This is a genomic window from Mesorhizobium sp. CA6 (genome assembly GCF_020165035.1).
Lineage (GTDB): Bacteria > Pseudomonadota > Alphaproteobacteria > Rhizobiales > Rhizobiaceae > Mesorhizobium.
This window is the reverse complement of record NZ_JAIUHI010000006.1, coordinates 212,563-306,575: the sequence shown is the minus strand read 5'-3', so window position 1 is coordinate 306,575 and position 94,013 is coordinate 212,563. Positions and strand designations below refer to the sequence as shown.

111 protein-coding genes, 1 pseudogene and 1 riboswitch are annotated in these 94,013 nt (G+C 63.8%); of the genes and pseudogenes, 54 read left to right on the top strand and 58 right to left on the bottom strand.

The genetic code is table 11. The annotated features are described in order from the left end of the window. Positions 1-328 precede the first annotated feature (328 nt). Both LB526_RS12000 and LB526_RS11995 read right to left on the bottom strand, forming a co-directional pair. A complete protein-coding gene (locus LB526_RS12000) occupies positions 329-2,464 on the bottom strand; it encodes an ABC transporter ATP-binding protein/permease (RefSeq protein WP_224627772.1) in 2,136 nt (711 codons plus the stop codon). A gap of 108 nt (positions 2,465-2,572) precedes the next feature. Next, a complete protein-coding gene (locus tag LB526_RS11995; RefSeq protein ID WP_224627770.1) occupies positions 2,573-4,555 on the bottom strand; it encodes a putative bifunctional diguanylate cyclase/phosphodiesterase in 1,983 nt (660 codons plus the stop codon). 355 nt (positions 4,556-4,910) lie between these two features. On the opposite strand from LB526_RS11995, the gene LB526_RS11990 reads away from it, so the two are divergent. The 4 genes from LB526_RS11990 (at position 4,911) to LB526_RS11975 (ending at position 7,229) form a co-directional block, all read left to right on the top strand. Beyond that, entirely contained in the window at positions 4,911-6,059 is a 1,149-nt protein-coding gene (locus LB526_RS11990; RefSeq protein ID WP_224627768.1) for an amidohydrolase, read from the top strand. Between the two features lie 41 nt (positions 6,060-6,100). Beyond that, positions 6,101-6,658 (top strand): DNA-3-methyladenine glycosylase, encoded by a 558-nt coding sequence (locus LB526_RS11985; protein ID WP_224627766.1) that lies wholly within the window; start codon positions 6,101-6,103, stop codon positions 6,656-6,658. An 84-nt stretch (positions 6,659-6,742) separates the two neighbouring features. Next, entirely contained in the window at positions 6,743-7,042 is a 300-nt protein-coding gene (locus LB526_RS11980; protein ID WP_224627764.1) for a DUF2934 domain-containing protein, read from the top strand. A 7-nt stretch (positions 7,043-7,049) separates the two neighbouring features. After that, positions 7,050-7,229, top strand: coding sequence for a hypothetical protein (locus tag LB526_RS11975; RefSeq protein WP_140847661.1), 180 nt, complete (start codon positions 7,050-7,052; stop codon positions 7,227-7,229). Positions 7,230-7,283: 54 nt separating this feature from the next. Here LB526_RS11975 and LB526_RS11970 read toward each other — a convergent pair whose 3' ends face one another. Continuing rightward, positions 7,284-7,598, bottom strand: a complete 315-nt coding sequence (locus tag LB526_RS11970) for an EthD family reductase (protein ID WP_224627762.1) — start codon at positions 7,596-7,598, stop codon at positions 7,284-7,286. A gap of 213 nt (positions 7,599-7,811) precedes the next feature. On the opposite strand from LB526_RS11970, the gene LB526_RS11965 reads away from it, so the two are divergent. After that, entirely contained in the window at positions 7,812-8,171 is a 360-nt protein-coding gene (locus tag LB526_RS11965) for a hypothetical protein (RefSeq protein WP_224627760.1), read from the top strand. Positions 8,172-8,192: 21 nt separating this feature from the next. On the opposite strand, the gene LB526_RS11960 is transcribed toward LB526_RS11965, so the two are convergent. Together LB526_RS11960 and LB526_RS11955 are read right to left on the bottom strand one after the other, a co-directional pair. After that, the gene (locus LB526_RS11960) at positions 8,193-8,804 is read right to left on the bottom strand and encodes a dihydrofolate reductase family protein (RefSeq protein ID WP_224627758.1); all 612 of its coding nucleotides are present in this window, start codon (positions 8,802-8,804) and stop codon (positions 8,193-8,195) included. Position 8,805: 1 nt separating this feature from the next. Then, entirely contained in the window at positions 8,806-9,336 is a 531-nt protein-coding gene (locus tag LB526_RS11955; RefSeq protein WP_224627755.1) for a cupin, read from the bottom strand. A gap of 80 nt (positions 9,337-9,416) precedes the next feature. Between LB526_RS11955 and LB526_RS29595 the strand changes: the two genes are divergently transcribed. The 8 genes from LB526_RS29595 (at position 9,417) to LB526_RS11920 (ending at position 16,906) form a co-directional block, all read left to right on the top strand. Next, positions 9,417-9,545 (top strand): hypothetical protein, encoded by a 129-nt coding sequence (locus LB526_RS29595; RefSeq protein WP_263483225.1) that lies wholly within the window; start codon positions 9,417-9,419, stop codon positions 9,543-9,545. 124 nt (positions 9,546-9,669) lie between these two features. Continuing rightward, positions 9,670-10,248, top strand: coding sequence for a TetR/AcrR family transcriptional regulator (locus tag LB526_RS11950; protein WP_224543914.1), 579 nt, complete (start codon positions 9,670-9,672; stop codon positions 10,246-10,248). A 38-nt stretch (positions 10,249-10,286) separates the two neighbouring features. Continuing rightward, positions 10,287-11,585: a beta-ketoacyl-ACP synthase II gene (fabF, locus tag LB526_RS11945; protein WP_224543917.1), complete on the top strand. Its 1,299-nt coding sequence runs from the start codon at positions 10,287-10,289 to the stop codon at positions 11,583-11,585. A gap of 57 nt (positions 11,586-11,642) precedes the next feature. Continuing rightward, entirely contained in the window at positions 11,643-12,458 is an 816-nt protein-coding gene (locus tag LB526_RS11940; protein WP_224543919.1) for an oxidoreductase, read from the top strand. Positions 12,459-12,604: 146 nt separating this feature from the next. After that, positions 12,605-13,333, top strand: coding sequence for a sulfotransferase (locus LB526_RS11935; protein ID WP_318013261.1), 729 nt, complete (start codon positions 12,605-12,607; stop codon positions 13,331-13,333). Positions 13,334-13,756: 423 nt separating this feature from the next. Next, the gene (locus LB526_RS11930; RefSeq protein ID WP_224543921.1) at positions 13,757-14,584 is read left to right on the top strand and encodes a transporter substrate-binding domain-containing protein; all 828 of its coding nucleotides are present in this window, start codon (positions 13,757-13,759) and stop codon (positions 14,582-14,584) included. A 50-nt stretch (positions 14,585-14,634) separates the two neighbouring features. Continuing rightward, positions 14,635-15,915 carry an NAD(P)/FAD-dependent oxidoreductase gene (locus tag LB526_RS11925; protein ID WP_224543922.1) on the top strand — a complete coding sequence of 427 codons (1,281 nt, stop codon included), beginning with the start codon at positions 14,635-14,637 and terminating at the stop codon, positions 15,913-15,915. Between the two features lie 19 nt (positions 15,916-15,934). Then, a complete protein-coding gene (locus tag LB526_RS11920) occupies positions 15,935-16,906 on the top strand; it encodes an amino acid ABC transporter permease (protein ID WP_224543923.1) in 972 nt (323 codons plus the stop codon). A 3-nt stretch (positions 16,907-16,909) separates the two neighbouring features. On the opposite strand, the gene LB526_RS11915 is transcribed toward LB526_RS11920, so the two are convergent. Both LB526_RS11915 and LB526_RS11910 read right to left on the bottom strand, forming a co-directional pair. Then, positions 16,910-17,722: a PfkB family carbohydrate kinase gene (locus LB526_RS11915; protein ID WP_224543924.1), complete on the bottom strand. Its 813-nt coding sequence runs from the start codon at positions 17,720-17,722 to the stop codon at positions 16,910-16,912. 40 nt (positions 17,723-17,762) lie between these two features. After that, positions 17,763-18,776 (bottom strand): SIS domain-containing protein, encoded by a 1,014-nt coding sequence (locus tag LB526_RS11910; RefSeq protein WP_224543925.1) that lies wholly within the window; start codon positions 18,774-18,776, stop codon positions 17,763-17,765. Positions 18,777-18,961: 185 nt separating this feature from the next. On the opposite strand from LB526_RS11910, the gene LB526_RS11905 reads away from it, so the two are divergent. Then, entirely contained in the window at positions 18,962-19,693 is a 732-nt protein-coding gene (locus LB526_RS11905; protein ID WP_224524681.1) for a GntR family transcriptional regulator, read from the top strand. Between the two features lie 58 nt (positions 19,694-19,751). Here the strand turns inward: LB526_RS11905 and LB526_RS11900 are convergent, their stop codons facing one another. From LB526_RS11900 to LB526_RS11890, 3 genes are all read right to left on the bottom strand, one after another. After that, the gene (locus LB526_RS11900; protein ID WP_224627752.1) at positions 19,752-20,117 is read right to left on the bottom strand and encodes a hypothetical protein; all 366 of its coding nucleotides are present in this window, start codon (positions 20,115-20,117) and stop codon (positions 19,752-19,754) included. Positions 20,118-20,247: 130 nt separating this feature from the next. Next, a complete protein-coding gene (locus tag LB526_RS11895; RefSeq protein ID WP_224524684.1) occupies positions 20,248-20,994 on the bottom strand; it encodes an SDR family oxidoreductase in 747 nt (248 codons plus the stop codon). Positions 20,995-21,024: 30 nt separating this feature from the next. Further along, positions 21,025-21,486, bottom strand: coding sequence for a VOC family protein (locus tag LB526_RS11890; protein ID WP_224524686.1), 462 nt, complete (start codon positions 21,484-21,486; stop codon positions 21,025-21,027). Between the two features lie 135 nt (positions 21,487-21,621). On the opposite strand from LB526_RS11890, the gene LB526_RS11885 reads away from it, so the two are divergent. The 10 genes from LB526_RS11885 to LB526_RS11840 all read left to right on the top strand — a co-directional run bounded on the left by LB526_RS11885 (position 21,622) and on the right by LB526_RS11840 (position 31,093). Beyond that, positions 21,622-22,509 (top strand): transcriptional regulator GcvA, encoded by an 888-nt coding sequence (locus tag LB526_RS11885; RefSeq protein WP_224607449.1) that lies wholly within the window; start codon positions 21,622-21,624, stop codon positions 22,507-22,509. 511 nt (positions 22,510-23,020) lie between these two features. Further along, the gene (locus LB526_RS11880; RefSeq protein ID WP_095768463.1) at positions 23,021-23,248 is read left to right on the top strand and encodes a hypothetical protein; all 228 of its coding nucleotides are present in this window, start codon (positions 23,021-23,023) and stop codon (positions 23,246-23,248) included. A gap of 312 nt (positions 23,249-23,560) precedes the next feature. Then, the gene (locus LB526_RS11875) at positions 23,561-24,559 is read left to right on the top strand and encodes a L,D-transpeptidase (protein WP_224627751.1); all 999 of its coding nucleotides are present in this window, start codon (positions 23,561-23,563) and stop codon (positions 24,557-24,559) included. 144 nt (positions 24,560-24,703) lie between these two features. Continuing rightward, complete coding sequence (locus LB526_RS11870; RefSeq protein WP_224627750.1) at positions 24,704-27,142, top strand: FAD-dependent oxidoreductase; 2,439 nt, start codon at positions 24,704-24,706, stop codon at positions 27,140-27,142. Positions 27,143-27,195: 53 nt separating this feature from the next. Next, entirely contained in the window at positions 27,196-28,305 is a 1,110-nt protein-coding gene (locus LB526_RS11865) for a mandelate racemase/muconate lactonizing enzyme family protein (RefSeq protein ID WP_224627749.1), read from the top strand. Positions 28,306-28,697: 392 nt separating this feature from the next. Beyond that, positions 28,698-29,027, top strand: coding sequence for a DUF2934 domain-containing protein (locus LB526_RS11860; RefSeq protein WP_224627785.1), 330 nt, complete (start codon positions 28,698-28,700; stop codon positions 29,025-29,027). Positions 29,028-29,457: 430 nt separating this feature from the next. Further along, the gene (locus tag LB526_RS11855) at positions 29,458-29,775 is read left to right on the top strand and encodes an ArsR/SmtB family transcription factor (protein ID WP_181175242.1); all 318 of its coding nucleotides are present in this window, start codon (positions 29,458-29,460) and stop codon (positions 29,773-29,775) included. Next, positions 29,772-30,257, top strand: a complete 486-nt coding sequence (locus tag LB526_RS11850; protein WP_224627748.1) for an SRPBCC family protein — start codon at positions 29,772-29,774, stop codon at positions 30,255-30,257. The genes LB526_RS11855 and LB526_RS11850 overlap by 4 nt, the downstream gene beginning before the upstream one ends. A 71-nt stretch (positions 30,258-30,328) precedes the next feature. After that, positions 30,329-30,727 (top strand): MAPEG family protein, encoded by a 399-nt coding sequence (locus LB526_RS11845; protein ID WP_224627747.1) that lies wholly within the window; start codon positions 30,329-30,331, stop codon positions 30,725-30,727. Positions 30,728-30,808: 81 nt separating this feature from the next. Further along, positions 30,809-31,093: a hypothetical protein gene (locus tag LB526_RS11840; protein ID WP_040980340.1), complete on the top strand. Its 285-nt coding sequence runs from the start codon at positions 30,809-30,811 to the stop codon at positions 31,091-31,093. Positions 31,094-31,305: 212 nt separating this feature from the next. Here LB526_RS11840 and LB526_RS11835 read toward each other — a convergent pair whose 3' ends face one another. From LB526_RS11835 to LB526_RS11820, 4 genes are read right to left on the bottom strand one after another with little or no spacing between them, the layout of a single operon-like run. Beyond that, on the bottom strand, positions 31,306-32,493 hold the full coding sequence (locus tag LB526_RS11835) for an MFS transporter (RefSeq protein WP_224627746.1): 1,188 nt from the start codon (positions 32,491-32,493) through the stop codon (positions 31,306-31,308). Then, on the bottom strand, positions 32,494-32,907 hold the full coding sequence (gene arsC / locus LB526_RS11830) for an arsenate reductase (glutaredoxin) (RefSeq protein ID WP_140544977.1): 414 nt from the start codon (positions 32,905-32,907) through the stop codon (positions 32,494-32,496). After that, positions 32,904-33,596 (bottom strand): aquaporin, encoded by a 693-nt coding sequence (locus tag LB526_RS11825; protein ID WP_224627744.1) that lies wholly within the window; start codon positions 33,594-33,596, stop codon positions 32,904-32,906. The genes arsC and LB526_RS11825 overlap by 4 nt, the downstream gene beginning before the upstream one ends. Before the next feature lie 48 nt (positions 33,597-33,644). After that, the gene (locus tag LB526_RS11820; RefSeq protein WP_095770080.1) at positions 33,645-33,995 is read right to left on the bottom strand and encodes an ArsR/SmtB family transcription factor; all 351 of its coding nucleotides are present in this window, start codon (positions 33,993-33,995) and stop codon (positions 33,645-33,647) included. Between the two features lie 42 nt (positions 33,996-34,037). Here LB526_RS11820 and LB526_RS11815 point away from each other — a divergent pair, with 42 nt between their 5' ends. Together LB526_RS11815 and LB526_RS11810 are read left to right on the top strand one after the other, a co-directional pair. Next, a complete protein-coding gene (locus LB526_RS11815; RefSeq protein WP_224627742.1) occupies positions 34,038-34,553 on the top strand; it encodes a DUF6428 family protein in 516 nt (171 codons plus the stop codon). Between the two features lie 280 nt (positions 34,554-34,833). Continuing rightward, positions 34,834-35,301 (top strand): methyltransferase family protein, encoded by a 468-nt coding sequence (locus tag LB526_RS11810; protein ID WP_224627740.1) that lies wholly within the window; start codon positions 34,834-34,836, stop codon positions 35,299-35,301. A gap of 3 nt (positions 35,302-35,304) precedes the next feature. Here LB526_RS11810 and LB526_RS11805 read toward each other — a convergent pair whose 3' ends face one another. Then, complete coding sequence (locus tag LB526_RS11805) at positions 35,305-35,577, bottom strand: PilZ domain-containing protein (RefSeq protein ID WP_140846743.1); 273 nt, start codon at positions 35,575-35,577, stop codon at positions 35,305-35,307. A 151-nt stretch (positions 35,578-35,728) separates the two neighbouring features. Continuing rightward, the gene (locus LB526_RS11800; protein WP_224627739.1) at positions 35,729-36,301 is read right to left on the bottom strand and encodes a histidine phosphatase family protein; all 573 of its coding nucleotides are present in this window, start codon (positions 36,299-36,301) and stop codon (positions 35,729-35,731) included. 81 nt (positions 36,302-36,382) lie between these two features. Then, a riboswitch (adenosylcobalamin (AdoCbl) riboswitch) is annotated at positions 36,383-36,534 on the top strand. On the opposite strand from LB526_RS11800, the gene LB526_RS11795 reads away from it, so the two are divergent. The 3 genes from LB526_RS11795 to LB526_RS11785 all read left to right on the top strand — a co-directional run bounded on the left by LB526_RS11795 (position 36,526) and on the right by LB526_RS11785 (position 38,370). Beyond that, on the top strand, positions 36,526-36,735 hold the full coding sequence (locus LB526_RS11795; protein WP_095770085.1) for a CbtB domain-containing protein: 210 nt from the start codon (positions 36,526-36,528) through the stop codon (positions 36,733-36,735). (Overlaps the previous riboswitch by 9 nt.) Before the next feature lie 162 nt (positions 36,736-36,897). Next, the gene (locus LB526_RS11790; RefSeq protein ID WP_224627736.1) at positions 36,898-37,638 is read left to right on the top strand and encodes a CbtA family protein; all 741 of its coding nucleotides are present in this window, start codon (positions 36,898-36,900) and stop codon (positions 37,636-37,638) included. A gap of 252 nt (positions 37,639-37,890) precedes the next feature. Then, the gene (locus LB526_RS11785; protein WP_224627734.1) at positions 37,891-38,370 is read left to right on the top strand and encodes a hypothetical protein; all 480 of its coding nucleotides are present in this window, start codon (positions 37,891-37,893) and stop codon (positions 38,368-38,370) included. 14 nt (positions 38,371-38,384) lie between these two features. Here the strand turns inward: LB526_RS11785 and LB526_RS11780 are convergent, their stop codons facing one another. The 3 genes and pseudogenes from LB526_RS11780 to LB526_RS11770 all read right to left on the bottom strand — a co-directional run bounded on the left by LB526_RS11780 (position 38,385) and on the right by LB526_RS11770 (position 40,695). Then, on the bottom strand, positions 38,385-39,032 hold the full coding sequence (locus LB526_RS11780) for a dienelactone hydrolase family protein (protein ID WP_224627733.1): 648 nt from the start codon (positions 39,030-39,032) through the stop codon (positions 38,385-38,387). Between the two features lie 71 nt (positions 39,033-39,103). Next, a pseudogene (locus LB526_RS11775) lies at positions 39,104-40,430 on the bottom strand (cation diffusion facilitator family transporter). Between the two features lie 7 nt (positions 40,431-40,437). Beyond that, entirely contained in the window at positions 40,438-40,695 is a 258-nt protein-coding gene (locus tag LB526_RS11770) for a metal-sensing transcriptional repressor (RefSeq protein WP_224627731.1), read from the bottom strand. Positions 40,696-41,009: 314 nt separating this feature from the next. On the opposite strand from LB526_RS11770, the gene LB526_RS11765 reads away from it, so the two are divergent. After that, on the top strand, positions 41,010-41,354 hold the full coding sequence (locus LB526_RS11765; RefSeq protein WP_224627729.1) for a hypothetical protein: 345 nt from the start codon (positions 41,010-41,012) through the stop codon (positions 41,352-41,354). A gap of 40 nt (positions 41,355-41,394) precedes the next feature. Here the strand turns inward: LB526_RS11765 and LB526_RS11760 are convergent, their stop codons facing one another. Then, positions 41,395-41,544, bottom strand: a complete 150-nt coding sequence (locus tag LB526_RS11760) for a hypothetical protein (RefSeq protein WP_095770090.1) — start codon at positions 41,542-41,544, stop codon at positions 41,395-41,397. 248 nt (positions 41,545-41,792) lie between these two features. Between LB526_RS11760 and LB526_RS11755 the strand changes: the two genes are divergently transcribed. Together LB526_RS11755 and LB526_RS11750 are read left to right on the top strand one after the other, a co-directional pair. Then, a complete protein-coding gene (locus LB526_RS11755; protein WP_036258067.1) occupies positions 41,793-41,975 on the top strand; it encodes a hypothetical protein in 183 nt (60 codons plus the stop codon). A 59-nt stretch (positions 41,976-42,034) separates the two neighbouring features. Beyond that, positions 42,035-42,415, top strand: coding sequence for a YkvA family protein (locus LB526_RS11750; protein ID WP_224543956.1), 381 nt, complete (start codon positions 42,035-42,037; stop codon positions 42,413-42,415). Between the two features lie 331 nt (positions 42,416-42,746). Here the strand turns inward: LB526_RS11750 and LB526_RS11745 are convergent, their stop codons facing one another. Next, positions 42,747-42,962, bottom strand: coding sequence for a hypothetical protein (locus LB526_RS11745; RefSeq protein WP_140846827.1), 216 nt, complete (start codon positions 42,960-42,962; stop codon positions 42,747-42,749). Positions 42,963-43,265: 303 nt separating this feature from the next. Here LB526_RS11745 and LB526_RS11740 point away from each other — a divergent pair, with 303 nt between their 5' ends. The 3 genes from LB526_RS11740 to LB526_RS11730 all read left to right on the top strand — a co-directional run bounded on the left by LB526_RS11740 (position 43,266) and on the right by LB526_RS11730 (position 46,135). Beyond that, positions 43,266-43,562 (top strand): hypothetical protein, encoded by a 297-nt coding sequence (locus LB526_RS11740; protein WP_140846839.1) that lies wholly within the window; start codon positions 43,266-43,268, stop codon positions 43,560-43,562. 534 nt (positions 43,563-44,096) lie between these two features. Then, positions 44,097-45,494 carry a sensor histidine kinase gene (locus LB526_RS11735; protein WP_224607395.1) on the top strand — a complete coding sequence of 466 codons (1,398 nt, stop codon included), beginning with the start codon at positions 44,097-44,099 and terminating at the stop codon, positions 45,492-45,494. Beyond that, positions 45,491-46,135 carry a response regulator gene (locus LB526_RS11730; protein ID WP_224524745.1) on the top strand — a complete coding sequence of 215 codons (645 nt, stop codon included), beginning with the start codon at positions 45,491-45,493 and terminating at the stop codon, positions 46,133-46,135. The genes LB526_RS11735 and LB526_RS11730 overlap by 4 nt, the downstream gene beginning before the upstream one ends. 110 nt (positions 46,136-46,245) lie before the next feature. Here LB526_RS11730 and LB526_RS11725 read toward each other — a convergent pair whose 3' ends face one another. The 6 genes from LB526_RS11725 to minC form a co-directional block, all read right to left on the bottom strand. Continuing rightward, positions 46,246-46,779: a hypothetical protein gene (locus LB526_RS11725; RefSeq protein ID WP_224627727.1), complete on the bottom strand. Its 534-nt coding sequence runs from the start codon at positions 46,777-46,779 to the stop codon at positions 46,246-46,248. Between the two features lie 372 nt (positions 46,780-47,151). Then, a complete protein-coding gene (locus LB526_RS11720) occupies positions 47,152-47,658 on the bottom strand; it encodes a hypothetical protein (RefSeq protein WP_095770097.1) in 507 nt (168 codons plus the stop codon). 387 nt (positions 47,659-48,045) lie between these two features. After that, positions 48,046-48,933, bottom strand: coding sequence for an EamA family transporter (locus LB526_RS11715; RefSeq protein ID WP_224627725.1), 888 nt, complete (start codon positions 48,931-48,933; stop codon positions 48,046-48,048). 340 nt (positions 48,934-49,273) lie between these two features. Continuing rightward, a complete protein-coding gene (gene minE, locus LB526_RS11710; protein ID WP_042638296.1) occupies positions 49,274-49,546 on the bottom strand; it encodes a cell division topological specificity factor MinE in 273 nt (90 codons plus the stop codon). Then, positions 49,543-50,358 carry a septum site-determining protein MinD gene (gene minD, locus LB526_RS11705; RefSeq protein WP_095770099.1) on the bottom strand — a complete coding sequence of 272 codons (816 nt, stop codon included), beginning with the start codon at positions 50,356-50,358 and terminating at the stop codon, positions 49,543-49,545. Before minD ends, minE begins: the two co-directional genes overlap by 4 nt. 162 nt (positions 50,359-50,520) lie before the next feature. After that, positions 50,521-51,411, bottom strand: a complete 891-nt coding sequence (minC, locus tag LB526_RS11700) for a septum site-determining protein MinC (protein ID WP_224627724.1) — start codon at positions 51,409-51,411, stop codon at positions 50,521-50,523. A gap of 261 nt (positions 51,412-51,672) precedes the next feature. Here minC and LB526_RS11695 point away from each other — a divergent pair, with 261 nt between their 5' ends. Both LB526_RS11695 and LB526_RS11690 read left to right on the top strand, forming a co-directional pair. Further along, a complete protein-coding gene (locus LB526_RS11695; RefSeq protein ID WP_224607389.1) occupies positions 51,673-52,113 on the top strand; it encodes a hypothetical protein in 441 nt (146 codons plus the stop codon). A 337-nt stretch (positions 52,114-52,450) separates the two neighbouring features. Further along, positions 52,451-52,699: a DUF982 domain-containing protein gene (locus LB526_RS11690; protein ID WP_095770102.1), complete on the top strand. Its 249-nt coding sequence runs from the start codon at positions 52,451-52,453 to the stop codon at positions 52,697-52,699. A gap of 201 nt (positions 52,700-52,900) precedes the next feature. Here LB526_RS11690 and LB526_RS11685 read toward each other — a convergent pair whose 3' ends face one another. The 8 genes from LB526_RS11685 to LB526_RS11650 all read right to left on the bottom strand — a co-directional run bounded on the left by LB526_RS11685 (position 52,901) and on the right by LB526_RS11650 (position 58,036). After that, positions 52,901-53,050 carry a hypothetical protein gene (locus LB526_RS11685; RefSeq protein ID WP_181181241.1) on the bottom strand — a complete coding sequence of 50 codons (150 nt, stop codon included), beginning with the start codon at positions 53,048-53,050 and terminating at the stop codon, positions 52,901-52,903. 119 nt (positions 53,051-53,169) lie between these two features. After that, positions 53,170-53,358 carry a hypothetical protein gene (locus LB526_RS11680; protein WP_224627723.1) on the bottom strand — a complete coding sequence of 63 codons (189 nt, stop codon included), beginning with the start codon at positions 53,356-53,358 and terminating at the stop codon, positions 53,170-53,172. Between the two features lie 74 nt (positions 53,359-53,432). Further along, positions 53,433-53,705, bottom strand: coding sequence for a DUF1488 domain-containing protein (locus tag LB526_RS11675; RefSeq protein WP_224627720.1), 273 nt, complete (start codon positions 53,703-53,705; stop codon positions 53,433-53,435). After that, on the bottom strand, positions 53,702-54,019 hold the full coding sequence (locus tag LB526_RS11670) for a hypothetical protein (protein WP_224627718.1): 318 nt from the start codon (positions 54,017-54,019) through the stop codon (positions 53,702-53,704). Before LB526_RS11670 ends, LB526_RS11675 begins: the two co-directional genes overlap by 4 nt. A gap of 8 nt (positions 54,020-54,027) precedes the next feature. Beyond that, positions 54,028-54,264 (bottom strand): hypothetical protein, encoded by a 237-nt coding sequence (locus LB526_RS11665; RefSeq protein WP_140545023.1) that lies wholly within the window; start codon positions 54,262-54,264, stop codon positions 54,028-54,030. Positions 54,265-54,330: 66 nt separating this feature from the next. After that, entirely contained in the window at positions 54,331-54,687 is a 357-nt protein-coding gene (locus tag LB526_RS11660) for a hypothetical protein (RefSeq protein WP_224543968.1), read from the bottom strand. 813 nt (positions 54,688-55,500) lie between these two features. After that, positions 55,501-57,072 carry an FAD-dependent oxidoreductase gene (locus tag LB526_RS11655; RefSeq protein WP_224627716.1) on the bottom strand — a complete coding sequence of 524 codons (1,572 nt, stop codon included), beginning with the start codon at positions 57,070-57,072 and terminating at the stop codon, positions 55,501-55,503. A gap of 91 nt (positions 57,073-57,163) precedes the next feature. Continuing rightward, a complete protein-coding gene (locus LB526_RS11650; RefSeq protein WP_224627715.1) occupies positions 57,164-58,036 on the bottom strand; it encodes a ferritin-like domain-containing protein in 873 nt (290 codons plus the stop codon). Between the two features lie 199 nt (positions 58,037-58,235). Between LB526_RS11650 and LB526_RS11645 the strand changes: the two genes are divergently transcribed. Then, positions 58,236-59,615 carry an FAD-binding oxidoreductase gene (locus tag LB526_RS11645; protein ID WP_224627712.1) on the top strand — a complete coding sequence of 460 codons (1,380 nt, stop codon included), beginning with the start codon at positions 58,236-58,238 and terminating at the stop codon, positions 59,613-59,615. A gap of 107 nt (positions 59,616-59,722) precedes the next feature. Here LB526_RS11645 and LB526_RS11640 read toward each other — a convergent pair whose 3' ends face one another. The 3 genes from LB526_RS11640 to LB526_RS11630 all read right to left on the bottom strand — a co-directional run bounded on the left by LB526_RS11640 (position 59,723) and on the right by LB526_RS11630 (position 62,692). After that, positions 59,723-60,580, bottom strand: a complete 858-nt coding sequence (locus tag LB526_RS11640; RefSeq protein WP_224627710.1) for a BA14K family protein — start codon at positions 60,578-60,580, stop codon at positions 59,723-59,725. A 375-nt stretch (positions 60,581-60,955) separates the two neighbouring features. Further along, on the bottom strand, positions 60,956-62,059 hold the full coding sequence (locus LB526_RS11635) for a KamA family radical SAM protein (protein ID WP_224627709.1): 1,104 nt from the start codon (positions 62,057-62,059) through the stop codon (positions 60,956-60,958). Between the two features lie 243 nt (positions 62,060-62,302). Continuing rightward, positions 62,303-62,692 (bottom strand): VOC family protein, encoded by a 390-nt coding sequence (locus tag LB526_RS11630; RefSeq protein WP_095767204.1) that lies wholly within the window; start codon positions 62,690-62,692, stop codon positions 62,303-62,305. Positions 62,693-62,828: 136 nt separating this feature from the next. Here LB526_RS11630 and LB526_RS11625 point away from each other — a divergent pair, with 136 nt between their 5' ends. The 3 genes from LB526_RS11625 (at position 62,829) to LB526_RS11615 (ending at position 66,403) form a co-directional block, all read left to right on the top strand. Next, positions 62,829-63,635, top strand: coding sequence for a helix-turn-helix transcriptional regulator (locus tag LB526_RS11625; RefSeq protein ID WP_224524776.1), 807 nt, complete (start codon positions 62,829-62,831; stop codon positions 63,633-63,635). 120 nt (positions 63,636-63,755) lie between these two features. Continuing rightward, positions 63,756-65,417, top strand: a complete 1,662-nt coding sequence (locus tag LB526_RS11620; RefSeq protein ID WP_224627707.1) for an acyl-CoA synthetase — start codon at positions 63,756-63,758, stop codon at positions 65,415-65,417. Between the two features lie 92 nt (positions 65,418-65,509). Next, complete coding sequence (locus LB526_RS11615) at positions 65,510-66,403, top strand: hypothetical protein (protein WP_224524782.1); 894 nt, start codon at positions 65,510-65,512, stop codon at positions 66,401-66,403. Positions 66,404-66,510: 107 nt separating this feature from the next. On the opposite strand, the gene LB526_RS11610 is transcribed toward LB526_RS11615, so the two are convergent. The 5 genes from LB526_RS11610 to LB526_RS11590 form a co-directional block, all read right to left on the bottom strand. After that, entirely contained in the window at positions 66,511-67,935 is a 1,425-nt protein-coding gene (locus LB526_RS11610; RefSeq protein WP_224627706.1) for a hypothetical protein, read from the bottom strand. 442 nt (positions 67,936-68,377) lie between these two features. Next, a complete protein-coding gene (locus LB526_RS11605) occupies positions 68,378-68,887 on the bottom strand; it encodes an Hsp20/alpha crystallin family protein (protein WP_224627705.1) in 510 nt (169 codons plus the stop codon). 88 nt (positions 68,888-68,975) lie between these two features. Then, positions 68,976-69,452 (bottom strand): Hsp20 family protein, encoded by a 477-nt coding sequence (locus LB526_RS11600; protein ID WP_140635669.1) that lies wholly within the window; start codon positions 69,450-69,452, stop codon positions 68,976-68,978. A 242-nt stretch (positions 69,453-69,694) separates the two neighbouring features. Beyond that, on the bottom strand, positions 69,695-69,967 hold the full coding sequence (locus LB526_RS11595) for an usg protein (protein ID WP_224627704.1): 273 nt from the start codon (positions 69,965-69,967) through the stop codon (positions 69,695-69,697). A 12-nt stretch (positions 69,968-69,979) separates the two neighbouring features. Then, complete coding sequence (locus LB526_RS11590) at positions 69,980-70,327, bottom strand: hypothetical protein (RefSeq protein ID WP_224524793.1); 348 nt, start codon at positions 70,325-70,327, stop codon at positions 69,980-69,982. 330 nt (positions 70,328-70,657) lie between these two features. Between LB526_RS11590 and groES the strand changes: the two genes are divergently transcribed. From groES to htpG, 6 genes are all read left to right on the top strand, one after another. Then, on the top strand, positions 70,658-70,972 hold the full coding sequence (groES, locus tag LB526_RS11585; protein ID WP_224627703.1) for a co-chaperone GroES: 315 nt from the start codon (positions 70,658-70,660) through the stop codon (positions 70,970-70,972). 61 nt (positions 70,973-71,033) lie between these two features. After that, the gene (gene groL, locus LB526_RS11580; protein WP_224627702.1) at positions 71,034-72,662 is read left to right on the top strand and encodes a chaperonin GroEL; all 1,629 of its coding nucleotides are present in this window, start codon (positions 71,034-71,036) and stop codon (positions 72,660-72,662) included. Positions 72,663-72,735: 73 nt separating this feature from the next. After that, positions 72,736-72,951, top strand: a complete 216-nt coding sequence (locus LB526_RS11575) for a hypothetical protein (RefSeq protein WP_224627701.1) — start codon at positions 72,736-72,738, stop codon at positions 72,949-72,951. A gap of 61 nt (positions 72,952-73,012) precedes the next feature. Further along, a complete protein-coding gene (locus tag LB526_RS11570) occupies positions 73,013-73,411 on the top strand; it encodes a helix-turn-helix domain-containing protein (protein WP_224627700.1) in 399 nt (132 codons plus the stop codon). Continuing rightward, positions 73,392-73,694, top strand: a complete 303-nt coding sequence (locus LB526_RS11565) for a DUF982 domain-containing protein (RefSeq protein WP_224627699.1) — start codon at positions 73,392-73,394, stop codon at positions 73,692-73,694. The genes LB526_RS11570 and LB526_RS11565 overlap by 20 nt, the downstream gene beginning before the upstream one ends. 61 nt (positions 73,695-73,755) lie before the next feature. Then, positions 73,756-75,648, top strand: coding sequence for a molecular chaperone HtpG (gene htpG / locus LB526_RS11560; RefSeq protein WP_224627697.1), 1,893 nt, complete (start codon positions 73,756-73,758; stop codon positions 75,646-75,648). A gap of 59 nt (positions 75,649-75,707) precedes the next feature. Here htpG and LB526_RS11555 read toward each other — a convergent pair whose 3' ends face one another. Then, positions 75,708-77,330, bottom strand: a complete 1,623-nt coding sequence (locus LB526_RS11555) for an ABC-F family ATP-binding cassette domain-containing protein (protein ID WP_224524806.1) — start codon at positions 77,328-77,330, stop codon at positions 75,708-75,710. 219 nt (positions 77,331-77,549) lie between these two features. Between LB526_RS11555 and LB526_RS11550 the strand changes: the two genes are divergently transcribed. Continuing rightward, positions 77,550-77,876 carry a GYD domain-containing protein gene (locus LB526_RS11550; RefSeq protein WP_176477003.1) on the top strand — a complete coding sequence of 109 codons (327 nt, stop codon included), beginning with the start codon at positions 77,550-77,552 and terminating at the stop codon, positions 77,874-77,876. A gap of 24 nt (positions 77,877-77,900) precedes the next feature. Here the strand turns inward: LB526_RS11550 and LB526_RS11545 are convergent, their stop codons facing one another. From LB526_RS11545 to LB526_RS11525, 5 genes are all read right to left on the bottom strand, one after another. Beyond that, positions 77,901-78,644, bottom strand: coding sequence for a 2OG-Fe(II) oxygenase (locus LB526_RS11545; RefSeq protein WP_224627696.1), 744 nt, complete (start codon positions 78,642-78,644; stop codon positions 77,901-77,903). 261 nt (positions 78,645-78,905) lie between these two features. Further along, the gene (locus LB526_RS11540) at positions 78,906-79,430 is read right to left on the bottom strand and encodes a hypothetical protein (RefSeq protein ID WP_224627695.1); all 525 of its coding nucleotides are present in this window, start codon (positions 79,428-79,430) and stop codon (positions 78,906-78,908) included. Positions 79,431-79,435: 5 nt separating this feature from the next. After that, complete coding sequence (locus LB526_RS11535; protein WP_224627694.1) at positions 79,436-79,858, bottom strand: OsmC family protein; 423 nt, start codon at positions 79,856-79,858, stop codon at positions 79,436-79,438. A gap of 54 nt (positions 79,859-79,912) precedes the next feature. Beyond that, on the bottom strand, positions 79,913-80,362 hold the full coding sequence (locus tag LB526_RS11530) for a hypothetical protein (protein ID WP_224627693.1): 450 nt from the start codon (positions 80,360-80,362) through the stop codon (positions 79,913-79,915). Between the two features lie 104 nt (positions 80,363-80,466). After that, complete coding sequence (locus tag LB526_RS11525; RefSeq protein ID WP_224627692.1) at positions 80,467-81,999, bottom strand: acid phosphatase; 1,533 nt, start codon at positions 81,997-81,999, stop codon at positions 80,467-80,469. Between the two features lie 260 nt (positions 82,000-82,259). Between LB526_RS11525 and LB526_RS11520 the strand changes: the two genes are divergently transcribed. Together LB526_RS11520 and LB526_RS11515 are read left to right on the top strand one after the other, a co-directional pair. Continuing rightward, on the top strand, positions 82,260-83,471 hold the full coding sequence (locus LB526_RS11520; RefSeq protein WP_224627784.1) for a cytochrome-c peroxidase: 1,212 nt from the start codon (positions 82,260-82,262) through the stop codon (positions 83,469-83,471). Between the two features lie 138 nt (positions 83,472-83,609). Further along, on the top strand, positions 83,610-83,861 hold the full coding sequence (locus tag LB526_RS11515; RefSeq protein WP_224627691.1) for a hypothetical protein: 252 nt from the start codon (positions 83,610-83,612) through the stop codon (positions 83,859-83,861). 54 nt (positions 83,862-83,915) lie between these two features. On the opposite strand, the gene LB526_RS11510 is transcribed toward LB526_RS11515, so the two are convergent. Together LB526_RS11510 and LB526_RS11505 are read right to left on the bottom strand one after the other, a co-directional pair. Beyond that, positions 83,916-84,503 carry a dihydrofolate reductase family protein gene (locus tag LB526_RS11510; RefSeq protein ID WP_224627690.1) on the bottom strand — a complete coding sequence of 196 codons (588 nt, stop codon included), beginning with the start codon at positions 84,501-84,503 and terminating at the stop codon, positions 83,916-83,918. A gap of 15 nt (positions 84,504-84,518) precedes the next feature. Further along, on the bottom strand, positions 84,519-85,406 hold the full coding sequence (locus tag LB526_RS11505; protein WP_224627689.1) for an NmrA family NAD(P)-binding protein: 888 nt from the start codon (positions 85,404-85,406) through the stop codon (positions 84,519-84,521). Positions 85,407-85,504: 98 nt separating this feature from the next. Between LB526_RS11505 and LB526_RS11500 the strand changes: the two genes are divergently transcribed. Continuing rightward, entirely contained in the window at positions 85,505-85,921 is a 417-nt protein-coding gene (locus tag LB526_RS11500) for a winged helix-turn-helix transcriptional regulator (protein WP_224627687.1), read from the top strand. Positions 85,922-85,967: 46 nt separating this feature from the next. Here LB526_RS11500 and LB526_RS11495 read toward each other — a convergent pair whose 3' ends face one another. The 4 genes from LB526_RS11495 to LB526_RS11480 all read right to left on the bottom strand — a co-directional run bounded on the left by LB526_RS11495 (position 85,968) and on the right by LB526_RS11480 (position 88,088). Further along, positions 85,968-86,183, bottom strand: coding sequence for a hypothetical protein (locus tag LB526_RS11495; protein WP_140846115.1), 216 nt, complete (start codon positions 86,181-86,183; stop codon positions 85,968-85,970). Positions 86,184-86,725: 542 nt separating this feature from the next. Beyond that, positions 86,726-86,872: a hypothetical protein gene (locus tag LB526_RS11490; RefSeq protein ID WP_095767122.1), complete on the bottom strand. Its 147-nt coding sequence runs from the start codon at positions 86,870-86,872 to the stop codon at positions 86,726-86,728. 150 nt (positions 86,873-87,022) lie between these two features. Beyond that, positions 87,023-87,256, bottom strand: a complete 234-nt coding sequence (locus tag LB526_RS11485; RefSeq protein WP_095767121.1) for a hypothetical protein — start codon at positions 87,254-87,256, stop codon at positions 87,023-87,025. 409 nt (positions 87,257-87,665) lie between these two features. Beyond that, complete coding sequence (locus LB526_RS11480) at positions 87,666-88,088, bottom strand: hypothetical protein (RefSeq protein ID WP_095767120.1); 423 nt, start codon at positions 88,086-88,088, stop codon at positions 87,666-87,668. A gap of 224 nt (positions 88,089-88,312) precedes the next feature. Between LB526_RS11480 and LB526_RS11475 the strand changes: the two genes are divergently transcribed. After that, the gene (locus LB526_RS11475) at positions 88,313-88,474 is read left to right on the top strand and encodes a hypothetical protein (protein ID WP_224524829.1); all 162 of its coding nucleotides are present in this window, start codon (positions 88,313-88,315) and stop codon (positions 88,472-88,474) included. Between the two features lie 151 nt (positions 88,475-88,625). On the opposite strand, the gene LB526_RS11470 is transcribed toward LB526_RS11475, so the two are convergent. The 3 genes from LB526_RS11470 to LB526_RS11460 all read right to left on the bottom strand — a co-directional run bounded on the left by LB526_RS11470 (position 88,626) and on the right by LB526_RS11460 (position 90,693). Continuing rightward, entirely contained in the window at positions 88,626-89,159 is a 534-nt protein-coding gene (locus LB526_RS11470) for a cytochrome c (RefSeq protein WP_224627685.1), read from the bottom strand. A 26-nt stretch (positions 89,160-89,185) separates the two neighbouring features. Next, a complete protein-coding gene (locus LB526_RS11465) occupies positions 89,186-90,394 on the bottom strand; it encodes a multicopper oxidase family protein (protein ID WP_318013264.1) in 1,209 nt (402 codons plus the stop codon). Between the two features lie 65 nt (positions 90,395-90,459). Further along, complete coding sequence (locus LB526_RS11460) at positions 90,460-90,693, bottom strand: hypothetical protein (RefSeq protein ID WP_224627684.1); 234 nt, start codon at positions 90,691-90,693, stop codon at positions 90,460-90,462. 190 nt (positions 90,694-90,883) lie between these two features. Here LB526_RS11460 and LB526_RS11455 point away from each other — a divergent pair, with 190 nt between their 5' ends. After that, positions 90,884-92,740, top strand: coding sequence for a DUF4396 domain-containing protein (locus tag LB526_RS11455; RefSeq protein ID WP_224627682.1), 1,857 nt, complete (start codon positions 90,884-90,886; stop codon positions 92,738-92,740). A 232-nt stretch (positions 92,741-92,972) separates the two neighbouring features. Further along, positions 92,973-93,437, top strand: coding sequence for a DUF2231 domain-containing protein (locus LB526_RS11450; protein ID WP_224627681.1), 465 nt, complete (start codon positions 92,973-92,975; stop codon positions 93,435-93,437). Positions 93,438-94,013: the final 576 nt, after the last annotated feature.

Genomic DNA, 94,013 nt, shown 5'->3' with positions numbered 1-94,013 from the left:
TCGACCCCCACTCCGTCTCGGCTTCGCCGAGCCACCTCTCCCCCGATCGACGGGGGAGAGGAAAGGCGCCAAGCTTTGCCGTCAATGCTCGTCCAGCAAGGCTCCCTTCCTTTCCCTCCGGAGGGGGGAAAGGTGGCGCTGCGAAGCAGCGACGGATTGGGGGAAACACCTGGCAGTCAAGCCTCAGGCCTGATCAGTCGCGCCAGTCACAGAAGATGTGTGCAGAGCATAGCCCGCTTTGTGGGGCGAGGAACCCAGGCTTGCGAAGGCCGCGCGCTTGGCGATTGGGGAAGCGCCGCCGGCGATTACGCACGACGTCAGAGTGCCGCTACCCCTTATCGCCGCCGCTGCCCCACAGCGCGCGTTGCAGCAGGCCCCGCGCGCGCTTCTTCGGCGCGAGCTCGACATCGCTCACCAGCCGCGCCCCGCCCTCGCGCCTCTCCAGAGTGATCTTTCGCGTGTGGAAGGCTTCCAGTTCGGCGCGGTGCGCGACGCTGATGATGGTGACCTGGGGCAGCACCTTGATCACCGTGCGCATCATCTTGTCCTGGCTCTTCTCGTCCAGCGCCGAGGTCGCCTCGTCGAGCACCACGATGTCCGGCGCGTGCAGCAGCAGGCGGGCAAAGGCGAGACGCTGCTTCTCGCCGCCCGACAGCGTCTGGTCCCAGGGCGCCTCTTCCTCCAGCCGGCTCTTCAGATAGCCGAGGCCGACCTTGTCGAGGGCCGCATTGATCTCTTTCGTCTTCCAATTCTCGGCGGGGGCGGGATAGGCGGTGGCGCGGCGCAGCGTGCCGGACGGGATATAGGGGCGCTGCGGCAGCATGAAGAGGCGCTTGCCCGGGTGGAAATCGACGCTGCCGCTGCCCCAGGGCCAGAGGCCTGCGATAGCGCGCACCAGCGTCGACTTGCCCGAACCGGATTCGCCCGAGACCAGCACGCGCTCGCCAGGCGCAATCTCCACCTCGGTTTCCTTGACCACGGCGGTGCCGTCGTCGAGCGTCACGGAAACATTGTTGAGGCTTAGCATCGCGCCGTCTGCGGTCTCGCCGCGCTGGATGCGGCCGAGCTTGTCGTTCTCCTCGGCGCGCTCCAGCCCGTCCAGCGACATCATCAGCGAGGCGATGCGGTGGGCCGAGGCGTTCCAGTCGGCCAAGCGCGGATAATTGTCGACCAGCCAGCCGAAGGCGCCCTGCACGATGGCGAAGGCGGAGGCCGCCTGCATCACCTGGCCCAGCGTCATCGAGCCGTCGAGGAATTTCGGCGCGCACAGAAGCACCGGCACCACCGGCGCGAACAGGCTGGAGCCTTGCGAGACCAGTGCCGTGCGCATGTGCTGGCCGGTGAGCCGCGCCCAGCGGCCGAGCACGCCGGCGAAGGTGCGGTCGATGCCGGCGTTCTCCTCCTCCTCGCCGCCCAGCAGCGCGATGCTTTCACCATTCTCGCGCACGCGCGTCAGCACGTAGCGGAACTCGGCCTCGGCCTGGTTCTTGTCCTCGGAAAGCTGGACGAAGCGGCGGCCGATGGCGAACATCGAGGTCGAGGTGATCGCCGCGTAGATGACCGCGGTGACGACGAGGAAGCCGGGCACGGTGATGGTGGAACCGCCCAGCGAAAAGCTCAGCGCGCCGCCGATCGTCCACAGCACGACAATGAAGGTCGAGGCCGACAGGAAGGCGTTGAGGACGCCGGCGATGAAGTCGACCGGCGATTCGGTGGCGATGCGCAGATCCTCGGTCAGGCGGGCCTCGGGGTTGGCATGGTCGCCCTTGACGAGATTGAGCTGGTAGTAGCGGCCGCTGGCCAGCCAGCGCTGGACGACGGCCGTGGTCAGCCAGGAGCGCCAGCGGCGCTGCATGGTCATGCGCAGGTACACTTGCGCGACCACCAGGCTGATGCTGCCGGCGACCAGCGGCAGGAAGACGGCGCTCAACCAGTAGACGGTGTGCGCGTCGCGCAGCTCGATGGCGTCGAAGATCGCGCGGTTCCAGCGGTTGATGCCGTATTGGAAGCCGACATTGACGCAGATCAGCGTGAGCAGCCCGATCGTCAGCGGCCAGGCAAGCCTGTCGCCGCGCAAACCCCAATAGCCGCGCCCGCTGATCCAGAAGCGCCGCAGCAGATATCTCTTGCGCGCCCGCACGGCCTCTTCGGGGGAAAGCTCGGGATCCGGCTCGATCGCCTCGGGCGGCGGCGACCCGGCATGGCCGATGGCTTCCGGCGCGGCGTCGGCGGATGCCTTTTCTTCGGCCTCGCCGGCCTGCGGCTTGCGTTGCTGTGCCTTGTCGTCTTTCAGCCGGTCTTCGTGCCGTGTGTCTTCCCGCGCCCTCTCCACGCGCGGCTTCGGGGCGCCGCGCGGTTCCGACTGGCGCGGCTTGTCCTGGCGCGGCGGCGCCGAACGCGGCTTGCTTGCACCGCGCTGCGTGGCGCTGTCGGCCGGTTTCGGTTTGTGCTTGGCCGGGGACATCGCGCCACAACGGCCCAAAAATCAAAAGGTTTCACGCTGGCCGCGGCTACCCCGTCCTTCCGACGCCGGTTGCCCGCCAAGTCAATGAATGCCCTTGGCGGTGGCCAATCAGGCAGCGCTGCCGCTCTTGGGCGTGCGCCGCGGCTCGGAAAGGGCCTCGGTGGCGGAACTACCGGTCGCGTCGAAGGCGAGCGCATCGCCCAGGGGGAGCGCGGCCGAGAAAAGATAGCCTTGCCCAATCACGCAGCCCAGCGAGCGCAGGATCATACGGTCGGCGTCGGTCTCGACCCCCTCGGCCATCACCTCGATGCCCAGCGTCCGGCCGAGGCCGATCACCGCCTCGACCACGGCCTGGTCCTCGAGGGATTTCGCCAGGTCGCGCACGAAATCCTTGTCGATCTTGATCTTGCGGATGCGGCTGTCCTTGAGTGAAACCAGGGTCGAGAAGCCGGTGCCGAAATCGTCGAGCACGATCGATATGCCCGCATCCGCCAGGCGCCCGACCTTTTCGTCGACCCGGTCGCGGTCGACCGGCGCCTCCTCGGTGATCTCGATCTCGAGCATCGCGGCAGGCACGTCCTTGGCCTTCAGGCCGTCGAGGATCATGTCATCGACATTGCCGGCCTCGAGCTCGCGCGGCGAGAGGTTCATCGCGACGCGAACATCGCGGCGCCCATGCTTCACGAGCTCTGCGATGATAGCGCAGCAATTGAAGAACACCGTCTCGGTCAGAAGCGAAAGCAGCCCGGTTTCGCGCGCGGCAGTGACGATCTCGGGTGGCGAGATGGCGCCATGGACATCATGGTGCCAGCGCAGCAGCGCCTCGAAACCGACCACCGCGTTGGTATCGAGCCGCACCAAAGGCTGGAACCAGGAGCAGAGCGTGCCGGTTTCGATGGCGCCGCGCAGGTCGCGCTCGATGCAATTCTTGCGTTCCAGCGCGGCGTCCAGCCCGGCGTCGAAGAGACAATATTCGTTCCTACCGCCGCGCTTGGCGGCATAGAGCGCGAAATCCGCCTTGAGCAGCATCTCGGTCAGTCGCGGCTTTTCCGATTGGTAGATGCCGATCGAGGCGCCGACGCGCACCGAATTCAACTCCGGATCCGGGTTGGCGATGGCTGTGATGATGGCGGATGCAAGCTCGCCGGCCGCTTGCTGCGACCTGCCGGCGGAGAAAAGCAGCACGAACTCGTCGCCGCCGATGCGCGCGATCGTGGCACCTTGCGGAGCGTGGTCCTCGATCCGGCGCGCCACCCTGACCAAAAGGTCGTCGCCGATGTTGTGGCCATAGGTGTCGTTGACGGATTTGAAGCCGTCGAGGTCGATCAGCATGGCCACGAACGGGCCGTCGGAGAGCCCGAGCTTGGCAATCGCCTGCTCCAGCCCATAGCGGTTGAGCAGATTCGTCAGCGGGTCGCGCCTGGAGTTGCGCTCCATCTCGGCGGCGAACTCGCGCGCCTCGTATTTGAGCCGGCTTGTCTCGCGGAAGCGGAATTGCCCGAGCAGCGCGCTCCTGACCATGCCGCCAAGGAAAAGCAGCACGGTGAAGGCGAGCACGTAATTTTCAACGCCGCCCTTGGCAAGCACGCAGCCGGCGGCGGTGAGGAGCGGCAGGATAATGAAATTGATCGAAGCCGGCGCGTAGGAGGTGCCGTAGGTGACCGAACCGGCCGAAGTGCCGGCGAGCACGATCAGATAGAGCGGCGCCTGGCTGGTCGTGTATCCGTCGCTCAGCAGCGCCAGAAAAGACCAGGCGACGCCCGAGGCAAGCGCCATCAGGCCATAAAGCGAAAGCCGCGCGCCCACCGCCCTCGGGTTGTCGCCGGCGGCTTCCGATTGGGTGACGGCAAGCGCCACGCGCGCGCCGTTGATCAAGGCGATCGCCACGAACCACAGCACCGCGGCAAGGCCGCCCCCCGACAAGAGCTGCACCGCCAGGATCAAGGCCGAAAGCACCGTGCCGATCGGCATCGAGATGAAGACGCCCTTGCTCAGATCCGCAAGCTGGTCGCGCAGGATGCCGGCTTCCACGGCTTCGCTCCTTCCCTCGGAAGAGGGACCCGACACCAGCCGCTCGTCATGCCTTTTCATGTCTCTAATGGGTAGGCGAGCGGAATGAAAATCGTGTTAAGGATTTCAGCGGTTTACGTGGCATTTCTTGATTGAGTCTGGCCGATGCCGGAAGCTAAAAGAAAGCCGCGCGACGGCTCCCTATCAAGACGGGACCATCGGGCGACGGTTCTGGACTTTTGCGGAGCGTTGCGGGTGGACAGGACGAGCGTCGCCTTCGTCCGATCAGCCGCGACCTGCCGCAGGTGAAGGCGGGGAGATAGCGGCATTGATTTCGCGTAGGCCGATGGCCTATCCGAATTGATCGGCATGGCACGGCGCGAGAAAAAACCTATCGTGTTTGTGTGACCTGAAAAACCAATCGGAGCCCCAACCCATGACCCTGACCAATCGAGACATCGTCGAGCTTACCGAATGGCGGCGCAAGCTGCACCGGCAGCCGGAAATCTCGAATGAGGAGGAAAGGACCGCGAAGGAGGTGGTGAATTTCCTCGCCGATACCGGGCCGGACAAGGTGCTGACCGGGCTCGGCGGCCACGGCGTCGCGGCGGTCTATGACAGCGGGCAGGCCGGCCCGACGGTGCTGTTCCGCTCGGAGCTCGACGCGCTTCCGATCGCGGAGCTTTCGGGCGTCGCCCATGCCTCCGAGGTGCCGGGCAAGTCGCATATGTGCGGCCATGACGGGCACACCGCGATCCTGGCGGCGCTCGGCCGCCAGTTCGGACGCGAAAGACCGGCGCGCGGCCGCGTCGTCTTGATGTTCCAGCCGGCCGAGGAAACCGGCAATGGCGCGGCCGGGGTCGTCGCCGACCCGCGCTTTTCCGAGATCGCGCCGGACTTCGCGTTTTCGCTGCACAACCTGCCGGGCGTGCCGTTCGGCGAGGTGCGGCTGAAGGCCGGCACCGTCAACTGCGCCTCGCGCGGCATGCGCATCGTGCTCGAGGGCAAGACGGCGCATTCCTCGATGCCGGAAACCGGCACCTCGCCGATGCCGGCGGTGAGCGAGCTGATGCCGGCGCTGCCCGCGCTCGGGCGCGGGACCTTCACTGACGAGGATTTCGGCATGGTGACCGTCACCCATTGCGCGATGGGCGAAGCCGTGTTCGGCATCGCGCCCGGCTATGCCGAAGTGTGGGCGACGCTGCGCACCCGCCGCGACGAGCGCATGGCCGAGCAGGTCGCCGCCGCGGAGGCGCTTGCCAGGAAGATCGCCGCGAAGCACGGCCTTTCGGTGCGTTTCGACTATCACGAAATCTTCCTCGCCAGCGTCAATGCGCCGGACGCGGTCGAGCATCTCAACCGCGCGCTCGACGAGGAAGGCATCGCGCGCAGCGAAGCGGCGCTGCCGATGCGCGCCTCGGAGGATTTCGGTATTTTCGGCCACAATGCGAGGTCGGCGATGTTCTTCCTCGGCGCCGGCGAAAGGCATCCTTCCCTGCACAACCCCGACTATGATTTCCCGGATGATCTTATCCCGATCGGCTCGCGGATCTTCATGCGCGCGGCGCGCAATCTTTTGGGCTGAGCGGACGCCGATGATGAGCTGTCCGAACGACGCCGATCGCCATGCCGCCTAGTGTCGGGCCAGATTTCTTTGCCCGCGACGCGGTTATCGTCGCGCGCGCCCTGATCGGCGCCAGGCTTGGGCTCGCCGGCGTCGGCGGGATCATCGTCGAGACCGAGGCTTACCGGCCCGACGACCCCGCATCGCACAGCTTTCGCGGCCGCACGCCGCGCAACGCGCCGATGTATGGCGTGCCTGGCACGGCCTATGTGTATCGTTCCTACGGGCTGCATTGGTGCCTGAACGCGGTGTGCCTGCCGGGCAGCGCCGTGCTGATCCGCGCCATCCAGCCGCAATCCGGCATCGCCGCGATGCGCGAGCGGCGCGGAACGGATGACGACCGGCTGCTCTGCTCCGGTCCCGGCAAGCTCTGCCGGGCGCTCGGCGTCGACGCCTCGCAGAATGGGCTCTCGCTTACCGCGCCGCCGTTCGAGTTCGCCCGTTCCGAGGCCGACCCGGCCGCGATCCTCGCCGGTCGCCGGATCGGCCTCACCAAGGGCGTGGAAGCCGAGTGGCGCTTTGGCCTCGGCGGATCGGCCTATCTCAGCCGCAGGTTCTGAGCCGCGACCTATCCGTTCCCTGTCCCTGTCACGGATCATTCGCGGCCAGCGCGCGTTTGAAGACAGATGACGGAGGATCGGACAATGGCGACCGACAAATACGAACGCATCAAGCGCCGCGCCTACGAGATCTGGCAACGCAGCGGCGAAGCGAATGGCCAGGATGAGGAGCACTGGCATCAGGCCTGCGAGGAAATCGAGCGCGAGGACAACGGCTTGGGCGAACAGCCGGGTGCTGCGATGCCCGGCGCGGTCACGATACCGGCCGGCAATCCGGACCGGTCGGCGGCCGAGGCGCTGGCGCGCAAGGCCCTGGCAAATCGTCCGGACAAGCCGGCCGCCGACGATCCGGCGCCGAAGAAGCGCAGCCGGCGCAAAGGCTGACCCGGCCATGGTCAAAAACGTCGAACAGGCATTGGACGACGCGTTGCTGGCCATGCGCATGCTGCGCAAGTCGATCGTCGATCACGGCCATCTGGAAGCGATGGCCGATCTGGATGCCGTGATGGAAACCGCGATCGCCGCGGCGGAGCAAAAACGCATCGACATCGAGCGGAAAAAGTCGACGTGAGCAGCGATGCGGCCGCGATTCTCGGCGGCCGATCGTCCTGTCTCGGCCGCGGGCTCAAACTTCCCTGCTGTCGAAGAGGAACATCTGGACCCCCGATTCGTCGGGTGCGTAAAGCCGGCGGTCCGCCCCGGCCGCCTTTCCCTCCGGGCTTGCGAAAGCCCTCTTCATCGCTTCGAGATCGTCAAAATAAATTGTCCCGATCAGGTAGACATCGGATGGTCCGGCCACCGCCGTGATCGGCCCCTGGCTGACCTGGTATTTCCTCAGACCCGGGATCTTCTTGGCCAGCGGTATGTGCGTCTCGAAATAATGCTTGTCGAACGCCTCCGCGTCAGCGGGCTGCTTGTAGATGACGACCATTCCAGCCATTGCGGTTCTCCTTTTTCGTTGGGACGGAAGCAAGGACGAAATGGTGGGCGGAAACGGAACGGGACGTTGAAAAAATCTCGAGAGCGCCGAAGGACGACGATGGCGGCTATCCCGCCCTGCCCGTTGCTTTTCGCAGCTATCTCGGCAGCTATCTCGCTTGTGCGAAAGAGCGTTCTGTGTTCTCTCCGCCTTGAATTAGCAGGGACTCAAACGATGAGAATTGCGGTGGTCGTGGCGCTCTGCGCAGCAGTGGCTGGATGCGTGTCCTCTGCCGCGGATAATGGCGCTTCGCTGTCGCAGCAGGATCCGAAATGGTCCTCGCCGGAATGCCAGCAGGCCCGCGCCGCGGCATCGGACTACGCCCAGCGCGAGAAGGAGCATCCCGGCTGGGGGTTCGGCGTGCTGCTTGGCCCTTACAGCATGGGGATGGTAGCGGCGGTCAAGGAGCATGAGCACCAGCAGCGACGGCTTCTTGCCCGCCAGATGCACCTGCAATGCTCGAGCCAGCCGCTGCCGAAGGAGCTCGATTTCGATCCGGCAAGCTACGCGCCGAAGAAAACGCATTATCCATAGAGGAAGGACCGCGGGTTCCGCTTATTCTGGCAGCTCCGCCGCGGCCTTGCCATCGAATGCATAAGTGAGGATCGCCACACCCGTCGCGGTCGCGATCTGGCCGGACAGCTTCAGCATCGAGGGCGCCTGCCCTGGCTCGAAAAGACGCGAGCCAGCGCCCAGCACCAGAGGGTGGACCATCAGCACCATCTCATCGACAAGCCCGTGCCGCATCAGCGCGCGCAGCAGCTTGCCGCTGCCGAACACAATCAGCGCCTCGTCGTGACCTTGCTTCAGCGCGCGCACCGTCTCCCCGGCATCGCCGGCAAGCAGCGCCGAATTCTCCCAGCGCGGCTGATAGCCGGCGTCATGCGAAGTGACGAACTTCCGTGCGCCGGTCAGCGCCCTGGTCATCGGACTGGCCGGCTGACGAACAGCCCAGGCTTCGTGAAGATCCTCATAAGTCGTGCGACCGACGAGCAACGACCAACCGCCGGCCATGGCGCGTCCGATGGCCTCCTGCATCTTCGGGTCGCTGCCTGGATTACCCCAACCGCCGTGCGCAAAACCATTGCGTGTGTCTTCGTCGGCGCGCCCCGGCGCCTGGAAGACACCGTCCAGCGTCACATGCTCGATGGCGACGATGCTTGCCATTTCATCCTTCGCTCCAGGCTTTTAGTAACGGGCCGTCGCCGCCGAAGAGCGGATCCTTGTCGGGCCGGCCGACCTTCGGGATCGTGCGCAGCGCCTCGGCGTGCTGCTTGGGGTCGCGGCACAAATCATAGGTGCCGAAGGGCGGATAGGCGCCGACGACGAGAAGATCGGCCGAGCCGGACAGGCGCTGATGGCCGGTGCCGGCCGGCAGCACCGCAACGTCGCCCGCCTTGACCTCCAGCACTTTGCCCTTGTCGCCGCCGAAGCGGACCTCGGCGGCACCGCGCGCGATGCCCAGCACCTCGTGAATGCGCGAGTGATAGTGGACGAAGTCGTAGATGCCGTTGCGCCAGCTGTCGCCCCAGCCATTGGCGCCGAAAATATCCTCGAAAACGGCAGCCGGATCGCCTTCGTCCGGCAGCTGCACGGCGCCGGGATAGAAGAGCATCGGCCAGCGCGGATGGTTGGGCACCAGCCTGTCATCTGCGAAGCGGAAGGCGAGCGGTTCCTGTTTGTCGACAGATTGTGCCATCCTTGCGGTTTCCTGCATGGTCTTAATGGGACCTAACGGTTTCCCGCGGGTTTTGCTCCGGCCAGTCTGAGGAGGTCACAATGGCTGCATTTCGTCTTTCGGCAATCGGCCTTTTTGCATCGGCATTTGCCTTTGCCGCCGTCGCCGCCGGCAACGCCGAGACGAATGGCGGTGATCGTCGCAGCGCTTCGGCATCGAAACTGATCTAGGCCTGCCGCAGGCACATTCAGTCCGTAGCAAACCGCCGCGTGGGGCGCCACCGATTGATAGATTGCGTTCGGCTTCTAACTGAATTATAGATGTCGTACGTAATCTAAAATATGGAGGTCGACGATGCGCGTGAGCCGCATTCAGGCTGAGCAGAACCGGCAAACCGTGATCGATGTCGCAAGCCGGCTTTTTCGAGAGCACGGCTTTGACGGTATCGGCCTTAAGGATTTGATGAAGGGCGCCGGGCTGACCCAAGGCGCTTTCTATAAGCAGTTCGCATCAAAGGAGGACCTTGCGGCGCAAGCTTCCAGGCGCGCGATGGAGAGCGCTGCCGACAGATGGACGGCGGCGACCGCAGCGAATCCCAGCGATCCGCTTGGGGCGGTGATCGAGTTCTATCTCAGCATGGGCCATCGCGAGGAAAGGATGGACGGCTGCCCGGTTGCGGCGCTCGGGTCGGATGTGGCCAGACAGGGGACCGAGGTAAAAGCGTCATTCGAAGTCGGCATCAAAGCATATCTTGAAGTGCTCGGCAGGATGATTGCCAGGACTGAGAACGAGGAAACCGGTGAAAAAGCCATGGCCGTCCTCTCGACGATGGTCGGTGCGGTGGTTCTCTCGCGCGTCGTCAATGATCCCGATCTCGCCCAAGCCTTTCTGGATGCAGCGGCCGAACAGGTTCGCGACACCGTCAGCGTCTGACCGGCGCGGGCTGGCCACTCAGATCGATAGGAGAATAGATGCGACGGATTGTTGTCACGGGGATGGGCGCGGTCACGCCCCTTGCCGCAAATATCGAGGCGTCGTGGTCACGTCTCCTGGCCGGCCGCTCGGGCATTCGAAGGCTTCCTGAGGACATGGTGGAAACCCTGCCGACAAAGATCGGCGGAACGGTTCTTTCCCTGGAGGAGGATCCCGAAGCCGGTCTCGATGCGAATGCCTTCCTGGCGCCAAAGGATCAGCGCAAGATCGATCGCTTCATCCTATTCGCGCTGGCGGCGGCGGAAGAGGCGCTTGCCCAGGCGGGATGGAAGCCGGAGTCGGAAAAGGATCGGCTTCGCACCGCGACGATCATTGCTTCAGGTATCGGAGGGTTCCCCGCCATAACCGAGGCGGTGCGGACCGTCGACCAGCGCGGCGTTCGGCGTCTTTCGCCGTTCACAGTGCCGTCTTTCCTGGTGAACCTCGCCGCCGGCCACATCACGATCCGTTACGGCTTCAAGGGCCACATCGGCGCGCCGGTAACGGCATGCGCCGCCGGCATCCAGGCGATCGGCGATGCGGCGCGCATCATCCGCGCCGATGAAGCCGACATCGCCGTGTGCGGCGGCACGGAAGCGTGCATGAACGTCGTCAGCCTGGGCGGCTTCGCCGCGGCGCGCTCGCTTTCAACCTCCTTCAATCACCGTCCCGATCAGGCCTCGCGTCCGTTCGACATGACGCGGGATGGTTTCGTCATGGGCGAAGGCGCCGGCATCCTAGTCATCGAGGAATTGGGCCATGCGCTGGCGCGCGGCGCGAAACCGCTCGCCGAGGTCGTCGGCTACGGCACGACGGCGGATGCCCATCACGTCACGTCCGGTCCTGAGGATGGGGATGGCGCGCGCCGCGCGATGGAGATCGCGATTGCCCAGGCCGGCATTTCACCGCGCGAGGTCCGCCATCTCAACGCGCACGCGACCTCCACGCCGGTGGGCGATCTGGGAGAAATCGAAGCGATCAAAACCGTCTTCGGCACGGATTTCTCCATAGCCGTCAGCGGAACGAAGTCGGCGACCGGACACCTGCTCGGAGCCGCCGGCGGAATTGGCGCGATCTTCACCATCCTGGCGCTGAGGGACCAGGTGGCGCCGCCGACCCTCAATTTGAGCGTCCCCGATCCGGCCGGCGACGGAATAGACTTCGTCGCAAACCGGGCCCGGCCGATGGAGATGGACTACGCGATCGCCAACGGCTTCGGCTTCGGCGGCGTCAATGCCAGCGTGCTGTTCCGGCGCTGGGACGGGCACGGCGTAAACGGTCGAGCCGCTCGTGATTGACGCTCTTTGCTCCAGCGTTTCCTGCTTTTCCAGTCCAACCCAAAGAAAGTGATCTCCATGAACAGGACCAATCCTGGCGTCGCCATTGTCACAGGGGCATCCAGCGGAATCGGGCACGCAACGGCCAAGGCCCTGCAGAGCGCCGGCTTTCGCGTGTTCGGAACCAGCCGTCGCGCGGTCTCCAAGAAAACCGACGGTATTACCATGCTGACCTGCGACGTGACCGATGACGCGTCCGTTGCGAAGCTGGTCGATGAGGTGCTGGCCGATGCCGGGCGCATCGACGTGCTGGTCAACAATGCCGGCATCGGCCTGCTCGGCGGCGCGGAGGAATCCTCGACTGCACAGGCCCAGGCTCTGTTCGACGTGAACGTCTTCGGTGTCATCCGGATGATCAACGCGGTGCTGCCGGTCATGCGACGTCAAGGAAAGGGCAGGATCGTCAACTTGAGCTCAGTGCAGGGGTTCATCCCCGCCCCCTATTTCGCGCTTTATTCGTCGACCAAACATGCCGTTGAAGGCTATTCCGAATCGCTTGATCACGAAGTGCGGCCGTTTGGAATTCGCGTCGCATTGGTCGAGCCGGCCTATACCCGGACTTTGTTCGAAGACAATCTGGCCAGGCCGGACCAGGTGCTCGATGTCTATGATGCCGCGCGCGCCGGCATGACCACAGCCGTGCGTAAGGCGATGGAAAAAGGCGATACACCCGAAGTGGTGGCCAACACCGTTGTGGCGGCTGCGATCGATCCCGCTCCGAAGCGGCGCTATGCGGCGGGAAAGACAGCGCGCCAAGTCAGTTTCCTGCGCCGTTTCGTCCCCGCATCGGCATTCGACAAGAGCCTGCGAAAGCAGCTCGGGCTGCCGGCCTGACAACGGAGCCTTTCACTCCAGCCGCCCTGCCTCCAGGTCAAAACGCCGGCAGCAATTAGCTGTTCGTCACTGACCGCATATAAGCATTCCCTATTGCAATCCCCGGAAGAAAAAGGTTGTTTAGAATCTCCGGGGGAAACGAAATCGTGAATAGAGGCGTGGTGCGGCTTCTTCCGAAGCCCAAGGTTTCAATATTCATTTGCGGATGCGGGCATACGGGGTCAACTTTGCTCGCCCGGATACTGGCTGCGCATCCGGAAATTTTCTCTATCCGCCGCGAGACAAGCGCGTTTGTCTCAAGCGATGGGGCGCGATGGACCAAGCTAAGCGCGGTTTTGCTGCAGGCAGCCATTTCACGCCGCAGCGTCTGGGTCGAAAAGACCCCGAACCATATCCACTATACGAGGCAGATCATCGAGACGATCCCGGGCGCGCGCTTCATCGTCGTCACGCGCGACGGCAGGGACATCGTGGCCTCGCTCGGGCAGCGTTACGAGGGCGATTTCGACAAGGCTTTCCAAAGATGGATCGCCGACAGCAAGGCCTCGATGGAGCGTATCGAAAAGGGCGAAAGCATCCTGTGGCGTTATGAGGACTTCGTCGAATCGCCTGCGCTTTCCATCGAACGGCTATGCCGCTTCATCGGCGTGGCCTTCGATCCAGGCATTCTGAACTATCACCAGCAGCCCGTCATATGGGGGCGCGAAAAGGCGGTGCGCACGCCGCATTCCGCTCGCCGGCACGCCCAGGTGAACCAGCCGATCACCGACTATCGGGGCAGCTGGCGATCCAGCCTGCCTATGGAAGTGGCTTGCCGTTTCGATGCCGGCGAAGCGCGGGAAATCATGGGCTATTTCGGATACGCGCAAGCCTAGCGTCCGGCGGGTGTCGATCACCAGACCTAAGCGTAGTCGAGAAGCGACCTTTTGTGCTGCGACAGATCGGAAGCAACTGTCCGAGAAGCAGCAGCCTGCGCCGACGTATTGGCGAGCGCCCGCGCCTGCCATGAAATGAGCAACGTCTTCAGCATGGATTTGGGCGCGCCCAACGGGCCGGTAATCAGCAGCGAGCCTCGAGAACTGGTGGCGGCCCGACTGATCCGCGAATTCGCACAATGGCCGGCTGCCGCGGCCGATCGCATAAAAGTCCAGGAAATTCGACCAATGCCGATCCGGCCAACCCCGGGAACGCTTATCGCAGGCCAAACTCGACGATGCGCCGATAAAGACGCTTGACTCACCCTCCCCCTTACGGACAAGTTGCGTTGTCAGACATCTTACATACGAGAGGGAGGTTTCGTGAGGAGATTTATCGCTTGTTTCGCGCTGGCTGCCGGCGCGCTCGCATTTGCGTCGGCAGCGCGGGCGGGAGAAACCCTGGATCGCGTCACAACCAAGAAGGCCATGGTGGTCGCGACCAACAGCGGTTGGCCACCGCAGAGCTTTCTCGACGAGAGCAACCAGTTGGTCGGTTTCGATATCGACGTCTCGAAAGAGATCGCCAAACGGCTCGGCGTCGAGGTCAGCTTCGAGACGCCCGATTGGGCGACCATGACCGGCGGCCACTGGCAGGGCCGCTATGATCTCGGCGTCGGCTCGGTGACGCCGACCAAGGCCCGGGCGAGGGTGATCGATTTCGCCGGCATCTATTACTACAGCCCTTATGTCTATGTGGTCCACAAGGACAGCAAGGCGAAATCCGTGGACGATCTGAACGGCAAGGTGATCGGCGTCGAGACCGCCACCACGTCGGAAGATTTCATCCGCCGCCAATTGGAGATCGACGCTCCCGGCCTTCCGCCTGTCGAATACAAGCTCCAGCCTGGCGAGATCCGGACTTTCGCGGATTCCATGCTGCCCTTCGACGATTTGAGACTGGGGGACGGCGTGCGGCTCGACGCGGTCATCGCGCCCGAGCAGACCGCTCAAAACGCCATCAAGAACGGTTACCCGCTGCGCATTCTCGAGGGCGACTACGCCTTCCGCGAGCCGCTGGTGGTGATCGCCGACAAAGGCGATGCCGAGTGGACCACCAAGATCGGCGGCATCATCGACCAGATGAAGAAAGACGGCACGCTCGCCACGCTGACCACCAAGTGGTACGGCAAGAACTACAGCGCCGATTGACGCTCATCGCGGGCGGCCCCTCAAGGCCGCCTGCTCCATCAGAACCCATCATGACCTATCCCGACACCTACTATCGACGCACACTTGCCGACGAGAAGGTCAGACCACCGCTCGCGGGTCCGGCCGAATGCGACACGGTCATTGTCGGCGGCGGACTGGCCGGTCTGACGACGGCGCTGCAGCTGGCGCGCGCCGGGCAACAGGTCGTGCTGCTCGAAGCCGAGAGCATCGGCTTCGGCGCCTCGGGCCGCAACGGCGGCTTCGTCAGCCCCGGCTTCGCGACCGGCAGCGACAAGATCGCCGCGATGGCCGGCGCGGCGGCGGCACGAGAGCTGCATCGGCTGTCGATCGAAGGCGTCGATTTCGTGCGGCAGACGATCAAGGATCTCGACATCACGGCAGCGAAGCCTCGCCCCGGAATCATGGGCGTGCTGCGCCACGACGGCGGCGCCGAACTGAAGGCTCATGCAGAGAAACTGGCGCGGGATTTTGAGTATCCGCTCGAATATCTCGAGCGCGACCAGGTGCGCGCTGTGCTGCGTTCCGAGCGCTACTACCAAGGCCTGCGCGATGGCAACGCCTTCCACATGCATCCGCTGAACTATCTGCGCGCCATCGGGGCGGAGATCGAGCGGCTGGGCGGCAGGATTTACGAGGGCTCCAGCGCGATCGAGGCTAAACTCGATGGCCCGCACAAGACGCTACGCACCGCAAGCGGCGAAGTACGCGCGCGGCAAGCGGTGTTTGCCACCGGCGGCTATACAGGACCGCTGGTCGGCCGGCTGAAGCGGGCCATGTTGCCGATCGCGACCTATGTGATGCTGAGCGAGGAAGCCCCCGATCTCATCGCCGGCGCCATCGCGACGACGGATGCCGTCGGCGACAACCGCCGGGCCGGCGACTACTACCGTGTGGTGGAGGATGGAAAGCGGCTGCTCTGGGGCGGGCGCATCACCACGCGGGCCGCTTCGCCGGCGGCGCTGGCCAGGGAATTGCGCCGGGAGATGGTTGGAACCTACCCCCAGCTCGCTGCGCTCAAGACCGAACTCGCCTGGTCGGGGCTGATGGCCTACGCCCGCCACCTGATGCCCCAGATCGGGCAACTGCAGCCAGGCGCCTGGTATCTCACCGCGTTTGGCGGGCACGGCATCAACACGACGGCCATAGCCGGCAAGGTGGTCGCCGAGGCGGTACTCGGCCAATCGGACCGCCACCTTCTGTTCGCGCCGTTCGGACTGGCCTGGGCGGGCGGGCCGGTAGGGCTTGCCGCGGCGCAACTCGCCTATTGGAAGCTGCAGGCGCAAGATTGGTGGCGCGAACGAGCCCGCTAACCAGAAGGGAGATCGACAGGTGATCGGCAGACTGCTGCTCAACTATCCGGACGCCGCGCGCCGCATCGGCCTGTGCCTGGCGCTCGCCGCTTTCGCCGCGGGCCTCTACGGTCTCGGCATCAAGGCAGACTGGATCGGCAAGCTGATCCCGAGCTCGATCGAATGGCTTGCGGCCAATCCCGTGGTGGCGCGAGCCGTCTCAGCGGTGCTGATCGCGCTGATCGTGGCCGCCAACTGGAAGGCGCTGCAGCAACTCGGGCGCAAGCAGCAGATCGTGGCGGTATGGATCGAGCTGTTCGTGCTGCTGATGCTGTTCTTCTATTCCTTTGATCTGTCCTTTTCTTTCATCGCCCGGAAGATCGGTTTCCTCATCTCGCAGGGCGTGGTGACCACGCTCTACATCTCCGCCATTTCGATCGCCATCGCGACAGTCATCGCCTTCATCGGCGCCATAGCCAAGCTCTCCAAGAACGGCATCGTCTATGGCCTGGCAACGTTCTACACTTCGCTGTTCCGCGGGCTGCCGCTGCTGATGCAGATCTACATCATCTATCTCGGCCTGCCGCAGGTCGGTTATGTGATCGGGGCCGTGCCTGCCGGGATCATGGCGCTGTCGCTTTGCTACGGCGCCTATATGACCGAGATTTTCCGTGCCGGCATCGAAAGCATCCCGCGCGGCCAGACGGAAGGCGCCACCGCACTTGGCCTCAGCCCCAACCAGACGATGTTCCTGGTGATCCTGCCGCAGGCGATGCGCGTCATCGTGCCGCCGACGGGCAATCAGTTCATCGCGATGCTGAAGGATTCCTCCCTGGTCTCGGTGGTCGGGGTCTGGGAGATCATGTATCTGGCGCGCACGCAGGGCCAGACCGAGTTCCGGCATATCGAGATGCTGATCACCGCCTCGATGATCTATTGGCTGTTGTCCATCGGGCTTGAATTCCTGCAGTCCCGCATCGAGGAACGGTTCGGGCGCTCGCTCAAACGCTGAGCTTCAATGGGGCATCCCCTCCTGGGGAAAGCCGCCGAGATGGCAGCAGGCCAGAGCGGCATGATCGCGGCCGTTTTCGAGGCATTGCACCAGCGGCTTCCTCGCCAGCCAGGCATGCAGGAAACCGGCGATGAAACTGTCGCCGGCGCCGGTCGTGTCGACGACCTCGACCGGGCGGATGCCGGTCTCGGCGCGCTCGCGGGCCGTCAGCGCCATCGACCCCTCGGCACCGCGCATGACGACGGCGCAGCCTGCGCCGCGCGACAGGAGATCCGCGGCCATCGCTTCGGCCGCGTCGCGATTTTGGCCGGTCGAGCAGAAAACTATGCTCAAACGCTCCACACCGAGATCGGCGGGATCGGCGTTGACCGAGATGTCCTGCGAGACGCTGACGCCGGCCCGCGACAGGCGCCTGCGCAAGGCGCCGCCATCGTCCAGCCAGCCGATATGGACGTGATCCATCGTCCCCAGGATCGCCAGTTCGGCCTCGTCCGGCGCATAGCCGGCGCAGGCGCCGAAATCCTCGGCGGCAATCAAACGCTCGCCGGACGGCAAGACTTTGATGTCGGTCCAGGCGGTGTTGCGCTGGTCTACGCGCAGGTGCTTGACCGCCACCCGATTGGCTTCGAGCTCAGCGCGGGTGCGTTCGCCCTCGGCGTCGCGGCCGACCGCGCCGAAATAGAAGCTGTTATGGCCAAGCCGCGCGAGCTGGACGGCAACGTTGAGTGCGTTGCCGCCGACCAGCGAGCGGCCGATCGGCGCTCCGAGGCGATCGATGCAGTTGTCGCCGACGGCGGCAAATCGAAGGCTGCTCATATCCTGCGCTGCACGATCAAGCTGACGCCGAGGGCTAGGCTCAATAGGCAACGCGCTTATAGTAGCGGCGCGTCGTCAGCGGGTGGTTACGGATCACCTCGAGATGCGCGCTGACCCGTTCGAGCGCTGTCGCGAGCACGATCGGCGAAACCAGCGCGCGCACATCCGGCGAAATGCCGGGCAGTTCAAAATCGGCCGTGTCGAGCACCGTCAACTTGTCCGTATAGGCAGGCGCGAATTTCTCGACGCGATCGGCCAGCGGCCGGGCGCTGTCCTCGCCCTTGAAGAGCACGACGCTGACGTCCTTGTCTACCAGCTCCAGCGTGCCGTGGAAAAAGTCGGAGGCATGCACGGGGCGGGTCCGGATCCACTGCATCTCCTCCAGGATGCACATGCCGTAATACCAGGCCTGCGGCCAGACATTCCCGGCGCCGGTTATGATGTGATAGTCGGAGGCGGCCAGTTTTTGCGCGAAGCCGGCGGCTTCCTGTTCATAGCTCCGCTTCACCTCCAACAATAGTCGCGGCAACTGCTCCAGTTCGGCGAAAATCCGTTCGGATTCGGCGAGCTCGCCGCGATGCTTCAGCACTGCAAGCGCGATGAAGAGCGACTGGAGATAGAAGGACTCGCAGGACGTGTCGTCCTCGGCGAAGTTGACGAAGACATGGTCCCCGCCCTTGCCGAGCGGCGTCTCCCCATGTCCGACCAGTGTGATCACCGTCGCCCCGACGTCCTTGATCCGGGACAGCAATGCCACGCTCTCCTTCGTGGTGCCGGAGAGCGAGGGCAACACGACGATCGATTTGTCGGTCAGGTGCACGGATTGGACCAGCTGCAGTTCGGCGGTGATGTCGACGAAGGCCGGAAAGCCAGATCGGCGCTGCAGCAGTTGCGCCGCCGGATGCATCAGGATCGCTGCACCGCCGGTGCCGAGAAAGAAGATGTTTTGCGCCTCGGCGGCGAGGCACTGCGCCACAACGGCTTCAATGCGCTCGCGCAAGGCCACCGCCCCCGATTGGATGCGCACAAACCGGGCTTCATCGAAATTGAGCATCGTTCCCTCGATCAGTTAAGTTGTAAGACAACTGACATCTGCGGGAGCACATTTCAAGAGAAATTTTGCGGATAGGCTCGCCTGCGTTGCCTACACGACGTGCGGTCGCCACGGCATGCCTCCGCTTGACCCGGGCGCGATTGTCCGACAACAAAGGGAGAGTTGGCACAATGGGGAAGAGGGACGTGGACGAGCCGCTTCGGGATGCGCGCACATTGGCGGTTCAGCTGCGCGACCGCATGGCCGACCTCATCAGGACCGAAGGGCTCAAGCCCGGCGACCGGCTGCCAACGGAATCCCAGCTGACGCAGCGCTTCCGCATCTCGCGCCCTGCCCTGCGCGAAGCGCTGAAGCTTCTCGAACAGGACGGCATCATCTCCGTCACTCATGGTCTCGGCCGCTTCGTGACCGCGAACTCCGCCGTCCAGGTCGACCGTCCAATCACGGTGTTCGAAAGCGTGACCGACATGTCGCGCCACTATGGCTACAACACCGTCAACAAGGTTCTTTCCATCGCCGAGGAAACGCCCGATCCATTGATCCAGCAGCAATTGCGGTTAGCGGACGGAGAGCGCGTCATCCGGCTTGAACGGCTGCGGCTGCACAACGATCTGCCCCTCATCTATTCACTCGACTACGTACCGCGCAGCCTTTTGCCGGGGCGCCTTTTCGACATCGAATGGAGCGGCTCGCTGCTCGCCCTGCTGGAAAAGCACCGCCATCAGCCGCGTATGTCGGCCGCCTCCGTTGCAGCCGTAACGCTGCCCGACGAAATCGTGCAGCGCAACGACTTGCGCGACTTCGGGCCAGCCCTGCTCATTACGGAAACCTGTTTCGATGGGAGCGGAACCCCGGTCGTCCATGCCGCCGTCTATCACCGCGGCAGCCATTTCACCTTCAGCTTCGCACGAAAGTGAAAGCTCAAAGGGTGGCGATGACCAGTGTCAGGTGCCATGCAGATATCGAAGGCCGTGACTAGCGCGGGAGCAGCCGAGAGACCTTGAGCCGCGGCGCGAAGAAACAGCGCAGATAGGGCTGGTTGGTTATGACGTAATGGTTCTCGCAGATATGGTATCGGCCGTCCGGCGATTCCTGCACGCGGTCTGGCGGGATGTTGAAGCCATCGGGAAGATAGACATAGCCGCCGTCGGCCCCGGATTGCACGGCAGACTCGGGGATGGGGCGGCAATCCGTGCCGCCGCAGCATTTGAAGTTGGTTACCGGGTCGACCTTGTTTTCGTACCAGTCATGAGCATCGGCGCATGTCGCGGCGACAATCCACATGGCTGTGACGATGACCCTTCGCATGGCGTTCCTCGACGGTGCGGAGGCGCTGCTCATTCGAGCATCATCTATATTAGCGTTCCGCCGAAAACGCCATTGCTCGGCGAAGGTCTGGAAGGCGGCGCCCAGCCTTGCAGACGGCAATAGGTGAAGCCGGAACCTTCAAACCAAGGTCCGGCTCTGCCGCTCACACCAGCCTTTGCCCGCCGTCGATGTGGACGGTCTCGCCGGTCATGAACTCGTTCTGCATCAGGTAGAGATAGGCCGGCGCGATATCGGCGGGACTGGCGATCTTTCCGACCGGCAGTCGGGCACCCATCTGCTCGAAATAGCCTGATTTGGCGGCGCCGACGATCTCGTCCCACATTTCGGTATCCACCCAACCGGGCGAGACGATGTTGACGCGGGTTGGCGCAAGTTCCAGCGCCAGCGCCCGGGCGAAATAGGTGAAGGAGCCGGCGACGGCCGCGACGACAGAGCCGCCGGGGACCGGCGGACGGTCCTTGTTGATGCCGGAGGTGAAGATCATCGAGCCAGCCTTGTTCAGCGTGCGCACAGCGTGCTTGGCCAGCATCACTGCGCCGATCAGCTTGCCGTCGACAAATTGGCGCACGAAATCCATGTCGGTCTCGCCGATCGGATAATTGGGCGGCGGCGTGCCGGCCGTCGCCACCAAATGATCGAAAGCGCCGGCTTGCTCGAACAAGCCGGACACCTCGGCCTCATTGGCCATGTCGGCGGCGATGCCTGTCACGCGCCCTGCCCCGCCGAGCCGCTTTTCGGCGGCCTTCAGCTTTTCGGCCGAACGGCCGGCGATCACCACCTCCGCGCCGCTTTCAAGCGCCGCTGCCGCGACGCCGAAGCCGATGCCGGAGCTGCCGCCGACGACAATGATCTTCTTTCCGTTGAGCGATGTCATGGGGAGATTGGTCATGGGTCTTCTCCGTCCGCGATGGGTTCAAAATCAGGCGCGGCCGGCGTGGGCTGCTTCGATATCGGCGAGGATGATCTTCTTCATCGAATACATCGCCTGACGCGCCCGGTCGGCCTTGGCGCGGTCGGGGTCGTTCATCAGGCGCAGCGCCGGTTCGGGAATGACCTGCCAATAGACGCCGAACTTGTCCTTCAGCCAGCCGCAGGGCTGCTCCGAGCCGCCGCCGGCGGTCAGCGCGTTCCAAAAATAATCGGTTTCGGCCTGGTCCTTGGTTTCGATGTAGAGCGAAATCCGCTCGTTGAAGGGCGGCACGCCGCCGGCGTTGAGTGCGGTAAAGCACTGGCCTTCGAGCTCGAAATCGAAGATCGCATGCGGCTTGTCGGTGAACTCGATGGTCCGCAGCGCGCGGCTGTTCTTGAAAACCGAGAGATAGAAATCTCGCGCGGCTTCGGCATCGAGGTTGAACCAGAGGAAGGGATGAACGGTGGCCATGATGTCCTCGCAGATTTGATCTTAAGTGAGTATTGATCACAAATTCTGTGAGGATTTTTGATTGGAAGAGGCTCGACGGACAAACCAAAATTTGGCAAGTATTTGTTACCATAACTCACAAATGGCTTTGTCGTCATGGCCCGGAGACTGCCGCCGCTCAACGCCTTGCCGGCCTTCGAGGCCGCTGCACGGCATTTGAATTTTTCGCGGGCCGCCGACGAGCTCAACCTCACCCATGGCGCGATCAGCCGGGCGATAAAACATCTGGAGGATCAGCTCGGCGTGCAGCTCTTTGAGCGCGCGACGCGTTCGGTGCGACTCACCCCAGTCGGCGAGCCTTATGCGGTTGCCGTGCGCGAGGCGCTCGACCAGCTCGCGCTGGCGACGCAAACCGCAACCTCGCGCCATTCCGGCTCGACGCTCAACGTCAGCACCTCGGACGGCTTCGCCGGAAAATGGCTGGTGCCGAGGCTCTACCGCTTTCATCGCGCGCATGGCGATATCGACGTGCGCGTCTCGACCACCGGGCGATTGACCAATTTCCGCGGCGACGGCATCGACGTCGCCATCCGCTACGGCGCCGGCCACTATCACGGGCTGACGTCGGAGTTTCTCACCGGCGAGGAAGTCTTTCCGGTCTGCAGCCCGAAGCTTCTGGAAGGGCCGCATCCACTCAAGCAGCCGCAGGACCTCAAGCACCACACGCTAATCCGCGATGGCTACCGCATCGACTGGGCCGCGTGGCTGGCCAGCGCCGGCGTCGAAGGCGTCGACCCGAATAGCGGGCTCACTTTCGATTCAGCCACTTTCGCGGTGGAGTCGGCCGTGCAGGGCGAAGGCGTGGTGCTCGGCCGGACCATGCTCGTCTCGGCCGACCTCGCCACCGGCAGGCTAGTGCGGCCCTTCGACCATGCGCTGAAGGCGGTCTCCAGCTTCTATCTGGTCTACCCGCCGGAGGCGATCCGCCAGCGCAAGGTGAAGGCGTTTCGCGATTGGCTGTTTTCGGAGATCGAGCCGCTTTAACGGGCGAGCTCCGGGCTCGACAGCCAAAAGCCGGACGGCTTTCCGCCAGCTCGATTCGCCTTGCGAGGACCGCTGGGCGGATAATGCCGCCGCGGAGCGCCTAGCCAGTCAAAACCGAGTTGAAACTTTCGGCGGCCCTTCTAGTTCGGTTGGAAGGAGGATCTTTGATATGACTGAACCCGGTGAAGGGAGTTCCCACGGTCGAATTGACGACAAGCAGCTCGTCATTCTGCTGAAAGAGAAAACCGGCATCTCGGAGGCTCAAGCCAGAAGGCTGATAAAGGCCGTTGGGCGCGACCGACCATCGCTTCTGCGAGAAGCACGCATCATAAGGGCGCGTGTTCAGACGTCCACCTCAAGCCGCGTGTGACCGGCTGAATGCGGCGGATGCCCGCCGGACCTGGCGGCGGCATTTCGCGACCGGCTGCTTCGAAGATCGACCCGGCTGAAGCAAAGCTCGCCGGAAATTCCCTGCTTGCGAAGACGTGCTTGTTGCGCGATGCTCCGCAAAATGGCTGGCGAATATCTGGACCACAAACTGGAATGCCCGTTTTGCGGCACCATTCGTCTGCAGATCCCGGCCGATGCCCAGCCAGCAACACCGATCCATTGCGCCGAGTGCGGCGCATATCTCGGCACGTGGGACGAGCTTCAAACCGACTTCGAGCAGCAAGGCGGTACCGACGGCGTGTTCCGGCTGGATAAGGGACGTATCCAGAAGCTTAATTCCAGCCGATGATTAGCCGCAGCTGACGCAGCCGTCCGGGCTCAGAAAAGCGCCCAACAGGGCAACCGACGGCATGGGCGGGGGGGTGTTGGGGAGCCGCCGGTTACCAGGACAAGGGGCCATGGAATAAGAAAATGCGCAGGCCCTGAGACCATAATGCCAGTTCTCTGCATTCATGGGAACTGGTTTCCAGCTTAAAATTCAAACATATATGGAGAAAGCGCACACTCGTGATGATCTTCGTGCGGCTCCTCGCGACAGGAACCACATCGGCCGTGCCGCGTCATAGAGACAGGCTCTTGCCGCGATCCTGGAGTGACGTCGATGATCAGGCTGCTTGTTATCGCTGGATTGGCGCTGGTGCTCGCGTGCGGCGGGACGCTGGCAGCCAAGCTCGACCTCGCCGCTGTCAACCAGGCGCAATTCAGCGAGGGCGAGCCGAAGGGCGTCGATCCGATGGTGCTCAGAGCGCAGATCCTTCTCGATCGCGCCCGCTTCTCCCCCGGCCTGATCGACGGCCGCCTTTCCGACAATTTCTCCAAGGGCGTCGCAGCCTTCCAGGCGGCCAACGGACTGCCCTCCGACGGCAAGCTCACCCGCGAGACTTGGGACAAGCTCGCGGCGACTTTCGCCGGGCCGGTGCTGACAAACTACGAGGTCACGGCCAAGGATGTGCGCGGGCCGTTCACCAGGCGCATTCCCGCCCGCATGGAGCGGATGGCGCATCTGAAGCGGCTCGGCTATCGCAATGCGGGGGAAAAACTGGCGGAGCGCTTCCATGTCAGCGAACAGTTGCTGAGGCTGCTCAATCCCAAAGCCGGTTTCAGGAAGGCCGACACCACGTTGGTGGTGCCCGATGTCGGTCGTGGCGATCCTCCCGCGGCCGTCGCCAGCGTCGAGGTCGACAAAGGCGCCCGCCAGGTGCGCGCGCTCGATGCGTCGGGCAAAGCGCTCGCGGTCTATCCCGCCTCGATCGGCAGCGAGGAAAAGCCGGCGCCGAGCGGCACGGCCGAGGTCAAGCGCGTGGTGCACAATCCGACCTATCGTTACAATCCGAAATTCGCCTTCAAGGGCGTCAAGAGCAAGCGGCCCTTCACCATCGCCAAGGGGCCCAACAATCCCGTCGGATCGGTATGGATCGATCTCTCCATCGAGAGCTACGGCATCCACGGCACGCCTGACCCGGGCAAGATCGGCACCACCTTCTCGCATGGCTGCATCCGGCTGACCAACTGGGACGCCGAGGACCTCGCCGCCATGGTCAAGCCGGGCACCAAAGTCGACTTCAAGGACGAGACGGCGCAGGACGGGCAAGTGCAGTGAGATGCCGGGTCGCGATCCGCCAATCGCGATCGCTGCATAAGCTCAATTTATCGTCATCCTCAGTTTTTCAGAACGTTACACCGCCTTGCCTCGCCTGTAGCTTCGACGGCGCGGTTTGGAGAATGGTCCGGATTTGGTGGTTCGATGCAAGCACATGCGCGGGTGGTGATCGTCGGCGGCGGATGCGTTGGCGCGGGTATTCTTTATGGCCTGGCCAAGCGCGGCTGGACCGATGTCGCGCTCCTCGAGCGCACGCAGCTCACCGCCGGCTCGACCTGGCATGCAGCGGGGCTGATTCCGTCCTATTCCCGCAACATCAATGTTGGGCGGATGATCAAAAAGACGATCGAAATCTATGAGGGTCTCGAAGCAGTGACCGGGCAGCCGGTCGGATGGCACAAATGCGGACAGCTACGCATCGCCAATTCGAGAGACCGACTCGACGAGTTCAAGAGCTATATGAGCGTCGCCGAGGTGCAGGGCATGCGGGCGCAATTGCTCACGCCCGACGAGGCGCGCAAGCTCTGGCCGCTGCTCGACAACAAACAGATGCTGGGCGTGCTCTACCACCCCGATGACGGGCATATCGCGCCGGCCGACGTCACGCATGCCATGGCCAAGGGCGCGCGGGATCTCGGCGCCAAGGTCTATCTCAACACCGAGGTCACCGGGTTCAAGCGGACGCCCGGCGGCGAGTGGCTCGTCCAGACCAACAACGGTGATATCACCTGCGAGCATGTCGTCTGCGCCACCGGCAATTACGCGCGCCAGACCGGGGCGCTGCTCGGCCTCGATATCCCGGCGATCCCGATCCTGCACCAGTACTGGATCACCGAAGCGGTGCCGGAAGTCGTAGAGCGCAAGCGCGCCGGCCGGCCCGAAATGCCGATCCTGCGCGACGAGGGTTTTGAAGGATATCTGCGCGAAGAAGGCGATGGGCTGATGTTCGGGCCTTACGAACGCACCGAAAACCTGAAGCTGTTCGCCGAGGACGGCGTGCCTGCCTGGTTCGGCGCCGATCTGCTGGAAGAGGATTTCGAGGCGGTTTCATGGAACTGGGAACAGGCGCTGCATCTGGTCCCGGCGCTCGGGCGCGTCGGCATCAAGGCCAATGTGCGTGGCCCGTTCCAGATGACGGCAGACGAGCTGCCCTTGATGGGGCAGGCTTGGGGCCTGCCCAATGTCTGGCTGGCCGAAGGCGTGCCGGGCGGCATCCTGTGGGGCGGAGCGATCGGCTACTATTTGTCGGAGCGGATCGTCGAAGGCGGCAACAGTATCGATACATCCGATCTCGACCCGCGCCGCTTCGGCGACTACGCCAACAAGGAATGGACGCGCGAGAAGGTGCGCGAAGCCTGGGGCACGCATGCCGAGCAGAAATACCCGGGACAGGACATGCCCGCTGCTCGGCCGCAGAAGACCGCGCCTTCCTATGACAGGCTGACGGAACTGGGAGCGGTCTGGGGCGTGCTCAATGGCTGGGAGATGCCCAACTGGTTCGCGCGCGACGGCGTCGAGGCCAAGGACCAATATAGCTGGCGCTGGACGCCCAAGGGAAACCTCGTCGGCGAGGAAGTACAGGCGGTACGCAACGCCGTCGGCCTGGTCGAGATGACGCCGATGACCAAGTTCGAGGTATCAGGTCCCAGCGTGGCCGCCTGGCTGGACCGGATCATCGCCAACCGCCTGCCGGCCGTCGGCAAGGTGACGCTGGCGCATCACCTCACCACCAGCGGTGGCGTGCAGGCGGAATATATGGTGGCGCGGCTTGGCGAGGACCTGTTCTACCTGATCTCGACGCCGCGTGCCGAACGCTGGAACTTCGACGACCTTTCCAGACTGCTTCCCGCCGACGGCAGCGTATCCTTGAAGAACGTCACCAACGACCGCGGCTGCTTTACCGTTGTCGGACCCAAGGCGCGCGAGGTGCTTCAGCCCCTCACGGAGATCGACCTTTCCAACGAAAATTTTCCGTGGTTCGGCGTCAAGACCGGCAGCGTCGCCTTGGCAAGCGACGTGCGGCTGCTGCGGGTGAACTATGAAGGCGAGCTCGGCTGGGAGCTGTATCACCCCCTGCCCTACCAGCGGCAATTGCTCGACGCGATCCTCAAGGAAGGCGAGAAGCACGGCATGCGGCTGGTCGGGCTGCATGCGCTGGAGTCGCTCAGGCTCGAGAAATCCTATCGCGCCATGTATCGCGACATGAACCCGGAGCTCAACGCGCTGGAGAGCGGGCTGGAGCGCTTCATCCGGCTCGACAAGGGCGACTTCGTCGGGCGCGACGCGGTTCTAAAATACAAGGAGCGTAACGACCAGCGGCGATCCGTGACGCTCAGGATCGAGACCGACGGCGCCAGCACGCTTGCCAATGAAGGGCTCTATAGCGACGGCGCGCTGGTTGGGCGCATCACGTCGGGCGGCTACGGCTACGCGCTCGGACATGACGTGGCGCTGGCGCTGCTGCCTGAACCGTTTTCGAAACCCGGCACCAAGCTCGACGTCGCGATCCTGGGCGACTGGAAGGCCGCCGAGGTGATCGCGGATTCGCCTTACGATCCGACCTCGGCCAGGGCGCGGATGTAATAGGCGGGGCCTACAAAGGCCCGTTGCCGACGTGTCCTTCGGAGGGAAGCCGTATGCGTATCGATCGGATCAACGTCTATTCGGCGCAATTGCCGGTCAAAGGCGGCGTCTACCGGATGGCCAGCGCCGATGTGGAGGCGCTGGATTCGACGCTGGTCGAGATCGTTACCGATTACGGTTTTGCCGGCTGGGGCGAGACCTGCCCGATCGGCCCGGTCTACCAACCGCATCATGCGCTGGGCGCCCGCGCGGCGATCGCCGAAATCGCGCCGGGGCTGATCGGTTCGGAGATCGCCTCGATCCGGCTTCTGGCCAAGCAGATGGACGAGCGGCTCAACGGCCACGGTTATGCCAAGGCCGCCTTCGACATGGCGTTCCTCGACCTGCTCGGCCAAAAACTCGGCGTGCCGGTCTCGACGCTGCTGGGCGGCGCGCTGACCGACCGCGTACCGGCCTATTATTCGCTGATCGTCGGCGCCCCGGACGAGACGGCGAGGATCGCCGCCGACAAGGTGAAAGCCGGCTACCCCCGTCTGCAGGTGAAGATCGGCGGGCGCAATCTCGAAGAAGACGTCGCCGTCGTCCACAAGGTCTGGGAAGCGGTCGGCTACAAGGCTCGGCTAGCGGTCGACGGCAACCGGGGCCTGACGGTGGCCGCAGCGATCCATCTTGACCGGCTCTGCCAGCAAATTCCCTTCGTCTTCGAGCAGCCCTGCAACACGATGGACGAGATCGCGACGCTGAAAGGCCGCATGACGCATCCGGTCTATCTCGACGAGAGCACCGAGGATCAGAACGCGGTGCTGCGGGCGATCTCGCTGGGCATCGCCGACGGCTTCGGCTTCAAGGTGACGCGTCTGGGCGGCCTGACGAAGATGACCACGGTGCGCGACCTTTGTGCCATCCGCTCGCTACCGCACAGTTGCGACGACGCCTGGGGCGGCGACATCATCGCGGCGGCCTGCGTGCATCTGGCCGCCACCGTCGAGCCGCGCCGCATGGAGGGCGCCTGGATCGCCCAGGAATACATCAAGGGCCATTTCGACCAGAAGCAGCCGGTCGTCATCAAGCAAGGTCATATCGCCGTGCCGCAGGGGCCGGGGCTCGGCGTAAAGCCGGAGCCTGGCATGTTCGGCAAAGCGGTGGCGATATACGGGCCGTAAGGGGCAAGCGGCGGGCAGCCAGGCTTACTATTCGGATCGGAATGGCCGCGGACGTGGCCGATAATTTTCAGCGCCGTCCCCCACTCCGTCTCGGCTTCGCCGAGCAACCTCTCCCCCCTCCGGAGGGAGAGGAAATGCTGACCGGCAACGTCGCGACCTCGGCATTGCTATTTCCTCTCTACTTGGCGATTGCCATTGCTCGCCTCCGGCGATTGGCGTTTCCTCTCCCTCCGGAGGGGGGAGAGGTGGCTCGGCGCGCAGCGCCGAGACGGAGTGGGGGAACCACCTGCGCGATTGTCGCCACGCCCGGCATGTTGACCGGCAGCACAGCACCCGATCACGGATCGTTCTGCCCTGTCCTGCGTTCTTGTGACATGCAAGGAGGAACGGCGATGGACGACGATCGGACCGAAAAGATCAAGCAGCGTGCCTATGAGATCTTTCAGCGCGAGGGCGGCATCCTTGGCAATCACGAACGGCACTGGCATCAGGCGGAGTTGGAGATCGACCGCGAGGCCGCCCTGCCGATGACGGCAGACGATGCGCTGCCAGAAACGCGCGAGATCGACAGCGCGGATGTGCTGACGGTGGAGGCGCTTGCCATGCGCACCGGCATTTCGGGCGACGAGGCACAAGAGCTGCTCGACAGGCTGGGCAACGACCGCGCTGCGATCGAGCAAGCGGCGCGCGATCTGCAAGCACGCAAGCGCGGTGTCGATTAGAGGCACTGCTGAGATTTTGACCGGTCGGCTCTGTTTGTGTTGGCAGGTGGCACGCGTTGGAGATTGGCCGAAACGCCCATCGCGATCGTTTTCAGGGCAGAGCAGGAGCGAAGCTCCGTCGCGAAGACCCTGGAATCCAGCCGTTGCCTTCACCCAGGAATGCAACAGAGCAAAATTCTGCACCGTGGCGTCGCTTCCAAGTCACGGAATGGATTTCTATGGTCTGCGCCGCGTCGCTTCGCTCCTTGCTCCGCCATAGAATGACGAGGTTGGGGCGGCCTCCACCAATCCCCGGCGTTTGCGCTGATTTCACGGAAATGAACGGAAAATCTTGCACCAAGAGGCGGTTGGCCAGCCAATCGGACCGGCCACAGGTGGCACTCTCCATCCGGGTTGACAGGTCAGACGCACCGTCCTAATTTTCGCGTTAGTGGCTACTAACGCGAAATACTGGACTGCGCTCGGCGATCAGACGCGACGCACGATCTTCGAACTGCTGGTCGACCGACCCAGTTCGGTCAGCGGGCTCGCCAATGCGCTGCCCGTGACGCGGCCGGCCGTCTCGCAGCATCTGAAGGTGCTCAAGGATGCCGGGCTGGTGGCCGATACGCGCTCCGGCAAGGAGCGCATTTACCGGATCGATCCGGACGGGCTCGCGGCGTTTCGCGCGGAGATCGACCAGTTCTGGGTGAAGACGCTTGCGGCCTACAAGCTGGCCGTCGAGCAACCGACAAAGGACGAGACATGATCAAGCAACCGGCACCTGCTCCCGTTGGGCATTCCGTCGTCGTCGAGGCTCCGATCGCGCGCGCCTTCAAAGTGTTCACCGAGGATTTCGGCAACTTCAAGCCACGCGAGCACAATCTGCTTGCCGTCCCGATCGCGGAAACGATCTTCGAGCCGCGCGTCGGCGGCCACGTCTACGACCGCGGCGTCGATGGCTCAGAGTGCCGCTTCGCCCGCGTGCTGGCCTACGATCCGCCGAACCGACTGCTTCTGAGCTGGGACATCAGCCCGCGCTGGCAGATCGAAACCGACCTCGCCAGGACGAGCGAGTGGGAGGTCCGCTTCACGGCCGAGGCGGAAAACCGGACCCGGGTCGAGATCGAGCACCGCCATATCGAACGGCATGGCCAAGGCTGGGAAGGCGTACGCAGCGGGGTCGACGGCGATCAGGGTTGGCCGCTCTACCTGCAGCGGTTCCAGGCGCTTTTTTCCCGGGCGGCCTGACAGCACCTCCTTGGGGCATGGCCCCCACGGTGGCGATCGGAGGAGCACTGGAAACAATGGAAGCCTATTGGTTGAGCACCCTCGGCGTGCTTGCGCTCTGCCTCCTCTCGGTCGCGCTGGCGATCTACTCAGGCTCGTCCAAGGGTTTTGCAGGCAAGCTTTCAGGGCCGGTGATCCCGGCGGACGACGACAACTGTCTTTACCGCATCGATCGCGTCCACATGAACTCGGTCGAGGCGCTCGGGCCCTTCGTCGTGCCCGTGTTGCTGGCGATGATGGTTGGCGTCGAGCCGGTGACGCTCGCCGTGCTCGTCTGGGTTCACTTGGCGATACGTTTCGTCCACATGATCATCTACCTGCGCGGCGGCAACGCCGCCAAGGGCGGCAGCGTCAGGACGATCCTCTATGTCTCCGGAGCGGTGGTCACGCTTGTCCTCGTCCTCGTGACGGGCTGGGCAGCGCTTCGCTGAGCAGCGCTCGCTTTTCGCTCCGTCGGCGGAACCCTCGCCCCGATCAGAGGTTCATCCCTGTACAACCACAGGAGATGCGCCATGGACCACACCAGCCACGTAAGACTGACCAACGCCGAGCTGACGCCCGACATCCTCGAAGGCGCCACCATCTACGGCCCGGATGACGAGAAGATCGGCTCGGTCGACCACCTGCACGGCAGCCAAGTCGTCATCGATGTCGGCGGCTTTCTCGGCATCGGCGCCAAGCCGGTGGCCGTCACAGCCAGCCAGCTCGATTTCATGCGCGACGAGGACGGCGACGTGCATGCAGTCACCAGCTGGACGAAGGATCAGCTCAAGGCGATGCCGGAGCATCGCGACTGAACAGGGACGCTTCGCGACTGTGAATCAATCAAGAGAATCCGGCCCGGCAATTGCCGGGTCGGGTTTTTTGCGCGGCGCGGTACTCGTTTGTCGCCTGACGAGCGTCACGCGGATTGCCGTCGCGTCAAAAATGTGTGGCGGGTTCCCTCTGGAGCGGCGAGAAAGCCCGGGACAGGTCGGCGATTTCGTGGGGCGATGAACCGCTTCAAGGATCAGCGGCGCATGCTCGCAAGCAGGCAAATACACAGCCCCGCGTTGAGCGTTGCCGCGAGCGCCAGCGTGGCCAGGACAAGATTGGCGCCGCCCGTGCCAAGAAGCAGCGCTCCAACGGACGGAGCCGCCGCCTGGACGATGAGGCTGGGCGTCGCGAGCTTGCCCATCAGCACCGCGTATTGCTGCGGGTCGAACAGCACCAGCGGCAGCGCGCCGCGCGCGATCGTATGGATGCCGTTACCCGCGCCATAAAGGATCAAGGCGAGAGCAACAAAAGTCTGGCTCGTCAGCAGCAGCCAGATTCCGGCGGCAAGCAGCGTTACGGATGTCAGCATCGTCCAGATCGGATGGTGCCGGTTGCGGCCGATCAGCAGCTCCGCCACCCTAGCGCCGACTTGTGAAGGGCCGACCAGCGCGCCAAGTCCGACAGCGGCTGCCAGGCTCGCGCCGCGCAATTGCAGCAGCGTCAGCAGATGCACGGAGAGCATGGACGCGACCAGTGCGGCCAAGGTCTGAATGGAGGCCAGCAGAATGAAGCGCGCCCGCGCTCTGCCGGTGGCCGATGCCTCTTTCGACCTGTCTTTGACCGGCGCAGGCGCGGCGGCCGGAGGCGACGGTATTTTCCACAGATGGAGCGGCAAGCAGATTGCCAAATGGATCGCGGCATAGGCAAGGCAGGCGGTGCGCCAGCCGCCATGCTCGACAAGGAAGGCGCTGATCGGCCAGCAGACGGTGCTGGCAAAGCCGCCGAAAAGCGTCAGGTTGGTGATGGCGCCGCGCGCGCCCTGTCCATAGAGGCGGCCGAGTGTGGCGAAGCCGGCATCGTAGAGGCCGCTCGACATGCCCAAGCCCATGAGCAGCCATGCAGCCAGATAAAGAGGATAGTCGGTCGCCGTCGCCAACAGCGAATGCGCGGCCGCCAGCAGCAACGAGCTGGCGGCAAGCACCGGCCGCCCACCGTGGCGCTGGATCAGCCGCCCGGTGACGGGGGACACCAGCCCGGCAAGCAGGAGCCCGCAGGATAGCCCGGCAACGACCGAGGCGAACGACCAACCGGTATCTCTAGCAATCGGCGCGGCAAGCACCGCGGGCAGGTAGTAGGATGATCCCCAGGCGAGAATCTGCGTGATGCCAAGAGCCGTAACGAGGACGCGGCGGTTGTGTGCGATGGGCGCGGTGGCTTCCAATCAGGCTTGCCCTGGCGGATAGGCGACCTTCTCGCCATCCTCCTTGACGAACTCCCGCACCGGATTGTCGAGCAGCGGCAGCACAGCTTCCGACGGCCGGCACAGTTTTGTCCCTTTCGGCGTCTCGACGATCGGCCGGTTGATGAGGATCGGATGGGCGAGCATGAAATCGATCAGCTCATCGTCGCTCCATTTTGGATCGGCGAGGCCGAGTTCGGCGTAAGGCGTGCCCTTCTCCCGCAACAACTCGCGCGCAGAAATCCCCATCGCGGCGATCAGTTCGAGCAGCCTTTCGCGGCCCGGCGGCGTCTTGAGGTATTCGATCACGACAGGGTCTTCGCCGCTGGCGCGGATCATGGCGAGCGTGTTGCGGGAGGTGCCGCAGTCGGGGTTGTGATAGATCGTGACCGTCATGGCTCTGCTTTCAAGGGTTGCGGAATGGCCGCGGGCCGCAGCAGCCAGCCCATCAACGCGAGCGCGATCAGGGCGCCGAGCAATTCGGCGACGACGAAGCCGGGCAGATCGAGCGGCCTGATGCCGGAAAAAGTGTTGGTGAGTGAGCGCGCCACGGCGACGGCGGGATTGGCGAAGGAAGTGGATGCCGTGAACCAATAGGCCGCTGTGATATAGAGCCCGACCAGCCACGGCACGGCCCGCCGCTCGAAGCGGAGGCCAGCGAGAATGACGGCGACAAGGCCGAATGTCGCGACCACTTCCGAGAACCATTGCGCCGGCCCGGCACGCAGTTTCGTCGCGACCTCCAGCGCCGGTAGGGCGAACATGAGATGCGCGGCGATCGTGCCGGCGATTCCACCGACGACCTGCGCGAACAGATAGGCAGGGAGATCGCGAGCAGGCAGCGACCGGTTGAGACAAAACACCAGCGAAACGGCCGGATTGAGATGCGCGCCGGAGATCGGCCCGAGCACGGTGACCAACACCACCAGCATGGCGCCGGTTGCTAGCGTGTTGCCAAGCAGCGCCAGCGCGGTGTCATGCGTCAGCGTCTCGGCCATGATGCCGGAGCCAACGACGGTCGCCACCAGCAGACCGGTGCCGAGGGCTTCAGCCGCGAACCGGCGCGGCAGATCGAAAGTGTTCATCGGTCGACCCTGGATTGGACAATGGGAGTTGGGTAGCGGGCGTGACGGTCATTGCCGGCTCTCCTCGCCCGGCTGGCAGCAAGATGCCGCAAGCGCCGGCGCGCAGATTTCCGGCCGGCCCGAGCAGCAATCCTCCATCAGGAAGCGGATCAATCCGGACAGCGCGTCGAACTCGGCGCTGTAGACGATCGAGCGGGCATCACGCCGCGCGGTCACGAGACCGGCGCGCTCAAGTTCTTTGAGGTGGAAGCTGACATTGGACGGCGAGACCTCGACCTGCTCGGCGAGCGAGCCGGCGGCAATGCCTTCCGGGCCGGCAACGACCAGCAGCCGCAGCAGGCGCAGCCGTGTTTCCTGCGACAGCGCGCCAAAGGCGGTCAGGGCTTGACGTTCATCCACGTTTCAACAATCCTTGAAATATTGAAATGAGGAATAGTCGACATGCTCTCTTCTGACAATCTGAAAAACATCGCTCCTATGGACCCCTCCGACCTGACCATCGGCGAACTGCTGGTGGCGCTGGCCGATTACAAGGACAAGCCGCTGGTTTTCCGCTACGGCGGGCGGCCGGTAAAGCCAGGGTACCATGTCACCGAGGTGAAGGCTGGACAGTTCGCAGCGCTGGATTGCGAAGCAAATCCGGAATCATGGTCGGAGATATTCGTCCAGCTGTGGGACGTGGACGAAGGCGGACGGGTCCATATGCCAGCCGGCAAATTCGCCGCGATCATCCGCAAGGTTTCGGACTATGTCGCTCTCGATCAGGCGGCGAAGCTGACCTTCGAGGTCAGCGACGGCGTTCGCCCGATGGAATTGCACCGGGCAGCCCAGCCGAGCCTTGTTGGCGGGACGGTTGAGGTCGAGCTGTCGCCACGGCCGTCAAGCTGCAAGCCGCGCGACCGCTGGCTGGAAGAACAGAAGGCAGCGAGCGGGTGCGGAGGGAGTCGCTGCTATTGAGCCCGCTAATGGCGACGCGCCGTCCTGATCAGAACCGGATCATGCCATTGGCCTGCAACAAATAGAGGCCCACGAGAACGATGGCGATCAGCGCCACCCAAACGGCTGTCTTGCTCATCCGCGCAATCCCTGTCGATCGGCGATAGTGAACGCGCGCGCCACGGTTGTGTTCCCGATATGTCGGGCTGCACATCGCCTAGGCAGGATCAAGTCACGAATTGCTGGACGATGCGCGTCCGTGCATAGTGGCGGCAATGGCGCCTGGTCGATGAAGATGGCTATGGATGACAAAGCGGACAATCCGGGCGTGGCGGTGTTTCCGCCGCTGCTCTTTCTCGTGGCGCTGATCGCGATGCTGGCGCTGCGCTATGTCTGGCCGCTGGCGATCGGCGGCCGCCCGCTGACCATCGTGCTCGGCGTAGTGCTGGCAGCACTGGCGGTTGCGATCATCGCCTGGGGACGCTCGACGATGTTGCGCGGCGGCACCAATGTGAACCCAACGCTGCCGACCACCGCGATCATCACCGGCGGCCCGTTCGGCTTCACCCGCAACCCGCTCTATGTCGGCTTGATGGGACTGCTTCTCGGAATCGGGCTGCTCTTTGACAGCTGGTGGGCCGTCATCGCGACCATCGCGAGCTTCCCCATCCTGCATTACGGCGTGGTGCTGCGCGAGGAGGCCTATCTGGAACGCAAGTTCGGCGAACCCTACCGCGCCTATAGGGCGAGCGTGCGCCGCTATTTTTGAGCATCAGTCCTTTGGCGCGTTGCTGTAGAGCGCCACGCCGACGCGGTCGTTGCGCCGCCACCGCACCAAAGCGCGATAGGCCGTATCGTCGGCCGGGACTTCGAGCAGAAAGCGGTCCGGAATCTCCACATTGGCACCGACGCGCAATTCCGCGCCCTGCTCGTGCTGATTTCTGACCGAGCAGCCGATCCTGACGCCGGCGGCGATGATCGTGGCTTCCTTGAGCACGAATTCGCGCGCATGAAGACGGCGTTCGATCTCGGGAAAATTGGCCATATCCGGCGGGCTCCTCAGGCAAGGTCCTCCTTGCCATGGGGCAGCACGATAGCAGCGAGGCGTTTCCGTTCCGTTAGCGATCACTGAAACAGTGGTGTGCCGGCTTGATATGCCGGCCGGGTTCACGGATGGAGCGTTCACGCCTGGGCGTTCAGCCGGCGACAGTGACGCCGCTCGCGCGCAGCACCCAGCGGCGGCCATCACAGCGGAACTCGGTGAGCGACAGCGGCTCGATGTCGATCTTCCAGACCGAGGAAAGCGGTGCGCCGAGCACATGCGCCATGGCGGCGCGGACCGGCACGGCATGCGTCACCGCGACGGTGTGACCGCTTTCGCCGGCCAGCCGCTCCATCAGCGCAGCACCCCGCCGGGCGACAGCGGCGAGCGATTCGCCACCGTGGGGCGCGGCGCCGGGATCGGAAATCCAGGCCGCCATGCCTTCCGGATCCTCGGCCTGCACCTCCTCGAAACTTTTGCCGGCCCAGCGTGCGAAATCCTGCTCGGCAAGTAGCGGCTCGATCGCCGCGTCAAGGCCGAGCGCCTCGGCCGTCCGCCGCGCGGCCAGCGCCGGACTTATCAAGATACGGTCGGCGCGACGCAGCGAAGCGGCCAGCGCGCCGGCGCGATCGAGGGCGCGCGGCTCCGGCGGCTCATCGTTCGGAAAGCGGCCCTTGCGCATGCCGGCCGTCGCTCCGCTTGCGATCATCGTCAGGCGGACAAGCATGAAAAACTCCGTGGCCCAGCGAAAAACAGGCCTCACGAAGCCGTGCCGCCATTACATGTCGTTGACAGGCGAACGAAGTGCTGACAAGTGTCTTAGTGCTATACGGGATTGGAAGCCGGTGCGAGTCCGGCACGGTCGCGCCACTGTGATCGGCACCAGCCGAAAGTCAGGCCTTATTCCGCAGCACTCGATCAACGGGACGCAGTATCCCAAGGGAGGTCAATATGTCCGACACCACCTTCGCCCCCAGCTACGGCCCGGTTGCGATTCCGGTCCGCGAGCTTCTGCCCTGGGCCATCCTCGGCGGGCTGCTTTTGATGCTGGCGATCTATTTCGTCGGCGCGGAAGAAGGCGCCACCTCGCTGATCCGCGGCACCTATGTGCACGAATTCGTGCATGACGGCCGCCACCTGCTCGGCTTCCCCTGCCACTAAAGCGGTTCAGCATCGCTGAACCCGCTTTCGATTCTGATCCAACGCAATTCCGGACGGAAGACCGCTGCGCACTTTTCCTGGAATTGCTTGGTTGGCTTAACGCAATTCCGGACGGAAAACCGCTACGCACTTTTCCTGGAATTGCTTGGAGGGATTGGTGACATGGTTGGAAAACTTTTGCTGCGCGGCATGCTTGTCGGGCTGGTCGCCGGGATCCTGGCGTTCGCCCTCGCCCGCGTCTATGGCGAGCCGCAGGTCGACAAGGCGATCGCCTTCGAGGAACAGCAGGTCCAGGCCGCCGGCGAGGCGCCGGAGCCCGAGATGGTCAGCCGCGCCACGCAGGCCGGCATCGGCCTGGCGACCGGCGTGCTGATCTATGGCGCCGCGCTTGGCGGGCTGTTCTCGCTGGTCTTCGCCTACGCCTATGGCCGGCTAGGCTCGCTCGGACCGCGCGGCACCTCGGCGCTGCTGGCGTTGCTCGGCTTCCTGGCCGTGATCGTCGTCCCCGGCCTCAAATACCCGGCCAGCCCGCCGGCGGTGGGCAACGCCGAGACCATCGGCTACCGCACCGAGTTGTTCTTCATCATGATCGTCGTCTCGATCGCGGCTATGATAGCGGCGGTCGGCCTGGCGCAGCGGCTGTGGAACCGGCTCGGCGCCTGGAACGCCTCGATCGTCGCGGGCCTCGCCTTCCTCGTCGTCTTCGCGCTGGTGAAGGCGGCGCTGCCCGACATCAACGAAGTGCCGGAGAACTTCTCGGCGACCGTGCTGTGGCAATTCCGCGTCGCCTCGCTCGGCATCCAGCTGGTGCTGTGGACCGTCGTCGGGCTCGGCTTCGGCGCGGTTGCCGAACGCGTGGTCGCGGTGCGCGACCAGCGCAGCCCGGCACGCCGCTACGCCTGAAATCCGATGCGTTGGCCGCCACGGTTCTGCGCCCTGGCGGCCAAAGCGGCTCAACGGTCGGTACGACCGCAGAGCCACTTTGGTCTTTCGTTTTCTCGCAATTCCGGACGGAAAACCGCCGCACACTTTTCCTGGAATTGCTCGGTTGCGGCGCTGCTCGTATTTCTGGCCGCCACATCCGCGCAGGCGCATGGCGGATCCTCGGCCCCGCCTCCTCCCGGCATCCAGATCCCCAGCCTGACCCACGGCCAGATGGCCGTCATCGCGCGCTATCGCGGCGAGATCCTCGACCTCGCCCAGCGCCAGACCGCGACCGACCCGACCTTCCGGCGGCTCTACAATCACGGCAATCTGCAATTCACTTATTGCCTCTGGGGCCTGATGCCGGGCAGCCTCGGCGACGAGGAAAGCCCGTTCAACGAATGCAGCCACGCCTATCTCGCCGCCGCCAAGGCGCTGCTCGCCCATATGGCGATGATGCCCGCGGCCGGGCGCGAGGCGAAGGCGCTAATCTCGGACATCGATGCCGAGATGGTGCGTAGCGGCGCGTCGTGGATCCTGTGCCAGTATAGCGGCGAGGCCTTCAGCACCGGCGCGATCGTCGAGCCCAGATGGCGCGACATCTTCTTCCACTTGCCGAGCCTTGCGGTGATCCTCGCCACGGTGGCGGCGCTCGGCGCCGCTGCATGGTCGATTTTCCGTTCACCCGCTCCGCGAGCCGGCGCTGCTTAGAACGGTTCAGCGTTTCACGGAATCACCGAACCGCTCCCGGTCTTGCGTGCGATCGTTTTCAGGAAAGCCTGAACGCGCAACCATGTCAGCTCGGCTGCGGACGCATCGTAATCCGGCAGCGCTTGATCGGTGTAGAAATGGCCGATCCCCGGATAGGTGAAAATTTCTGCCCTGACGTGGCAGCGCTTCGCCGACGCCGACCAGTCGGCAACTTGTTCTGGCTGAGCAAATGCATCTGGGTCGGCGACGTGGACCGCGACCGGGATGTGTCGGCGAACATTGCTGGGAATATCAGCAAGGCCATGCAGCAGCACAATGCCGGCGGCAGCGACTCGTTCTGACCAAACGGCACTGATCACGCCAGCTCCCATTGAATGGCCAGCGAGCACCGCGTCTGGAGAAGTCTGGAGGAGCGCCACCCTGGCGCGGTCGCAGATGGTTTCCCACCCAACATTGCTCATCAAGTCAAGCCCGTCGTCGACCGATGCCGCAGTCAGCCCTGCGTAGAGGTCCGGCATCACAACATCGTACCCCGCGCTTCGCATGCGCTCAGCAGCTTGATGCTCCACCGCCCGAAGGCCCAGCGCCGAGTGAAAGAGTACAATAGCAGCCATCCGCTTTCCCTCCGGCGTCGCCTGGCCGATCGCGTTGAGCTCGGGCAATGATCGTCTTTTATCCGGCTTATCGAATCCCCACCACCAGCCATGCCCTTTCCGAAGCCTTCGCCGTCACATCATCCATGCGCGCGCTCATGATGGTGACCTTTCGGTTCGGCCATGGCGAAGGGCAAATCCTCGGTGTCGGGACCGGCCGCCAATTGCAGCCTGGCGCTGAATTCGTGCGGTTCGGCAGGTCCGATCAGGCTCTGCAGATAATGATGGTCGCCGCCGACCGGAGACAGCGGCAGGCTTTCGACCGCACCGTCCGCCCTTTCAATGGCGACGTTCGCCCGCAGGCCCTCGGCGTGACGCGACAGGCGCAGCCGCATGCGCTCGCCCTGCGGCGTGTCGACGATTTCGAGCAGCCCGCTGGCTAGCTTGCCGTCGACAAGGAACGGATCCGGCGCATGATGGTGGCCGGCTTCCGTCTCCAGCTCGGCAAAGCGCACCGTGGCGACGTCGAGTGCCGGGATGTGCGCGAAGAGCTCGGCTTTGAGCGATGCGGCGATGTTGTTCGCGGCGGCAAGCAACAGGCCGTCATTGACCGCGATCGTAAACATCGACATGCAGCTTGTGGCCGAGCCAACGGGCCTTGACGTCGGCCACCTTTTCGATCCCGGCGACATGATCGGCGGCGTGGTGAATCTCGTCAACGAGGCCGGGCTCGACGCCGTCCAGCATGCGGGTCAGCACCGAGCGCGCCGATTGCCAGACGATACCGAAGATGGCGACGGTGATGAGCAGGCCGATGATTGGATCGGCGAGCGGAAGACCGAGCCAGACGCCGGCCGCGCCTGCGACCACGGCAAGGCTGGTGAGGCCGTCGGTGCGGGCGTGATAGCCGTCGGCAACCAGCGCCGCGCTGTTGATCTGGCGACCGACGCGGATGCGAAAAACCGCCACCGCTTCATTGCCGAGGAAACCGATGATGCCGGCGACGGCCAACCAGCCAAGGAAATGCACCGGCTGCGGGTTGAACAGGCGATTGATCGCCTCGTATCCGGCCACCAGCGCGCTGGCCAGGATGATGAGCACGATGATGATGCCAGCGAGATCCTCGACCCGGCCGAGGCCGTAGGTGAAGGTCCTGGTCGGTTTGCGGCGCACGAGCACAAAAGCGATCCAAAGCGGGATGGCGGTGGTCGCGTCGGCGACGTTGTGGATGGTGTCGGCAAGCAGGGCCACGCTGCCCGAGAGCATCACGACGACGATCTGCAGCGCGGCCGTGACCGCGAGAATCACGAACGACCACTTGATCGCCCAGATGCCGCGGTCTGTGGTGGCGATGGTCGCGTCGATCACGCCATGAGTATGGCCATGCGGCCCATGATGGTCGTGGCCGTGGCCGCCATGATGTCCGTGCGCACCGAAGCCGAACCAGTCGAGCGCTTTTTCCCACATCGCCGCCTCACAGATATTTGGTGAGCTGCTTCAGCTCTTTGAGCGTGTCCCTGGTCGGTTCGCCGCCTTCGACAAGGCAATGCTCCATATGGTCGTGGATCAGCTCGCGCTTGGCATTGCCGACCGCGCTTTCGACGGCGTGGAGCTGTTGCGCGAGGTCAAGGCAGGACCGACCCTGCTCGAACATGGTGAGCACGGCGGCGAGATGGCCATGCGCTCGCTTGAGCCGGGCGATGATATTGGGATGGGAGCTGTGTATCGTCATGGCAATATCCTATCCCCCAGGGTGGGATATTGCCATGACGATACGCCTCGAACTCTCGAGGCTAGCCCGCGGCAGGGCTGGACTCGCCGCCCAGCCGAGCGTGCCCGCTGGCAGATGCTCGCCGACGCAGCAGGTCCTTGGCCCGCGGAGCAGTCTCTGCCGCGAAATCCCGATTTCATGTGATCAACCGGCTGCGGCGAGCGGCAGCCCGCGGCAACCAAATGCTTGGTTTGCCGTTTATTTTAGCGGCTGCCGCCACCTATCGTGGGGCCAGGCGGCTCCGGCGGCGAGAGACCGCGCGAAAGGAGGCCGCAATGACACGGCCCGCAGTGGAGATAGGCGACCGGGTGGCTGTCATCGCCACCGTAATCGAGCGCATCAAGGACCGCGTGATGCTGAAGCTCGACGGCGATGGTCATAATTATTCGATGGCCGAGCCCAATGCGAAGCCAGGCGACAAGCTCAGACTCGAAGGCGACGTCGTGCATGTCGATGAGGATCTCGGACGCACGACCGTGCAGGTGCTGGGACGCGTGACGGTCGACACCAACTCGGTCGAAATGGTGACGAGGCGTTGCGACCTCGACCATATCGGCTCGAACGTGCCCGGCCACCCTCGCCCGCGCACCCCGCCGAGACCACACGGGTCAAACCGGTAGCAGAGGCGCGATCCTCCTCGCCGTGAAGCGGTGGCCTGCCTTAGTGACGCTTGAAATACTGCACCTCGCGTTCGTGCTTTTCTGCCGCTTCGCGGGACTTGAAGGTGCCCAGGTTGCGGCGCTTGCCGGTTCTGGGATCGACTTTGCGCGAATAGAGCCGGTATTCACCGGATTTCAGCTTGCGGATCATGGCGGTCTCCTTGTGAACCAGGACTCTAATCCGCCTGGGGCCCTCGCGGTTCCGAGCAGGGCCTTGCCGCCCAGTCACGGCCCGCCGGCAAAAAAAGCGCTGCTGTCGGTGAACCATTTCACGGACGCAAACGACCCAATGTCGGAAGCGACACCGTAACGACACGATTGAGTCGGATTATTTGTATTCAAATGACTTTCGCGACGTTATGCCGATGTCGCTGAAGTGCCGGATCTGAGGAGGGTGAGATGGTTACGGCGAAGCTTCACGGCGTTGAACTCGTCAGGGGCCAGAAGTGGACGGTGCGCGTCACCGCCTACGGCACAACGCTCATCTTTCCATTCGAAGCCGAGCAATATGCGCGCTCCTATGCCGATGGCCAGGCCTTCCGCCTCGGCGTCGAGGTTGTCGAACTGAAGGATTGCGCCTGAGGGGCCGAGCCGGCCATCGCTGAATGGCCTCAAGACCCGCACAGCTATAGAATAGGCGCATGTCGGCTTTCGACTCGGCAAAGCAATGGGCGCGAGGGATCAAGCGCGATGTGATGGCGCTGTGGATTGCGGCCCGCGATCCGCGTGTCCCCTGGTATGCAAAAGCCACAGCGGGTGCGGTCGCGGCCTATGCGCTGAGCCCCGTCGATCTTATCCCGGACTTCATCCCCATAATCGGCTACCTGGACGACTTGGTGATCGTGCCTGTCGGCATCATGCTGGCGGTCAAGCTGGTCCCGGCCGATCTGATGCAGGAATTCCGCGAAGAGGCGGTGAGACGCGAGAAGCCGGTGAGCAAGGCCGGGCTCGCCTTCATGATCGCGCTCTGGGTGCTGGCGGCGCTGGCGCTCACTTGGCTGTTCTGGCCAAAGCCAGCCTGAATGCTTCGGGGCCCGACCAGACGGCGTCGATTGCATTGGCCTGGCGCGGCCATCTTTAGATTAGCGACATCTTGTATTTGTTGTAAATCAGGGTCATGCTTTTGGCGCGCGCGAAACCACATGCGCAGTGTGTAGGCTCAAAAGGTCAAGCGTGATGCAATTCGCAGTTTGCTACGACCACAGCGGGTTCGATTTGGCGCGGTCGATCCTCTTCGATGTCACGGCGTTCTTTGCGCTGATGGCGCCATTGGCGATCGCGCGACTGATCGAGATATCCCGACAGGACGCCGTCCGGCTACAGCCCGCCTGAAGCCTGAAAGGCACGGAATTCCTAATCGTCGAGGGCGACCTTTCGGGTCGGCAAGTCGCCGAGCAATGCCGAACAGTCGATCACCTCCTGGAAGTGAGCCTGCGGATCGAGCACGAGCCATGAAGCGTGGGTGCGAAGATCCTTCAGCCTGGCATTCTTTTGCGCACGCGCCAGGCGCTCCGCCTCGGAAGCCTGAAAAGGGCTTTCGGCCTTGTGATGGTGAGGAGTCCTCGACATCGCGGCGGAAAACGCGCCGACTCCCCTTTTCGTTCCGCGAAAGCGGATGACCCTCTGCGCATTGCAATGACCCGTGGGGCCAAGGCTGCCAGTTGCTCCCGATGCGACAAACGAGCGGAAAGTGCCGGACCGGCGGTTGGGGTAGCCCGGCTTGCCTTGGCGGTAAAAGAGTACGGCTCTTTGACTGGCAAGCCGGGCTGAAGCGCCGACCTTTGGGTTTCCTTGGGGGGAGCCGGCGCAGGGATAGAGTGTCGGTTTCCCGCTGCGCCCGCAATTGTTGCTGAGGTCCTACGCGCCGGCGCAATGGTCCGACCGGTTGGAAGCCGCGGTGCCGCAATTCCAAGGCTGAAAACCGCGCAGACCTTCCTGGAATTGCTTCAGGCGCCCGAGCGCTCAAACTCGTGTAAGACGGCCGTCTTCTTGAAGCGCTCTTTTGACGAAAAGCTCGGCGTGTTGCGCCCATTCCGCTTCCGCGACGTCATTCTCGCGAACGGACTGCCTGAAAGCTTCCCGCAGCGCCTCGAGCTCAAAAATCGACAACCGCTGGTTTCTTTTTTGCTTTTTTTCGCCGACGTCCATACTGCGTTGCCAACAGCGTGATGAAGCCCATTGTATATGCGGCGGTTGTTCGACCCATCAACAGCTTGATCCTGACTTCTTTTGGGGGCAAATTTTTGCCGCGACGTCCGCAGTTCATGTCGGGAAAGAGGGCCAGCCCGCCGATATGGACGGTTGCAAGCCGGGCCGCCCGCGAGAGGTCGCCGCTATATGTCTACATCCACAACGATCGATGAAGAAACCGCACCAGGCCAAGGCATCAGCGGTGTGGCGCTTTATCCCGCGGGGCATATGCCGTTGGTCCGGAGCCGGGGCTTGATTGGTGGTTGCGGCATTGCAAAAGAACCCGCGATTTCAGGTGGCAGCCGGCCCGCGTCTCCTCCGTCAACAGGAATGGCGCTGGCTTTGCCGCCCGGCGGAGCAAGCAGCCTCCTTGCTTGCGAATCAAAGCCCACCCGTCGGCGTGCGCCCAAACCTGCTCTGCCATTAACCTTCCCCACGGGCACGGACCAAGGTCGGTGTCGCAATTGCCTCCCCTCACCTATACTGTCGCGGACGGGTGGGTGAATGGTGCCGATGTTTGGGAGGTATTTAACACGACCTGCACGAATCTGGAGCGGGCTCTCTCTGGCCTGGCAGTTCGTGATCGCGGGCGGTATCGGCCTTCTGGCGGTGATGCTCGTGGTTGGGCTGTGGGTGACATCGCAGATCCGTGACGGGGTCCTGCACAATTCCGCCGCCACCACCGCGCTCTATGTCGACAGCGTGATCGCACCCTTGCTGCCCGATATGCGCAAGAGCCAGGAACTCGACGACACCGTCAAGCGCGCGCTGGACGAGACGCTGGGCCAGGGCGCGCTCGGGAAAAGGCTGGTCTCGTTCAAGCTGTGGCGGCGCGACGGAACGATTCTCTACTCCAAGGATGCCAGCCTGATCGGCAAGCAGATCAGGCCCAACGCCAACCTCATCGCCGCTTTCGCCGGCAACGTCATGGTCAAATACAACAGGCTCGAGGACGAGGAAGACGACAAGGAGCGGTCGATGGGCGTTCCGCTGCTCGAAATCTACAACCCGGTGCGCGAGCCGTGGTCCGGCGAGGTCGTGGCGGTCAGCGAATTCTACGAATTATCCGGCGACTTCGAGGAATCGCTCCACTCAGCTCTGCTGTGGACATGGCTGGTGGTGGCGGCCGCCACCGCCGCGGCGCTTGCCCTGCTCTCCGGCATCGTTTTCCGCGGCAGCCGCACCATCGTCACGCAGCAGGCTGCGCTCGAGGCCAAGGTTTCCGAATTGCAGACGGCCCTGGCGCAGAACTCGTCGCTGCGCCAGCGCGTTCAACGCGCCTCGCGCCGCGCCACAGCGATCAACGAGCGGTATCTAAGGCGCATCGGCGCCGACCTGCATGACGGACCGGCGCAACTGGTGGCGCTTGCCGCGCTGAGGATGGACAGCCCGGCGCTGGTCGACCCGGCCACGTCCAGCCAGCTGCGCGAAGCCGAGATCGCCGGCATACACAAGACGCTCGGCGAAGCGATGCGCGAGATACGCGGCATCTGCAACGGGCTGGTGCTGCCGCAGATCGAGGCGCAGGCCATCGCAGACATTTTGCGGCTGGCGGTAGCCGAGCATGAGCGCCGCACCAGCACCAAGGTGTTGCTAACCCTGCCTGAGCGCTTGCCGGAACTCGGCACCTCGGAAAAGATAAGCGTCTATCGCTTCGTGCAGGAAGGCCTGAACAACGCCTTCCGGCATGGCAAGGGCAAGGGCCAGCAGGTCAGAGCCACGACGAAAGGCGGCAAGCTTTTGGTCGAGGTGATGGATTCGGGTCCCGGCTTCGACCCGGCCCGAAGCGAGGGCCTTGGGCTTGCGGGCCTCAGGGAACGCATCGAAAGCATAGGCGGGCAGTTCGAGACGCTGTCCGGCCCGGAAGGAACAAGACTGGTGATTGCCTTGTCTGTCGAGGAGCAACCGTGAGCACATCCATCCGCATCGCAATAGTGGACGACCACCCCCTGTTTCGCGAGGGCGTGGCGCGCAGCCTCGGCGAAATCGGCGGCTTCGAGCTTGTCGGCGAAGGCGCCAGCGCCGAGGACGCCGAAAGGCTGGCGCGCGCCAGCGCGCCCGATATTCTCCTGCTCGACATCAGCATGCCCGGCGGCGGTCTCAACGCGCTCGCCAGTATCCTTTCAGCGATGCCCGAACAGAAGATCGTCATGCTCACGGTATCGGAGACCAATGCCGATGTCGCCCAGGCGCTGAAGGCCGGCGCGCGCGGCTATGTACTGAAAGGCGTGGGCTCCAAGGCGCTGGCCGAGATCCTGCGCGATGTCGCCAACGGCCAGAGCTACGTATCGCCGAGCCTTTCGGCCAGGCTGCTCTCCGACCTTTTGCAACCCACCGGCAGCAAGCCCGATCCGCTCAGTCAGCTCACCGGCCGCGAGGCCGAGATCCTGAAACTGGTCGCCGAAGGGCTGAGCAACAAGGAGGTAGCCGCCCGGCTGTCGCTGCAGGAGAAGACGGTCAAGCATCACATGACCAGGGTGCTCGCCAAGCTCAACGTGCGCAACCGCACCGAGGCGGCGCTGCTGATGCATGAGGCGAGGGAAAGGCACTAAGGTACTGGGGAATTTAAGAATTGAGGAATTGAGGAATTGAGGAATCGGGGGAACTGGATAAGAGAGGACTCTTCAGTTCTTCAATTCCCCAGTTCTTCAACTCTCAACGCTCACAAGTTCAGCAGGCGCGACAGGTCCTCCTCCGTCGCCTGCCGTTCGATGATGGTGCGGCCTTGCGCATCCGTCATCTCGAAACGGCCGTTCTGGACCTGCTCCTTCATACCGTTGCGATGAATGACGGTGACCTTATCGCCGTCGATCGAAAGCGTGTCGCCGGTCGCGGCATTGGTGTAGCTATTCTTGCCGCCGGGATTGGTATTGCCCTTGCCGCTGTTGTTGCCCGGCCCGGCATTGGGGTTGCTCGCGCCGGCATTGCTATTGCCGTTGTCGCCCTGGCCATTGCTGTTGCCGTTGTCGCCACTATTGCCGGAATTCGAGCCGCCGGCCGAGCCGGAATTACCGCTGCCGCCGCCTCCACCACCGCCGTTCCCCCCGTTGCCGCCATTGCCGTTACCGGCGGCGGTGGCTGCGGCAATCCTCGGCGCGCCGTCAAAGGTGATGTGCCAGGGCGCAAAGATCAGCACCAGCGCGCTAAACACACGCAGCGCGAGCCAGGCGAGCCTGCTGAAGGGGCGGTTTCGCATATCTTCTCTTCGTTCCGGTCCCACTTCCGCATGGCTGAAGCTCCGCTCACGGCACAGACGAGGCGGAACCGGTGTGTTGATCCGGGCGAGAATTCACATTCCGGCGGGGCGACGAAAGCGGCCCACGACCCTTGCCCCCACCCGTCGGACCATTTCCGGCGCCATAGCTGACCAATGTCGCAACGGACAGGCTTTCCCGGCGCAAAAAATTACCCCCGCACGAAGGCGGGGGCAAGGTGAGTAGCCAAGTTCCATCGCAAGACGATCAGGACCGCAGAGACGAAGCAAAAGGTGGCAACCTGATTTTGCAGCGCTGACCTTCGGTCCCTTAAGATCTAATCCGGATAAAACCTCACTCCCACAAACTCTGTCTCACAAGTTCTTCAGGCGATTGAGATCGGCCATGGTAGCCCTGCGGTCGACGATGGTGCGTCCGTACTTGTCTTCCATCCTGAACCGGCCGTTCTCGATCGTCTCCTTCATTCCATTGCGGTGCGTGACCTGGATGCTGCTGCTAGTGGCCTCGACCTTGTCGCCGGTAACGGCGTTCACATGACTATCGACATCCGCGGTGCCTGCCGCGCTGCTGCTCGCGCCGTTATTGCTCTTGCCGTTGTTGCTGCCGCTATTGCTGTTTCCGTTGTTGCCGCCGCTATTGCCGTTTCCACTGTTGCCGCCGCTATTTCCGCCACCGTTCCCGCTGTTGCCGCCGCCGCTTCCGTTTCCACCACCGCTGCCGCCATGACCACCGCCGCCTTTGTCGGCATAGGCCTTGGTCACGACGAGACCATCGACGGAGAGACTGACAGGCGCGACGACAAGCGCCAACGCAGCCAGCGCTGGCAAGACTAGCCTGCAGCCCCCGCGCGATGTGCGCATTCGGTTCTCCCCATGCCAGCCCTTCAGCCCGTCGGCCGAACTACCCCACCGGCAATATCGCAGCATAAGCATCCCCAATCAGCAGTGCATAAGGAAGTGGCCCACGACCCATGTCTTGTCCATTCGGACCTATTGCAATTTTGTTATAGGACTTAGGTCTTATTTCAACCACCGGATGCGGTCGGATGTTGCCGCCACGGGGGTGTTTTTCCAAAGCCAACCAACCCCTTAACGAGCTGCGGGTGCCGAAGCGGTTCACCGTTTCACGGAAACGGCAAACCATCGCACGTCCTTGTTTCGAAGCAGCTCAGGATGGATTACCGCCGCGAGGCGCCGAGCCTGCCGTTTTGCGCATTGTCCGGGATTGCCCCGGTCCGAAAGATGGATTCAGGCCGGCAAAGGCACCGGCCGCCGCGCCGCGACCGCCGTGCCGAAGGCGGCAGCAATGACGGCAGCGACGCCCGCGCATTGCAAAAGGTTGAGCTTCTCATGCAGAAACAGGAAGCCGGTCAGCGCGCCGCCCGCCGGCTCCAGGCAAACCAGCATGCCGTAGACCTTGGCCGGCATGCGCGCCAGCACCAGCATTTCCAGATAGAAGGGGAGCGCGCTGGAGAACAGGCCGACCACGGCCGCGCCCGCCATGATGTGCGGGTCGGCGAGATAGGGTTGAGCGGCGCTGAAGCCGAAAGGCAGCGCCAACACAGCGGCGATCGCCATGCCATAGGCGGAGGTGCGCACGCCGACCTCGGCGCCGGCCTTCTGCGCGAAGATGATGTAGAGCCCCCAGCAGGCGCCCGCTGCGAGCGCCAGCACCACCCCCAGCGGATCGAGCCCGCTTCTGGCATCGGCAAAGGGCGAGAGCAACACGATGCCGGTTATCGCGAGCGCCACCCAGACGAGGTCGAGCATGCGCCGGGAGCCGAGCATAGCGACGAGCAGCGGCCCGGTGAATTCGAGCGCCACGCAGATGCCGAGCGGAATGCGCTGGAGCGCTGCGTAGAACAGCATGTTCATGGCACAGACCGTGATGCCGTAGGCGGCGAGCCAAGGCAGGGTTTTCCGCGAGGGCAGCACCTTCCAGGGCCTCAGCACCGCCGCCAGCATCAGCGCGCCGATGGCGAGCCTCAGCATGGTCGTGCCTTCCGAGCCCAGCACCGGGAACAGCCCCTTGGCAAAGGCGGCGCCGACCTGAACCGACAGGATGGCGCCGAGCAGCCCCAGAACGGGCATTGCGCCGACATGGGTTTCCGGCTTCGCGGTCTGCGTCGAGATCAATCCTGGCTCCATCCCTGGTTCGGGAATGGAGATAGGGCGCGGGCACCACGCTGTCGTGAGGCAGTGCGGGGCGGATGGTGGGACAAGAGAGTGAGGTTTACGCCTTCGTCATCCTGGCGCGGAGCAAGGAGCGAAGCGACGCGCGCAGACCCAGGGTCATGCCATGGCGCTAAAGCGTTGCAACGCGCACGGAATTCCGGACCGCCGCGCTCCAAGTCGAAGGTAACGGCGTGAATCCTGGGATCAAGCCGAGGACGAAGCGTTGGCGCAGGCCCCCACTCCGGCCGCAGCACGGCAACCTCTCCCCCGCCTTTGGCGAGGGAGAGAAAATGCGCCGGCGTTATCCCGCCATGGCGAGCGGCGCGGCGCTCTTGTTGGGGATCTGGATGTCGATCTCCAGCGTCGACATGGTCGCGCCGCGGTCCATAGAGACCTGGAGGTAGTCCTGGTCGATCTGCACATGCTTGGCGATGACCGCCATGATCTCCTCGCGCAGGATGGAGACGAGATCCGGCTGGCCGCGGCTCTGGCGCTCATAGGCGAGCAGCAGCTGCAGCCGCTCGCGCGCCACGGGCGCGCTGGTGCGCCGCTTGAAGAGATCGAGGATGCTCATGCGGCCCTCCTTCCGAGAAGCCGGTCGAGGAAGCCCTTGCGTTCGAAGGGGACGACCACCGGCAGGTCCTCACCTTCCAGGCGTCTTGCCGCTTCGAGGTAAGCCTTTGCGGCACCATTGAGCGGTTCCGAGAGCGTGACGGGCGAGCCAAGATTGGAGGCCCGCAGCACATCCTGGCTTTCCGGGATGATGCCGAGCAGCGGCGTCGAGAGGATCTCCAGCACGTCGTCGATCGACAGCATCTCGCCGCGCGCGGCGCGCGCCGCGTCATAGCGCGTGACCAGCACGTGTTTTTGCACCAGCTCGCCCTGCTCGGCCTTCATGGTGCGAGCGTCGAGCAGGCCGATGATGCGGTCGGAGTCGCGCACCGACGAGACTTCCGGATTGGTGACGATGACCGCCTCGTCGGCGAAGCGCATGGCGAGCTGGGCGCCGCGCTCGATGCCGGCCGGGCTGTCGCAGAAGACATAGTCGAATACCGATCGCAGCCGGGCGATGACTTCCGCCACACCCTCTTCGGTCAGCGCGTCCTTGTCGCGCGTCTGCGAGGCGGGCAGCAGGTAGAGAGTCTCCAGCCGCTTGTCGCGGATCAGCGCCTGCGAAAGCTTCGCCGTCCCCTGGATAACGTTGACGAGGTCGAACACCACGCGGCGCTCGGCGCCCATGATGAGGTCGAGGTTTCTCAGGCCGACGTCGAAATCGACCAGCGCCACCTTCTTGCCTGTCCTGGCCACGGCGGCGCCGAGCGCGGCCGTCGAGGTTGTCTTGCCGACGCCCCCCTTGCCCGATGTGACCACGACTACCTTGCCCATATATCCAGCCTCCATTGGCGGTTTTTATTCTCTGGCCGTGCCAGGCACGGCGGGATCTTTCGCTTTTGGTGCACATCGTTCTCCCAAGACCGCTGCAACTGGGGGCGACATGCACTGATAACCTTCGCACGCGAAACCGGTCCGAAGCTTGCGGCCAAGAACTCAGCCGAGCGGCACCACGCACAACGCATCATTGTCGAGGAAGGCCTGCACGGCCTTGCCGCGCGACACCCCTTCCATCTCCTCGGCCGTGGTGTACCAGCCGTCGACGGCGAGCAGCTCGGCCTCGTTCTTGCGGCAGAAAATGCGCGCCGAAATATTGCCTTCCGAGCCGGCGATCGCCCGGCCGCGCAACGTGCCATAGACATGGATCGAACCGCCGGCGACGATTTCCGAGCCGGACGCGACCGAGCCCAGCACGACCACGTCGCCATGCGGATGGAAGACCGACTGCCCGGAGCGGATCGGCGCCTTGATCATCAGCGTGCCGGCGGCAGGCGCCGGCACGGCGCCCTGCCCTGGCTTTTCCGGTTCGGCCTGAGCCGGCTCGATCCTGACCGCTTCCAGCCTTGCCAGTTCGGGATCCACCGGCTCATCACCGGCCGCTTGCAGAACCTCGGCGGGCGCCGCCGCCTGGATCGTTTCCCGGGTCACTTCGGCCCGCTCCCCGGCGACGGCCATTTCCAGCTCTTCCGCCCGCGCCTTGCGCGCGGCCCGGCCAAGCAGCCCCTCGGCGGTCGCCTCCTTGGCGCCGGCCAAGAGCGGGGGCAATTCAGACCCGAGCTCGGCGCCTTCGAGCTCGATGGCATAGACGCGGATGCCGCGCGAACCGAGCACGCCGACAAGCGCTGCGATCTCCTCCGGCCCCGGCTGCAAGGTGTTCAAATCCAGCACCACCGGGCGGCCGTTGAAATAGCCGGGCGAATTGGCGATCCAGTGATCCAACCCCTCCAGCCAGTCGGCGATCGGCGCTTCCGGCGTCAGCGTGAAAGCGACGAAGGAACGGGCGCGAAAGCGGATCGATTTGTTGTGCAAAGGGGCGGCGAAGGTCACGTCCGGGCGAATCCTTACTCAATGGTTAAAGGGTGCCGGGCTAATGGTTAACAAAAGGTTAATTTTGGGGATTGGAGCCGTTAATAGCTGACGCGGCTAACTGCTGTGGCCGGGCGGTCACAAGACCAGCCGCCGCCCCGCAATTCGCCGAAGATCGAGGCTCCGACGAGCCAGGCGTGTGAAGCGCCTAATATACGAAGCGACGCGCGCGGACCATCTTCTTACCCGGAACTTTCCACTCTCTTCAGGGAGGAGACGGGCATGGGCATTGACCGGCTAGACAGCAAGCGAGCAGGCAAGACAGGTGCCGCAATGGCAGTCCTGATGGTGTTTGCAGGATGCATGACACACCAGCCGAGCGGAATAGACGTATACCAGACGAGCAGCACAGACCAATGGCTGACGACCGCCGACGCTGACAAGGTCGTCAGCGCGATGAGCGCCAAGGGAATGATGCCGGCAACCATCGACTGCCGGTTCGACAACACCGCGCAAGGCCAGGTGGCCTACCGCTCGAAATTCACCTGGAAGCAGGCGCCTGCCAACACGCGCTACCACTGGGAAGTCGGCGACCCAACCTACCTCGCAAGCAAGGACGTCGCATCCAACAGGGCGGGTCTGAGGCCGGTTTTCGCAAAGACCGCGCGGGACCCGGCGACGGGGCAGAAGGTCGGCTGCTCGATCTGGGCGAGCAGCAGCTAGAGAAGCGAATTGCCGATCGGCGATCGAACCTCTGCACAAGTCGCGGTCGGCAGCTCAACGGCTCTCATTTGCTGCGGTTTTGCTGGCCAGACAGGAAACAAAGGCGCACGATACGATCTCGCTGGTGCGGCGAGGACAGTCCGGCTTGATCTCTTGCTGAGTAGGTCGGGCTGTCCAGGAGCCTCTCCTTGGTCTTGCATGCGAGCGGGGCCTTTGCGGCTGGTTTCCCGCCGACTGCCTAGCGTCGTATCACTCAAGCCTATCTTTGCGTTCGCCCACCCGTTCGCTCACAACAAACAGTGCTTGCCATGTTGCGCGCCGCGGCCTAAGCGCAGTGATGGCAAATGAAAAATTCGACCAGTCGGTGACGATCATCGTTGATCCGGCCGGCGGACGGGAGGCAATCGGCGATGCCGCCGCCTGCCTGGACTTCCTGCTTCGAAGATGGCGCGGCAAGCGAAGCGACAAGCACCGCGCAGCCATTCAGGCCTGCACGGATGTAAACAGCGGGCGCCGACCGGCTTCATTCGCGCGCAAGGCGTTCATAGCAGCCGCCCGCGAGGCGGCTATTCTTGTGACGCCTTAAGGCTGCTCGCGCGGTCTGAAATTCTTACTTTCGATGTCGATGATCTCGCCGCAATTTTCACACTCCATCTGGGTGTGAGCGCGTATCCAGCCCACACGCGTTTTCGCCTGGTGATGGCACCGCGGGCACTCCACATCGATTTCGAAGTGATCGGACTCTCGTTGTGTCATTGCGGTTCCAAGGCCGGCCTGCCTAACGACATTATCGGTTGTCAGTGCTCCCCTCCCGCTCGTCTTCCGGATCCACCACTTTCTCTTTCGCCACCTTGGCCGCGAGCTTCGCCTCTTTCTTTGCCGCCTTCGCCTGATCGCGTTTGCTGCGCTCGTATCGGTAGTTGGGTTTCATCGCCATGGTGTTTTTTTCCGGTTTAGGCAATTTGCGCCTTGGGATTTGGACATGCCCAGGAGCGGGAAAGACAGTTCGCGAGACATAAGGCCCAAGCAAGAGGCACTTGTCAGGCGGCCATCATGTCAAATCAGGCGATTGCGTTCTGCGATCTGACGTGCCCGCCGCAAGGTGCCGTCAGTGTCGGCGAGCTTGCGCCTTGCTGCCTCGTCCTTCCTGACCGTCAGCCGCGCGGACATGATGCTTGAGGGACTGACGGTCGGCTTGATCGCGGCGGGCGGCGCCTCGGGGGTTTTCATGGAACGCATCGGCATTATCCTTTCTTGTAGCAGCCAGGGCTAAGGCTATTCGCGGCTGCGCGCTTTTGCCTGCGACATTGGCTTCCTGCCTATCGGAAGCCGGAGGCCGTGAGCGTGTAGGAGTTTCGGCGCTCGCGCGCATATGCTTTGCTGGCGGCATCCTGGATGGAACTGCGCAAGGCGTCGAATGCCGAAAGATATGCCATCTCGGCCGTTTCCTTGCCCCCAGCATCGCCAAATGTCCCAAGGACCTCGACCTCGACGAAGAAGCGGACCTGCAACATACCATCATGGCCCATGAAGCAGACGGCGCGGCGCGTTTGATCGAAACTCCGGCTGGGATTTGGAAAGGCGAGCGTCATGGGTTGCCCACCCGTGTTTCAGCGTGTTCAGCTGCTGCCGGCCGGGTTCTATTCCATTCCTTTCGAGCCTCGACGTTGCGACGGTTGAGATCCAGCATGCTCGTCGTCGCATGCGCACGCGTCAGCCCGACCATCGGAGCGCCGTCGACATGCGCCGGAATCCCGGTGAAGACATGGTAGACGGTCCAGGAATGATCCGCTTCGACGCGGCGGCCGTATTGATGATCCCTGAAGGCGTGACCCGACAAGCCTCTGTTGTTTGGCGAACAGCCGGATACCGCCTTGTGGCCCGCCTCGGTCTCGCCCTTGGCCATGGACCTGTTCATACCTGTCTTTCCTCGCCTTCCTGCGCGGCGATAATCTCCGAATAAAGCGCCGCGCCGTCAGCTTCGGAGATCGTGACCGCATCCGGCCACTGCGGCATGTTCAGCGTCCTCGCCAGAAGCCGCGCGATCTCGATTGCATCCTCGAGACCCGTTGCAAGCACCGTCTCGCGGCCGATGACGGCATGCGCGTCATCGCTGACGCGCGTGCGATAGAATTCAATCACGACCTTCATCGAGACCCGCCGCGCGATGGCATCGAGCCCTTCGCGCCGAGGCCGGCGCCTTGATTGAACGGGCTCTCAGGCCTGGTCGGAATTCTTCCCTGCTTCGGCGTCCTCATCTCGCGATTGGAGCGTTGCCGTCCCTTGACCATGTCCGAACGTCCTTTCGATCAGCATCAGGCCGGGATCCGAGGCCGGGGTTCCGGCCGATTCCAGCCTATCCTCGGTCACCACGCGCTCATGCGGTTCGGTGTCGCTGCGGATGCGGTATTGCGGCGAGTTTTCTTTTGGCGGCAGCGTGCCGGTGACGTGGTAGACTTCCGCGGTCAATGTCCGGAAATCTCCCTTCAGACGGACCGCTTGTCCGATGTCGAACAAGCGCGGCGGGGCGCCGTGCCGTATCGGCCGTGTGTTGCGCTGCATAAGGCTTGTCATGATGGTCTCCGGTCGTCTTCGAGCGCCGCCTCGAGAGAGGCCGGTTGATCGATGCTTTTACCGTGCGAACCCCATTGTGCGGAGGATCGCCGGCAGGTGAATGAAAGAGGCCGCGTTGCGTCGCGGGAAAGACCCTTCCGGGCCTCCTCGTCGAGATCGGTAGATACTCTGCGGTCGCGGCGCGTCTGAAGCGCGGCAGCACCAAGGAGAGCCGAAGCAGACGACGACGGTGGACGCGATGCGAATGGCCACGATTGCAGCTTTCCCGTGAAAACATGCTAGGATGGACTTCCGCGTTATTCAGTCGAACCGCTGGAACGATTTGCGGTGCTGCCAGTACATCCGTGGTCAGCGCCCTGCGTCGTTCCAGGGTTCAAACGAGCAAGCTGCCGCGCCGGACCGGCGCAACGCTTCGCTGTCGAAAATTCGGAAAGGATTGGCGCGGCTCCGACGGGGCGAAAGCCAAACTCAACCAAATCAACACTTTTTGTATGCGCCTCAATTGCGCTCAAAGCAAGACTTACACGTCTATTATTTTTTTCCCGGGCAAATAGAAATCTCGGATCCGAGCCTGAAACAGCGGTAAATCGATTTCTAGGCGCTCGCCTAAAATCTTCGGATTATTTCACCCAAACATTTTTGAGCTTCCCTGGAATTATTTTTTCACTCCTATCCGCCACAACCAAAGCCATCTACAAGGCGATAGGCTTGGCCCAGAAAAAGGCCACCGAAATCCGGGCACATAGCGGCTATATGGTCGTCCGGGCATCGCTTCCTCCGAGGCGTTTGCGTTAAACGGTGAACCGCCATAGGTCACTCTCCGGACGCCACCTTGGGCTCCGCGCGAGATCCGCGCCCCTCCGACCGGGCCAAGCCGCGGATAGCCGGGCCGTTGAGCACCGTACCGTCCGGCGCGAACTGCGAGCCGTGGCAGGGGCAATCCCAGCATTGCTCGGTCGAATTCCAGTGCACGATGCAGCCGAGATGCGTGCAACTGGCCGAATGCCGGTGCAGCTTGCCGTCGCGGTCGCGGCACACGGCGAACTTGCTCAAGCCGTCCTGAAGGATGCCGCCTTCGCCAGGCTTGAGGTCGCCGGCCGACTTGACCTCACCGGGCAGCAAGTAGCCGGCGAGGTTCTTCACTGTTGTAAGGTTCTCATTGACGTAGTGCGCGAGCGCGGCGGGCGGCTTCCGGTCGGGGGCGTAGACGGCTTCCCAGGGGTTCGATCCGTCCACGATCAGATCGCGGATCAGCAGTCCGGCCAATGCACCATGCGTCATGCCCTGGCCGGAGTCGCCGGTGGCCATGAAGACATTGCCGTTGCCGGGGCTTCGGCCGATGAAGCCGCAATAATCGATCGTTTCGAGAACCTGACCGGACCACCGCGCTCTTTCTCCGCCAAGATCGGGCACCAATGCCCTGATCCATGCTTCAAGCGCGGCAAAGCGTGCCTCGCCGTCATCCGCTTCGCCCGATTTGTGATCGCGGCCGCCGGCGATGAGACAGTCCGTCTTGCCGGGGCCGGGATTGAGGCGGACGTAGTAATAGGGATCGTCCATGTCCCAGTAGAGGGCATCCGGGAGGGTTCCCCTGGCGATCTCGAAAGCCATGGCATAGGTGCGGTAAGGCGCCATCTTGCTATGGATCTTGACCCATGTGTTGATCGGGGAATTGGTGGCAAACACCGCGTTCGAAGCCGTGACGGTGTAGTCGCCGTCGCATTTCAGGCGAATCTGCTCCCCCTCCTCGATCTCGATGACGGCGCTGTCGGCGAATGCCTTGCCGCCTCGCTTCTCGAAATCAGCCAGCAGGGCGCGCAAATATTTCAGCGGGTGGAAGGTGGCCTGTCCGGGGTAGCGCAGGATGGGCGCCGATTCATGACCCTTGAGAGGCACGCCTTTGCCATGTTCAGCCTCGGCGCCGATCTTAGCCGCAGCCGCATACTCCTTATTGCATTCTCTGGCGGCCTGCTTCTCGTCCATCCATGCGGCCGGGAAAAGGAAGCCGTCCAGCCGCCGGAAATCGCAGTCGATCTCCAGGCTGGCAACGTGCCGCTCGATGCGGTTGACGGCGGCTTGCTGGCTCTCCTGAAATCCGCGCGCCAGAGCCTCGCCGCGCATGTCGATCAGCGCGCTCAAGCCATCGTCGCAGATCGGCGCCAGATGGGCGGTCGTGCGCGATGTCATGCCTCCGAGCAACGGGCCGCGATCCACGAGCACCACCTTGCGTCCTGCCAGCGCCAGTTCATAGGCAATCGAAACCCCGGCGATGCCGGCACCAACGACGGCCACATCGCAATGTTCGTGCCGATCGAGGCGGGGCGCGCCGGGCACGCTGGCGTCGAGCATCCAAAACGATCTGGTCGCTTCGCTGCTGACGTTCATCGCGTGCCCCGTCGAGACGATATCGGACGGCCGGCGGCCAATGCTGCGCAGCGCGGGTTGTAGGTCATCATGACCGGCTCCATCCTCGCGGCTAGGTGCTCTTGAGCGTTCCGTTCATCCCGTTCGGGTAAAAGCCGCCCTTGCTCACACCCGATTGGTCGGTCAGATAAACAATGCGCAGCACCTCCTGCGGGGTCCTTGTGAAGGCAATCGCATCCGGCGTCGAAGGAACGAAGTTGGCCTTGCCGTCGACGTGAATGCCCTGGTCCTTGTCATCGGGCCCGTCGATCTTGTCGCGTGCGTCGGAAATCGCATTCGCCGCCTTCCAGGCCTTCTCGCCCATGCGATAGAGCGACGACCGCGCCATCCCCATGTGGTAGGCCTCGACCGCGAGAATTCCAGCCGCGGCTGCCAGGAATTCCTTGTTCTTCAGGACGGTTGCCGCACCGGCGTAGGCGGTGACGCCGACATCCTCGAACAGCATGCCGCCAAGCACGAAGTTCATCTGGTTGCCGAAGGGGTCGAAGTCGGCACCCAACCCGGCCGCCTTGGCGACCGCGGCAAAGCCGGCATCAAAATCGATCGCCGGCCGGTCCACCGCATTCGACGCCAGGGTCTTGCGGTAGAACCTGACATGGGCAAGTTCATTTTCCGCGACTTCCCGCAAAAATTCAGCCAGTGCGGGTGTTTCGAAGGTAACCTTCTTGCCGCCGACGACGTCGCCGGGCTTGGAACCGGCATCTGAATCGTCGATGCCTTTTCCTGTGGTGCCCCGCAGGTAGTATTCGGCCTCCATATATTCCAGGTTCAGCGCGAACCGGAAAATGTCTTCGTCCTTAATGTCATCCTGTGCGAAAGCAGGCGAAACGGGGACGACGCCGGTCGCTGAAGCGAGCGTCGCTCCGAGACCAATTTGCAATGCGTCGCGGCGAGAAACATGAATTGAGGGCGTGGCACGGATCATAGCTTCCTCCCGAAGCCCGCCATGAACCGGTGTGGCCTCAAACGAGCGGGCCGTTCCGTCAACTCCGCTAAACGCGGAATGTTCCTGAACTGAGCCGGTATGGTTGTGGACCCGGGCGATTCGATGGGCGTGCCGGCGTGACTCCTGGGCTGCGGTTCCTCTATAGGACGAGCTTCTTGTCCGACGCCGGATCCATTTCATGGCCCTCCTCCCCTCTCTCCGCGCCGCCCTCCCCACCGCCACCATCTGGGATGCCGCCGAGCTCGCCTCGCGCGATCCCGGCTTCGACACCCGCAATTTCGGCGCCTCGGCTCTGGTGCGTCCGCGCGATGTCGAAGAGGTCGCGGCGCTGGTGAAATTCTGTTCGGCGCATGGCATCAGCCTTGTCGCGCAGGGCGGCCGCACCGGGCTGGCGGGCGGAGCAGCCACTTCCCAAGGGCAGGTGATCTGCGACCTTGGCGGGCTTAACAGAATAGAGGATATCGATCCGTTCACGCGCGTGGCGATCGTGCAGGCGGGCGTGACGCTAGGCGCGCTGCAGGAGGCGGCAGCCCAGCATGGGCTCGACCCCGGCATCGACCTTGCCGCGCGCGGCAGCGCCACTATCGGCGGCATGGTTTCCACCAACGCCGGCGGCATCATGGCGTTTCGCAACGGCACGATGCGCCACCGCGTGCTTGGCTTGGAGGCCGTGCTGCCGGACGGGCGGTTGTTTTGCGATCTCACCCGGGTGCTGAAAACCAGCGCAGGCTACGATCTGAAGCATCTCTTCATCGGCGCGGAAGGCACGCTCGGCATCGTCACCCGCGTGGCGCTGCGGCTCGATCCGGTGGCCGGGGCGAGTGCCACCGCGCTTGTCGGCGTGCCGAATGTGGCCAGCGCCCAGCACATCGTGCGGCATTTTTTGACCTCGACCAGCGCGAGGCTCACGGCCGCCGAGATCCTGTGGCGTAATTTTGCGTCCCTCATGCAGCGGTCGCTGAACTATGCCTCGGGCAGCCTGCCGCTCGATGCGCCCTGTCTGCTGGTGCTGGGCCTAGGCGCCGACTCGATCGAGGCGGCGAGAAGCGCGCTCGAGGGCGGGCTGGCGGCGATCTGGGAAGAGGTCGGCATCGTCGACGGGCTTGTCGCGAGCTCCGAGGGCCAAGCAGCAGCGATGTGGCGGCTGCGCGAGGAGACCGTTGAGATCGAGCGCGCGCACCCTATGGCGCCCTCGTTCGACGTCTCCGTGCCGGCCGGCGCGCTGGACGCCTATGTGGCGCGCATTGAGGCCGGGCTGAAGAAGATCGACGCCTCATACGCACCCTATGTCTACGGCCATCTCGCCGACGGCAATCTGCACATCTCCATCAATTGCGAAGGGCCGGTTCCACATGAGCGGCATGAGGCGATCGAGGACGTGCTCTATGAGGGGCTGCGCGAGGCCGGCGGTTCGTTCTCAGCTGAGCATGGGGTGGGGCTGGAGAAACGCGAGGCCTATGAGCGGCATGCTGATCCGGTGAAGCGGGATTTGGCGAAGGCAATCAAAGAGTTGATCGATCCGGGCAATGTGATGAATCCGGGGAAGGTCGTGGGCTGAGTTTGGCGGGGGAGCGCGAGAGGCTAGAGCGAACCTGCCTGAGTCGCAGCCCCTCTCCGGTCGCTTCGCGATCACCCTCTTCCCGCCGCTGTCGCGGGCCAGAAACACTACTCGCACTGGCGGCGCGGGCCGCCGTCGAAGGGCTGGTAGGTGTTGTCCTGCGGATCGTAGGAGCGGTAGCGGCTGAAGCAATCGTCGATATGGGCGGCCGAGATCTGCCGGCCCTGTGCCCGCACGGCCCCGGCCTCGGGCGAGATCTCTTCCGGCGGGCCGCCATAGGTGGTGACGTAGCCGTCGCCCGACGGGGCGTAACCTTCCATCTCGGCCTGGTCGTCGCTCGTCTGATCATCGGCCGCGGCGGTTTGCCGATCGGTCCCGACGGCTTGGCCACCCCGGCCTTGCCGATCGTTTGAGCCGGTCGAGGCGGTGCGGTCGCCCATCGGGTCGTAATAGGGTGAGATGCAAGGGCGCAGCTCGCCGCTGTAGGAGCGGTAGCTGTTTTCCGCCGGACGGTAGCTGCGATAGCGGGCCGAGCACCATTGCAGATGAGCCACGGGCAATTGCTGCTCGGCCTGCTGATCGGCCGAAGCCGGCTGGGAAGGCTGGGTCGCGTCAGGCTCGGCTGCGGGCTGGTTCGGCTGAGCGGTCGTGGGCTGCAACTGCTGCGGCTGCGCGGGTGCTGTCGGCGCCGCGAGCGTCGCCGTCTGCACTGCGCTGTCGGTCTTGGCCGGCTCGCCCCCTGGGGCGGGCGCGACGGCAGCCTGCTGGGCGGGAATGCGCTGAAGATTCTGCTTTTGCGGATCGACCGGCTGAGCGTCCTTGGTCCAGAGCTCGGAAACGCCGATCGCCGGGGTCGCCTGGCGCACTGGCTTGGCGGCGAGCAGCCAGGTGGCGAAGGCGAGCCCGCTGGTGAACACGGCAAGGGTCAGCACGAAGCCGCCGACAATTCCCAACAAAGCCTTCATGCCGAACTCCTTTAGTCCCCGCTGATAGAATGCGAGGCGCGGAATCCGGTTCCCACAGCACGAGGGCGATGTTGCGACCCGGCGGTAACAAACGAAGGGCCCCGCGGGCTCCGGGAGGAGCACGCGGGGCTTCGAGAGGATCGCTAGGTGAACCCAGCTGGGGACTAGGCAGCTAAGGGACTTTACGATGATCCAAACGGATCGATGACAGTGTCGCGCCTTTGGTACGACGCCGCATCGTGCAAACAGAGGAATAAAAGCAGGTCGTTCACATGGCAGTCCCACGCCTCGGAGTCGCAGCCGGCGGCGGCCGGTCAGGCCCGGCAGAATGCCCCAACGAGGCGGCCGGGCCGCGCCCGAGCGGCACGCGGGCACTCAGCAGTCCGCCACCACCTCGCTGTAGCTCCTCGCCTTCCCGTCCTGGCCGCGAATGCGCCACGTTTCGCCGTCTCGCCCTTCGATATGGCTCTCCGCCAGCGGCACCTTGCCGCCGCCCTCCGGCAGGTCGATGACGTAGGTCGGGTTGCAGATGCCGGAGAGCCGCCGGCGCAGCTCCGCGACCAGCGCCTGGCCTTGGGCAATCGTCGTGCGGCGGTGCGCCATGCCGCGCGCGAGGTCGCCGTGGTGCAGGTAATAGGGTTTTACGCCGAGACGGTACATCAGCTCGCGGCAGAGCTCCTCCAGCACCTCGACCTTGTCGTTGACGTCTTTGAGGAGAACGCTCTGGTTGAGCAGCACGAAACCTGCCTGGCGCATCGTGCGGCAGGCCGCCTCGGCTTCGGCGGTGAGCTCGCGCGGATGGTTGAAGTGGGTCACCACCGTCACCATCAGCCGTCCCTGCAGCGCCTCGACCAGGCCGGCCGTTATGCGCGACGGCAGCGCCACGGGCACGCGGGTGTGGATGCGCAGAAGCCTGAGATGCGGGATCGCCTCAAGCCGGGCGCGGATTTCAGCCAGCGCCTTGTCCGGCAGCGACAGCGGATCGCCACCGGTCAGGATCACCTCGCGGATTTCCGGGTGCCCGGCGATGTAGGCCAGCGCCGGCTCCAGCGCTTCGCTTGTGTAGCCGCGGCCGATCGAGGTCAGCGATTCCTTGCGGAAGCAGAAGCGGCAATAGACCGCGCATTGATAGGTCGGGAACAAAAGCACGCGGTCGGCGTGGCGGTGCGTCAGGCGCGGCACCGGGCTGAAGGCATGATCGCCGATCGGGTCGTCGAGCTCGCCTTCGGTAGCGACGAGCTCGCCCGGCGACGGGATCACCTGTGCGCGGATCGGGTCATCAGGGTCGTTCCAGTCGATCAGGTCGAGATAGGGTTTGGGCACGCGCACCTTGTGCGCGGCGGCGGCTTGCTGCGCGGCTTCGCGCTCGGCGGGCGAGAGTGGCAGTGATGCAAGGTCGCGGACTTGGCGCACGCCGGCGCGGACTTCGGCTTGCCAGGCGGCGTCGGGGGCGGCCAGTTGTTTGAGATCGGTGGTCATTGCGGTTCTCTGGTTCGCCGTCCCTATCGGCCGGATGGTCGATGTGGTCAACCGCATACCGCCTTACGCCGTTTTGGGAAATTGGAACTCTCACCGCTTGAGCTTCGCAATCGCCTCCGCCGTCACCGGCGTGAAGCAAGCAGCTCGGCGAAATCCTCGGTGTAGACCGTGAGCTTGATGCCCGTGACTGTTCTCGTAGAAGTCGACGAGCCGCTTGACGCAAGGCATTCAACTGCCGCAAGGCTAGATATCGGCGTAGATCTCCAGCACATTGCCGTCGGGGTCGCGAAAGAACAGCGTGCGGTGACCCCAGGGCCGGTCGGTCGGCCCACTTTCGATCGCCACGCCCTTCTCACGCAACGTCTCGGCGCATTGGTCAACCTGACTGGGCGTCACCCGGAAGGCGAGCTGCATGGAGAGCGCGCCCGCCGGGGTCGGCAAGTCGTTGAACATCACGCCGCGCTCAGTGAGCGCCAGCAGGCACGAGCCGACCTGGTAGGCGATCCAGCTCTCGCCCAGGCTGGAATGGACGCGAAAGCCCATCACGTCCTCATAGAAACGCCGCATCTCCTTCATGTCGCGGGCGAAGAGGACGGTGTAGTCGATATTCCTGATGTTTTTCAGCGCATTCATTTGCGGAATCCTTTGTCGGGCGCCGCGTTCCGACGCGGCGTGATTGTCGATGCGCTGGCCTCATTATACTGGTAGCAAGGTGGTACAAGATGAGCGGCGCTGCTAGTAGCGTCGCCACCCCCTTCGAGGCACGAGCATGCTGGAACAGACCACCGAGATGGACAGGCGTAAGGAACTCGGCCGCTTCCTGCGCGCCATGCGCGAACGCGTCGAGCCGTCACGGCATGGCATCCGCACTGGCACGCGACGGCGCGCAAGCGGGCTGCTGCGTGAGGAAGTCGCGCTGCTCGCAGGGATCAGCGCCACCTGGTATACGTGGCTAGAACAGGGCCGCGAGGCCAATCCTTCCGCGCAGGTGCTCAATGCGCTCGCCGACGTGCTGGACCTCGTGCCTGTGGAACACCAGCACCTGTTCAAGCTCGCAAAGCCGGAATGGCGGCCTGAGGCGACGCCGCTCGAAGGCCCCTCGCCCGATCCGCGCATTGTCGGATTGCTCGCCACGCTCTCGCCCAACCCGGCCTATGCGCTCAACCGCGCCTGGGACTTCATTGCCTGGAACGACGAGGCGGCGGATTTGTTCGGCGGCTTCGATCAGGACGATCCCGCAAGGCGCAACCTGCTGGCGCGGTTCTTCCTCGATCCCGCCTGGCGCGGCCTGTTCGCCGACTGGGAAGTGGTAGCTCGCTCGGCGATCGCGCAATTCCGCGCCGCGACCGTCGAATACGCGTCTGCTGCCGACATCCGCGCCGTGCTCGATCCACTCAAGGCGCTGAGCCCCGACTTCGCGCGCCAATGGGCCGAGATGCGGGTCGAGGAAGCGCCGATCTGGTCGAAGCGGATGGTCGGTCCGAGCGGCGAAATCGTGGTCTATGATTATTTCATGCTGACGCCCGTGGGCGTGGGCAAGGAGATAACGCTGAGCCTTTATCGGAAGCGTGGATAAGGAGCTCCCCGGCACTACACGGGGAGAAAGACGCTGCCGCAATCGACCAGCGCCCTCCTTTCATGCAATCTCCTCCGGCGGCGATCATGGGAGATGATCCGCCGCCGAGGGAGGATTGCCATGACCGACACGCCAGCGGCGGTGCCGCGCTATGAGGATGCCGTTGCGCAATTCCGCATCGAGGACGAGATCGCGCGCCTCCACGGCGATCCGGCGACCGGCATCAACGCCTATGTCGAATGCTGCGGCCGCTATACCGGCGAAAACCGGCTGGCGCTGCGCGCGATCTCGGCTGCCGGTGAATTGCGCGAATACTCCTTCGACGATCTGGCCGACATGGCGGGCCGCGTCGGCACCCTGCTCAAAAGTCTCGGCGTGCGCCCTGGCGACGTCGTCGCCGGCATGCTGCCGCGCATCCCTGAGTTGGTGGCGCTGATCCTCGGCACATGGCGCGTCGGCGCGGTCTACCAGCCGCTGTTCACCGCTTTCGGGCCGAAGGCTATCGAGCATCGCCTGAGCTACAGCAAGGCGAAGCTGGTGGTGACCAACCCCGCAAACCGCGCCAAGCTCGACGAGGTGGAAAACCACCCGCGCATCGCCACAATTATTGGCCCCGGCGATGCAATTGCAGCAGGCGACGTCGATTTCCGCGCGGCGCTCGCGGCTGCCTCCTCCGATAGCGAGCCGGTCATGCGCAAGGGCACCGACCTGTTCATGATGATGTCGACCTCCGGCACGACCGGGCACCCAAAGGGCGTGCCGGTGCCGCTCAGCGCGCTGCTTGCCTTCGGGGCCTATATGCGTGACGCGATCGGGCTTCGGCCCGACGACATCTTCTGGAACATCGCCGATCCCGGCTGGGCCTATGGGCTCTACTACGCCATCACCGGGCCTTTGCAGCTCGGCATCGCCACCACCTTCTACGAAGGCGCCTTCAACGCCAAATCGACCTACGACATCATCGAGCATCTGGGCGTCACCAGCCTGGCCGGCTCGCCGACAGCCTATCGCCTGCTAATGGCGGAGGGGCCCGAGGCCGCGGCCCGCGTCAAGGGCAGGCTGCGCGTGGTGAGCAGCGCCGGCGAGCCGCTCAATCCGGAGGTGATCCGCTGGTTCGACGCGCATCTTGCAGCGCCGATCCACGATCATTACGGCCAGACCGAGAACGGCATGATGGTCAACAACCATCATGGTCTGGCGCATACGGTCCGCGCCGGCTCGGCCGGCTTTGCCATGCCCGGCTACCGCATGGTGGTGCTGGACGAGGCAGGCAACGAACTCGGCCCCAACCAACCCGGCGTGCTGGCGGTCGATATCGCCAACTCGCCGCTGCGCTGGTTCGACGGCTACCACCAAGCGGAAACGCCGGCGATCGCGGGCGGCTACTACCGCACCGGCGACACGGTGGAATATGAGACGGACGGCTCCGTCTCCTTCATCGGGCGGGCCGACGATGTCATCACCTCATCCGGCTACCGCATCGGACCGTTCGATGTCGAAAGCGCGCTGATCGAGCATCCGGCGGTCAACGAGGCGGCCGTCGTCGGCGTGCCCGATCCGCAGCGCACGGAGATCGTCAAGGCGTTCGTAGTGCTGGCGCCCGCCTTCAAGGGCAGCGAGGCGCTGGCCGAGGAACTCGCCCAGCATGTGAAGACGCGACTGTCGGCGCACTCCTATCCGCGCGAGGTCGAGTTCGTCAGCGAACTGCCGAAGACACCGAGCGGCAAGATCCAGCGGTTCTTGCTGAGGAAGGCCGAGGTGGAGAAGCGCAAGGCGGAATAAAGATTTGGCTCTACCATGATTTCCGCCACGCAAAAGCCGCCAAGTCGGGCGATGGCTGCCAAGGGCTTTGATCGCTAATTTGGGGTTGCAGCATGCGGTTGGTCTTGACGCTTCTCATTGCGCTGGCGGGCAGCGCGGCATATGCCGCCTCGGCGGAAGACGATTATATCGCCGCGCGCGACAAGGCGATCGCCGATATCACCGCGCAGGAAAGCGCCAATACAGCGATCGAAACCATCGATGCCCAGAACGAGAAGGCGCTGGCCGACCTCCAGCAGCGCCTCGCCGGCATTCTCGGGCCCCTTTCCGTCAAGGGTTTCCCGGCGACCGGCACCATCAATGTTCAAAGCCTCAACGCTTCCGATATCGGCTACGGCATGCTGGACGGGCTGCGATATGCGCAGAGCGACGACGGCCCAAGCATCGTCGCCTCGACGCGCGGGTTGACCGAGCGCTGGCTCAAGTCCAAATCGTCCGAAGCGGAAGCGGATTTCAAGCTGCCCGCCGACATCGGCGCGGCGTTGAAGCTCGACAGTTTTTACACCCAGGCCATCGGCAGCGACGCGGCATTCTCGGGCACGCTCGACTTTTCGTTGAAGAAGCCCGACGGCGCCGATGCGGTGGTCGCGCGGCTCGGCGGCTGGACCCAGGATGTCGGACCGATCTACGACCAGCACGTCGTCGTGGCGGTCGTCAAAGGCGACCGCGTGCTGATTGCCGAGGCACCCGCCTCGCCCGCCGTGCCGAAGATCGCGGCCTGCGATTCAATCTGGGCAGCCGCCGACGCCGCCGCGCAGAAAGCCCAGCAGGCCGACCAGGGTTCGGACCAGGACGATCCGCAGGTCTCCGATCCCGCCAACGCCGCCTGGGAAAAGGGCGACGCCGACTACCGCGCCTGCATGGCCCAGCGCCTGCCCGGCGACCCGTCCTTCCCGGCGCTGCTCAAGCAGGCGCAGGACCTTGCCGACGACATGGCTGGAAAATAGTCCGCCAGGGCAATTCCAGGAAAGCGCAGCGGCTCTCGACGTGGAGCGGTTTCAAACCATAGAGATAGAGCGGGCCGGCGCTGTCGAAGCCGAGCCGCTCGAAACCCTCAGCCTCCGTTCGCCCGCATGTTGCGCCGAGAAACGCGCCGCGCGACGGGGCGCGCCGCTTCCGCGATGATCCCGTTGGTTTGAGGCGCAGCATCCATGCGCGACCTTGCGTCGGTCACCCGATGCAGGCGCTCGTAAGGCAGCAATTCCCGGATGCGGGCGTTGAGCGCTTCGACTTCGGCGCGCAAATCCTCGCATTCCTGCTTCTGGATATCGAGCTGGATCTGCTCCGACGCCTGCTGCAGCGAAAGCCGTGAGAAATTGGTGCTGACCTCGGACAGGTTCTTCTTGTCGGCTTCGCTCTCGTCCTTGAGAACGGCGAGCCTTTTCTCCGCAATCTGGCGTTCGGTGACGGCGTCGTTCAGCTGCGCCTTTAGCCTGGTGATCTCGTCCGTGGCTTCGCCATTGTCTGTCGAGACCTTGTCCAGACGCGACTGCAGTTCCTGGATCTCGGCACGCAAACCGCGCATTTCCGCGTGGCTGCGTGCCAATTCGGCGGTGCTGTCGCTCTCGGCGATCCGCGCCGCCTCGATTGTTTCGGCAAGCCTGGCCTGCGCTGCCTCGAGCGCTTTCTGCAGCCGGGTTTCTTCCTTTTCGTGGTTGCCGATTTGAGCCATCAGCTCGGCGATGTGGGCGGTTTCGCTGGCGTGGGTTGCCGCGAACTCGTCGAACTTGTGCCGGGCCTCCGCCTCGCGCTTTTGCGCCTGCTCCAGATCGACCGAAAGGCCGACCTGCTTTTCGCGCAGCAGCTTGTTCTCGGCGCTGCGCCTGTCGACTTCGACGGTCTTGGCCGTCAGGGCTTTGACGATCTCGCCGAACTCCGTCTCGCGCCTGGCGGTCTCATTGCCCATCTCCACCAGCTCCAGGCGCACCGCCGCAAGCGCCGAGCGCAGCTGCTCCCGGTCCTGGACGAGGCTCGCCTCGCGCTGCTGCCACGCTTCGGCCGCGCCGTCGCGTTCGCGCTGCCGGCGGGCGGCGTCAAGCAATTGTTCCGACAATGTCTTGTGTTCGGCGGTGAGAGCGAGGTTTGCCAGCTCCAGCTCGTTGGAGCGCAACACGTCGCGATGGAAGACGTTGAGGACTTCGCGCGTCATATGATGCGCAGTGGCGATCTCCGCCAGCTTTGCCTCGATCTCCTGCAGATGGCCCTGCCCGTCCCGGAAAAGCCCGGTGACGGCCTCCAGGGCGGCCAGCCGCGTCTGGGTATGCGGTGTCAGCCGCGATGGCGATGCGTCGGACGGCTCTTCGGCCGGCGGATTCTCGTCGCTTGCAACCAGTTCCCGACCGGCGACGGCGTCGTCTTCCGACGGCGGCTGTTCGTCATCTTTGAGAACGTCCTCGAACGCCTCCGCCAGATCCGATTGGAGTTCCTGAAATTCCTTATCGACGTCCTCGGCCCGCTTGATCAGAGACTTGAAATTCATCACGGCACATCCCTTACGCTCGACGACACATCTTTTACGCTCGCCCCCGGGCGTACTTAACGAATTACTAATCTATCGCGTTACCTTCCGTTCGGGAAGCCTGTGCAAAGGAAACCAAAATTAAGGTTATCGCCGGTCCCAATCTGATGCGGATCCGCGCTAGGTGAGCCCCTCTCCCGTTCCTAACATATGTTAGCTTTCTCTCCGGATAGGTGCTGAAAGCATGCGCAGCAGAAGGGAAAGACAGCGAGCTGCTTGTCATCATTCAGATGAGCGATGCGAAGACTTCTGGACGGAAAAAAGAAGCTCCCGCCGTATAAATTTTCTCTTCCTCGGCCGCCCATGATCGATCGAGTGGAGTTGCTTGCGCGAGCATCCGGTTGCCGTGGCTCTATGGGAGTCGACGCGGGAGGCGGATGGGCCGACCTCCCGCGTCGGTGCATCAACTCTTGATGTCGATGCGCTTGACCTGCGACTGCGCCTTCTCGCTCTTCGGCAAGGTGACGGTCAGCACGCCGTTCTTGAAGCGGGCATCCACCTCGTCTTCCTTGACCTCGTAGCCGACCGGGATGCGGCGCTCGAAGCGGCCGTAATAGCGCTCGGAGAACTGCCTATCCTTGTCCTCCGTCTCGGAGCGCTTCTCGCCTCTCAGCGTCAGCACGCCGTCGTCGAGCAGGACCTCGATGTCTCTCTGTTCGAGGCCAGGCACCTCGGCCATCACCTTGATCTCCTTCTCGCCGTTGGAGATCTCGACGCTCGGCCAACCGGCGCCGAGGGCGGAGACACCGCCAAAAGACGGCAACCGGCTGTCGAAGCCGCGGAAAACGTCGTCAAACAGGCGGTTCACCTCGCGATGCAGCGACAGGAACGGATCGCGCTCACCGTCGCGGAATATGCTTGGAAGCTGGTTGCCGTTGCTCCGGCCCCAGGGGATCAGATCACGGACACTCATGGTTTGCTCCTTTCTGTTCATCGGCTCGAAAAGCTCCTACGCGCCGGGCAGTGCCCGGCGCGTAGCGCGGATGCGCTCACAGAAGCCCTCAGGCGGCGTGCTTCTCGGCTTCGATCTTCTTTGTCGTGCCTTTGAGCGTTGCCTTGTCGGCTGCGATCTCGATCCGCCGCGGTTTCATCTCTTCTGGAATTTCGCGCTTCAGATCGATCGTCAGCAGCCCATTGACCAAGCTGGCGCCAACGACCTTGACGTGGTCGGCAAGCTCGAAGCGGCGCTGGAATGCACGGCCGGCGATGCCACGATGCAGGTACTCGCCCTTGTCCTCGCCGGCTTTCTGGCCAGAGACCATGAGCATGTTCTGCTCCTGGGTAATGGCCAGTTCGTCCTGCGAGAACCCAGCCACCGCCATACTGATGCGGTAGTCGTCTTCTGCGGTCTTGGCGATGTCGTAGGGTGGCCAATTGTCGACGGTCTCGATCCGGCTCGCCGTCTCGAGCGCGTTCAGCATTCGATCGAAGCCGATGCTCGACCGGAACAGGGGACTGAAGTCAAACGTGGTTCTCATAGCTACATCCTCCATTGAGCAACATAGATACGAGGGGCGCCAAGGAAGCGGCGCCCCTTGACCTTGCCGGTCTCTCTCAAGCACCGGCGTAATCGATCTGGGAATTCAACACGGGCACGTCAAGGCCCCACTCCGAAGCCGCCTTCAAGGTCGTGAAAGTCAGTCCCTTCGTCTGCATGCAGGCGGGCAAATCATGAGTTGGAGGCGGCCGCACAACCACGACCGCCTCGCGGAGCTGATCTTCAATGGATCGCGATGATCCCGTCGACGGCCCGCCATTCCGATGCCCTGATGAGCCGATGGTGAGCGACACGGACAGAATGCAAGGCGCCAGCCAGCTCGCGCTGCCAAAAGCCCAGAAAGCCCCTCAGCGCCGGGAAATCCGGGGCAAGATCATAGTCCTGCCAGACGTAAAGCTGGAGCAGGCTGGGATGGTCGGGCAGATGATAATGGATCTCGGCAGTGGTCAAGCCATACCCATTCATCTGCAAGCGGAATTCCCTGCTGACCGCCATCGCCTTCGGCCTTCACGCGCTCAGCCGGTCGACCACCTGCCGGTGGTCGTCATCGGCAGGGCCGCTGGGCGGCGGAGCCAGCGCATCAAGCCGGCGCAGCGCATCCATGATGTCGTCGAAGGAGACCGGCCGCTCGGTGCCCGGCGGCTGGCGCAGCGCCGGCATCGATTCTACGGCGCAAGCATCGGACGCCCAGGACGAAAGGATCGCCCGCTTTTCCCATATATCGAGCGAGCCGTCCTCCAGCACATCCCGCGGGTGCTGAAAATGCCTGGCCGGCGACAGCAGCCGGTCGAGCGAAAGGTCTGATAGTTCGGGAGCTAGGGAAGGAATGATCGGCGAAAGCGTCTGTCGGTCCATTTCTGTCCTCCGTCTCCAAAAACTCCTTGCTTCGGGTTCCAATTTCTCAGCGGTCCCGGCGCTGCCGGGCGCCGATAATCTTGTTCAACTCAATCGCGAATTCAAGCCTCTCTGCTATCGGAGCGGGCCAATTTACCGCATGTTTTCAGCGCGCTAGCACTCAACAGTCGAGAGTGCCAAAAAATTTGCGGTAACCCCTTGAAAGTAGATGAAGGCAAAATTAGTTCGACATGCGCGCGATGCCGAAAGGGTCGCGCGAGCCCCGCTCCGGTCCTGCCGGTCCGGAGCGGAGGAACTGCTCGCAATCTGTTTGTCCTGAAGGAGAACGATATGACGTTCCGTCCATTGCATGACCGCGTGCTCGTGCGCCGCATCGAGGCCGAAGAGAAGACGGCCGGCGGCATCATCATCCCCGACACTGCCAAGGAAAAGCCGCAGGAAGGCGAAGTCATCGCCGTCGGGCCAGGCGCCCGCGACGATAGCGGCAAGCTCGCGCCCCTCGACGTGAAGGTCGGCGACCGCATCCTGTTCGGCAAGTGGTCCGGGACCGAGATCAAGCTCGATGGTGAGGACCTGCTCATCATGAAGGAAAGCGACGTGATGGGTGTGATCGAGCAGGTCGAGACGCTGAAGAAAGCCGCCTGACCGGGGCTTCGATCGAACCGCAACCCAGTCAATGAAAGCTGCCTAAACAAGGAGTGATCCAATGGCTGCCAAGGAAGTCAAATTCCATTCCGACGCCCGCGAGCGCATGCTGCGCGGCGTCAACATCCTCGCCGACGCGGTGAAGGTGACGCTCGGTCCGAAGGGTCGCAACGTCGTCATCGACAAGTCGTTCGGCGCGCCGCGCATCACCAAGGACGGCGTCACCGTCGCCAAGGAGATCGAGCTCGAGGACAAGTTCGAGAACATGGGCGCCCAGATGGTTCGCGAAGTCGCTTCGAAGACCAGCGACCTCGCGGGCGACGGCACCACCACGGCCACCGTGCTTGCCCAGGCGATCGTTCGCGAAGGGGCCAAGGCCGTTGCGTCGGGCATGAACCCGATGGATCTCAAGCGCGGTATCGACAAGGCGGTGGATGCCGTCGTCGCCGAACTCAAGGTCAACGCCCGCAAGATCACCAGCAACGACGAGATCGCCCAGGTCGGCACCATCTCGGCCAATGGCGATGCCGAGATCGGCCGCTTCCTGGCCGAGGCTATGGAAAAAGTCGGCAACGAAGGCGTCATCACCGTCGAGGAGGCCAAGACCGCCGAGACCGAGCTGGAAGTCGTTGAAGGCATGCAGTTCGACCGCGGCTATCTCTCGCCCTATTTCATCACCAACCAGGACAAGATGCGCGTCGAGCTCGAAGAGCCCTATGTGCTGATCCACGAGAAGAAGCTCGGCAATCTGCAGGCCCTGCTTCCCGTGCTCGAAGCCGTGGTCCAGTCCGGCAAGCCGCTCCTGATCATCGCCGAGGATGTCGAGGGCGAGGCTTTGGCCACACTGGTGGTCAACAAGCTGCGCGGCGGGCTGAAAGTCGCCGCCGTCAAGGCGCCGGGCTTCGGCGACCGGCGCAAGGCCATGCTGGAGGACATCGCCATCCTCACCGGCGGCACGGCCATCAGCGAGGATCTCGGCATCAAACTGGAGAACGTCACGCTGGAGATGCTCGGCCGCGCCAAGAAGGTCGCGATCGAGAAGGAAAACACCACCATCGTCGACGGCGCCGGCAAGAAGGACGAGATCCAGGGCCGCATCACGCAAATCAAGGCCCAGATCGAGGAGACCACCTCCGACTATGATCGCGAAAAGCTGCAGGAGCGGCTGGCCAAGCTCGCCGGCGGCGTTGCCGTGATCCGCGTCGGCGGCGCGACGGAAGTCGAGGTCAAGGAGAAGAAGGATCGCGTCGACGACGCGCTGCACGCCACGCGCGCGGCGGTCGAGGAAGGTATCCTGCCCGGCGGCGGCGTTGCCCTGCTCAGGGCGGCCAAGGCGCTCGACACAGTCGCCGTCGACAACCCGGACCAGAGATACGGCGTCGACATCGTGCGGCGCGCGATCGAGGCTCCGGCGCGCCAGATCGCCGAGAACAGCGGGTCGGAAGGTTCGATCATCGTCGGCAAGCTGCGCGAGAAGACCGAATTCGCCTATGGCTGGAACGCCCAGACCGGCGAATATGGCGACCTCTACAAACAGGGCGTCATCGATCCCGCCAAGGTCGTGCGCACCGCGCTGCAGGATGCGGCCTCGGTTGCCGGACTGCTCGTCACCACCGAGGCCATGGTGGCCGAGAAGCCGAAGAAGGAGGCCGCTCCGGCCATGCCGGCCGGCGCCGGCATGGACTTCTGAGACGCCGACGGGAGCCCGCTTCTGGCAACGGGAGCGGGCGTTTCGAAACGCACGATGGGAGGCCCTTATGGATATGATGAGCGGCAATGGCTCGGTTCCGGCACCGACGCGCCCGGCAAGCGAATTCCTCGCTTATGAAGCCGAATGCCGAAGCGCATTGAAGCCGCTGCTGGCAGGCTTGCTCGACACGGCCGAATCCGCCGGGTGGAACCGGCGGACCGTTGCCTCAACGCTGATGTTTCTTGCCGCACAGCACGTGTCGGCCACCGAAACATCCAGGGGCGGCTAGCGAAGGTCGGGCCTCGCCTCCAAGGCGGGGCCCATGTGACTGCGAACGGACGAGGATTGCCATGATTGCAGGACGATTGCGCGAATGCCTGAGAATCTTGCGATGGGAAGCTGCCGACGTCGCCGAGGAACTTGGCTGGCCCAGAAACGACGTGACGCGCTGGCTCGAGGGGCGCGCGCCGGTGCCGCTGGCGGTCGCCGCCTGGATCGAGGCCCTCGCCAAGGCACACAAGGCGCTGCCCCCGCCGGGCCTTAACCGGCAGAATTCAGCGACGCACACGCCGGCAGGCCCGGTGGTTGTGCAGACGTTCAACGGCATAGGCCAGCCGCGGCCGCACGGCGTCGTCCTGCAACCGCCCTACCCGCGCCGACATGTGCTGGCCGGGACGACCGGCCATCGTCCCGGCGCCATGAGCATCCACCCGAATGAGGGTTCTGACCATGAACCACGACCGCTTTGAAGAGCCTGTCACCATCCTTGTCGGAATGGGTTTGCCGGTCCGGCTCGAGACCGTGATGGAAGCCTATGCCCTGCTGCAGGATTGGCCGGCCGCGAGCAGGAGCAGCGCGCATGCGATCGCGCTCAATTCCTGCAAAGCCGGCATTGCCGGCGAGATCGACGCGGAAACGGTGCGGGCAACCCTTGTTGCTTTCGCCCGCCGCCACGATATCCTGGCGCCGGACCTGGTTTCTCTGGCGCCTGCGGCGCTGGCAGGGAGCGCATCCACAAGCAACAATGGCTGAAAATTTGAAACCCGGCGCGTGCTGGCGCGGCGGCCAAAATAACCGAACCCAGGAATTCTGAATGACGACGGACACCAAGGCGAAGGAAACCAGGACATTCGAGGCGGACGTCTCGCGGCTGCTGCATATGATGGTGCACTCGGTCTATTCGGACCGAGACGTTTTCCTGCGCGAGCTGATCTCCAACGCGGCGGATGCCTGCGAGAGGCTCCGCTTCGAGGCGGTGAGCCGGCCAGAGCTTCTGGGCGACGATGCCAAGCCACGCATCACGATTGCCGCCAATCCGGACAACAAGGAGCTTTCGGTCGAGGACAACGGCATCGGCATGAGCCGCGACGAGATGGCGGAGGCGCTGGGCACGATCGCGCGCTCCGGCACCCGCGCCTTCATGGAGCGCGTCGAAGCCGGCAAGGCGGCGGAAGACACGCAGCTCATCGGCCAGTTCGGCGTCGGGTTTTATTCGGCCTTCATGGTCGCAGACCGTGTCGACGTCATCAGCCGCCAGGCCGGCAGCGACGAGGCCTTCCGCTGGTCGTCCGACGGCAAGGGCACCTACGAGATCGCGCCGGCGCCGCTCGAGGCAGCACCCAAGCGCGGCACGCGCGTGGTGCTGCATCTGATGGAGGACGCCTCGTCCTACACCACGCCCTATCGGCTCGAGGGCTTGGCGAAGTCGCAGTCCGGGCATGTGCCGGTGCCAATCACATTTGTCGAAAAGCCCGGCGCCGAACCGCGCGACATCGCCGACGGCACGGCGCTTTGGGTGCGGCAAAAGAGCGAGATCAAGCCGGAGGAATATACCGACTTCTACCGCAGCATCGCCGGCCAGTATGACGAGCCAGCCTCGACCATCCATTTCCGCGCCGAGGGCCGGCAGGAATACAGTGTACTCGCCTTCGTGCCGGGATCGCGGCCGTTCGACCTGTTCGACCAGGACCGCAAGGGCCGCATGAAGCTCTATGTGCGGCGCGTCTTCATCACCGACGAAGCCGATCTGCTGCCGCGCTACCTGCGCTTCGTGCGCGGCCTGGTCGATTCCGCCGACCTGCCGCTCAATGTCTCGCGCGAGATGATCCAAGAAAGCCCGTTGCTCGCAGCGATCCGCAAGGGCGTGACCAACCGCGTTCTCGGCGACCTCGCCAAGACGGCCGAAAACGATGCCGAAGCCTACGCCAAAATCTGGGAAAATTTCGGCGTCGTCCTCAAGGAAGGTCTCTATGAGGATTACGAGCGACGGGAGCAGCTGCTGAAGCTTGCCCGCTTCCGTTCGACGACCTCAGGCGAAGGCTGGCGCAGCCTTGCCGACTATGTCGCAGCGATGAAGGAAGGACAAAAAGCGATCTTCTTCATGGCCGGTGACGATCGCGCCCGGCTCGAAGCCTCGCCCCAGCTCGAAGGTTTTCGCGCACGCGGCATCGAGGTGCTGCTCCTCACCGATCCCGTCGACAGCTTCTGGGTGACGATGGCGTCGGAATTCGACGGCAAGCCGTTCAAGTCGGTGACGCAGGGCGCGGCCGAGCTCGCCGATATCGCGCTGCCCGAAGATGCGGCGAAGCCCGACGCGGAGACGTCGTCGGATATCGCCGCCTTCCTGGCTTTCGTGAAAACGACGCTTGGCGAGGAGGTTTCGGACGTGAAGTCCTCGGACCGGCTGACCGAAAGCGCCGTGTGCCTTGTAGCGCCGGAGCATGGCCCGGACCGCCAGTTCGAGCGCCTGCTCAACGCCGCCGGCCGGCTCGACAAGGCGGCCAAGCCAATCCTCGAGATCAACCCGCGCCACGAGCGCGTGGCGGCGCTGGCAAAGCTCGGCGACGACGAGAAGGCGTTCAAGGAAGACGCCGCGCATCTGCTTTACGACGAGGCACGTGTGCTCGACGGCGACAAGCCGGCCGACGCCAAGGCGTTCTCGGCGCGGCTTGCGCGGCTGATCGATCGCGGGCTGGCGAGGGGGTAAGCGCCGGCGCTCGCCCCGACAGGGGGAATGCGCCGCCGCCAATTGCGTAGGGTCTCGCCCTACCCCCTCAGTCCCGGCGCCTCCTGGCCGGTGCGGGCGACATATTCGGTGTAGCCGCCGCCATAGGTGTGGACGCCGTCGGGCGTCAGCTCGAGCACGCGGTTCGACAGCGCCGCCAGGAAATGGCGGTCGTGCGAGACGAACAGCATCGTGCCTTCATATTGCGACAGCGCCTCGATCAGCATCTGCTTGGTGGTTATGTCGAGGTGGTTGGTCGGCTCGTCGAGCACCAGCAGGTTTGGCGGATCGAACAGCATCAGCGCCATCACCAGCCGGGCCTTCTCGCCTCCGGAAAGCACGCGGCACTTCTTTTCGATCTCGTCGCCGGAAAAACCGAAGCAGCCGGCCAAAGCCCTGAGCGGCGCCTGGCCTGCCTGCGGAAACGAGTCCTCCAGCGTCTGGAAGACGGTGCGCTCGCCATCGAGCAGTTCCATGGCGTGCTGGGCGAAATAGCCCATCTTGACGCTCGGGCCGCGCGCGACGGAGCCCTCGTCCGGCTCGGAGGCGCCGGCGACCAGCTTCAGAAGCGTCGACTTGCCGGCGCCGTTGACGCCCATCACACACCAGCGCTCGCGGCGGCGGATCTGGAAGTCGAGGCCCGAATAGATATTGCGGCTGCCATAGGCCTTGTGGATGCCCTTCAGCGTCGCCACGTCCTCGCCGCAGCGCGGCGCCGGCTGGAATTCGAAAGTCACCGTCTGGCGGCGCTTCGGCGGTTCGACACGGTCGATCTTGTCGAGCTTCTTCACCCGGCTCTGCACCTGGGCCGCATGGGAAGCACGCGCCTTGAAGCGCTCGATGAAGGCAATCTCCTTGGCCAGCATCGCCTGCTGGCGCTCGAACTGCGCCTGCAGCTGCTTGTCGGCCAGCGCGCGCTGCTCCTGGTAGAATTCGTAATTGCCGGAATAGGAGGTGAGCGCACCGGCGTCGATCTCGATGATCTTGGTGACGATGCGGTTCATGAACTCGCGGTCGTGCGAGGTCATCAGCAGCGCGCCGTCATAATCCTTGAGGAATTTCTCCAGCCAGATCAGGCTTTCGAGGTCGAGATGGTTCGACGGCTCGTCGAGCAGCATGACGTCGGGCCGCATCAGGAGGATGCGGGCGAGTGCCACGCGCATCTTCCAGCCGCCGGAGAGTTTTGAGACGTCGCCGTCCATCATCTCCTGGCTGAAGCCGAGGCCGTCCAACACCTCGCGCGCCCGACCGTCCAGCGCATAGCCGTCAAGCTCCTCGAAGCGGTGCTGCAATTCGCCGTAGCGCTCGATGATCTGATCCATGTCGTCGGCGCGGTCGGGATCGCCCATGGCGTGCTCGAGCTCGCGCATTTCGGCGGCGACCGCGCTGACCGGCCCGGCGCCTTCCATGACTTCGGCGACGGCGCTCAAGCCGCCCATATCGCCGACATCCTGGCTGAAATAGCCGATGGTGACGCCGCGATCGACCGAGACCTGGCCTTCATCGGGCTGCTCCTGGCCAATGATCATGCGAAACAGGGTCGTCTTGCCGGCGCCGTTCGGGCCGACCAGCCCGATCTTCTCGCCCTTCTGCAAGGCGGCGGAAGCTTCGATGAAGACGATCTGTCGGCCGTTCTGCTTGCCGATATTTTCGAGACGGATCATGGGACGGTCCGGGAAACTTCGCTGACGTGGCGGGGATTTGCCCGGGGCATTACGCGAATGCGGGCACGAGGGGAAGAGGCAGAAGCGCCGCATTCCGCGCTCGGCCTATTCCCTTTGGGGCAGAACCCAGCCGAGGTAAAATTGATTCGCGTCGCCGACAGATCGAGCGCTTAGTGCTGGAGCCAACCACTTGATGGGCTCTGGCAAGGGAGGTCAACCATGGCCATGTACCTGACGCGCTTCAGCTACACGCCCGAGACATGGGCGCGAATGATCGAAAACCCCGAAGATCGCCGCAAGGCAGCCAGCTCATACATAGAATCGGTGGGCGGAAAGCTGCACGGGTTCTGGTACGCGTTCGGCGAACACGACGGCTGGAACCTGTGGGAGGCGCCGGACAATGTTTCGATGGCGTCCGTCGTGCTCGCCATCGGTGCCGGAGGGGCGCTCAGCTCCTGCGAGACCACCGTCCTCCTCAGCGTCGAGGAGACGATGGACGCGCTGGGCAGGGCGAAATCGATCCGTTATCGGCGGCCGGGAGCGTAGAAAAAAACGCCGCCTCGGGGAGTGTCACCTCGCGTCATGGAAGATGATGCCGAGCGTATGTCGCCCGCCTGAGCGCAGGCGGCTAACGCCGTGGCGCAGGTTGACGCGATAGTAACCTCGCGTGCCCTCCACCGGCCGGTTGTGCACGGCGAAGATTACCGCATCGCCGCGCTTGAGCGGCACCACCTCGGCGCGGCTTTGCATGCGCGGGCGCTGCTCGGTGAGCACGAATTCGCCGCCGGTGAAATCCTCGCCGGGCTCGGACAGCAGGATCGCCACCTGCAGCGGAAAGGCAAGCTCGCCGTAGAGATCCTGGTGCAGGCAGTTGAAATCGCCGGGGCCGTATTGCAGCAGAAGCGGCGTCGGCTTTACCTGGCCCTCGTCGTGGCAGCGTTTCAGGAAGGCGGCGTGCTCGGCCGGATAGCGCTGGGCAACACCCATCTTCTCGTTCCAGTCATTGGCGGCCGTGGCGAGGCGCGGGTAGAGCGTGGTGCGCAGGCCCTCGATCAGGTCCGGCAGCGGATATTTGAAATACCGATATTCGCCCTTGCCGAAGCCGTGGCGCGCCATCACGACATGGCTGCGGAAATGCTCTTCATGCGGGTAGAGCGCGGCGATATCGGCGCATTCTTCCGCCGACAGCATGCCGGGCATGACGGCACAGCCATGGGCGTTGAGTTCAGAGACCAGCGCGCGCCAATCTTGTGCTGCGACGCGGGATTCGGCGGAGCGGCTGGCGCGCTTGGTGTTGAGGGAATGGATGGTCATGAGTTGGCTCCTTCGCTTGGTGTCAAAGTGGGGCGAAGGATGAGCATCGGCCACCCGATTCCTGCGGGGGTGGGCGCCGGCTTTCCCTTCTCCCCTTGCGGGAGAAGGTGGCCTCGCGCAGCGAGGTCGGATGAGGGGTGCTGGAAGGAATGAGGCGGCGGCGATTTCAATCTTATCGCCAAGCTGGAACACCCCTCATCCGTCTCGGCGCTAACGCGCCGATCCACCTTCTCCCACAGGGGGAGAAGGAGAAGTCGCGCCTCACTGCCTCCGATACATCTCCAGCTCCGGATCGAGATCCACCTTCACCGCATTGGTGAACACGCAGGTCGCCACCATGATGCCGGCGAAGGCGGTGAGGTTGACCAGCAGCGTCTCGTCGTAGCGCGCCTTGAGCGCGGCCCAGGTTTCTTCCGGGACGGCATTGGCATCGGCGGCGACCGCGATGCCGAAGGAAATCAGCAGCGTCTCGTCGGCGGTCGGTTCGATCGCTTCGGGGTCGAGCCCGTTCTCGATTAAGGCGCGGCGAAAGAAAGTCACGGGAATCTCGGCGCGCATCGTTTCGGCGACCGCTTTCGACAACAGCCAGATGGCGCGGTCGTCGAGTGTGGGCTCGAGAAGGTCGCGCAGCGTGAACCATTCGGCGTAGATGCGGTGGGCGGCCGGCGAGTGGAGCAGGATGCGCTTCATGTTGGTCATGCGGCCGCGCAGCGCGAGCTCGCGGTCGTGCTCGGCGCGGATGTCGTCCGAGGCGGTCGCGTAGTCGATCGGCGAAAGATACGCCATTGCGCTCACCCCCGCGTGGAACGAAGCGCCGGCGCGCCGCGCAGCGTGTTGGAGACGGTGCAGATGTTTTCCGCGTCCGCCAGGATTCGCTCTTTCGTCGCGTCATCGAGGTCGCCGGCGATCTCCAGTTTGACGATGAATGTCTCGACCCGCGAGGGCTCGTCCGTCGCCTTCTCGCCGCTGACATCCGCCCTCACCTCGCCGAGCCGGTCGGCGACGCCGAGGCGGGTGGCGGCGATGCGGGCGCTGAGCACCATGCAGGCGGCCAAAGAGGCATGGAGCAGGTCGAGCGGGCTGAAGCCGGGCGCGCTGACCTGCGTGACCACATCGACCGTGCCACCGGTCGGCGTCGTGATCACCGGCAGCCCGCCCGGCGGCAGGACGGCGAGCGCGCCGGCATTGCGGGTTCTGATCTTGAGGTCCGTCATCGTGCTTCCTTCGTTCTGCTCAGCAGCTCGGTTGGTCTGCTTGGCTCAGCTGGCTCAGAGATGTTGCCAGATCACCTTGAGCGGCGAGCCAATCGCCTGCTCAATCCTTCGCAGTTCCTCGGCGCCGAGGGTGGTCGCGCCAGGATTGACGACTGTAAGCGAGCACATACCGAACGCGGCAGGCCATACGTAGCGGAGATCGTTGAGCGACGTGGATTTGCTACAACAAGGCGTCACGATAGCGAGGTCGCTAAAATCCGAAACGGCTGCCTGATCCATGGCATTGCCCCACCAATCCTCCAGTTCGCTCCCGCAGAAGGCGCAGTGGACGCTTTCCGTATTCGCGCCTGCATCGAAGAAGGTCACTGCTTCCTTGTATTCGATTCCGACATGCTCGGCTTGGGGGAACAGTCCGCGCACCAAGTTGGCAGCCTCTTCCGCCGCCGTCTTATCGGGACGCCAGTATGGATCGTCAGGAACCATGTGCAGATAATTGTCGGACATAGCACCTTGTGTGGCAGGGGGACCGATCGTGGCAAGTACCCTTGCGATGCCGCAACAAAAAAAGGCCCGCCGGAGCGGGCCTTTTGCAAGAAGGGCTTCGACGATTACTTCGTCAGATCGAGCGCTGCCGTCAGATCGCCCATCGGCGGCTGGTCGTGGTTGCGCAGCGCCTTGTCGCGGGCGACGATGCCGGGCAGCACAGGCAGGTCGTAGCGGGCGGTGATGAAACGCAGGATCGAGGTCGTGTCGTACTGCGTGTGATCGACCATCCCCATCTTCGCATAGGGCGAGATGATGAAGGCCGGGATGCGGTTGCCCGGGCCCCAGCGATCGGCCTTGGGCGGCGCGACATGATCCCAGAAGCCGCCATTCTCGTCATAGGTGACGACCACCAGCATATGCGCCCATTGCGGGCTCTTCTCCAGATGCGCGACGAGGTCGGCCAGGTGCTGGTCGCCGGAGGTCACGTCGGCATAGCCGGCATGTTCGTTGAGGTTGCCCTGCGGCTTGTAGAAAGAGACCGCCGGCAGCTTGCCGTCATCGATCGCCTTGATGAACTCAGTGCCGCCGAGCCCGCCGTCTTTGAGGTGCTCGGCCCGCGCGGCCGTGCCCGGCGCATAAGCCGCGAAATAGTTGAAGGGCTGGTGGTGGAACTGGAAGTTCGGCACGGGCGTCGCGTTCTTGCCGTCGAGCGCCGCCTGCCAGGCGCCCGAATACCACGCCCAGGAAATGCCCTTGAGCGACAGCAGATCGCCGATGGTGATCTCGTGCTGCGGCGGCAGCGTGGTCGGCTGTGCCGGATCGGCCAGCGCCTTGTCGCCACCCTCGGCCGGCTTGTTGGCGCTTGGCTGGTAAGGCGGCTGCATGGTGTTGACGGCGTAGAAGTCGGGCGTGATGGCGCCGTCATTGGCGAATTTCGGCACGCCGCCCAGCGCCGAGGGCGGCGAATTGTCGGCCGGTTTCAGCGTCACGCCATCCGGCTCTACGACGGCAATCTGGGCCTTCACCGGGCTGGTGTCGGCATTCGGATAGTAAGGCACGCAGGCGCAGGCCAGCATGAAATGGTTGAGGAAAGAGCCGCCGAAGGCGCCCTGGAAGAAATTGTCCGCCAGCACGTGTTTTTTGGCGATCGCCCACATCGGCAGGATCGAGCCGTCATAATGGCCCATCACCAGCGCGCCGGAATCGGCCCAGGCGACGAACTTGTCGTTCCGGCCGCCGTCGATCTGCATCTGCTCCTGATAGAAACGATGCCACAGATCATGGGTGATGACGCCGGTATTCTCGTTGAAGCCCTTGGGATCGTCGATGGCGAATGTCGCATTGGGCAGATGCGCGCTCTGCGCCTCCGTCACCGCCGGCGTGACGCCCTTGCCGGTCAGTCCGCCCCAGGCCGGCGGCAGTTCGGCAAGCGGCTTGCCGTCGCGGTCGAGCTGGCGCGCCTGGTCGGGCGAAACGTTGGCCAGACCGTTGGCGCCGGGGAAGCCGCCATAAAGGTTATCGAAGCTGCGGTTCTCGGCGTAGATGACGACGACGGTGTCGATCTTGTCGTAACCGGCAGGCGCCGCTTGGGCAGCGGCAGAGAGCGATGCCAGCGCCGTGGAGGCGAGGCAAAGGGAGAGAAAGGACCGGATCATTGGAAAATGCCTCGTGGCTGGGAATGGCTGGAGGACGGCAATGCAGGAACGCAACTGCATCAATGCCCAGCTACTTCGACGCCTTGTCACCTTTGTGACAGTTCGGCCCCGGCCGAACACGGTTTCGTGAGCGGGAAGACCGGTCATCAATCCGTTGCACTCGATCCTTACGCCGCCAAAGAAACCGGGCGAACAAATCAGGGATATCGCCGAAGACGATGGGACGTCGGAAAAATCACGCGATCGCCATTGCAGCGGCCATGATCGTGGCCTCCACCGCGCCCGCCAACACCGAGGAGCCATCCGGTGTCCATCCCGGCCCGATGACGCGCCAGGAAGCCTTCGCCCGCGCCGAGGCGCTGACGGCGCTGGGGCGACAGATGTTCTTCGACCCGTCGCTCTCGGCCTCGGGCAAGCAGGCCTGCTCATCCTGCCACGATCCCAACCATGCTTTCGGGCCGGCCTCGGCGGCGCCGGTCGAAATGGGCGGAGCCAATCTTGACCAGCCCGGCGTTCGCGCCGTGCCGTCGCTGCGCTACCTGCAGGCGGCGCCCGCCTTCACCGAGCATTTCTATGACTCCGAGGATGAAGGCGACGAAAGCGTCGACAATGGCCCGACCGGCGGCCTGACCTGGGACGGCCGCGCCGACCACGGCAAGGACCAGGCGAGAATCCCGCTGCTGTCGTCCTTGGAGATGGGCAACAAGGACGCGGCCCAGGTGGTCGCCAGCCTGCGCAACTCGCCTTATGCCGGCGCCTTCAAGGCAGCCTTCGGCGCCGATGTCTTCGACCATCCGCAAGACGCCTTCGACGCCGCTGTGGAAGCGCTCGGCACCTTCGAGCAGAGCAGCGCCGATTTCTATCCCTATTCCAGCCGCTACGACGCCTTCCTTGCCGGCAAGGCGCAGCTCTCCGCGCAGGAATTGCGCGGCCGCATGCTGTTCGAGGACGCAGCGAAGGGCAATTGCGCGAGCTGTCATCTCAGCGAACCGGCCAATGACGGCGAGCCGCCGCAATTCACCGATTACGGCCTGATCGCGATTGCCGTGCCGCGCAACCCGGCGATCCCCGCCAATGCCGATCCCAATTATGTCGACCTCGGCCTGTGCGGACCGCTGCGCACCGATTTCAAAGGCCGCGCCGAATATTGCGGCCTGTTCAAGACGCCGACGCTGCGCAACGTTGCCTTGCGGAAAAGCTTCTTCCACAACGGCTATTTCCACACGCTGCGCGACGCGGTCGCCTTCTACGCCAGCCGCGATACGGATCCCGGGCGCTGGTATCCGAAGAAGACCGACGGCACGGTCGACAAATTCAACGACCTGCCAAAGGCTTACTGGGGAAACCTCAACACAGATCCGCCCTTCAACGGCAAAAAGCCCGGCGACAAGCCGGCGCTGACCGACGCCGAGATCGACGACATCGTCGCCTTCCTCGGCACGCTGACCGACGCCGACCAGGCCGGGCAGTAGGAAAAGCCGCCAAGGAGATTGGTGGCTTGCAGCCGCAGCGGTGCTATCCACCGTAAATGTGTGCCAATGTGAACCACGTCATAGGAACGCCAAGTCGCGCCTGCTATATTGCCCATCTCTTCACAGATGGAGTCTCCGATGAGGTTCGTCCCGGTGCAGGAGCCGCCTGGCAGCAGCTGGACGGTGTTCGATGCGGCCAATGGCGCGCCGGCCGAATATGCCGGCCGGGTGCTTATCGGCCTGACATCGTACGAAGCCCGCTGGTTTGCCGCCGTGGGCAACGGCCGCGCCGCTTGGCAGCGGTCCATCACGCCAGGCGTGCAGCTGCGGCTGGTCAGCGGGGGCGGTTGCCAACCCACCCGGGAAAGGCATGGCCAGACAGGTAGTTAGGACGCCGCGCTGCCAGATTGATTCAGGCAGAGCGATCTCCCATCGATTGCCTTCTCACCTCGCTGGCGCATAGCGGCTCACCACCATGCCACAGGCATAGGGTTTGGAGCCGAGGAGCCTCAGCCTGCCAAAGCCGCCCTTGTCGAAAATGCGGCGGCCACTGCCCAGAACGGCCGGATTGATGAAGAGCTGGAACTCGTCGACAAGGCCGGCGGCGATCAGCGCCGAGGCGAAGCCGGCGCCGCCGAACACGGCGATGTCGCCGCCCTCGCCTTGCTTCAGCGCGTTGACCTCACGCGGCAAGTCGCCGCTTACGACGCGCGTTCGTTCCCAGCCCGAGGCCCCGAGCTTATCGCTCGCCACCACCTTTTCGGCCTCGACGATGCGCTGGGCGAAGGCAAAGAAGCGGTCCTTCGGATATTTCCTCGCCGCGTTGCCCCAATGGGTCATATACCCTTCCTCAGCCATCTTGCGGCTCAACAGGATGGTGTCGATGGTCGTGAAAACGGCGTTGAAGTCCCGCTTGAGCTCCTCGTCCCAGGCGCTGTCGTCGCCCCACTCCCAGAGTTGCCAGCGACGGTCCTCGTCGGCGCCGACAAAACCGTCGACCGACATCTGCATCTGCAGGATGAGCTTCCTCATGTCCGGTCTCCGTTGTCAGGAATTGCTGCCTGTGAAGGCTCGGGCGGCGGCGGGCGAACGGGCGAAAGCCTGCGCCCAGGCTTCGAAACTGGTCGGGGTGGCATTTTCGGCTGAGGGTGCTTCCAGCGCCCAGTGCTCGCCTCTGTTGAAGCTTGCCGCCGTCTCGCCCAGCGCATCGGCAAAACTCGCCGATATGCCATTGGCGACCATACCGGCCCGCGCATCGGCAAACGGCACTTCATGGTAGGCGACCTCCTTGCCGATCGCCCTGCCCAGGATCTCGGTGGCCTGTTCGAGCGTATAGGAGCCGCCGCCGTGCAATTCGACAACGCGCTGGATCGGAAAGTGTTCGGCACTCAATAGAGCGGCGGCGCGTTCGCCAACGTCCTTGGCGGCAATCAGCGGCATCGGCAGGTCGCCGCGGAATGGCGAGGCGAAGACGCCGGACGCCGCCTGCTCGACGAAGCCCATGCCCTTGATGAAATTCTCCATGAAGAAGGAGGCGCGCAGATAGACGAGTTCCTCAAGGCCCAGTGCGGCAAGTCGCTCTTCCATCAGCGCGGCGCCAAGCGACGTACCCATTCTGAGATGGGCATTGAGGCCGCTGAGCAGCACGATCCGGCGCAGGCCCGCCTTGGCGGTGGAGGATGCCAGCCGTGCGCCGACCTCGCCCTCAAAACGATGCAGATCGGGCGCGGTGACATCGAAGGGGATCATCACGTAAGCGCTGTCGGCACCCGAGAAGGCGGCGTCGAGCGCCGTCTGATCGTCGAGTGCGACGCCGAGGCTACGGGCGATGCCGCGCACCTTGTGCCCTGCGCCGGTCAGTCTGGCCGAGACCTCGGCGCCCACTTCGCTGGTTGCGCCGACGACCACCATCGTACGCTTGGCTTGCCGGCTCATATCGATCTCCTCTCGTCAAATGATTTACTTCTGGAACCATTTGACGCAAGGCAAGAACGATGTCAATAGTAAAGTGATTTAAAAATGGAACCATACTGATGTCGACCAAGGAACGATCCGGCTGCCCGATCAGCCTCTCGCTCGAACTGCTCGGCGACCGCTGGACGCTGCTCATCATTCGCGACCTGGCCTTCGCCGGGAAAAGGCACTTTCGCGAGTTCCTGCAATCCGACGAAGGCATCTCGTCGCGCACGCTGGCCGAGCGGCTGCAGACGCTGGTCGACGAAGGCATCCTCACCCGCAGCGACGACCCGAGCCACGGGCTGAAGGCGATCTACCGGCTGACCGACGCCGGCATCGACCTTTTGCCGGTTCTGGCAACGCTCGGCGCCTGGGGCAGCAAATACCGCAAGGCCGACGATAAGCTGGCCCGGGTCGCCAACGATCTGGCGGCCGGCGGTCCGCCGGCGCTTGAACGGATGAAAGAGAGGCTCAGAGCCGAGCACCAGGGATAGGTCTGTTCCGACCTCGGCGATTGGCGGTCCGGCTACCCCTCGCCCGTCAGCGAGCCCGCCCGTGTGGGAGCGGTCGGACCGGCTCTTCGGCCGGCGGCTCGCCCGGCAGCCCCAGTCGCAGCCGCTCCTCCTCGGCGAAGATCTCGGCCTGCGCGTGAATGTCGAACACTTGCTGCTTCAGCCTGCCGCCGTCGACGACGCGCACGATCCATTGGCCATTAACGGTTTTTACGCGGACACTGTCTGGCTCGCTTGTTACCATATACAGCTCCTGCTCTTCATTTCGAAGAACTGCCTATCTCCTATCCACAATACAATCTAGCGCGCTTGGAATTGCCGAAAAGCGTGGCTTATTATTCTTTAGTGCAAGAGCACCCGCCGTTATTCGACATATTTGCGACGTTTCACGAATAAAAGCGAGCATGGCGGCGAAGGCATGCCCTTGCGCCTAGGTGCAGCCGAGTTCGACTTCGACATGGCGTTCGGTCTGCGAGACGATGCAGTAACGGAATTCGAAGGCATCCGAGCGGTACTGCAGATTTAGGCAGTGCGGCAGTTGGCGGTGCGCGAGCGCGGAAGAATTCGCCGCATAGGCGGCGGCCCGGCAGCCTTTGGGGGGGTGATACTGGGTTCGGCGGCCGGGCCTGACCGGAGTTTGCGAGGCCGCCGGCTGCCACCAGCATGCGCTTGGGCCCGGCCAAGGACAAGAACGACCTAGGCCCTAGGACCAAAGCTGCAAGGAGGATAGTCGAGACGACAATTGCGCTTGGACCGACTGGAAATAGTGTGCCGAACGCCGCCGCGTCAAAAGCCGAAGAAATGCCGGCCAATGAGATAGCCAAGCGCCGCGACGAGCAGCGGAAACAATGCCGGCGCGGCCTTGCCGAACAGCGAGGGGTTCATCTCCTTGGCAGGAGCGCTGGGTTTGGCATTGCCGAGGTTCTTGGTCATGGGCTCATTACCGGTTGGGGCTAGGGTAATTCCGGACGGAAAACCGTGACACACTTTTTCCTGGAATTGGCTCCAGCTGCCGGCTAAGCCATTAAATTAGAGGCCGCTTATTAAATTTCCGGCAAGCCCAAAACTACAATTCGCGGCAATTTATTCCGATTGCTGGGTACGCTCGGCAAGCGCGAAGGCCTGAAGGTTGCGCGACTTGCCGGGATCCTGGTCGGCGTTGGCGATAATGGCGTGGAAGGCCGCACGGGCAATATCCCTCTTCTTGGCGTCCGGGTGCAGTTTTCGCACCGCCTTGAGCAGGTCTTTCGGTTTCATATCGGGGGTGACGACGCGCATCAGCGTATCGCCTATGGCCTGCAATTCGCTGGCATCCATAATGATGAACCCTGCTTTAGCGCATCCAGCCTGGCATATAACGGTGAGAGCGCGTCATTTTTGTGATGCCCCTCGCGGACTCGGAGCCGCCTCTCTCAGAATCGCGAGGCGGCGCCACGCCGCCGGCAGACGCTACGCGGCGGCCTGGAGGGGATTGTTCACAATGCGCGTCCATGTCGCCGCGGTCATCGCCCGGCTGGCCCTTGGCCCCGCCGGCGCCGCCTTGATAGAGGCGGCGCTCCGCAATTGTCTCGCAAGCGCTGACCTTGGGCGCACAACTCAGCGGCAAGACGAGGTTGGTCCCTGGTTCGGCTAAGGCGCGCCTCGCGCATCGTCTTCCGCGCGAATTTTCCCAAGCCTCGGCTGGACTGGCGATGGCAACCGATCGTCCGGCCGGATGGCCGGCCTGCTAGGCAGGTATCAAGACGGCGATGCGATGCACGCCCACCTCCTTGCTTGTATTCGTCGCCTCGTCGGTCTTGCCCTTGGAACAGGTGTACATGTCGCCTTCCTTGAGCTTGAATTCCTTGTCCTTTTTCTTGATCGTGAAAGCGCCCGACGTAATCGTGCATACCATGTCGTTGTCCATCACCATTGCGGGCGCGTGCGCTCCGGGCTGGAAGACCACGTCGACAATTGAAATGCTCTTGTAGGCGGGAATGTCGGAATTGCCGGTGCCTACCTCAACCACTCTGATGCCGGGCGCTATCTCCTTGCCATCCTTCGGACCGTATTTCTTGGTCTTTGCGGATGCCATCAGGGTGAACAAGGGCGTGACCGCGGCGGCCGTCATGCTGAGAGCAATTGCAGACCTGCGATTCATGGTTTTCATCGCATCCTCCCAATATGTTGGCTACGCACGAAAGTGCGTAATCGTTATATATTAGCACAGACGCAAGTATGATGCTGGGAATTCGGAAGCGCAGGCCCGCACCGTATTGGTTAGGAACATTCCGCTAAAAGCCGCGTCCTGACGTGGTTCGGCCAGTCCGTTGGTCGGCGCGGCGTTGGGAACCCCGGCATTGTCGCCGAGTTTAGAGTCCGAGGCGAATTGCCATGGAAGACAGACCGCCAGCCGAAAACCCGAGAAGGACCCTCGTCACGGTGCTGGCAATCTGCGTTCTCATCATCGTCCTGTTTTTTATCGGCTTCAAATTTTCGGGACCTGACCAGGGCGCTCTGATCGTGCCCGGGGCAGTACAGCAAGGCAGCAAGTGAATGACTGACTGTTCTGTGCCGCACCGAGGTCCCCCCGCCCGCCTGGCAGGGTGACTTCCTAGGGCAATCGTCGCGAATGTGGCGGCAAGCCAACTGCCACCGAACTCCTCTTCGCCTCGCCCACAGGTCTTGCAACTGAACGCATCCGGCCTCATTCGATTTTCCGCCGGAACTTCGAATGGCAGCTCGTGCAGTCCTGCAGAATGAGGTGCAGGAGATGCTCCGCCGGCATTTTTGCGGGATCGGCCTCGGCGACGCCCGGGCGCTTGCCAAGCAGGCTGCCGCCGTCTACGGGCGGTCCCGTCATTCGCATGTCGGCAGTAATCTCGGCGGGCGCGTTCCCGGCCTTGGCGGCGAGCGCATTGGCAAGCCGGCCGATATGGCGGGCGAGCGCCTCGAACTCCGGCCGGGCCTGGTCGATCTCCCGTTTGGCGGCCGACGGCGCGCCAACTGTGCCCCGCGGGAATTCTGCAATCAGAGCACCGCCGGTGCGGGCGCTGAGTGTGCCCGCCGCTGCCTTGAAGGCCGCCCGCTCATAGGCGCGCTTGCCGTCGAACATCTCTGCGATGGCCTTGGCTGCGGTCGCCATCTCCTTCATCGCGGCCTGGCGCGTCGTAACGATCGCGTTGTCCGGGTCCCGAGCCAGCGACGGTGCGGCTACCGGCAACACGGCGAAGGCCAGCACTGCGGCCGCGCAAACGATGCCAGACCTCATGCCTGCACGTCGACGACGCCCATCATACCCAGCTGCTCATGCTCGAGGATGTGGCAGTGATACATGCGCGTCCCTGGCCGCTCCTGGCGCGCGACGAGCCGCACCGTCTCCCCGCGCGCCACGTTGACCGTGTCCTTCCATGCCAGATAGGGCGGCTTCGAGACCTTGCCGTCGCGCTCGCGCTCGATGAGCTGGAACTGCGTGCCGTGGAGATGGAAAGGATGGTCCATGTCGGCCTGGTTGACGATCTCCCAGAGCTCGGTGTCACCGGCTCTGGCGATGATATCGACGCGCCCCATGTCGAACGCCATGCCGTTGATCAGAAAACCCATCTCCATACCGGTGGGCTTCATCGCCATGGTCTCGGTGAAGACGAGACGGCGGCTAACCGTCGGCTGGCCAAATCGCGCTATCGGCCGCAGCCGCTCGGGCAGCGGCGGCATCGGCCCGGCCTGCGTGTCCGAGACGTCGGCCGTCAGCAGGGCGAGCCCCTTGTCCTCGGGCCGGCCCGGCCCCATCCAGCCGCGGTCGTAGTCGAGCGTGGTGAGGATTGCTGTCCCCGGCTTGTCGAAAGCGACGACCAGCTCGACGCGCTCGGCCGGGCTGAGCAGGATCTCGTCGGCCGCCACCGGCGCCTCAATCAGGCCGCCGTCGCTGCCGATCACCGTCATTGCCGCGTTGACGAAAGCAAGCCTCAGGAAGCGCGCATTGGTGGCATTGTAGAGCCGCAAGCGCCGTTTCGTGCCCATTGCCACGGCGAGCCGCGGGTTCTTCTGGCCGTTGACCAGCACGTGATCGCCGACCCGGCCGTTCATCATGTCGGTCATGGTGTTTTCGGGCATTGAACCGTCGGCGGCGAGGCGAAGGTCGGTTAGGAAGAGCGTGGTGTCTCCATAGGCGGCCGGGATCGGATCGGCCTTGGCCTTGACGACGAACGCACCGGCAAGGCCGCGATAAACCTGCTCGGCCGTCCGACCATGCGGATGCGGATGATACCAGTAGGAGCCGGCCGAGCCTTCGGGCAGTTCGAAGGCGTAGACACGGTCGGCGCCCGCCGCCACCGGGTCCATCGGATTGCCATCTTGGTCCCCCGGCACCGGCATGCCATGCCAGTGGATGGTGCTTGGCTCGCCCTCGATCCGGTTCGCGAAGGTGATCTCGACGCGGTCGCCCTCCTGGGTCTCGATCAGCGGTCCTGGGCTGATCCCGTTATAAGCAAGAATTGGCGTGTCCCGGTCGGCGGCAAAGCGCGCCGTGGCCGACTCTGCTGTCAGCCTCGCCTTGAACAGGCCGGCCCGGCCGCTTCATTCGCCAGCAGCGGCAATTCGCGCAAGGGCTGGTTCTGGGGCAGCGCCACGGGGCCTTGACCCATCGCGCCCATGTCATGGCCGGCATGGTTCATACCGGGCATGTTCGACATGTCGTCCATCTTCATCTGCGCCAGCGCGCGCGGGCTGGCCAGAACCGTCGCCAGGCTTGCCGCCAGAAAACCGCGTCGATGCATTTCCTCTCCTCGATCTCGATTGAGAGCCCGCCGCAGGCCTCGCCGCCAACGCTAAGGGTTCCAGTTGCTGGAAGGTCAAGCTCGATCGAAGGCTTGGAGCCGCAAATTCCGCAAGATGGATCGTAGTGGCCCCCGGCCACGTTCATCCGCGGGGATGCAACCAGCCGTTTCATCGAGCAGAGGCCACATCATGCTCATCCAACCGATCGATTATTTCCTCGCTGCCTGGTTTGTGTTCGCGGCCGCTTCGACGCTCTATGTCGGGTTCGACCAATATCGCAACAATCCCGAGCCGGTGGTGATGAAATGGGGCTTCATCCTGGTGACGCTCTATAAGGGCCCGCTCGGCCTGCTGCTTTATGTGCTGGCCGACAAGGAACCGCGCCCCGGCGAGCATGAGGCCTTCACAAAGCCTCTTTGGAAGCAGGGCGTCGGCTCGACCATCCACTGTGTCGCCGGCGACGCCACCGGGATCATCCTTGCCGCGGTCGTCACCGCCATGCTCGGCCTGCCGATGTGGCTCGACCTCATCGTCGAATATCTCGCCGGCTTTGCCTTCGGCCTGTTCATCTTCCAATCGCTGTTCATGAAATCGATGATGGGCGGCAGCTATTGGGAAAATGTGAAGAAGAGCTTCCTGCCCGAGTTCATCTCCATGAACTTCATGATGGCCGGCATGGCGCCGGTCATGAGCTTTCTGATGATGGGCCGCGACATGCGCGCCATGGAGCCCACCGAACTTCTGTTCTGGGGCGTGATGTCGCTGGGCGTCATCGCCGGCTTCACGCTGGCCTATCCCGCCAATGTCTGGCTGGTCGCGCGCGGCCTCAAGCACGGGCTGACGACCGAGCGCCCGCAACCGGCCGAAGCGAGCGGGCACGGCCATGCCCGGCAGGGCCACGAACCGGCGGGCGAACAGCGCGCCGCCGGCCATCACATGGGCTCCGACGCGACCACACCGCAAATCGCGGCGCTCGGTGCGGTGTCTGCGCTCGCCCTGGCGATCGGCGTGGCGGCGCCTGCGAACTGGCTGAATCTCAGGCTCTCGGCCCGCGACGTCGGAGGAGTGATCATGCCCCAGGGCATGATCATGGACCGCAACACGCCGGCCGATGCCATGCGCGACATGGCGGCGGCCGATCCTCGGCTGGTGAGCGCATCTTACGATCTGGCTGCGAAGGGCGACCAAGACCTGCCGTTCCGCATGGAAAACGGCGTGAAGGTGTTCGAGCTGAGGCCGTCGGTGATCCGCTGGCACATCCTGCCGGACGTGACTGTCGACGCCTATGCCTATAACGGTCAGATTCCGGGCCCGCGCATCCATATCCGTCAGGGCAACCGGGTGCGCATCAACGTCACCAACGCCTTGCCGGAGGAAACAACGGTGCACTGGCATGGCCTGATCCTGCCCAATCAGATGGACGGACCGGCCGAGATCACCCAGGCGCCGATCGAGCCCGGGCAGACCTATTCCTACGAGTTTACCGCCACCCAGCACGGCACTTACTTCTATCATCCGCACGCCAAGCCCGACCGCACCCAGGCACTCGGCTTCTATGGCGCGCTGATCATCGATCCCGCCAATCCCGCCGACGAGGTCGCCGCCGACCACGACTATGTCATCGAGCTGCAGGAATGGCTGGTCCGCGAAGGCCTGACCTATCCATCGATGCCGATGGACGGCGGCATGCCGAACTTCTTCACCATCAACGGCAAGGCCTATCCGTCGACCGATACGATTCATATGAAGGTCGGCGAGACGCTAAAGGTCCGCTTCATCGGCACCAACAACGGCTTCATACACCCGATGCACATCCATGGCGGCCCGTTCGAAGTGGTCGCCCGCGACGGCGAGACGATTCCCGCCGCCGCACGTTTTCTTGCCGATACGGTCAATGTCGGACCGGGCCAGCGATATGACGTCGTCTGGACAGCGAGGCGTCCGGGCAAGTGGCTGATTCACTGCCACATCCCGCATCACACCACGAATAACAATGCCGAGGAGAAGGGCGGCGGCGGTCTGATGGTCGTCATCGACGTTCGCTGATGAAGACCGAACCGTCGGTCGGCTACATTGGGACCGAACCGAGCACCGAAAAGCTTCTGCCGACAAACAGCCGAGCTTCGCGGTTCATTGGCGCAAAGACGTCGGCGCGGCGCCGCGAGCGGCCGGCGCGCAATGGAACATTCCACCGCCGCCGGGGTTTCATGTTCTCTGTCGCGGCTGGCCAGCTCCGTTGGGCAGGGTCGGTCGGCCCAGCTAGCTTGGAGGCGTCGCCATGACCCACTATCCGCGCAGCACGGCAAGCATCGGCGGCCATCCGATCCATCCGATGCTGATCCCCTTTCCCATCGCGTTTTTCGTCGCCACCTTGGTATGCGACCTGATCTTCTGGCGAACGGGCAATCCCGGTTGGGTGACAGGCTCGCTCTGGCTTCTCGGGGCCGGCCTGATCATGGCGGCCCTGGCTGCTGTTGCCGGCCTGACGGATGTGTTGGGCGATGACCAGATCCGCAATCTTCGGGATACATGGCTTCACGCCGGCGGCAATGTGCTTGTCGTTCTCATACAGCTCTACAATTGGTATTCGCGCTATGCCCATGGCGATGCAGCCGTAATTCCGGTCGGCCTCGCGCTGTCCCTGCTCGTGGTTCTCATCCTTCTGTTTACCGGATGGAAGGGCTGGGAGATGGTCTATCGGCACCATGTCGGTGTCGCCGACAGCCCTGACGAACGGCGCTGACGTTTCCGGCTTTGTCGCTGCTCGGTCGGCAACCAACCCACGCACGGTAACGGCAAGGCCGCGAGAGTCGGTTGGCGTTCAGATCGCCCGCAGTCAGCGGGTGGCTTTTTAGGGCGATCCTCGCAATAAGGAGACCGCGCCGGCCGCCGGCACTCCCAAAACCTGGTCCAAAGGTTTGCGACCGGCTCGTTCCGCGATTCTTCAGACCGTCGCATTTTGACCCCAATCGGCCTCTAGCCGGCTGGAGATGCTGCGGTTCCAGCCTTCACGTTTTCTTGACAGAGGCCGGAAAAACGGGCAGCAAAGCGGGTGAGGAAGAGCATTTTTACCGTGGCATAGATCATGGAGGGCTCTTTTTTCGTATGGACCGTCGCCAAATCGGCGATTGGTGGAGGGATTGGTTAACCGACTTTGTCCATCTTTTGAATCAATCGGCAACAGACGCGTGAAGGTGCAGGGGGCACCAGCGAACTGTGATCGTGACGGGTGCCAGGTCCGCAAACCGGCATGCCGATTGAGAGTGGTCGTATGGCGTTTTTGCGTTTGAAGAACCGGGGTGACGCTCCTCATGGGGGG

Bases quoted from the DNA above. Each gene is read 5' to 3' on its own strand.
- LB526_RS11940 (WP_224543919.1), top strand. From the start codon at position 11,643: ATGAACAGGACCAATCCTGGCGTCGCCATTGTCACAGGGGCATCCAGC.
- LB526_RS11450 (WP_224627681.1), top strand. From the start codon at position 92,973: ATGACCCACTATCCGCGCAGCACGGCAAGCATCGGCGGCCATCCGATC.
- minD (WP_095770099.1), bottom strand. From the start codon at position 50,358: ATGGGCAAGGTAGTCGTGGTCACATCGGGCAAGGGGGGCGTCGGCAAG.
- LB526_RS11860 (WP_224627785.1), top strand. From the start codon at position 28,698: ATGGACGACGATCGGACCGAAAAGATCAAGCAGCGTGCCTATGAGATC.
- LB526_RS11565 (WP_224627699.1), top strand. From the start codon at position 73,392: ATGAACCACGACCGCTTTGAAGAGCCTGTCACCATCCTTGTCGGAATG.
- LB526_RS11625 (WP_224524776.1), top strand. From the start codon at position 62,829: ATGCTGGAACAGACCACCGAGATGGACAGGCGTAAGGAACTCGGCCGC.
- LB526_RS11525 (WP_224627692.1), bottom strand. From the start codon at position 81,999: ATGATCCGGTCCTTTCTCTCCCTTTGCCTCGCCTCCACGGCGCTGGCA.
- LB526_RS11740 (WP_140846839.1), top strand. From the start codon at position 43,266: ATGGTCCGACCGGTTGGAAGCCGCGGTGCCGCAATTCCAAGGCTGAAA.
- LB526_RS11455 (WP_224627682.1), top strand. From the start codon at position 90,884: ATGCTCATCCAACCGATCGATTATTTCCTCGCTGCCTGGTTTGTGTTC.
- LB526_RS11690 (WP_095770102.1), top strand. From the start codon at position 52,451: ATGGCAAATGAAAAATTCGACCAGTCGGTGACGATCATCGTTGATCCG.
- LB526_RS11870 (WP_224627750.1), top strand. From the start codon at position 24,704: ATGCAAGCACATGCGCGGGTGGTGATCGTCGGCGGCGGATGCGTTGGC.
- LB526_RS11665 (WP_140545023.1), bottom strand. From the start codon at position 54,264: ATGAAGGTCGTGATTGAATTCTATCGCACGCGCGTCAGCGATGACGCG.
- minE (WP_042638296.1), bottom strand. From the start codon at position 49,546: ATGAGCATCCTCGATCTCTTCAAGCGGCGCACCAGCGCGCCCGTGGCG.
- LB526_RS11495 (WP_140846115.1), bottom strand. From the start codon at position 86,183: ATGGTAACAAGCGAGCCAGACAGTGTCCGCGTAAAAACCGTTAATGGC.
- LB526_RS11810 (WP_224627740.1), top strand. From the start codon at position 34,834: ATGGATGACAAAGCGGACAATCCGGGCGTGGCGGTGTTTCCGCCGCTG.
- groL (WP_224627702.1), top strand. From the start codon at position 71,034: ATGGCTGCCAAGGAAGTCAAATTCCATTCCGACGCCCGCGAGCGCATG.
- LB526_RS11520 (WP_224627784.1), top strand. From the start codon at position 82,260: ATGATCGTGGCCTCCACCGCGCCCGCCAACACCGAGGAGCCATCCGGT.
- LB526_RS11460 (WP_224627684.1), bottom strand. From the start codon at position 90,693: ATGCATCGACGCGGTTTTCTGGCGGCAAGCCTGGCGACGGTTCTGGCC.
- LB526_RS11630 (WP_095767204.1), bottom strand. From the start codon at position 62,692: ATGAATGCGCTGAAAAACATCAGGAATATCGACTACACCGTCCTCTTC.
- LB526_RS11590 (WP_224524793.1), bottom strand. From the start codon at position 70,327: ATGGACCGACAGACGCTTTCGCCGATCATTCCTTCCCTAGCTCCCGAA.
- LB526_RS11750 (WP_224543956.1), top strand. From the start codon at position 42,035: ATGTCGGCTTTCGACTCGGCAAAGCAATGGGCGCGAGGGATCAAGCGC.
- LB526_RS11530 (WP_224627693.1), bottom strand. From the start codon at position 80,362: ATGTCCGACAATTATCTGCACATGGTTCCTGACGATCCATACTGGCGT.
- LB526_RS11685 (WP_181181241.1), bottom strand. From the start codon at position 53,050: ATGGCGATGAAACCCAACTACCGATACGAGCGCAGCAAACGCGATCAG.
- LB526_RS11570 (WP_224627700.1), top strand. From the start codon at position 73,013: ATGATTGCAGGACGATTGCGCGAATGCCTGAGAATCTTGCGATGGGAA.
- LB526_RS11805 (WP_140846743.1), bottom strand. From the start codon at position 35,577: ATGGCCAATTTTCCCGAGATCGAACGCCGTCTTCATGCGCGCGAATTC.
- LB526_RS11890 (WP_224524686.1), bottom strand. From the start codon at position 21,486: ATGGCCACCGTTCATCCCTTCCTCTGGTTCAACCTCGATGCCGAAGCC.
- htpG (WP_224627697.1), top strand. From the start codon at position 73,756: ATGACGACGGACACCAAGGCGAAGGAAACCAGGACATTCGAGGCGGAC.
- LB526_RS11605 (WP_224627705.1), bottom strand. From the start codon at position 68,887: ATGAGTGTCCGTGATCTGATCCCCTGGGGCCGGAGCAACGGCAACCAG.
- LB526_RS11745 (WP_140846827.1), bottom strand. From the start codon at position 42,962: ATGTCGAGGACTCCTCACCATCACAAGGCCGAAAGCCCTTTTCAGGCT.
- LB526_RS11615 (WP_224524782.1), top strand. From the start codon at position 65,510: ATGCGGTTGGTCTTGACGCTTCTCATTGCGCTGGCGGGCAGCGCGGCA.
- LB526_RS11490 (WP_095767122.1), bottom strand. From the start codon at position 86,872: ATGACCAAGAACCTCGGCAATGCCAAACCCAGCGCTCCTGCCAAGGAG.
- LB526_RS29595 (WP_263483225.1), top strand. From the start codon at position 9,417: ATGGCTGCATTTCGTCTTTCGGCAATCGGCCTTTTTGCATCGGCATTT.
- LB526_RS11865 (WP_224627749.1), top strand. From the start codon at position 27,196: ATGCGTATCGATCGGATCAACGTCTATTCGGCGCAATTGCCGGTCAAA.
- LB526_RS11980 (WP_224627764.1), top strand. From the start codon at position 6,743: ATGGCGACCGACAAATACGAACGCATCAAGCGCCGCGCCTACGAGATC.
- LB526_RS11790 (WP_224627736.1), top strand. From the start codon at position 36,898: ATGGTTGGAAAACTTTTGCTGCGCGGCATGCTTGTCGGGCTGGTCGCC.
- LB526_RS11675 (WP_224627720.1), bottom strand. From the start codon at position 53,705: ATGACGCTCGCCTTTCCAAATCCCAGCCGGAGTTTCGATCAAACGCGC.
- LB526_RS11555 (WP_224524806.1), bottom strand. From the start codon at position 77,330: ATGATCCGTCTCGAAAATATCGGCAAGCAGAACGGCCGACAGATCGTC.
- LB526_RS11535 (WP_224627694.1), bottom strand. From the start codon at position 79,858: ATGACGGACCTCAAGATCAGAACCCGCAATGCCGGCGCGCTCGCCGTC.
- LB526_RS11955 (WP_224627755.1), bottom strand. From the start codon at position 9,336: ATGGCACAATCTGTCGACAAACAGGAACCGCTCGCCTTCCGCTTCGCA.
- LB526_RS11500 (WP_224627687.1), top strand. From the start codon at position 85,505: ATGTCGACCAAGGAACGATCCGGCTGCCCGATCAGCCTCTCGCTCGAA.
- LB526_RS11925 (WP_224543922.1), top strand. From the start codon at position 14,635: ATGACCTATCCCGACACCTACTATCGACGCACACTTGCCGACGAGAAG.
- LB526_RS11985 (WP_224627766.1), top strand. From the start codon at position 6,101: ATGCCGCCTAGTGTCGGGCCAGATTTCTTTGCCCGCGACGCGGTTATC.
- LB526_RS11610 (WP_224627706.1), bottom strand. From the start codon at position 67,935: ATGAATTTCAAGTCTCTGATCAAGCGGGCCGAGGACGTCGATAAGGAA.
- LB526_RS11595 (WP_224627704.1), bottom strand. From the start codon at position 69,967: ATGGCGGTCAGCAGGGAATTCCGCTTGCAGATGAATGGGTATGGCTTG.
- LB526_RS11895 (WP_224524684.1), bottom strand. From the start codon at position 20,994: ATGACCAATCTCCCCATGACATCGCTCAACGGAAAGAAGATCATTGTC.
- LB526_RS11795 (WP_095770085.1), top strand. From the start codon at position 36,526: ATGTCCGACACCACCTTCGCCCCCAGCTACGGCCCGGTTGCGATTCCG.
- LB526_RS11875 (WP_224627751.1), top strand. From the start codon at position 23,561: ATGATCAGGCTGCTTGTTATCGCTGGATTGGCGCTGGTGCTCGCGTGC.
- LB526_RS11760 (WP_095770090.1), bottom strand. From the start codon at position 41,544: ATGATCCGCAAGCTGAAATCCGGTGAATACCGGCTCTATTCGCGCAAA.
- LB526_RS11600 (WP_140635669.1), bottom strand. From the start codon at position 69,452: ATGAGAACCACGTTTGACTTCAGTCCCCTGTTCCGGTCGAGCATCGGC.
- LB526_RS11645 (WP_224627712.1), top strand. From the start codon at position 58,236: ATGGCCCTCCTCCCCTCTCTCCGCGCCGCCCTCCCCACCGCCACCATC.
- LB526_RS11655 (WP_224627716.1), bottom strand. From the start codon at position 57,072: ATGAACGTCAGCAGCGAAGCGACCAGATCGTTTTGGATGCTCGACGCC.
- LB526_RS11695 (WP_224607389.1), top strand. From the start codon at position 51,673: ATGGGCATTGACCGGCTAGACAGCAAGCGAGCAGGCAAGACAGGTGCC.
- LB526_RS11995 (WP_224627770.1), bottom strand. From the start codon at position 4,555: ATGAAAAGGCATGACGAGCGGCTGGTGTCGGGTCCCTCTTCCGAGGGA.
- LB526_RS11550 (WP_176477003.1), top strand. From the start codon at position 77,550: ATGGCCATGTACCTGACGCGCTTCAGCTACACGCCCGAGACATGGGCG.
- LB526_RS11880 (WP_095768463.1), top strand. From the start codon at position 23,021: ATGGCTGGCGAATATCTGGACCACAAACTGGAATGCCCGTTTTGCGGC.
- LB526_RS11950 (WP_224543914.1), top strand. From the start codon at position 9,670: ATGCGCGTGAGCCGCATTCAGGCTGAGCAGAACCGGCAAACCGTGATC.
- LB526_RS11575 (WP_224627701.1), top strand. From the start codon at position 72,736: ATGATGAGCGGCAATGGCTCGGTTCCGGCACCGACGCGCCCGGCAAGC.
- LB526_RS11540 (WP_224627695.1), bottom strand. From the start codon at position 79,430: ATGGCGTATCTTTCGCCGATCGACTACGCGACCGCCTCGGACGACATC.
- LB526_RS11900 (WP_224627752.1), bottom strand. From the start codon at position 20,117: ATGAGCAGCGCCTCCGCACCGTCGAGGAACGCCATGCGAAGGGTCATC.
- LB526_RS11635 (WP_224627709.1), bottom strand. From the start codon at position 62,059: ATGACCACCGATCTCAAACAACTGGCCGCCCCCGACGCCGCCTGGCAA.
- LB526_RS11770 (WP_224627731.1), bottom strand. From the start codon at position 40,695: ATGACGATACACAGCTCCCATCCCAATATCATCGCCCGGCTCAAGCGA.
- LB526_RS11975 (WP_140847661.1), top strand. From the start codon at position 7,050: ATGGTCAAAAACGTCGAACAGGCATTGGACGACGCGTTGCTGGCCATG.
- LB526_RS11850 (WP_224627748.1), top strand. From the start codon at position 29,772: ATGATCAAGCAACCGGCACCTGCTCCCGTTGGGCATTCCGTCGTCGTC.
- LB526_RS11910 (WP_224543925.1), bottom strand. From the start codon at position 18,776: ATGCTCAATTTCGATGAAGCCCGGTTTGTGCGCATCCAATCGGGGGCG.
- LB526_RS11990 (WP_224627768.1), top strand. From the start codon at position 4,911: ATGACCCTGACCAATCGAGACATCGTCGAGCTTACCGAATGGCGGCGC.
- arsC (WP_140544977.1), bottom strand. From the start codon at position 32,907: ATGACGGTCACGATCTATCACAACCCCGACTGCGGCACCTCCCGCAAC.
- groES (WP_224627703.1), top strand. From the start codon at position 70,658: ATGACGTTCCGTCCATTGCATGACCGCGTGCTCGTGCGCCGCATCGAG.
- LB526_RS11475 (WP_224524829.1), top strand. From the start codon at position 88,313: ATGGAAGACAGACCGCCAGCCGAAAACCCGAGAAGGACCCTCGTCACG.
- LB526_RS11545 (WP_224627696.1), bottom strand. From the start codon at position 78,644: ATGACCATCCATTCCCTCAACACCAAGCGCGCCAGCCGCTCCGCCGAA.
- LB526_RS11765 (WP_224627729.1), top strand. From the start codon at position 41,010: ATGACACGGCCCGCAGTGGAGATAGGCGACCGGGTGGCTGTCATCGCC.
- LB526_RS11485 (WP_095767121.1), bottom strand. From the start codon at position 87,256: ATGGATGCCAGCGAATTGCAGGCCATAGGCGATACGCTGATGCGCGTC.
- LB526_RS11680 (WP_224627723.1), bottom strand. From the start codon at position 53,358: ATGCCGATGCGTTCCATGAAAACCCCCGAGGCGCCGCCCGCCGCGATC.
- LB526_RS11515 (WP_224627691.1), top strand. From the start codon at position 83,610: ATGAGGTTCGTCCCGGTGCAGGAGCCGCCTGGCAGCAGCTGGACGGTG.
- LB526_RS11660 (WP_224543968.1), bottom strand. From the start codon at position 54,687: ATGACAAGCCTTATGCAGCGCAACACACGGCCGATACGGCACGGCGCC.
- LB526_RS11970 (WP_224627762.1), bottom strand. From the start codon at position 7,598: ATGGCTGGAATGGTCGTCATCTACAAGCAGCCCGCTGACGCGGAGGCG.
- LB526_RS11480 (WP_095767120.1), bottom strand. From the start codon at position 88,088: ATGAAAACCATGAATCGCAGGTCTGCAATTGCTCTCAGCATGACGGCC.
- LB526_RS11650 (WP_224627715.1), bottom strand. From the start codon at position 58,036: ATGATCCGTGCCACGCCCTCAATTCATGTTTCTCGCCGCGACGCATTG.
- LB526_RS11640 (WP_224627710.1), bottom strand. From the start codon at position 60,580: ATGAAGGCTTTGTTGGGAATTGTCGGCGGCTTCGTGCTGACCCTTGCC.
- LB526_RS11885 (WP_224607449.1), top strand. From the start codon at position 21,622: ATGGCCCGGAGACTGCCGCCGCTCAACGCCTTGCCGGCCTTCGAGGCC.
- LB526_RS11840 (WP_040980340.1), top strand. From the start codon at position 30,809: ATGGACCACACCAGCCACGTAAGACTGACCAACGCCGAGCTGACGCCC.
- LB526_RS11725 (WP_224627727.1), bottom strand. From the start codon at position 46,779: ATGCGAAACCGCCCCTTCAGCAGGCTCGCCTGGCTCGCGCTGCGTGTG.
- LB526_RS11815 (WP_224627742.1), top strand. From the start codon at position 34,038: ATGCTCTCTTCTGACAATCTGAAAAACATCGCTCCTATGGACCCCTCC.
- LB526_RS11505 (WP_224627689.1), bottom strand. From the start codon at position 85,406: ATGAGCCGGCAAGCCAAGCGTACGATGGTGGTCGTCGGCGCAACCAGC.
- LB526_RS12000 (WP_224627772.1), bottom strand. From the start codon at position 2,464: ATGTCCCCGGCCAAGCACAAACCGAAACCGGCCGACAGCGCCACGCAG.
- LB526_RS11915 (WP_224543924.1), bottom strand. From the start codon at position 17,722: ATGAGCAGCCTTCGATTTGCCGCCGTCGGCGACAACTGCATCGATCGC.
- LB526_RS11670 (WP_224627718.1), bottom strand. From the start codon at position 54,019: ATGGCCAAGGGCGAGACCGAGGCGGGCCACAAGGCGGTATCCGGCTGT.
- LB526_RS11785 (WP_224627734.1), top strand. From the start codon at position 37,891: ATGGCCGTCATCGCGCGCTATCGCGGCGAGATCCTCGACCTCGCCCAG.
- LB526_RS11620 (WP_224627707.1), top strand. From the start codon at position 63,756: ATGACCGACACGCCAGCGGCGGTGCCGCGCTATGAGGATGCCGTTGCG.
- LB526_RS11960 (WP_224627758.1), bottom strand. From the start codon at position 8,804: ATGGCAAGCATCGTCGCCATCGAGCATGTGACGCTGGACGGTGTCTTC.
- LB526_RS11735 (WP_224607395.1), top strand. From the start codon at position 44,097: ATGTTTGGGAGGTATTTAACACGACCTGCACGAATCTGGAGCGGGCTC.
- LB526_RS11755 (WP_036258067.1), top strand. From the start codon at position 41,793: ATGGTTACGGCGAAGCTTCACGGCGTTGAACTCGTCAGGGGCCAGAAG.
- LB526_RS11965 (WP_224627760.1), top strand. From the start codon at position 7,812: ATGAGAATTGCGGTGGTCGTGGCGCTCTGCGCAGCAGTGGCTGGATGC.
- LB526_RS11510 (WP_224627690.1), bottom strand. From the start codon at position 84,503: ATGAGGAAGCTCATCCTGCAGATGCAGATGTCGGTCGACGGTTTTGTC.
- fabF (WP_224543917.1), top strand. From the start codon at position 10,287: ATGCGACGGATTGTTGTCACGGGGATGGGCGCGGTCACGCCCCTTGCC.
- LB526_RS11800 (WP_224627739.1), bottom strand. From the start codon at position 36,301: ATGCTTGTCCGCCTGACGATGATCGCAAGCGGAGCGACGGCCGGCATG.
- LB526_RS11720 (WP_095770097.1), bottom strand. From the start codon at position 47,658: ATGCGCACATCGCGCGGGGGCTGCAGGCTAGTCTTGCCAGCGCTGGCT.
- LB526_RS11825 (WP_224627744.1), bottom strand. From the start codon at position 33,596: ATGAACACTTTCGATCTGCCGCGCCGGTTCGCGGCTGAAGCCCTCGGC.